103 protein-coding genes (2 of these 103 cut by a window edge) are annotated in these 113,528 nt (G+C 68.9%); 47 read left to right on the top strand and 56 right to left on the bottom strand.

Going from position 1 to position 113,528, the window contains the following annotated elements:
* On the bottom strand, positions 1–392 hold the 5' portion of the coding sequence (locus ACUWEX_RS02435; RefSeq protein WP_445997002.1) for a YbhB/YbcL family Raf kinase inhibitor-like protein. Its footprint begins 151 nt before the window's first position; only the first 392 of its 543 coding nucleotides appear in the window; it begins with the start codon at positions 390–392; its stop codon lies beyond the left edge, outside the window.
* Between the two features lie 183 nt (positions 393–575).
* On the opposite strand from ACUWEX_RS02435, the gene ACUWEX_RS02430 reads away from it, so the two are divergent.
* The 4 genes from ACUWEX_RS02430 (at position 576) to ACUWEX_RS02415 (ending at position 4,461) form a co-directional block, all read left to right on the top strand.
* Positions 576–1,748 carry an AI-2E family transporter gene (locus ACUWEX_RS02430; RefSeq protein WP_445997001.1) on the top strand — a complete coding sequence of 391 codons (1,173 nt, stop codon included), beginning with the start codon at positions 576–578 and terminating at the stop codon, positions 1,746–1,748.
* Between the two features lie 35 nt (positions 1,749–1,783).
* Positions 1,784–2,671: a peptidoglycan DD-metalloendopeptidase family protein gene (locus ACUWEX_RS02425; RefSeq protein WP_445997000.1), complete on the top strand. Its 888-nt coding sequence runs from the start codon at positions 1,784–1,786 to the stop codon at positions 2,669–2,671.
* Between the two features lie 29 nt (positions 2,672–2,700).
* Complete coding sequence (trhO, locus tag ACUWEX_RS02420; protein WP_445996999.1) at positions 2,701–3,636, top strand: oxygen-dependent tRNA uridine(34) hydroxylase TrhO; 936 nt, start codon at positions 2,701–2,703, stop codon at positions 3,634–3,636.
* A 177-nt stretch (positions 3,637–3,813) separates the two neighbouring features.
* Complete coding sequence (locus ACUWEX_RS02415; RefSeq protein WP_159449470.1) at positions 3,814–4,461, top strand: DUF998 domain-containing protein; 648 nt, start codon at positions 3,814–3,816, stop codon at positions 4,459–4,461.
* 109 nt (positions 4,462–4,570) lie between these two features.
* Here the strand turns inward: ACUWEX_RS02415 and ACUWEX_RS02410 are convergent, their stop codons facing one another.
* Positions 4,571–5,089, bottom strand: a complete 519-nt coding sequence (locus tag ACUWEX_RS02410; protein WP_445996998.1) for a GNAT family N-acetyltransferase — start codon at positions 5,087–5,089, stop codon at positions 4,571–4,573.
* Positions 5,090–5,245: 156 nt separating this feature from the next.
* Here ACUWEX_RS02410 and ACUWEX_RS02405 point away from each other — a divergent pair, with 156 nt between their 5' ends.
* Positions 5,246–5,596 carry a hypothetical protein gene (locus ACUWEX_RS02405; RefSeq protein ID WP_445996997.1) on the top strand — a complete coding sequence of 117 codons (351 nt, stop codon included), beginning with the start codon at positions 5,246–5,248 and terminating at the stop codon, positions 5,594–5,596.
* Positions 5,593–6,216 (top strand): hypothetical protein, encoded by a 624-nt coding sequence (locus ACUWEX_RS02400; protein WP_445996996.1) that lies wholly within the window; start codon positions 5,593–5,595, stop codon positions 6,214–6,216. The genes ACUWEX_RS02405 and ACUWEX_RS02400 overlap by 4 nt, the downstream gene beginning before the upstream one ends.
* Positions 6,217–6,243: 27 nt before the next feature.
* Here ACUWEX_RS02400 and ACUWEX_RS02395 read toward each other — a convergent pair whose 3' ends face one another.
* Positions 6,244–7,485 (bottom strand): GTP-binding protein, encoded by a 1,242-nt coding sequence (locus tag ACUWEX_RS02395; RefSeq protein WP_079726677.1) that lies wholly within the window; start codon positions 7,483–7,485, stop codon positions 6,244–6,246.
* 47 nt (positions 7,486–7,532) lie between these two features.
* On the opposite strand from ACUWEX_RS02395, the gene ykgO reads away from it, so the two are divergent.
* Both ykgO and ACUWEX_RS02385 read left to right on the top strand, forming a co-directional pair.
* Positions 7,533–7,655 (top strand): type B 50S ribosomal protein L36, encoded by a 123-nt coding sequence (ykgO, locus tag ACUWEX_RS02390; protein WP_079726676.1) that lies wholly within the window; start codon positions 7,533–7,535, stop codon positions 7,653–7,655.
* Between the two features lie 74 nt (positions 7,656–7,729).
* Positions 7,730–8,686 carry an L-lactate dehydrogenase gene (locus tag ACUWEX_RS02385; protein WP_079726675.1) on the top strand — a complete coding sequence of 319 codons (957 nt, stop codon included), beginning with the start codon at positions 7,730–7,732 and terminating at the stop codon, positions 8,684–8,686.
* Between the two features lie 88 nt (positions 8,687–8,774).
* Here ACUWEX_RS02385 and ACUWEX_RS02380 read toward each other — a convergent pair whose 3' ends face one another.
* From ACUWEX_RS02380 to ACUWEX_RS02365, 4 genes are all read right to left on the bottom strand, one after another.
* Positions 8,775–9,704, bottom strand: a complete 930-nt coding sequence (locus ACUWEX_RS02380) for an SDR family oxidoreductase (protein WP_079726674.1) — start codon at positions 9,702–9,704, stop codon at positions 8,775–8,777.
* Positions 9,705–9,766: 62 nt separating this feature from the next.
* Positions 9,767–10,249 carry a hypothetical protein gene (locus ACUWEX_RS02375; protein WP_079726673.1) on the bottom strand — a complete coding sequence of 161 codons (483 nt, stop codon included), beginning with the start codon at positions 10,247–10,249 and terminating at the stop codon, positions 9,767–9,769.
* A complete protein-coding gene (locus ACUWEX_RS02370) occupies positions 10,249–10,911 on the bottom strand; it encodes an Asp23/Gls24 family envelope stress response protein (protein WP_143785296.1) in 663 nt (220 codons plus the stop codon). The genes ACUWEX_RS02375 and ACUWEX_RS02370 overlap by 1 nt, the downstream gene beginning before the upstream one ends.
* Positions 10,908–11,480: an RNA polymerase sigma factor gene (locus tag ACUWEX_RS02365; protein ID WP_079726671.1), complete on the bottom strand. Its 573-nt coding sequence runs from the start codon at positions 11,478–11,480 to the stop codon at positions 10,908–10,910. Before ACUWEX_RS02365 ends, ACUWEX_RS02370 begins: the two co-directional genes overlap by 4 nt.
* Before the next feature lie 244 nt (positions 11,481–11,724).
* On the opposite strand from ACUWEX_RS02365, the gene ACUWEX_RS02360 reads away from it, so the two are divergent.
* From ACUWEX_RS02360 to ACUWEX_RS02335, 6 genes are all read left to right on the top strand, one after another.
* Positions 11,725–12,177: an Asp23/Gls24 family envelope stress response protein gene (locus ACUWEX_RS02360; protein WP_079726670.1), complete on the top strand. Its 453-nt coding sequence runs from the start codon at positions 11,725–11,727 to the stop codon at positions 12,175–12,177.
* A complete protein-coding gene (locus ACUWEX_RS02355; RefSeq protein WP_077054284.1) occupies positions 12,174–12,365 on the top strand; it encodes a DUF2273 domain-containing protein in 192 nt (63 codons plus the stop codon). Before ACUWEX_RS02360 ends, ACUWEX_RS02355 begins: the two co-directional genes overlap by 4 nt.
* Positions 12,362–12,754, top strand: a complete 393-nt coding sequence (locus ACUWEX_RS02350) for a hypothetical protein (RefSeq protein ID WP_079726669.1) — start codon at positions 12,362–12,364, stop codon at positions 12,752–12,754. Before ACUWEX_RS02355 ends, ACUWEX_RS02350 begins: the two co-directional genes overlap by 4 nt.
* Positions 12,751–13,329, top strand: coding sequence for a hypothetical protein (locus tag ACUWEX_RS02345; protein WP_445996995.1), 579 nt, complete (start codon positions 12,751–12,753; stop codon positions 13,327–13,329). Before ACUWEX_RS02350 ends, ACUWEX_RS02345 begins: the two co-directional genes overlap by 4 nt.
* On the top strand, positions 13,329–13,940 hold the full coding sequence (locus ACUWEX_RS02340) for a hypothetical protein (protein WP_445996994.1): 612 nt from the start codon (positions 13,329–13,331) through the stop codon (positions 13,938–13,940). The genes ACUWEX_RS02345 and ACUWEX_RS02340 overlap by 1 nt, the downstream gene beginning before the upstream one ends.
* Before the next feature lie 150 nt (positions 13,941–14,090).
* Positions 14,091–15,107, top strand: a complete 1,017-nt coding sequence (locus ACUWEX_RS02335; protein WP_079726666.1) for an MDR family oxidoreductase — start codon at positions 14,091–14,093, stop codon at positions 15,105–15,107.
* A gap of 201 nt (positions 15,108–15,308) precedes the next feature.
* Here ACUWEX_RS02335 and ACUWEX_RS02330 read toward each other — a convergent pair whose 3' ends face one another.
* From ACUWEX_RS02330 to hemE, 12 genes are all read right to left on the bottom strand, one after another.
* Entirely contained in the window at positions 15,309–16,268 is a 960-nt protein-coding gene (locus ACUWEX_RS02330) for a hypothetical protein (RefSeq protein WP_200811471.1), read from the bottom strand.
* A gap of 108 nt (positions 16,269–16,376) precedes the next feature.
* Entirely contained in the window at positions 16,377–17,711 is a 1,335-nt protein-coding gene (gene hemL, locus ACUWEX_RS02325) for a glutamate-1-semialdehyde 2,1-aminomutase (RefSeq protein ID WP_079727883.1), read from the bottom strand.
* A 110-nt stretch (positions 17,712–17,821) separates the two neighbouring features.
* Positions 17,822–18,796, bottom strand: a complete 975-nt coding sequence (gene hemB / locus ACUWEX_RS02320; RefSeq protein ID WP_079726665.1) for a porphobilinogen synthase — start codon at positions 18,794–18,796, stop codon at positions 17,822–17,824.
* An 86-nt stretch (positions 18,797–18,882) separates the two neighbouring features.
* Entirely contained in the window at positions 18,883–19,680 is a 798-nt protein-coding gene (locus tag ACUWEX_RS02315) for a uroporphyrinogen-III synthase (RefSeq protein ID WP_079726664.1), read from the bottom strand.
* On the bottom strand, positions 19,677–20,651 hold the full coding sequence (gene hemC / locus ACUWEX_RS02310) for a hydroxymethylbilane synthase (protein WP_079726663.1): 975 nt from the start codon (positions 20,649–20,651) through the stop codon (positions 19,677–19,679). Before hemC ends, ACUWEX_RS02315 begins: the two co-directional genes overlap by 4 nt.
* The gene (locus ACUWEX_RS02305) at positions 20,648–21,865 is read right to left on the bottom strand and encodes a ferrochelatase (protein WP_445996993.1); all 1,218 of its coding nucleotides are present in this window, start codon (positions 21,863–21,865) and stop codon (positions 20,648–20,650) included. The genes hemC and ACUWEX_RS02305 overlap by 4 nt, the downstream gene beginning before the upstream one ends.
* Positions 21,862–22,623 (bottom strand): hydrogen peroxide-dependent heme synthase, encoded by a 762-nt coding sequence (gene hemQ, locus ACUWEX_RS02300; RefSeq protein ID WP_079726661.1) that lies wholly within the window; start codon positions 22,621–22,623, stop codon positions 21,862–21,864. The genes ACUWEX_RS02305 and hemQ overlap by 4 nt, the downstream gene beginning before the upstream one ends.
* Positions 22,624–22,795: 172 nt before the next feature.
* Positions 22,796–23,044, bottom strand: a complete 249-nt coding sequence (locus tag ACUWEX_RS02295) for a DUF3618 domain-containing protein (protein ID WP_077054295.1) — start codon at positions 23,042–23,044, stop codon at positions 22,796–22,798.
* Entirely contained in the window at positions 23,031–23,441 is a 411-nt protein-coding gene (locus tag ACUWEX_RS02290) for a phage holin family protein (protein ID WP_079726660.1), read from the bottom strand. The genes ACUWEX_RS02295 and ACUWEX_RS02290 overlap by 14 nt, the downstream gene beginning before the upstream one ends.
* A 12-nt stretch (positions 23,442–23,453) precedes the next feature.
* Positions 23,454–23,846 carry a hypothetical protein gene (locus ACUWEX_RS02285; RefSeq protein ID WP_079726659.1) on the bottom strand — a complete coding sequence of 131 codons (393 nt, stop codon included), beginning with the start codon at positions 23,844–23,846 and terminating at the stop codon, positions 23,454–23,456.
* An 84-nt stretch (positions 23,847–23,930) separates the two neighbouring features.
* Positions 23,931–25,451, bottom strand: coding sequence for a protoporphyrinogen oxidase (hemG, locus tag ACUWEX_RS02280; RefSeq protein WP_445996992.1), 1,521 nt, complete (start codon positions 25,449–25,451; stop codon positions 23,931–23,933).
* Positions 25,448–26,599 (bottom strand): uroporphyrinogen decarboxylase, encoded by a 1,152-nt coding sequence (gene hemE / locus ACUWEX_RS02275; RefSeq protein WP_445996991.1) that lies wholly within the window; start codon positions 26,597–26,599, stop codon positions 25,448–25,450. The genes hemG and hemE overlap by 4 nt, the downstream gene beginning before the upstream one ends.
* A 121-nt stretch (positions 26,600–26,720) precedes the next feature.
* Between hemE and ACUWEX_RS02270 the strand changes: the two genes are divergently transcribed.
* On the top strand, positions 26,721–28,235 hold the full coding sequence (locus ACUWEX_RS02270; RefSeq protein ID WP_445996990.1) for a glutamyl-tRNA reductase: 1,515 nt from the start codon (positions 26,721–26,723) through the stop codon (positions 28,233–28,235).
* 108 nt (positions 28,236–28,343) lie between these two features.
* Here ACUWEX_RS02270 and ACUWEX_RS02265 read toward each other — a convergent pair whose 3' ends face one another.
* From ACUWEX_RS02265 to ACUWEX_RS02255, 3 genes are all read right to left on the bottom strand, one after another.
* Complete coding sequence (locus ACUWEX_RS02265; RefSeq protein WP_445996989.1) at positions 28,344–28,871, bottom strand: DUF4190 domain-containing protein; 528 nt, start codon at positions 28,869–28,871, stop codon at positions 28,344–28,346.
* Positions 28,872–29,042: 171 nt separating this feature from the next.
* On the bottom strand, positions 29,043–30,425 hold the full coding sequence (locus ACUWEX_RS02260) for a glycine--tRNA ligase (RefSeq protein WP_445996988.1): 1,383 nt from the start codon (positions 30,423–30,425) through the stop codon (positions 29,043–29,045).
* A gap of 112 nt (positions 30,426–30,537) precedes the next feature.
* On the bottom strand, positions 30,538–31,674 hold the full coding sequence (locus ACUWEX_RS02255; protein ID WP_445996987.1) for a hypothetical protein: 1,137 nt from the start codon (positions 31,672–31,674) through the stop codon (positions 30,538–30,540).
* Between the two features lie 295 nt (positions 31,675–31,969).
* Between ACUWEX_RS02255 and ACUWEX_RS02250 the strand changes: the two genes are divergently transcribed.
* From ACUWEX_RS02250 to ACUWEX_RS02240, 3 genes are all read left to right on the top strand, one after another.
* On the top strand, positions 31,970–32,383 hold the full coding sequence (locus ACUWEX_RS02250; RefSeq protein WP_445996986.1) for an NUDIX hydrolase: 414 nt from the start codon (positions 31,970–31,972) through the stop codon (positions 32,381–32,383).
* Between the two features lie 89 nt (positions 32,384–32,472).
* Positions 32,473–33,186: an alpha/beta fold hydrolase gene (locus ACUWEX_RS02245; protein WP_445996985.1), complete on the top strand. Its 714-nt coding sequence runs from the start codon at positions 32,473–32,475 to the stop codon at positions 33,184–33,186.
* Entirely contained in the window at positions 33,183–33,887 is a 705-nt protein-coding gene (locus tag ACUWEX_RS02240; protein WP_445996984.1) for an esterase/lipase family protein, read from the top strand. The genes ACUWEX_RS02245 and ACUWEX_RS02240 overlap by 4 nt, the downstream gene beginning before the upstream one ends.
* 70 nt (positions 33,888–33,957) lie before the next feature.
* Here the strand turns inward: ACUWEX_RS02240 and ACUWEX_RS02235 are convergent, their stop codons facing one another.
* Entirely contained in the window at positions 33,958–34,869 is a 912-nt protein-coding gene (locus ACUWEX_RS02235) for a serine hydrolase (RefSeq protein ID WP_445996983.1), read from the bottom strand.
* 13 nt (positions 34,870–34,882) lie between these two features.
* Complete coding sequence (locus ACUWEX_RS02230; protein ID WP_445996982.1) at positions 34,883–36,889, bottom strand: M13 family metallopeptidase; 2,007 nt, start codon at positions 36,887–36,889, stop codon at positions 34,883–34,885.
* An 88-nt stretch (positions 36,890–36,977) separates the two neighbouring features.
* Here ACUWEX_RS02230 and ACUWEX_RS02225 point away from each other — a divergent pair, with 88 nt between their 5' ends.
* The 3 genes from ACUWEX_RS02225 to ACUWEX_RS02215 all read left to right on the top strand — a co-directional run bounded on the left by ACUWEX_RS02225 (position 36,978) and on the right by ACUWEX_RS02215 (position 40,663).
* Positions 36,978–38,306 (top strand): MATE family efflux transporter, encoded by a 1,329-nt coding sequence (locus ACUWEX_RS02225; protein WP_445996981.1) that lies wholly within the window; start codon positions 36,978–36,980, stop codon positions 38,304–38,306.
* Positions 38,307–38,459: 153 nt separating this feature from the next.
* On the top strand, positions 38,460–39,545 hold the full coding sequence (locus ACUWEX_RS02220) for an endo alpha-1,4 polygalactosaminidase (RefSeq protein WP_445996980.1): 1,086 nt from the start codon (positions 38,460–38,462) through the stop codon (positions 39,543–39,545).
* A 173-nt stretch (positions 39,546–39,718) separates the two neighbouring features.
* Positions 39,719–40,663, top strand: coding sequence for an AraC family transcriptional regulator (locus tag ACUWEX_RS02215; protein ID WP_079726647.1), 945 nt, complete (start codon positions 39,719–39,721; stop codon positions 40,661–40,663).
* Positions 40,664–40,731: 68 nt separating this feature from the next.
* Here the strand turns inward: ACUWEX_RS02215 and ACUWEX_RS02210 are convergent, their stop codons facing one another.
* Both ACUWEX_RS02210 and ACUWEX_RS02205 read right to left on the bottom strand, forming a co-directional pair.
* Complete coding sequence (locus ACUWEX_RS02210; RefSeq protein ID WP_079726646.1) at positions 40,732–42,111, bottom strand: maltokinase N-terminal cap-like domain-containing protein; 1,380 nt, start codon at positions 42,109–42,111, stop codon at positions 40,732–40,734.
* A gap of 217 nt (positions 42,112–42,328) precedes the next feature.
* On the bottom strand, positions 42,329–42,985 hold the full coding sequence (locus tag ACUWEX_RS02205; protein ID WP_079726645.1) for a hypothetical protein: 657 nt from the start codon (positions 42,983–42,985) through the stop codon (positions 42,329–42,331).
* 232 nt (positions 42,986–43,217) lie between these two features.
* Between ACUWEX_RS02205 and ACUWEX_RS02200 the strand changes: the two genes are divergently transcribed.
* The 5 genes from ACUWEX_RS02200 to ACUWEX_RS02180 are packed head-to-tail and all read left to right on the top strand — an operon-like array spanning position 43,218 to position 47,729.
* Positions 43,218–44,159 (top strand): ABC transporter ATP-binding protein, encoded by a 942-nt coding sequence (locus tag ACUWEX_RS02200; protein WP_445996979.1) that lies wholly within the window; start codon positions 43,218–43,220, stop codon positions 44,157–44,159.
* Positions 44,156–45,100 (top strand): ABC transporter permease, encoded by a 945-nt coding sequence (locus ACUWEX_RS02195; protein ID WP_445996978.1) that lies wholly within the window; start codon positions 44,156–44,158, stop codon positions 45,098–45,100. Before ACUWEX_RS02200 ends, ACUWEX_RS02195 begins: the two co-directional genes overlap by 4 nt.
* 36 nt (positions 45,101–45,136) lie before the next feature.
* Complete coding sequence (locus ACUWEX_RS02190; RefSeq protein WP_445996977.1) at positions 45,137–46,564, top strand: sensor histidine kinase; 1,428 nt, start codon at positions 45,137–45,139, stop codon at positions 46,562–46,564.
* On the top strand, positions 46,561–47,220 hold the full coding sequence (locus tag ACUWEX_RS02185; protein ID WP_079726641.1) for a response regulator: 660 nt from the start codon (positions 46,561–46,563) through the stop codon (positions 47,218–47,220). Before ACUWEX_RS02190 ends, ACUWEX_RS02185 begins: the two co-directional genes overlap by 4 nt.
* On the top strand, positions 47,217–47,729 hold the full coding sequence (locus ACUWEX_RS02180) for a methylated-DNA--[protein]-cysteine S-methyltransferase (RefSeq protein ID WP_445996976.1): 513 nt from the start codon (positions 47,217–47,219) through the stop codon (positions 47,727–47,729). Before ACUWEX_RS02185 ends, ACUWEX_RS02180 begins: the two co-directional genes overlap by 4 nt.
* A gap of 36 nt (positions 47,730–47,765) precedes the next feature.
* Here the strand turns inward: ACUWEX_RS02180 and ACUWEX_RS02175 are convergent, their stop codons facing one another.
* Positions 47,766–48,311, bottom strand: coding sequence for a hypothetical protein (locus ACUWEX_RS02175; RefSeq protein ID WP_445996975.1), 546 nt, complete (start codon positions 48,309–48,311; stop codon positions 47,766–47,768).
* A 206-nt stretch (positions 48,312–48,517) separates the two neighbouring features.
* Here ACUWEX_RS02175 and ACUWEX_RS02170 point away from each other — a divergent pair, with 206 nt between their 5' ends.
* Together ACUWEX_RS02170 and ACUWEX_RS02165 are read left to right on the top strand one after the other, a co-directional pair.
* The gene (locus ACUWEX_RS02170; RefSeq protein WP_079726638.1) at positions 48,518–49,495 is read left to right on the top strand and encodes an aldo/keto reductase; all 978 of its coding nucleotides are present in this window, start codon (positions 48,518–48,520) and stop codon (positions 49,493–49,495) included.
* Between the two features lie 154 nt (positions 49,496–49,649).
* Entirely contained in the window at positions 49,650–51,143 is a 1,494-nt protein-coding gene (locus ACUWEX_RS02165) for an MFS transporter (protein WP_234990940.1), read from the top strand.
* A 191-nt stretch (positions 51,144–51,334) separates the two neighbouring features.
* Here the strand turns inward: ACUWEX_RS02165 and ACUWEX_RS02160 are convergent, their stop codons facing one another.
* Entirely contained in the window at positions 51,335–52,114 is a 780-nt protein-coding gene (locus ACUWEX_RS02160; RefSeq protein WP_079726636.1) for an HNH endonuclease family protein, read from the bottom strand.
* Between the two features lie 198 nt (positions 52,115–52,312).
* On the opposite strand from ACUWEX_RS02160, the gene ACUWEX_RS02155 reads away from it, so the two are divergent.
* Genes ACUWEX_RS02155 through ACUWEX_RS02145 form a run of 3 tightly spaced genes read left to right on the top strand, consistent with a single transcriptional unit; the run spans position 52,313 to position 55,185 of the window.
* Complete coding sequence (locus tag ACUWEX_RS02155) at positions 52,313–52,612, top strand: hypothetical protein (protein ID WP_445996974.1); 300 nt, start codon at positions 52,313–52,315, stop codon at positions 52,610–52,612.
* A gap of 7 nt (positions 52,613–52,619) precedes the next feature.
* A complete protein-coding gene (locus ACUWEX_RS02150; protein ID WP_445996973.1) occupies positions 52,620–54,605 on the top strand; it encodes an alpha/beta hydrolase in 1,986 nt (661 codons plus the stop codon).
* On the top strand, positions 54,592–55,185 hold the full coding sequence (locus ACUWEX_RS02145) for a hypothetical protein (RefSeq protein ID WP_143785292.1): 594 nt from the start codon (positions 54,592–54,594) through the stop codon (positions 55,183–55,185). Before ACUWEX_RS02150 ends, ACUWEX_RS02145 begins: the two co-directional genes overlap by 14 nt.
* 32 nt (positions 55,186–55,217) lie before the next feature.
* Here the strand turns inward: ACUWEX_RS02145 and ACUWEX_RS02140 are convergent, their stop codons facing one another.
* The gene (locus ACUWEX_RS02140) at positions 55,218–56,489 is read right to left on the bottom strand and encodes an amidohydrolase (protein ID WP_079726632.1); all 1,272 of its coding nucleotides are present in this window, start codon (positions 56,487–56,489) and stop codon (positions 55,218–55,220) included.
* A 56-nt stretch (positions 56,490–56,545) separates the two neighbouring features.
* Positions 56,546–57,625 carry a LacI family DNA-binding transcriptional regulator gene (locus tag ACUWEX_RS02135; RefSeq protein ID WP_079726631.1) on the bottom strand — a complete coding sequence of 360 codons (1,080 nt, stop codon included), beginning with the start codon at positions 57,623–57,625 and terminating at the stop codon, positions 56,546–56,548.
* Positions 57,626–57,695: 70 nt separating this feature from the next.
* On the opposite strand from ACUWEX_RS02135, the gene ACUWEX_RS02130 reads away from it, so the two are divergent.
* The 6 genes from ACUWEX_RS02130 to ACUWEX_RS02105 all read left to right on the top strand — a co-directional run bounded on the left by ACUWEX_RS02130 (position 57,696) and on the right by ACUWEX_RS02105 (position 63,990).
* Positions 57,696–58,943 (top strand): MFS transporter, encoded by a 1,248-nt coding sequence (locus ACUWEX_RS02130; protein WP_079726630.1) that lies wholly within the window; start codon positions 57,696–57,698, stop codon positions 58,941–58,943.
* A gap of 151 nt (positions 58,944–59,094) precedes the next feature.
* The gene (locus ACUWEX_RS02125) at positions 59,095–61,038 is read left to right on the top strand and encodes an LPXTG cell wall anchor domain-containing protein (protein WP_445996972.1); all 1,944 of its coding nucleotides are present in this window, start codon (positions 59,095–59,097) and stop codon (positions 61,036–61,038) included.
* 180 nt (positions 61,039–61,218) lie between these two features.
* The gene (gene nucS, locus ACUWEX_RS02120) at positions 61,219–61,914 is read left to right on the top strand and encodes an endonuclease NucS (RefSeq protein WP_445996971.1); all 696 of its coding nucleotides are present in this window, start codon (positions 61,219–61,221) and stop codon (positions 61,912–61,914) included.
* A 98-nt stretch (positions 61,915–62,012) separates the two neighbouring features.
* Positions 62,013–62,702 carry an HAD hydrolase-like protein gene (locus tag ACUWEX_RS02115; RefSeq protein ID WP_445996970.1) on the top strand — a complete coding sequence of 230 codons (690 nt, stop codon included), beginning with the start codon at positions 62,013–62,015 and terminating at the stop codon, positions 62,700–62,702.
* A 48-nt stretch (positions 62,703–62,750) separates the two neighbouring features.
* Entirely contained in the window at positions 62,751–63,302 is a 552-nt protein-coding gene (locus ACUWEX_RS02110; protein WP_445996969.1) for a cysteine hydrolase family protein, read from the top strand.
* A 16-nt stretch (positions 63,303–63,318) separates the two neighbouring features.
* Positions 63,319–63,990 (top strand): SIMPL domain-containing protein, encoded by a 672-nt coding sequence (locus ACUWEX_RS02105; RefSeq protein ID WP_079726626.1) that lies wholly within the window; start codon positions 63,319–63,321, stop codon positions 63,988–63,990.
* A gap of 68 nt (positions 63,991–64,058) precedes the next feature.
* Here the strand turns inward: ACUWEX_RS02105 and ACUWEX_RS02100 are convergent, their stop codons facing one another.
* The 4 genes from ACUWEX_RS02100 to ACUWEX_RS02085 all read right to left on the bottom strand — a co-directional run bounded on the left by ACUWEX_RS02100 (position 64,059) and on the right by ACUWEX_RS02085 (position 69,233).
* Complete coding sequence (locus ACUWEX_RS02100; protein WP_445996968.1) at positions 64,059–64,619, bottom strand: DUF1990 family protein; 561 nt, start codon at positions 64,617–64,619, stop codon at positions 64,059–64,061.
* A 38-nt stretch (positions 64,620–64,657) separates the two neighbouring features.
* Positions 64,658–65,509 carry a siderophore-interacting protein gene (locus ACUWEX_RS02095; RefSeq protein ID WP_445996967.1) on the bottom strand — a complete coding sequence of 284 codons (852 nt, stop codon included), beginning with the start codon at positions 65,507–65,509 and terminating at the stop codon, positions 64,658–64,660.
* Between the two features lie 239 nt (positions 65,510–65,748).
* On the bottom strand, positions 65,749–68,511 hold the full coding sequence (locus tag ACUWEX_RS02090) for an amidase (protein ID WP_445996966.1): 2,763 nt from the start codon (positions 68,509–68,511) through the stop codon (positions 65,749–65,751).
* 113 nt (positions 68,512–68,624) lie between these two features.
* Positions 68,625–69,233 carry a TetR/AcrR family transcriptional regulator gene (locus ACUWEX_RS02085; protein ID WP_079726622.1) on the bottom strand — a complete coding sequence of 203 codons (609 nt, stop codon included), beginning with the start codon at positions 69,231–69,233 and terminating at the stop codon, positions 68,625–68,627.
* 76 nt (positions 69,234–69,309) lie between these two features.
* On the opposite strand from ACUWEX_RS02085, the gene ACUWEX_RS02080 reads away from it, so the two are divergent.
* Positions 69,310–71,814, top strand: coding sequence for an MMPL family transporter (locus tag ACUWEX_RS02080; RefSeq protein WP_445996965.1), 2,505 nt, complete (start codon positions 69,310–69,312; stop codon positions 71,812–71,814).
* A gap of 65 nt (positions 71,815–71,879) precedes the next feature.
* On the opposite strand, the gene ACUWEX_RS02075 is transcribed toward ACUWEX_RS02080, so the two are convergent.
* Positions 71,880–72,884, bottom strand: a complete 1,005-nt coding sequence (locus ACUWEX_RS02075) for a zinc-dependent alcohol dehydrogenase (RefSeq protein WP_445996964.1) — start codon at positions 72,882–72,884, stop codon at positions 71,880–71,882.
* 61 nt (positions 72,885–72,945) lie between these two features.
* The gene (locus ACUWEX_RS02070; RefSeq protein ID WP_445996963.1) at positions 72,946–74,292 is read right to left on the bottom strand and encodes an MFS transporter; all 1,347 of its coding nucleotides are present in this window, start codon (positions 74,290–74,292) and stop codon (positions 72,946–72,948) included.
* A 255-nt stretch (positions 74,293–74,547) separates the two neighbouring features.
* Here ACUWEX_RS02070 and ACUWEX_RS02065 point away from each other — a divergent pair, with 255 nt between their 5' ends.
* Positions 74,548–75,294 (top strand): GntR family transcriptional regulator, encoded by a 747-nt coding sequence (locus ACUWEX_RS02065; protein WP_445996962.1) that lies wholly within the window; start codon positions 74,548–74,550, stop codon positions 75,292–75,294.
* A gap of 13 nt (positions 75,295–75,307) precedes the next feature.
* Here ACUWEX_RS02065 and ACUWEX_RS02060 read toward each other — a convergent pair whose 3' ends face one another.
* From ACUWEX_RS02060 to ACUWEX_RS02040, 5 genes are all read right to left on the bottom strand, one after another.
* Positions 75,308–76,624, bottom strand: a complete 1,317-nt coding sequence (locus ACUWEX_RS02060; RefSeq protein WP_445996961.1) for an FGGY-family carbohydrate kinase — start codon at positions 76,622–76,624, stop codon at positions 75,308–75,310.
* A gap of 106 nt (positions 76,625–76,730) precedes the next feature.
* Positions 76,731–78,170: an FGGY family carbohydrate kinase gene (locus ACUWEX_RS02055; RefSeq protein WP_445996960.1), complete on the bottom strand. Its 1,440-nt coding sequence runs from the start codon at positions 78,168–78,170 to the stop codon at positions 76,731–76,733.
* Entirely contained in the window at positions 78,167–79,615 is a 1,449-nt protein-coding gene (locus ACUWEX_RS02050; RefSeq protein ID WP_445996959.1) for an FGGY-family carbohydrate kinase, read from the bottom strand. Before ACUWEX_RS02050 ends, ACUWEX_RS02055 begins: the two co-directional genes overlap by 4 nt.
* Positions 79,616–79,631: 16 nt before the next feature.
* A complete protein-coding gene (locus ACUWEX_RS02045) occupies positions 79,632–80,471 on the bottom strand; it encodes a class II fructose-bisphosphate aldolase (protein ID WP_077054342.1) in 840 nt (279 codons plus the stop codon).
* Positions 80,472–80,845: 374 nt separating this feature from the next.
* Entirely contained in the window at positions 80,846–81,802 is a 957-nt protein-coding gene (locus ACUWEX_RS02040; protein WP_445996958.1) for a ketopantoate reductase family protein, read from the bottom strand.
* An 82-nt stretch (positions 81,803–81,884) separates the two neighbouring features.
* On the opposite strand from ACUWEX_RS02040, the gene ACUWEX_RS02035 reads away from it, so the two are divergent.
* Entirely contained in the window at positions 81,885–82,433 is a 549-nt protein-coding gene (locus tag ACUWEX_RS02035) for a TetR/AcrR family transcriptional regulator (RefSeq protein ID WP_445996957.1), read from the top strand.
* A 104-nt stretch (positions 82,434–82,537) separates the two neighbouring features.
* Here ACUWEX_RS02035 and ACUWEX_RS02030 read toward each other — a convergent pair whose 3' ends face one another.
* The 4 genes from ACUWEX_RS02030 to ACUWEX_RS02015 form a co-directional block, all read right to left on the bottom strand.
* Positions 82,538–82,981, bottom strand: coding sequence for a VOC family protein (locus ACUWEX_RS02030; RefSeq protein WP_445996956.1), 444 nt, complete (start codon positions 82,979–82,981; stop codon positions 82,538–82,540).
* A gap of 41 nt (positions 82,982–83,022) precedes the next feature.
* Positions 83,023–83,766, bottom strand: coding sequence for a D-alanyl-D-alanine carboxypeptidase family protein (locus ACUWEX_RS02025; protein WP_445996955.1), 744 nt, complete (start codon positions 83,764–83,766; stop codon positions 83,023–83,025).
* A gap of 86 nt (positions 83,767–83,852) precedes the next feature.
* Positions 83,853–84,611, bottom strand: coding sequence for a response regulator (locus tag ACUWEX_RS02020; protein ID WP_445996954.1), 759 nt, complete (start codon positions 84,609–84,611; stop codon positions 83,853–83,855).
* Entirely contained in the window at positions 84,604–85,857 is a 1,254-nt protein-coding gene (locus ACUWEX_RS02015) for a sensor histidine kinase (RefSeq protein WP_445996953.1), read from the bottom strand. The genes ACUWEX_RS02020 and ACUWEX_RS02015 overlap by 8 nt, the downstream gene beginning before the upstream one ends.
* A 208-nt stretch (positions 85,858–86,065) precedes the next feature.
* Between ACUWEX_RS02015 and ACUWEX_RS02010 the strand changes: the two genes are divergently transcribed.
* From ACUWEX_RS02010 to ACUWEX_RS01995, 4 genes are read left to right on the top strand one after another with little or no spacing between them, the layout of a single operon-like run.
* Positions 86,066–89,497 (top strand): FtsX-like permease family protein, encoded by a 3,432-nt coding sequence (locus ACUWEX_RS02010; protein ID WP_079726608.1) that lies wholly within the window; start codon positions 86,066–86,068, stop codon positions 89,495–89,497.
* A complete protein-coding gene (locus ACUWEX_RS02005) occupies positions 89,494–92,259 on the top strand; it encodes an FtsX-like permease family protein (protein ID WP_445996952.1) in 2,766 nt (921 codons plus the stop codon). The genes ACUWEX_RS02010 and ACUWEX_RS02005 overlap by 4 nt, the downstream gene beginning before the upstream one ends.
* The gene (locus ACUWEX_RS02000; RefSeq protein ID WP_445996951.1) at positions 92,256–93,326 is read left to right on the top strand and encodes an ABC transporter ATP-binding protein; all 1,071 of its coding nucleotides are present in this window, start codon (positions 92,256–92,258) and stop codon (positions 93,324–93,326) included. The genes ACUWEX_RS02005 and ACUWEX_RS02000 overlap by 4 nt, the downstream gene beginning before the upstream one ends.
* Entirely contained in the window at positions 93,323–94,045 is a 723-nt protein-coding gene (locus tag ACUWEX_RS01995) for an ABC transporter ATP-binding protein (RefSeq protein WP_445996950.1), read from the top strand. The genes ACUWEX_RS02000 and ACUWEX_RS01995 overlap by 4 nt, the downstream gene beginning before the upstream one ends.
* Here ACUWEX_RS01995 and ACUWEX_RS01990 read toward each other — a convergent pair.
* The gene (locus tag ACUWEX_RS01990; protein ID WP_445996949.1) at positions 94,039–94,908 is read right to left on the bottom strand and encodes an alpha/beta hydrolase; all 870 of its coding nucleotides are present in this window, start codon (positions 94,906–94,908) and stop codon (positions 94,039–94,041) included. The two genes, ACUWEX_RS01995 and ACUWEX_RS01990, sit on opposite strands and share 7 nt — an antisense overlap.
* A 50-nt stretch (positions 94,909–94,958) precedes the next feature.
* On the opposite strand from ACUWEX_RS01990, the gene ACUWEX_RS01985 reads away from it, so the two are divergent.
* Positions 94,959–95,849 carry an alpha/beta hydrolase family protein gene (locus ACUWEX_RS01985; protein ID WP_445996948.1) on the top strand — a complete coding sequence of 297 codons (891 nt, stop codon included), beginning with the start codon at positions 94,959–94,961 and terminating at the stop codon, positions 95,847–95,849.
* On the opposite strand, the gene ACUWEX_RS01980 is transcribed toward ACUWEX_RS01985, so the two are convergent.
* The 7 genes from ACUWEX_RS01980 to ACUWEX_RS01950 form a co-directional block, all read right to left on the bottom strand.
* Positions 95,772–96,863, bottom strand: coding sequence for an ROK family protein (locus ACUWEX_RS01980; RefSeq protein WP_445996947.1), 1,092 nt, complete (start codon positions 96,861–96,863; stop codon positions 95,772–95,774). The genes ACUWEX_RS01985 and ACUWEX_RS01980 overlap by 78 nt on opposite strands.
* A gap of 3 nt (positions 96,864–96,866) precedes the next feature.
* A complete protein-coding gene (locus tag ACUWEX_RS01975) occupies positions 96,867–99,692 on the bottom strand; it encodes a CIA30 family protein (protein WP_445996946.1) in 2,826 nt (941 codons plus the stop codon).
* Positions 99,693–99,729: 37 nt separating this feature from the next.
* The gene (locus tag ACUWEX_RS01970; protein ID WP_445996945.1) at positions 99,730–102,237 is read right to left on the bottom strand and encodes a glycosyl hydrolase 2 galactose-binding domain-containing protein; all 2,508 of its coding nucleotides are present in this window, start codon (positions 102,235–102,237) and stop codon (positions 99,730–99,732) included.
* Positions 102,234–103,058, bottom strand: a complete 825-nt coding sequence (locus ACUWEX_RS01965; protein ID WP_445996944.1) for a carbohydrate ABC transporter permease — start codon at positions 103,056–103,058, stop codon at positions 102,234–102,236. The genes ACUWEX_RS01970 and ACUWEX_RS01965 overlap by 4 nt, the downstream gene beginning before the upstream one ends.
* Positions 103,055–103,993 (bottom strand): carbohydrate ABC transporter permease, encoded by a 939-nt coding sequence (locus ACUWEX_RS01960; RefSeq protein ID WP_445996943.1) that lies wholly within the window; start codon positions 103,991–103,993, stop codon positions 103,055–103,057. Before ACUWEX_RS01960 ends, ACUWEX_RS01965 begins: the two co-directional genes overlap by 4 nt.
* 80 nt (positions 103,994–104,073) lie before the next feature.
* Positions 104,074–105,375: an ABC transporter substrate-binding protein gene (locus tag ACUWEX_RS01955; protein ID WP_445996942.1), complete on the bottom strand. Its 1,302-nt coding sequence runs from the start codon at positions 105,373–105,375 to the stop codon at positions 104,074–104,076.
* Between the two features lie 175 nt (positions 105,376–105,550).
* Positions 105,551–106,462 carry a LacI family DNA-binding transcriptional regulator gene (locus ACUWEX_RS01950; protein ID WP_445996941.1) on the bottom strand — a complete coding sequence of 304 codons (912 nt, stop codon included), beginning with the start codon at positions 106,460–106,462 and terminating at the stop codon, positions 105,551–105,553.
* 96 nt (positions 106,463–106,558) lie between these two features.
* Between ACUWEX_RS01950 and ACUWEX_RS01945 the strand changes: the two genes are divergently transcribed.
* Positions 106,559–107,788, top strand: a complete 1,230-nt coding sequence (locus tag ACUWEX_RS01945) for an ROK family transcriptional regulator (RefSeq protein ID WP_445996940.1) — start codon at positions 106,559–106,561, stop codon at positions 107,786–107,788.
* A 102-nt stretch (positions 107,789–107,890) separates the two neighbouring features.
* On the top strand, positions 107,891–108,907 hold the full coding sequence (locus ACUWEX_RS01940) for a glycosyl hydrolase (protein ID WP_079726597.1): 1,017 nt from the start codon (positions 107,891–107,893) through the stop codon (positions 108,905–108,907).
* Positions 108,908–108,929: 22 nt separating this feature from the next.
* Here the strand turns inward: ACUWEX_RS01940 and ACUWEX_RS01935 are convergent, their stop codons facing one another.
* The 3 genes from ACUWEX_RS01935 to arfA form a co-directional block, all read right to left on the bottom strand.
* The gene (locus ACUWEX_RS01935) at positions 108,930–110,516 is read right to left on the bottom strand and encodes a carboxylesterase family protein (protein WP_159449462.1); all 1,587 of its coding nucleotides are present in this window, start codon (positions 110,514–110,516) and stop codon (positions 108,930–108,932) included.
* A gap of 153 nt (positions 110,517–110,669) precedes the next feature.
* Positions 110,670–112,796 carry an RICIN domain-containing protein gene (locus tag ACUWEX_RS01930; protein WP_079726595.1) on the bottom strand — a complete coding sequence of 709 codons (2,127 nt, stop codon included), beginning with the start codon at positions 112,794–112,796 and terminating at the stop codon, positions 110,670–110,672.
* Positions 112,797–112,867: 71 nt separating this feature from the next.
* A protein-coding gene (gene arfA, locus ACUWEX_RS01925) for an arabinosylfuranosidase ArfA (protein ID WP_445996939.1) crosses the window boundary here: on the bottom strand, positions 112,868–113,528 show its 3' end. 866 nt of this gene lie beyond the right edge of the window; 661 of the gene's 1,527 nt are visible here — the last part of the coding sequence; its start codon lies off the right edge, out of view; its stop codon occupies positions 112,868–112,870.

Here is a 113,528-nt window from a genome sequence, read left to right as displayed (position 1 = left end):
TAGCGGTGCTCACCCGTTCCCTCGGGCGGTGCCGCGCCCGCGAAGCTCGTCAGGCGCAGCTCGTTGGGCAGCGTGATGGCGGTGTGGGGCAGGGCGTCGCTGTCCGGCGCGCCGGCTCCGCTCGACAGGTCGGTGACGTCGGCCGGGATATTGAACACGGCCCAGTGCCAGAAGCCGGAACCCGTCGGCGCATCCGGGTCGTAGACCGTCACGGCGAAGCTCTTGGTCTCGGCCGGGAAGCCCGACCAGCTGAGCTGCGGCGAGACCTCGTCGCCACCAGAATCGGCGGCGTACTGGGCCAGCGCGAGCGGCTCGCCGTCGGTGACATCGGTCGACGTGAGCGTGAACGAGGGCACTTCGTCGAGCCGGGCGTAGGGATCGTAATCGTACATTGACTACTCCGTTCCAGGGATCGTGCGTCGGTAGAGACACCCTACGCCGCCGCCATCCGAGCACTCCGAGAGTTTGTCGGCGAGCGCAACCCCCGCCCGTTTTCGCGCCCGCGCGACACGCGCGGCATAGGCTGGCCGTGACCGGATCAGGATGGCCGACGCCGCACGCCGACGCCACGACGCATGAACGAGGACCCGATGTTCCGCAAGAAGACCGTGAAGAGCGCGCAGCCGAGCGCTCCCGTCGCCCCCATTCCGAGCGACCCGAAGCCGGGGCTGCGCACCATGTGGACCGACAACCTCGGTCGGACCGCGACCCGCAGCATCCAGATCATTGCCGTTCTGCTGCTCGCCGTCGCCCTGATCTTCGCCCTCATCAACCTGAAGGTCGTCGTCATCCCGGTGATCATCGCGCTGATCCTGGCCTCGGCGCTGCATCCGCTCATCGCCTTCATGCGCAAGCGTGGCGTGCCCTCGATCGTGGCCACCTGGGTGGCGCTCGTGCTGGCCATTGTCGTCATCGGCGGCGTCATCACGCTCATCGTCTTCGCCGTGCAGAACCAGTGGTCGTCGCTCGTGAAGAGTGCCGAGGACGGTGTCGACCAGGTGCAGAAGTGGCTGCAGACCACGAACCTGCCGATCGACGAGGCGCACCTGCAGGACCTGCAGAAGACCGCCACCGACTTCCTCACGTCGAGCCAGTTCGGTTCGGGTGCGCTCGCCGGCGTCACGGTCGTGGGCGAGATCGCCACGGCCGTCGCGCTGGGCGTCGTCGTCCTCTTCTTCTTCCTCAAGGATGGCCCCGAGATGTGGGCCTTCCTCATCAAGCCGCTCTCGCCGCACAACCACCAGCGCTTCGAGCGCATCGGCAACCGCTCGGTCTCGGTCTTCGGCGGCTATGTGCGCGGCACCGCGATCGTGGCCCTCGTCGACGCGGTCGGCATCGGCATCGTGCTGTCGATCCTGCAGATCCCGCTCGCCATCCCGCTGGCCGTCATCGTCTTCATCGGCGCGTTCATCCCCATCGTGGGTGCGACCGTCGCCGGCATCCTCGCGGCGCTCGTGGCGCTCGTCACCAACGGGCTCTGGGCCGCCGTCTGGGTGGTCGTGGCCGTGGTCGGCGTGAACCAGCTCGAGGGCAACTTCCTGCAGCCCATCGTGATGGGCAAGTCGCTCAAGCTGCACCCGCTCGTCATCCTGATCGCTCTGGCCGCCGGCACCATCCTGGGTGGCATCATCGGCGCCATCCTGTCGGTGCCCATCGCGGCCGTGGCGTGGGCGATCATCAAGACGTGGAACGAGGACGACGTGCCCGGTTCGCACCTGCCCGCGATTTCGCGACGCAAGGGCGCCTGAGCCGGCCGAAACCCCTCTCCCCTAGGCTTGTCGGGATGTCTTCTCCCGCCTCGCCCAGCATCCCGCCCGCAGCCTCGACCGAGCCCCGCCCGCGCCCGCACGCCTGGCTGCGCGGAGCCGCGCCCACCGCGGGTCTCATCGTCATCGGCTGCGCGCTCCTGCTGCAGGTCGCCATCGTCGTGTCCGGCGTCGACGCCCGGCTCGTGCCGGCGGTGCTCGGCATGGTGGGAGCGCTGCTCATCGCTCTCGGCGCCTACTTCGGCAGCGCGTCGCCGATCGTGCGCGAGGGTTCGATCGTCGTCGACTCGCCCGTGCGCGGGCGCTGGCAGGCCGTCAACTCGCCAGCCTCCGCCACGCCGAGCCACGGCCTGCACACGCTCGGCCAGACCTGGGCCGTCGACCTGATCGGCATTCCCGACGACCGCCATCGCCCGGTCTACGGCCGCACGGTCACGGGCTACCTCCCGCCCACCGATTTCCCGGGCTTCGGCCTGCCTGTGCACGCCGTCGCCGATGCCACGGTCGTCGCCCGGCACGACGCCGAGGTCGACCACAAGACGCGCTACTCCTGGGATGCCATCCTCTACATGACCGTCATCGAGGGTTTCCTGCGCAGCATCGGCGGCCCCCGCAAGATGATCGGAAACCACGTCGTGCTGCGCCTCGACGACGGCACGTTCTTCACCTACGGGCACCTGCAACGCGGCTCGGTTCGCGTGAACGTGGGCGATCGGATGCGCGCGGGAGACGTGCTCGCGGCGTGCGGCAACAGCGGCAACTCGTCCGAGCCTCATCTGCACGTCCAACGCCAGGACCGCTCGGGCGCCACGCTCGCGACCGGCCTCCCCTGGGCCATCCGCGGTGCCGGCCGGGGCGGACGCGACGGTTTCCCGCTGAACGGCGAGAACTGGGTGTCGGAGTGACCCCGACCGACCGCGCGTAAAATCGTCGGGTGGCCCTCTCCAAGATCCTGCTCTACTACGCGTTCACGCCGCTCGCCGACCCCGAAGCGGTGCGCCTGTGGCAGCGCGAACTGGCCGATCGCTGGGGCGTGCGTGGCCGCATCCTGCTCTCGAAGCACGGCATCAACGGCACGGTGGGCGGCGAGATCGACGCCGTGAAGCGCTACCTGCGGGGCACACAAGAGTTCGCGCCGTTCAAGAACCTCGACGTGAAGTGGTCAGACGGCTCGGGTCTCGACGCCGAGGGCCGCAGCCTCGACTTCCCCAAGCTGACCGTGAAGGTGCGCGACGAGATCGTGTCGTTCGGCGCGCCCGACGAGCTGGTCGTCGACGAGGCCGGAGTGGTGGGTGGCGGCATCCATCTGCAGCCCGAGGAGCTGCACGAGCTCGTGCAGAGCCGAGACGACGTCGTGTTCTTCGACGGCCGCAACAAGTTCGAGGCCGAGATCGGCCGGTTCAAGGATGCCGTCGTGCCCGACGTCTCCAACACGCGCGAGTTCGTCGCCGCCCTCGATTCGGGCGAATACGACCACCTCAAGGGCAAACCCGTCGTCACCTATTGCACGGGCGGCATCCGCTGCGAGGTGCTGTCGAGCCTCATGACCTCGCGCGGGTTCGGCGAGGTCTATCAACTCGACGGCGGCATCGTGCGCTATGGCGAGCAGTTCGGCGACGACGGCCTCTGGGAGGGGTCGCTCTACGTGTTCGACAAGCGCATGTCGCTGGAGTTCAGCGATCATGCGGCCGTTATCGGGGCCTGTGCGGTCTGCGGCGCGTCGACCAAGCGCATGCAGAACTGCGCGGATGCCTCCTGCCGTGAGCAGCTGGTCGTGTGCGAGTTGCACGACCCCGCGTCGGTGTTCTGCGGGGCGCACGCGGCTGCGGCCTCGACGGCGGCCACGACAGCGGCAGACGCTGCGCACTGACCGCGCTCGGGAGGTTTCGCCCGCCGGGGGTTTTCCCGGCCCGGGTCGAATGAGTACGATCGACGGACGGTCGACCGCTCGGTGGGCGCGAGACGCCGGCCCTGCCGTGCGAGAACGGGGATGTCGGTGGCGAACGATCTGCAACGCGGCGCGCCTCGGCATCCGCATCGTCTGCGCGTGACCGGGGCGATCCTCATCATCGCGGCCATCGTCACCGTCTGGACGTTGCGCGTCGTGGCCGGGCGCCCCGTCTATGTCAGCGAGTTGGGCGCCACCGGTGTCGCCACGGCCCCCTGGTTCAACGCGTCGCTGCTCGGCATCGCCGTCGGCGGCACGCTCATCGCGCTGGGCACCCGGTCGGTGCGCTCGACGACCCGCTGGTTGAGCGCCTGGCCCGTCGCCGCGACCCTCGTCTTCGCGTGCGTCATGTTCGCGCTCGCGTCGCAGGTCACGTGCACGCCCGGCTGTCCCGTGCCCTTCACGTCGGGCAGCACCGTGCAAGACCTCGTGCACACGTCGAGTGCCGTGCTCGGTTTCGCGGCCGGCGGCTACGCCTGCATCCAGGTCGCTTTCCTGCGCCACCGCCGCCGCCTGGCGCGCATCTCGGCCACGGCCGGCATCAGCATGCTCGTCGTGGCGAGCGTCGGCGGCCTGCTCTCGGTGGCCCAGCTCGGCACCGAGATCGGAGGGGTGCTCGAGTTCACCGCCATGACTATCGCCCTGGCCTGGCTCGCCATCTATGGGCTGACGGCCACGGATGCGGATGCGGCACCCGCCGTCGAGCCGTCGCTCGAGGTCTCCGGGCTCGCCTCAGAGCCGGCCTAGTCGCGAGACGATCTCGTCCGCGAGTCGGTCCCGTCCGCGGGTCGGCCCGCGAGTCGGTCCCGTCCGGAGGTCGATCTCGTGCCCGCGTCGGTGTCGTTCGCCAGTCGGGCTAGACCGCGTCGAGGAACTTCTCGTAGCAGAGCGACCACGGCATCGTCTCGCGGTAGGGCTCATAGACGGGGATCGCCCGATATCCGATGCGCTCATAGAGCGCGACAGCCTCGGGCTGCTTGGTGCCGGTCTGCAAGATGATGTGCGTCTCGTCCTCGGCACGCGCGACGTCCTCGACGGCCGCCATGAGGGCCCGACCGAGACCCTGCCCGCGCTGACCGCCCGTGACGATGAGGCGCTTGACCTCGAGCACGCCGTTCAGCCAGCGAACGCCGACGTGGCCGATGGGTGTGCCCCCGGCATCCACGGCGAGGATGGTTCGCACCACGCCCGCGGGATCGACGGCGAGCGCGCGCATCCGGGCCTCGGTGACCTCGACGGGCTCGTCACCGTGCGAGGAGCCGTAACGCTCGTCCATCTCGGCCTCCATCTCGGCGCGCAGGGCGACCGCGCGGGGGTCGTTCCAGTCGACGTTCTCGAGGGCGAAGGAGGCGGGGGCGGGGATGGACGTGCTCACCTCCTCACACTAATACAGCCGGCAAGCGGCCCAGGGCCGGCCCGAGGAGCGCTCCACGAACAACCCGCCGACGGCCCGGGGCGGACAGCGCGAGCGCCCCACCGGCTCGCGCGAAGCCCCTCCCGCCGCCCCCGTGTTGCGCCGACAGCCCGTTCCGTGCGACCGTCAGGTGTGTTCGGCCTCGGTCTCCTCTGCCTCTTCGTCGGTTCAGCGCTCGGCGGCTACTCGGTGCGCCGCACGATCGCGCGACGATTGGGCACCGGGCCCCTCGTGCGGCAGGGCATCGTCGCTGCTCGTGAGCCGGGCTCAGACATCCCCCACCCTCGCCTGCCCGAGGCCATCGCCCGCACCCTCAACATCCTGCTCGTCGTCGCGGGTGTCGTGTTGCTGTGGCCCACGATCGGCGCGGGCACGATCGCGCTGGCGGCCCTCATCTTCGGGGTGGATGCCGCGCTCTGGCTGACCTCGGTGTGGCAGGTTCGCCGGGCTGCGCAGGAGCAACCGTGAGTGCGAGCGACGAATACCGTTTCGAGGGGCGCATCGCGGGTTTCGGCACGACCTCGGGTGTTCGCCTCGTGGTGGGCATGTGGCAGCGGTCACCGCTCGGGGCCTTCACGGACATCTTCCTCGAGGAGGCGAACGGCCACCGCATCCTCTTCGCCCCCTCTCAGGCCGTCGCGGACTTCGTCTCGGGCACGTACACGTTCGACGAGACCCGCATCATGCCGGTGCAGACGACGCGTGTGGCGGGGGGCCTTCGCGTGGTCGCGGGCGATGAACTCGAGCTCACCATCACCATCGGCCCCCTCACGCCGCTCGGCCGGTTGCTGCGTGCCGTGCCCGGTTTCCTAGCCACGCGCCCGGCCTGGCTGCGGCTCATCGACCCGGTCGCGGCGCTCCTCGTCCCGGGCGTGCACACGGCGGGCAGCGCGGGCAACGGCCGCACCGAGTTCTATGGCGTCACCGCCCTGCGCGCCATCACCGCGGTTTCGGGATGCCGCGACTCCACCGACTTGGGCACCCTCGCGCGCCTCGACCCACCGGTCTCCTTCGGTTTCGGATCGGCCCCGCCCGAGCCCCAACTCGCCGACGTCGTGACCACCATCCGCGAGCGCCCGCAGCGCTGAGCGGCCCCGGCGCCAAGCGGCGTCACACTACAAACGGCGCTCGGCGCCATCCTCCCAGCGGGGAAGCGGGTCGGGCAGCCGTCGCCACAGCCCCGGCCCCGCCAGGAACTCCGCGTCGGTGAGAGCGCACGCGTCCAACGCCCCTGCGAGCCCGGGCTCGTCGAGGTAGATGCCCTGGAACACGAGGTCCTGTCCCACCGCGAGCAATTCACTCCCCGCCAACGCCGCCATGGGCTGAAACGAGATCATGCGCCCGATATGGTCCCAACGCGCCGGGATGCCGGGGCGCGTCGCAAACGAACAGAAACCGGCCGAGCGCACGACCGCGCCGAATGCGCCCGCCTCGATCTCGCCGTCCAGCAGCCTGACGATCCGGTTCGGATGGAAGGGCCGCAGTTGCTGATACCGAAAGGTGCTCACGGCGCGGTCTGTCACATGCGGGCGGTGTTCCCCGTTCAACGCGCGCACCCATCCGGGTTGCTGCGTCGCCGCGTCGATCCTTCGAGCGGCGCCGGCCAGGTACCCCCCGAATCTCGTGCCCGTCGCGTTGGTGACCCCCGCCGCTTTAGTGACCCCCGGCGCGTCGGTGATTCGCGCCCCGTGGGTGGTGTCGGCCGCGCTGTCCTCGGCATTCCCACCGCGCCCACTTGACGCGCGACGAGCGAGACGCATCCGAGCGCCCGGGGCGAGATGTCCGATGAGTGCCATCAGAATCGACAGCTCGGCCTGGTCGAGGTGTGCCCAGTCCACGAGGATGACGGTGCTCGCGAATTCGATCTGGGTCACCGTGAGCAGCGCCCGGGCGGTGTAGGTCTCGGCATCTGATTCGTGCGGGCCGTCATCCCCCACGGGTTCGACGAGATAGCCGTCGTCGCCGAGGTCGGATCGAAACCGGCCGGCGTCTACGACGGTGACGACGCCGACGACCACGGTGTCTTCCGGGGCATCGGGCCCCGTGAGAGCGCCGATCGCCTCCTCGGGACGCGTGTCGTCGGGCAGATCGAGGACGAGGCGCCGCGGGCGGGTGTCGCGGGCCGCCGTTGCGAGAGCATCAGCGAGTCGCACCGCCAGTGGGCCCCCGCTCGCGCGCGGAGCGACCCGGATGCGGGCGTCCCCGCGGCTCTGGGCGATGGCCGCGGCCTGCTCGTGTCGATGCGTGGTGCACCGGCCGAAGACGAGCACGACTTCGGTGTGGGCGGGTCCCGCGTTTCTCGGGCGGTCGCGTGCCGCGCCATCCGGGCCGGTGGGGGCGTTCGAGTCATCCTGCATGCGTCTACGCTATCTTATTGATAACTGTTATCAATAAAGGAGTTGCAATGAAGGTTCGCTCGTCGATCAAGTCCTTGAAGAATCAGCCGGGCTCGCAGGTGGTGCGCCGCCGCGGCCGCGTATTCGTGATCAACAAGCTCAACCCGCGATGGAAGGGCCGTCAGGGCTGAAGCTTGCACAAACTCTCAGCCGCGGGCGGGGTCGGGGCTGCCCGCATCCGCCCGCGGCACGGCAGGATGGAGGTATGAGCGTCGTCGAGAACACGAAACTGGCCATCATCGGAGCGGGAAGCGTGGGCAGCTCTCTTGCCTACGCGTCGCTGATCCGCAATAGTGCCCGCGAGGTCGCGTTGTATGACGTGAACACGGCCAAGGCCGAGGCCGAGGTTCTCGATCTGGCGCACGGCACGCCGTTCACGGGGGCGTCGCGCATCACGGGCGGCGGCGATATGGATGTCATCGCGGGCGCCAATGTCGTGGTCATCACGGCGGGTGCCAAGCAGGAGCCCGGTCAGACGCGCATCGACCTGGCGGGCACGAACGCGCGCATTCTCGAGAAGATCATGCCGCAGCTGGTGGAGCGCGCCCCGAAGGCCGTCTACATCCTGGTGACGAACCCGTGCGATGTGCTCACGGTCATCGCCCAGCAGATTTCGGGCCTGCCTGCGGGCAAGGTGTTCTCGTCGGGCACGGTGCTCGACTCGGGTCGCCTGCGGTGGCTGCTCGCGGAGCGCGCCGGGGTGGCGGCCCAGAGCGTGCACGCGTCGATCGTGGGCGAGCACGGCGACAGCGAGTTTCCGTTGTGGTCGCAGGCATCCATCGGTTTGACGCCGCTGCGCGAGTGGACGGATGACTCGGGCACGCAGGTTTTCACGCGCGACGTTCTCGACGCCCTGCGCGATGACGTGGTGACGGCGGCGTATCGGGTGATCGCGGGCAAGGGTGCCACCAACTATGCGATCGGTTTGTCGGGCGCGCGCATCGTCGAGTCGGTCTTGCGCGACGAGCGCGCCGTTCTGCCGGTCAGTTCGGTGTTGTCGAACTATCGCGGCATCGACGGTGTGGCGTTGAGCGTGCCGTCGATCGTGGGTTCACGCGGTGTCGAGCGTGTTCTCGATGTGCCGATGGATGACGGCGAGCAGGAGTTGTTGCAGCGCTCGGCCGACGCCCTCTCCTCCACGATCAAGACTCTCGGCTACTGACCTGCGGCCGCCCTCTCGCTGGACCGTTCGCAGCGGTGCAGCTCGCGCCCTCAGCTTGCGGGCGTAGGTTGCGGCAGCGCCGTGCCCGTCAGCTCGCGGGTGTCGGCTGCGGCAGCGCCGTTCCCGTCAGCTTCTCGGCGACGGCCCACAGCCGCGCCGCGGCGTCGCTGTCGGCCATGCGCTTGGTCACGCGCGCCGGCGAGACGATGCCCGTGAGCTCGAGTTTTCCGTTCGGGCCGTAGTAGCCGCCATTCTCTGCGGCCGGATCGGCGACGGCGAACAGCATCGGCTCTGCGCCGCGGTCGGCTTCCTGGATGGGCAGGAAAGGCACGTTGCCCATATAGCTCTTGTTCGGCATGGACTTGCCGAGGTAGCGCCCGGTGCGGGTGATGTTGGTGTTGGACAGCCCGGGGTGCGCGGCGTTGCTGATCAGGCGCCAGCCGAGCCGCCGCGACGTCTCGGCCAGGTGGCTGGCGAGGTAGTAGTCGGCCAGCTTCGTTTGCCCGTAGGCAACCATGGGGATGTAGTGACCCACCGAATCGAGGTCGTCGAAGCGCATGACGCCCATCCAGGCGGCAACGCTCGACATCGTCGACACACGGGGAGCCTCGGACCGCAGCAGCGCAGGGAGCAGCAGGTTGGTGAGCGCGAACGGGCCGAGGAAGTTCGTTCCCATCTGCATCTCGAACCCGTCGACCGTGACCATCCACTTCGGCGGCGCCATCACACCGGCGTTGTTGACCAGCGCGTCGATGTGGTCGTAGTTGTCGTCGACCTCCGCGGCGAAGCGACGCACCGACGCGAGGTCGGCGGTATCGATGAGACGCATCTCGACCCGGGCATCGTGGTGCTCGGCGCGGATGTCAGTCAGCGCCTGCTCACCCTTCTCGGGGTTGCGCACGGCCAAGATGACGTGCGCGCCGGCACCGGCCAACCGCGTGGCGACTTCTTTGCCGATGCCGCCGCTGGCGCCCGTGACGACGATCGTTCGGCCGGTCTGGTCGGGTACTCGGTACATTCGAACTCCTCGTTGATGTGGGTCGCGTTCCGCGGGAAGAGCGACGAGTGTCACGCCTCGGTCTATGCGCCGGAGTCGATGGCCGCCGGGATGTGGCTGATCCGCGACCGGTCGGTGCCGGCACCGGTCGAACCCGCGACCGATTCAGCGACGTCGACCGATGCGGCGAGCTTCGGGGACTCCGTGGGAGCAGGGAGAGGCCACTCGATCCGACTCACCTGAACCTCGATCGTGGCCTCGGCCGGCGCGAGAGCCGCGACCGCGGTGTACACGGCGCGCGCGACCTCCGGAGTCGCCACCGTGGCATCTGTGCCGATGTGTACGGCGATCTTTTGGTCGGTGCCCTCGCCGCTCACGGTGACTCGAGGAGGTTCGACCGACGCTGTGCCGCTCTTGCCCTGCAACCCGGCGGCCACGTTCTCGACCGTTCCGAGGATGCCTCGGCTGATGCGAGCCACGACAGACGGATACACCTCTACGACCCCGGGAACGCCTTCGACGGCCTGAGCAATCGCTCCGGCGAGCAGGTTGTTGTCGTGTGCCATCAGAGGTCCTCTCCCGATCGGCCGGCTCCGTAGAGGTCATCGACGCGAACGTCGACGGCCGTGATCGTGAGCTCGGTGTGCCGGGCGAGATCGGCGAGAACCGCGCTGCGCAGGTCGGAGGCGATCTGCACGAGATTGACGCCGTGCCGGGCACTCGCCGTCACCAGAACGGAAACCGGCTCACCCGGAATGGTGACGTCACCGACGAACGTGCTGCGACCGACGACGATGCCCGGAACCCGGTCGCCCGCATCGCGGATGAGGGCCCGCACCGCACCCTCGGTGATGCTCAAACGCGCTCGACCATCCTCGTGCTGCAGCGGTATCTGCCGCCCGGCACGCACTTCGAGCGCGAGCTGACCGACGAGGCCCTTCAGCCAGCCCTCGACGACCTCTTCGGGCGCGTGGGCCGCATCGGTGTGGATGAGCTCTGCCGTGACCCGTCGCATGCGCTTGAGAGAGTCGAGGGCTTGCTGGCATTCAGGGCAGTGATCGATATGCGCGTCGCGCGGCTCTCCCGCATCGAGGTAATCCTCCAACTCGTCCACCGAACGACCGCAATCCAGAACGCCGTCATCGCGCGTTCTGGGGGTGGAGCCGTTGTCGGCGAGCGGGCGGATGTCGTCGAACGCGCGGTCGGATCGGGGATCGGTGCTGCTCATCGCCATCCCTCCAACTCTCGCGTCAGCGTCTCTCTGGCCCGAGCGATGCGGCCTCGTACTGTGGGCACGGGAACCGACAGCTGCTCGGCGATCTCGTCGTAGCTGAGCCCACCGACCTCCCGGAGCACCCAGCACTCGCGCTGCTGCTCGGGCAGATTCGCGAGCGCCTTCTTGAGCGCCTCCATCTGCGAACTCACCTGAGCGGAGCTCTCTGGGCCAGATGTCTCGGGCGCCGCAACCTCAACCGTGTCAATGTCATCGTATCGACGCCGCGACCGCAAGCGGTCGACGCCTTTTCGGCTCACGATGCGCATGAGCCAACTCTTCACCGCCGAACCGTCGGTGAGGGTGTGCAACTGCTGCCACGCCGTGATGAAGGACTCTTGAACGACATCGTCGGCCTCGGCGGTCGAACTCATCAGTCGAATGGCGTAGGCCCGCATGAGGGGCCCATGCCTGCGCACGATCACCTCGAATGCGCGGCCGTCCCCGTCGGTCGCGCGATCGACGAGCACACGGTCACCCAGCTCGGCGAGGGGGACTCTGGCGTCGTCGTGAGCGGACATCATCCACCTTTCCGTGTCGATCGATCTGATGCGCGTTCACGCAGCCTATCCCCGCATCCCGACCCGATTCGGGCCTTGCGCCAATCTGTGGACAAACGTAGGAGTGGAGAAAAAGCAACACCCAAAACGGCCAGAACACAATCTGTCAAAGTTTTTTTACGTCATCCGTGACGATTCCGCCGCACGTCCCGTCTTATCTCCGTAGACAACGAAACGGGCCCACCCGGGCCCCCACGAAAGGCAGAACATGGCTGAGAAAGTTACCCCCGCGACCATCAGCACCACGGGCACCGGTGCCGACTCCCTCGACAGCGTGAGCGACTCGGGTAAGACCGTCATCGCCCCCGAGGTCATCGGCAAGATCGTCGGGCTCGCCGCCCGCGACATCCCCGGCGTCTACGCGCTCGGCGGCGGCGCAGCTCGTGCGTTCGGTGCCATCCGCGGTGCCGTTGGCGCCACCGACCACGCACAGGGCGTGAACGTCGAGGTCGGCGAGAAGCAGGTCGCCGTCGATCTCACCCTGGTCGTCGAGTACCCGGTTGCGCTGCAGGATGTCGCCGACCAGGTCCGCGACGCGGTCTACCGCGCCATCCACAACCTCGTCGGCATGGAGGTGTCCGAGGTCAACATCTCGATCAACGACGTCCACATCCCGTCCGACGACGACAACGCTGAGGCCGAGGAGTCGCGAGTTCAGTGAGCAACACGACAGTAGGTATTTTCGTCGGCGCGATCCTGGCGGTCGTCGCCCTGTGGTTCGGCTTCTGGGGTTTCCTCCTCGCGGTCGTTCTAATGGCCATCGGCGCCCTCGTCGGTCGCATCCTCGAGGGCAAGCTCGATCTCGGTGCGGTTGCCGACGCGCTGAGGGGCAAGCGGTCCTCGTCATGACAACGGTCACCGCCCCGTCCGGCGTCGATACCCTTCGGGCGGGCACGAATCTCGTGCCCGCCGAGCGCCAGGTCGGCAGCACGCGCATCGCATCGAAGGCCCTGAGCGGCCTCGTTCGCGCGGTTGCCGGCGAAGCGCTGGGTGTCCGCGCGTCTGCGGTCTCGGTGAATCTGTCCGACCTCGACGGCAAGCTGGCCATCGAGGTGGCAGGGCCCGTCGCCGTAGATCTCGAAAACTCCCTCGCCTCCGGCCCGTCCGTCATCGACGCCGCGACCACGGCCCAGCGCCGCATCGCCGAGCAGACGACAGCGCTCAGCGGTTCACTCGTCGGCCGTGTGCGTGTGCGCGTGACCGGGTGCGAGTTCATCAACAACCGGAGAGTCCTATGAGCACCACCGACAAGATCGGCCGGCGAGCCGTTCGGCAAGAGCTCCGCTCCACGCGGTCGGGCACCACGCTCATCGTGGCGATTATCGCCCTGCTCGTGTTGGCCTACCTCATCACCGAGGTCATCCTCAACATGCTGGGCCAGCCGCCGCTCCTCGCCACTCCGGGTTCACTCGCGCTCGGGGCAACCCAGATCGGCTCTCTGGGCCAGCCACTCCTCTACGCCATCGGTGGCGTGCTGGTGTTGATCGGCCTCGTGCTCATGGTACGGGCGATCCTGCCCGGCATCCGCGGGTTGCACCACACCCCGGATGCCGCCAACCCGACCATCATCGACGACACAGTCGTGGCGGCGGCCCTGGCCAAGGTCATCCGAGACTCCGCAAATCTGCGCGAAGAGCAGGTCTCTGTCAGCGTCGGTCGCCGTCGCGCCACCGCGCACGTGCATCCCACCACGGGTGTGCCGGTCGACCGTGAAGCTGTGCAGTCCGAAGCGCAGAAGGTTGCAGATTCATACGCGCTCACGCCCCCGTTGCGGGTCAGCGTGGACATCGACAAGAAAGGAATGGTGGGCTGATGACCGGCAAACACGCGGCGCTCAACCGATTCTTCCTCTTCCTGATCGGGCTCGTCCTAGCCCTCATCGGGGCCGCAATCGGCTTCCTCGGTTTTGCCCCGGCCGCTGAGAAGGCTTGGCGATCCGGCGCCGGCTCCGGCGTCGACACCCTCGCCGATGCGGCACAGGCCAGCGCGATCCCCGGCACGCAGACCCACTGGGTCGCCGCCGCCGCGGTTCTCCTCGGCGTCATAGCCGCGGCCCTGCTCATCTCGTGGATGATCGCGCAGCGTCAACGCGTTCGCCGCACCGCCGCGCGGGCCGAGGGCGACAACGGTCTTGGCGAGATCGTCATCGACAACCGCGCCTTCGAGCAGATTGTCGAAGCGCGCCTTGCTGACGAACCCGGCATCATCGCGTCCAATGTGCGCAGCGTGCCCGCCGGCCGCACCAACACGGGTGTGCGGGTTCGTATCACGACGCGTCGCGGGGCATCCCCGGCTCGCATCGCCGCCGAGGCGAACACCGCCGTCGACGAAGCTCAAACCATCCTCGGCAAGAAAATTCCCGTGCTGATCACGGTCCGAGCCGGCGCACGCGCCGCCCTCGGCCACGTCCAGCGCGTGTCCTAAACCTCCTGCCCCGGCCGCGCGTCCCCCAAAAGCGCCGTCGGGGCAGGAGCCTCTCCACATTCGCGCCCATCACCTGCGGGCACACGCATCCGCGAACCTCGCATTCGAAGAACATCGGCACGTCTCGTGACCACTGCGTAGAGTGAAGAGATGGATTCACCGACGGAACCCACCGCGACCCCCTTCCGAGCATGGTGGGCCGAGAACGGCAATCCCTCGCAGCCATCCCGGCTCGGCACCGCGCTCGAGAGCGATCTCGGCGACGGGGACACGACCATCCGGGTGCTGTACTCCGGCGTCAACTACAAAGACGCCATGGCGCTCACTGGACAACCGGGCATCGTCAAGACCTCACCGCTCATCCCCGGCATCGACCTGGTCGGAGAAATCACATCCACCAGCTCCCCCGACCATCGCGCCGGGGACCTCGTGCTCCTCAACGGCACAGGCATCGGCGAGAAACGGCACGGCGGCTTGGCCGAACGGGCCCGGATCGACGCGCGGCACCTCGTCCGCGTTCCCGGCAGCCTCGGCCCACGCCGCGCCGCCGCCATCGGCACCGCCGGGTACACCGCCATGCTGTCCGTCCTCGCCGTCGAACGACACGGCACCACCCCCGCCGACGGCGAGATCCTCGTCACCGGCGCCGCCGGCGGTGTCGGCAGCATCGCAATCGCTCTCCTCGCACGCCTCGGCTACACCGTCACCGCCAGCACCGGACGGGCCGACGAACACGCCGACTACCTCACCCGGCTCGGCGCCAGCAGCATCATCGACCGTGCCGAATTGAACGAAGCGGGCAAACCGCTGCGCAGCCAGCGCTGGGCCGCCGTCGTCGACGCCGTCGGAAGTCACACGCTCGCCAACGCCATCGCCGGCCTCAAATACGCCGGCATCGCCACCGCCTGCGGACTCGCCCAAGGCGGCGAACTCCCGCTCACCGTCATGCCATTCATCCTGCGCGGCGTCACACTCGCCGGAATCAACTCCGTCGAAACCCCCCAGCCGCTGCGGCAAGAAGCCTGGGATCGGCTCGCCGTCGACCTCGACCCACGACACGTCGACGCCATCAGCCACACCATCCCACTCGCCGAAGCAGGAAACACCGCCCGCGACGTGCTCGCCGGAAAAGTGCGCGGACGAACCGTCGTCGACGTCACCGCCTGACGCGATCGGGCTCACAGCCCGACGCCCCGCCGCCCCATTGCTCCCGGCGTCCGTCGCGCGTTTCTCGTCGCGCGTCTCCCGTCGCACGTCGCGTGTTTCCTGTCGCCCGTCGCCCGTCACCCGTCGCGCGTTTCCTGTCGCCCGCCACACGCCACACGCCACACGCCGACACTGAGAGCCGTTGGCGCGGCGAGGAAAGCGTCAGCCGCGCTCGTTGTCCCCGGCGTCTCGGCCGCCGTCGTCGACCGGCGGCTGGGGAGACCCTGCCGAGGTCGGCTCGTCGGTCGGAGCATCCGACTCGACCGGCGACTCCGAGGAAACGGCACGTTTCTTCGGCGCACGCGCAGGTGCCGCGTCGGTCGACGGGGTGCTCGCCGCGGGCTTTCGCGACGCGGCACGCGGTTTGGGGGCCGGCGCAGAACCGGGGGCGCTCGCCTGCGGGATGACCGGCTTCTCGGGAACCGGTTTGGTGCTCGCCGAACGCTCATTCGCAGTGGCGGAGGCAGAGGCAGCGGCCTTGGATGCCGCGGCCTTCACCGTGGGCGATTTCGTGGTCGACGGCTTCGTGGTCGACGGCTTCGGGGCAGCAGGTTTGGACGCGGCGGGTTTGGCCCCAGCCTTCACGGCGGGGGTCTTCGACGCCGATGCTTTGGGGCCCGCGGACTTCGGTGCGGCAGCACGCGACGACGACGGTTTCGCCGCGGCGCGCGACGCCGACTTCGCGGCGGCCTTGACCGCCGACGGCCTCTTCGCCGCGGCAGCCTTCTTCGCTGCGGCCTTCTGCGCGGGCGGCGCGATCTCGTCGGGCACCGCTGCATCCACCCGCAACGCAGCCACCAGTTCGCTCGCATGCTTCGTCGTGACGACGACGCGGGCGAAGTCGTGACCATCGAGCTCGAGCACGACCGCCGGGCGGCCGCCCTTCAAGACCAAGAAGTCCTTGCCGCCGTGGAACTTCCACTGGCCGACCGCCAGAGTCAGAGGGATGGCGGCGCCGGGCGCGCGGATTCCACGCACCCAGATCCACGGATCATCCGTGATAATGGCCGACCGGATCTGCGAACGCTTCACCGTGAGGTTCTCGCGCCGCAACGACAACGCCTTCTCGGCAGCCGACAGAGTGATCTCGAGACGGTCCGGGTGAAGGTGAAGGGTCGACATGCTTCCAGTCTGCCGGTTATATGCCGCGAATGGGATGGTGACAGTTCACAAAGACATAACGGCCGCGTTGACGGAGAAGCTCAACGCAGACGCTCCGGCGTGCGTCGGCTAGGCGGGCTGCGCGGCGGCCGCGGCCTTGGCTGCTGCGGGAAGGGCGTCGATGATGCGCTCGAGAGCGACGTCGTCGTGAGCAGCCGTCACAAACCAGGCCTCGAAGACGCTGGGCGGCAGAGACACCCCGGCCTCGAGCATGGCGTGGAAGAACGGCGGATAGCGGAAGGCATCCTGCGCCTGCACCTGGGCATAGTTCGTGGCCGGGGTGTCGGAGAACAGCACGCTGAAGAGGTTGCCGGCGCGCTGGATCGTGTGCGCCACCCCCTCGGCGGCGAGGGCCTGGGAGACCGCGGACTGCAGGCGCGCCGACACCGCGTCGAGCGTGGCGTAGACGTCGAGATCGGCCAGGCGCAGCGTGGCCAGACCCGCCGCGACGGCTACGGGGTTTCCCGAGAGGGTGCCCGCCTGATAGACCGGCCCGAGCGGGGCGAGGTAGTCCATGACCTCGGCCCGGCCACCGAGTGCGGCCAGCGGCATACCGCCGCCGACGACCTTGCCGAAGGTGAACAGGTCGGGCATGTAGGCCGGGCCGTCGGCAAGAGACGCGCCCCAGTATCCGGCCGAGCCCACGCGGAAACCGGTGAGCACCTCGTCGACGATGAGGAGTGCGCCCGCTTCGTGCACAATCTCGGTGAGCGCAGCGTTATAACCCGGCTCGGGCGGGACGACGCCCATGTTGCAGGCCGCCGACTCGACGATCACCGCGGCGATGCGATCGCCGTGCGTGGCGAAGGCCGTGCGCACGGCGTCGAGGTCGTTGTAGGGCAACACCAGGGTCTGCGCAGCGATCGGGGCCGGAACCCCCGCCGAACCCGGCATGGCGAGCGTCGCGAGGCCGGAGCCCGCCTCGGCCAGGAGCCCGTCGGAGTGGCCGTGGTAGTGGCCCGAGAACTTGATCAGCAGGTCGCGTCCGGTGAATCCTCGCGCGAGACGGATTGCCGTCATGGTGGCCTCGGTGCCCGTCGACACGAGCCGCACCTTCTCGACCGGCGCCAACACGCCGTCCGCCGATTCTGCCGTCATGCGCTCGCGGATCAGCTCGGCGAGCTCGGTCTCGGAGGGTGTCGTCGCGCCGAAGGAGAGGCCGCGGGCGGCGGCTTCCTGCACCGCGCGGACGACCTCGGGGCGCGCGTGGCCGAGGATGGCCGGGCCCCACGAGGCGACCAGGTCGACGTATTCGTTGCCGTCGACATCCGTCACATAGGCACCGCGCGCTTCTACGAGGAAGCGGGGCGTTCCACCGACCGAACCATACGCGCGCACGGGCGAGTTCACGCCGCCGGGGATGGAGTGCTTAGCGCGTTCGAACAATTCGGCATTGTGCTGCACGGGGGCTCCTGTCGAGGATGATTCGGGGGTGCGGCCGGTCGCGGCGCGGTCGGCTGCGGTGCTATCGGCTGCGGCGCCGTCGATTCGGCCGCCTTCGGCTGAAAAGCCGCTCATCGCAGCCATCCGGCCAGCTCGGTGGCCCAGTAGGTGAGCACGACGTCGGCTCCGGCGCGTTTGATGCCGAGAACGGATTCTTCGATGGCGCGGCGACGGTCGATCCACCCGTTCGCGGCGGCGGCCTCGATCATGGCGTATTCGCCCGACACCTGGTAAGCCCAGACGGGGATGGTGCTCTCGGCGGCCACATCGGCGAGCACATCGAGGTAGCTCATGGCCGGCTTCACCATGACGATATCGGCGCCCTCGGCCTCGTCGAGAATGGCCTCGCGCATGCCCTCGCGGCGGTTGGCGGGGTCGAGCTGGTAGGTGCGGCGGTCGCCCTGCAACTGGGAGTCGACGGCCTCGCGGAACGGTCCGTAGAAGGCCGACGCGTACTTCGCCGAATAGGCCAGGATGGCGGTGTCGGTGAACCCCTCGGCGTCGAGGGCCTGCCGCACGACAGCGACCTGGCCGTCCATCATGCCGCTGAGACCCAGGATGGCCGAACCCGCGCGCGCCTGCGACAACGCCATCTCGACATAGCGTTCGAGAGTCGCATCGTTGTCGACGGCCCCCTTCTCATCGAGCACTCCACAGTGACCGTGGTCGGTGAACTCGTCGAGACACAGGTCGGTTTGCACCACGATGTCCGAGCCGAACTCGTCGACCAGCACACGCGTGGCGCGGTTGAGGATGCCGTCGGGGTCACTCGCCTGCGAACCCACCGCGTCGCGCACCTCGGGCACACCGAACAGCATCACGCCGCCGACGCCCGCGGCCACCGCATCCGCCGTAGCGCGACGCAACGAGTCCATCGAATGCTGCATCACACCCGGCATCGATCCGAGCGGCACCGCCTCGTCGAGGCCCTCGCGAATGAACAGCGGCAACACCAACTCATTCGGGTGCAGGCGCAGCTCGGTGGTGAGCCGGCGCATGGCCGGTGTGGTGCGAAGACGACGGGGACGAATGCTCGGAAAACTCACGCCTCAAGCCTACGCGCGAAGGCTGAGAGCGGATGCTCGGGCACCGCCTTTCCGCTCAGCGCTGAACCGCCTGCAGCGAGAACCGCTCAGTCGATGACGCCGTCGGAGGCCACGAGCTGACCGTCCGTCACGGCACGCACGACGGCGTCGAGCAACGCGGTCACGGTCTGCTCACGCGACACGACGTGCACGGTCAACCCGGCCGCCTCGGCATCCTTCGCCGTGCGCGGGCCGATGGCCGCCACGAGGGTGGTCGCGGGGATCGACCCGAACTGGTGCACGACCTGGTCGGCCACGCTGCCCGAGGTCACCAGGATCGCGTTGATGCGCCCCGAGGTGACGTCTTCGACGACCTTGGGCAGGGCAGGCTCGCCCACCGTGCGGTAGGCCACGACCGACTGCACGTTGTGGCCGGCCTCGATGAGGCCCTGTGTGAGGAGCGGTTTCGCGATCTCGGAGCGCAATGTGAGGAATCGTCGCGGTTCGGTTTCGAGCGCCGTGAGCTCGTCGACCATTCCGCGCGCCGAGTTGTCCTTCTCGGGCACCAGATCCACCTGATAGCCGACCGCCTGCAGCGCCGCCGCCGTGGTTTCGCCCACGGCCGCGATCTTGGTGGATGCGGGCACCCGCACGTTCTGCGAATACAGCACGTCGACCGTGGTCGCGCTCGTGACCGTGAGCCAGTGGAATTCGCCGCGTTCGAGCGCGCCCAGCGCAGCGGTCAACGCCTCGGGGTCTTGTGTCGGCGCGAAGTTGATGAGCGGCGCCACGACCGGCGTCGCCCCACGTGCGCGCAGATCGGCGGCAACGCCGTCGCCCCACGGTCCGCCGCGCGGAACGAGGATGCGCCAGCCCTTGAGTGGCTTCGGGTCGCCGGTGGTCACGAGAAAGCTCCTACGGGTGCGAATGAGGCGACGCCCGCCTCGAGAAGACGTTCGGCCACGCGGGCACCGAGCATCTCGGGTGAGAGTTGCTCGTCGATCTCCGCGTCGGCGCGTTCCGTCACCGAACGGAGACCGTCGGTGCTGTACACGGTAGCCGACAGGAAGAGGGTTCCGTCTTGCACGACGGCCGCGGCACCGACCGGCGCCGCACAACCGGCCTCGAGCGTGGCGAGAACACCGCGCTCGGCCGTGGCGGTGAGGGCGGCATCGCGGTCGTTGAGGGCGCCGACCGCTGCGGCGATCTGCTCGCCGATTCCCGCGGCCTCTTCGCGGAGCGCGGCCTCGAACCCTCCACCGATGTCGCTGGCCCGCACCTCGAGGGCGAGTGCACCTTGGCCGGGGGCTGTCGGCCACCGGTCGAGGTCGAACAGGTCGGTGATGGCGTCGCTGCGCCCGATACGGTCGAGACCCGCGGCCGCGAGAACGACGGCGTCGAGATCGTCGGAGTTGACGCGGGCCAGCCGGGAGTCGATGTTGCCGCGGATGTCGATGACCTGCAGATCGGGGCGTGCGGCGAGCAGCTGCGCGACGCGACGCGGCGAACCCGTGCCCACCTTCGCGCCGCGCGGCAGTTCACCGAGCGACAGGTTGTCGCGCGCGCACAGGGCGTCGCGCGCATCCGCCCGCTGCGGGATGCCGGCGACGATCAGCCCGTCATAGGGCTGCGTCGGCAGGTCTTTCAGGGAGTGCACGAGCAGATCGCATTCGTCGGCGACGAGCGCCTCGCGCAGCGCCGACGCGAAGACGCCCGTTCCGCCGAGAGACGACAGTGAAGCCCGTGAGACGTCGCCGTGCGAGATCACGGTGACCAGGTCGACAGGGGTGCCGACGGCCGCCGTGATGTCGCGCGCGACGTCTCCGGTTTGCGCCAGCGCGAGAGCGCTACCGCGGGTTCCGATGCGAAGGGTCACGGCACCAACCCGGCGGCCGCCGGTTTGAAGCCGAGGCGGGCGTTCTCACAGCATCCGGGGCGGCACACGTCGTACCACGGGCCGAGGGCCGTCACCGAGGGGCGGCTGTCGGCGGGCACGCCGTCGCGGCGCTCCAGGACGAGGTCGATGAGACCGGACACGTAGTCGCGGTGCACTCCGGGGGTGGGCACACGGATGGCGAGGAGCGACAGCTCGTCGGCCGTCTCCATGGCCTCGTTGTCGAGGTCCCACATGACCTCCATGTGGTCGCTCACGAAACCGAGCGGCACGATGACGACGGCCTTGCGGCCGGCGGCGGGCAGCTCGTCCATCGCGTCGTTAATGTCGGGCTCGAGCCACGGCACGCTGGGCGGGCCGGAGCGCGACTGGAAGACGAGCTTCCACGGCACGTCGACGTCGATGCCGGCCTCGCGCTTGGCGGATTCCATGACGACCTCGGCGACCGCGAGGTGCTGCGCCTGGTAGGCGCCGCCCTCACCGAAACCGCGCTCGGCGGGACCCGACTTGCGGGCGTCGGCCGAGGGGATCGAGTGCGTGGTGAAGAGCACCTCGACCTCGGAGGCCAGGTCGATGTCGGGGCGGTCGGTCGCGAGCTGGCGGTAGGCGTCGCGCACACCGTCGACGAACGGCGTGACGAAACCGGGGTGGTCGAAGAACTGACGCACCTTGTCGATCTGGATCTCGCCGTGCAGGTTGGTCTCTTCGAGCGCGATCCAGAAGTCCTCGCGGTACTGTCGGCAGCTCGAGAACGAGGAGTAGGCACTCGTGGCGATGGCGATCAGCTTCGTGAAGCCGCGCTCCTTGGCCTCGAGCACGGCGTCGCGCAGGTACGGGTCCCAGTTGCGGTTGCCCCACAGCACCGGCAGGTCGATGCCGCGGCGCTCGAGTTCGGCCTCGAGGGCCGCCTTGAGTTCGCGGTTCTGGTCGTTGATGGGGCTCACACCGCCGAAGTGGCGATAGTGGTGGGCCACCTCCTCGAGGCGCTCCTCGGGGATGCCGCGGCCGCGCGTCACATTGCGCAGGAACGGGATGACGTCATCTTGCCCCTCGGGCCCACCGAACGAGGCCAGCAGGATGGCGTCGTAGGCGACGGGTTCTTCGATGTGCGGCTTGCCGGTCGCCGCGGCGGGCGTGGCGTCGCGGACGAGGGGCTCGGTGGCGTCGGCCGCGCTCGTGCTGATGGTGTCGGTCATCGCAGTACCTCCGGTACTTCTCGGGACTCGATTCGGCGGCCCGTGAAGAACGGGACCTCTTCGCGAACGTGGCGGCGCGCCTCGGTCTGGCGCAGGTCGCGCATCAGGTCGACGAGGTCGACCAGGTTGTCGGCTTCGAGCGGCAGCAGCCACTCGTAGTCACCGAGCGCGAAGGACGCGACGGTGTTGGCGAGCACATCGCGGAACGCGGCGCCCTTGCGGCCGTGTTCGGCGAGCATGGCGCGTCGTTCTTCTTCGGGCAGGAGGTACCACTCGTAGCTGCGCACGAAGGGGTAGAGGCACAGCCATCCGCGTGCCTCTTTGCCGCGCAGGAACCCGGGCACGTGATTGCGATTGAACTCGGCGTCGCGGTGCACCCCCATGGCGTTCCACGTGGGCACGAGCGGCGAGATCAGCGAGGTGCGGCGCAACTCGCGCAGGGCGGCCTGCAGCTCTTCGGCGCTGTTGCCGTGCAGCCAGACCATGAGGTCGGCATCGGCGCGCAGGCCGGACACGTCATAGAAGCCGCGCACGACGACGTTCTTCTCGGCCTGCTGGGCGATGAACTTGTCGAGCTGGGCAACCTGGGCGTCTTCGCTCGACGTGATACCGAACTCGTCAGAGCCTGCGTGGGCGGTTGCGGATGCGTGGGCGTCGGTGTTTCGACGGAACACGGCCCAGAGGGTGAAACCATCTTGGGGGCTGTGTTCGGAGGGAGTATCTGTGGGGGTCGTCAAGGCCTCGGCCTGGTGGGTCATGTCTCTATCCTCGCTCAGGTCGGCGCATACAGCAAAGCGAGCGGATGCGCGACACACCGGGTTCTCAGCGTGTCGGTTGGGGCGGCCCCGGGCGGGGCCGGGACGCGACGACGGCCCGCCCTCGAGAGAGGTGCGGGCCGTCGTCGGCGGTGGTGTCAGGCGGTCGTCGCGGTCAGTGCTTCACGATCGAACGCACGATGGAAAAGACGCCCAGGCCGACGAGAGCAGCGGTGCCCGCCACGCCCACGCCGAGGGCGACGGGCTTGGTGCGGCTGACCTCGACGACACGGCGCTTGGCGCGCTCGGCGGCTCGGTCGATCTGCTTCGGAACGTTGAGCTTCTCTTCGATCGCGTTGAGGGCGGCGGCGAGATCGGCGCGCGCCTGCTCAGGCTTCGGAACGCCGGATTCAGTGTTCGCCATATTCGCCCAACCCCTTCACTGCGTCGACGTCTTTCTTCAGGCTCTCGCCCGTGCTGGGCTCTTGCCCCATCTTCTTGAAGAATCTGAGGCCGAGGAACGCCAACACCGCCGCGATGATCACGAAGACGGCGAAAACGATCAGGGCCGCGAGCCACGGCGGCAGCACGACGGCGAGGCCGAGGATGGCCGCGGCGATGAGCACGCCCACCGCGAAGAACAGGAGGACGGCCGCCGCGACGAAGAGCCCGATGCCGATGCCGGCGAACTTGACCTTGTGCGTGAGCTGCTGCTTGAGCTGCTCGATCTCGGCCTTGATCAGGTTGGTGACGAGCTCGGGCAGCTCACCGATGAGGGTGAAGAGCGACTTGCGCGCCTCTTCTTTGGAGTCGGGTTTCACGGCGAATCGTCCTTACTCGGTCTTGTCGGAGGAGTCTGCCGAGGTGTCGGCGGACGCAGCGGCGGTGGCCGACGCGGAGCGCTTCGTTCCCGCCTTCACCGACTTGCCGATTTCGCTCGCGGTGTCGACGGCGGCCTTCTTGGCGCTCTCAACCTTCTGCTCTTTCGACTGGTCGCTGGTGACGACGTTGACGACCTTCTTGGCGCCGTTCAGCAGCACGCCGGGAACCTCGCTCGCGCGGGCCTTGGCGAAGTCTTCGACCTTGCCGACCTGCTTCTGCACGGGCTTGGCGTTCCACACCTTCGCCCAGCTCGTCTGGATCTGGCGGTAACGCTCTCGGCCGGCTCGCGTGCCGAGCACGTAACCAGTGGCCAGTCCGGCGACGAAAAGTACTTTGCCTTTCATGGGACTCCGTTCAGGTTGCGGTCAATTACCCCAGCGTAGCCCTGTTGCGGGTGTCGCCGCCCAGGGGTTGCGCGCGTATTCGTCTCAGGGCATAGAGGTTTCGGCGACGACAGCGTGTCGCACTCGGGATGCGGCGGCCGAGGCATCCGGAACCACCGATGCCAGCCCCGTTCCGCTCAGCCAGGCGCCCGCCACTTCGAGCCCCTCGAACTGTTCGACGGCTTCGCGCACGCGCTCGGCGGCCTGGCGGTGACCGATCGTCGCGACGGGCACGGTGCCGCGCCAGGGTGTGCGTGCCGCGTCGACGACCTGCTCGGCCGTGAGCGGCGTGCCGAAGAGAAGGGATGCGTCGGCGAGCGCCTGTGCGACCAACTCGGCGTCACCGAGGGCCGCCGTCGAATCGGCGTCTCCCTGCCGCCCGTACGAGAGGCGGATGACGTGGCGGTGCGGGCCATCCGCCGCGGCGCGTTCGGCGAGCCACGACCATTTGGCGTCGGAGTGCGTCATGGCCTTGGCGCGCACCGACGAACCCGGGGCGACCAGGATTCCGGTGCCGCGCGGGTAGCTGTCGAGGGCGGCGGCGTCGAGCACGAGCGTGACCAGTTCAATGGGGGCGGGGCCATCCGGAACCTGGTCGAGGGCGTCGCGGAGCGTTTCGGAACCCGGCAGCTCGGCGAGAAGCGTGCGCGTGACGCTCTCGGGCGCCGCGAGGACGAGGAAGTCGCTGTCGAGGGTTTCGCCGTCGGCCAGGACCGTGCGCCAGCGGGGAGCCGCGAGAGACGCGGTGTCGGCCTCGGGGAGCGACTCGATCGTGGCCACGGGCGCACCCGTGCGCAACTCGCCGCCGAGCGTCGCGACGCTGTCGATGAGCGCCTCGACCAGGCGATACATGCCGCCGCGCAGACCCGAGACGGCCGAGCCCGGTTTCGCGTCGCCGCGCAGGAGCGCGATGGCGCCCGACAGAGAACCAGCCCGTGTGAGCGCCTTGTTCAACCCCGGCGCCGCGAGGTCGACCTCGAGGTCGTAGGGGCTGGCCGAATACACGCCACCTGCCACCGGCCAGACGAGGCGCTCGAGCACCTTGCGGCCCATGCGTCGCTCGACGAGCCGGCCGAGGTTGTGCACGCGGCCGATCGCCAGCACGGGCATGACGCGGTCGAGGTAGGCACGCCAGGCGCCGCCCCAGCCGAGGGCCAGGCGCACATCGTCGGCGAAGGGGTTGGAGGGGATGCCGAGCACGCCGCCCTTGGGCATGGGGATGGTCAGCTCGCCGCCGGCCGCATCGGGCAGACGCAACCACGCACCCTGCGGGTTGGGTTTCACGATCTGGTCGTCGAGTCCGAGGTCGTGCACGAGGGCCGCGACGTGTCCGCCGCGCGTGGCATAGCTCTCGGCACCGCTGTCGACGGTGAGGCCGGCGACCTGCACCTGCGCGAGTGCGCCGCCCGCGGCATCCGTGGCCTCGAGGATGGTGACGCGCACGCCGATCTTGGCGATCTCACGTGCCGCTACGAGCCCGGCGACACCGCCGCCCACGACGACCGCGTGCAGCTCGGAGACGTGACGCTCGGAGACGTGACGCTCGGGGCCGTGACCTTCGCTCATGAGCGGTAGTCGTGCACGAACTCGACGAGACGCGTGAGCACGGTCGGGTCGGTCTCGGGAGGCACGCCGTGGCCGAGGTTCAGCACGTGGGCCGGGGCGACCTTGCCGCGCTCGAGCACGTCGACCACATGCGCCTCGAGCACGGGCCACGGCGCCGACAGGATGGCGGGGTCGACGTTGCCCTGCAGCGTGACGACTCCCCCGAGCCGGCGCGACGCCTCGTCGAGCGGCACGCGGTAGTCGACGCCCACCACGTCGGCGCCGATGTCGTGCATGGCTTTCAGCAGCTCGCCCGTGCCCACCCCGAAGTGCACGATGGGAACGTTGCGGGCGTGCGTGGTTTCATGAGCCGCGCCCTCGGCATCCACCTCGGATGTCGTCACGTCGTAGTTGAGGTCGCGCACATGTTCGAGCGCCTTCGACGAGGCCGGTGCCACGTGCCGCACGTAGTCGTCGAGCGACAGCGCGCCCGCCCACGAGTCGAACAGCTGCGCGGCGGATGCCCCGGCGAGCACCTGTGCACGCAGAAAACGCCCCGTGACCTCGGCCGACCAGGCCATGAGCTTGGCCCACGACTCGGGGTCGGCGTGCATGAGCGTGCGCGCGCGGATGTGGTCTTTCGACGGGCCGCCCTCGACGAGGTAGGCCGCCAGGGTGAAAGGAGCGCCCGCGAAACCGATCAACGGCGTGTCGCCGTGCTTCTCGCCCAGCTCGGCCACCGTCATGGCGACGGCCTCGCGCACGGGCACCAGGGTGTCGTCGAGGATGGCGGGGTCGAGGGAGATGAGCTCGTCGACATCCGCCGCCGTGCGCACCGCCTTGCCGAGCACGGGACCCTTGCCCGGAACGATGTCGACGTCGACACCCACCTGCTTGAGTGGCACGACGATATCGCTGAAGAAGATGCCGGCATCGACCCCGTGGCGTCGGATGGGCTGCAACGTGATCTCGGAGGCCATCTCGGGTTTGAGACACGCGTCGAGCATGGCCGTGCCGATGCGCAGATCGCGGTACTCCGGCAACGACCGGCCCGCCTGGCGCATGAACCACACCGGCGTGACCTCCTGCCGGACGCCCTGGTAGGTGCGCACGAGACGCGAATCGGTAGTGCGGCCAGAGGCGAGCGGATGCTGCGGGGAGAGTTTCACTCCCCCATTCTCTCAAACCCGGCGCGGTCGGCGAGCCTCGGAACCCCGCCGTGACCCGCACGTTCGTGCAGGGCGAAACCCGACGGCCGCGGGCGAAGCAGCGAGCGCGTAGAATGACTCAGTGCTCATGTGTTTGACGGCGAGTCACAAAAACGCCAGCTTCGACCTCCTCGAGGCCTTGAGCGTACGCACCGACTCGGTCGCACGCCGCATCACCGAACACACCGAATGTGTCTCGGGCGCCGTGGTCGTGGCCACCTGCAACCGCTTCGAGGCCTACATCGACTTCGACGAGCCGCTCACGAGCGCTCAGGCCGTCGCCCTCGAGGCCACCGCAGACGCCGTCGCGGCCGCCAGTGGCATCGATGCCGCCATCCTGCGCCAGAGCCTCGAGGTGCACTCGGGTCAAGACGCCGCCGAGCACCTCTTCGCCGTCGCCGCCGGGCTCGAATCCGTCGTCGTGGGCGAGGGTGAGATCGCCGGCCAGGTGCGCCGCTCCCTCGAACGCGCCCGCGAAGAGGGCACCACGTCGAGCGACCTCGAGCGCCTGTTCCAGCGCGCCTCGCAGACCTCCCGCGGCATCAAGAACCGCACACCGCTCGGCCGCGCCGGGCGTTCCATCGTGCGCCTCGCACTCGACCTGGCCGAGAGCCGCATCAGCGACTGGTCGGCCACCACGGTCCTCCTCGTCGGCACGGGCGCCTACGCGGGCGCCAGCCTCGCCGCCCTGCGCGACCGCGGCGTCACCGATGTGAGCGTCTACTCCCCCTCGGGCCGCGGCGCGCGCTTCGCCACGAAGCACGACATGGACAACGTGTCGTCGACCGACTTCGCGCGGCTCGCAGCATCCGTCGATGTCATCGTCACCTGCACCACCGCCAACGGGCACGTCATCGACGCCGAGCTGCTGCAGCGCGGCCGCCTCGAAGCGCACGCGGCGAGCACGGATGCCGCAGCCACCGTCACCCCCATCGGTGTCGTCGCCGCAGCCTCAGGCTCGGCCGCCGCCCACGCAGCAGCCACATCGGGCCCGAACGCCGGAACGGACGTCATCGCCGGAACGGGACTCAGCACCGGAACAGGGCTCGACGGCGCGATGCTCGACGCCGCCGACGGGTGCCCCGTCGACCACGATGCCCGCGCTCAGCTGGTCATCGACATGGGCTTGCCCCGCAATGTCGACCCCGACGTGCAGACCGTGCGCGGCGTGGAGCTGCTCGACCTCGAGACCATCCGCATCCACGCGCCCCTCGAAGAGCTGCAGGCCACCGACGAGGCGCGCAAGATCGTGTCCCGCGCGGCCCGCAAGTTCTCCGACGTCACCGACGAACAGAGCGTGTCCGACGCGGTCGTCGCCCTGCGCAGCCACGTCTTCGATCTGCTCGAGGACGAGATCCAGCGCGCGGCGGGTCGCGGCGACGACGGCGAGACCGCCCGCGCCCTGCGCCACCTGACCGGCGTGTTGCTTCACACGCCCACCACGCGCGCCAAGGACTTCGCGCGCGCCGGCGAAGCGCAGAAGTATCGCGACGCCATCGAGACGCTGTTCGGCATCTCGGTCGACGGCCTGGCCTCGGCCGCCGAAGACCGCGCGGTCGCCGACGACGCGGCCGCTCGCGGCGAAGCCACCGCCTAGCCCAACTGGCGCGGCGCTTCCCAGCCCGACGACACCGGCAGTCGACGCCCGCAGCGTCAACGCGAAACGCCCCGCCGTTCGAGTCGGCGGGGCGTTTCGTGACGAGCTTTAGTTCGTGTAATAGTCGCCCGACGACGCGGCGCCGATGCTGATGATGATCACGATGATGGTGATCAGGATGATGAACGCCAAGTAGACGAAGCCGATCACGATGCCGGCGATGGCCAGGCCCTTGCCCTGCTCGCCCGTCTTCTTGATCTGCGAGAGGGCGATGAAGCCGAGGATGACGGCAATAAAGTTGAAACCGATGATCGCGCCCACGAGCGAGACGATCGAGAGCACGTTGTACTTCTGGGGCTGCTGGCCGTAGGCGCCGTACTGCTGCGCGTCGTACTGCTGCTGACCATAGGCCGGCTGCTGACCGTAAGGCTGGTCAGAACTCTGCTGGCCGTAAACCGGCTGGCCGTATGCCTGCTGCTGGTCGTATGACGGCTGCTGACCGTACTGCTGCTGGTCGTAAGAGGGCTGCTGACCGTAGCCCTGGCCCTGGTCGGAGCCACCCGGCTGCTGGCCGGAGTTGTGCGCGTTCTGGTCGCCGTAGGGCGAGGGGTCGTTGTTCGAGGTGTTGTCCGACATGGGGCTCCTTCTAGACGTGGGCGTTCTCATGCTGGCAGCGCGGCCCGAACCGTGTCAATCACATGACCACTGGTCGGACCGCGCTGCCGTGCAGGCACGTAACGATGACCGCTACGCGACACGTGTTGCGGGGTGCGGGGTTCGCGGGACGTCGCGCGCACCGGGTGTTGCCTAGGCGCCGCGCAGTCGCTCGGCGAGGAAGAGGTAGAGCTCGTCGATGGAGACGCGCTCCTGCTGCATGGTGTCGCGGTCGCGCACGGTCACGGCGTTGTCCTCGAGCGAATCGAAGTCGACCGTGATGCAGAACGGGGTGCCGATTTCATCCTGGCGACGGTAGCGGCGGCCGATGGCACCCGCGTCGTCGAAGTCGACGTTCCACTGCTCGCGCAGGGTCTTAGCCACCTGGCGCGCGAGAGGCGACAGGGCCTCGTTGCGCGACAGCGGCAGCACGGCGGCCTTGATGGGCGACAGACGCGGGTCGAGCTTCAGCACGGTGCGCTTATCGGTGCCGCCCTTCGCGTTGGGCACCTCTTCTTCGTGATAGGCGTCGACGAGGAACGCCATCAACGAACGGGTCAGACCGGCGGCGGGCTCGATGACATACGGCGTCCAACGCTCGTTCTTTGCCTGGTCGAAGTAGGACAAGTCCTTGCCGGATGCCTTCGAGTGCGTCGTCAGGTCGTAGTCGGTGCGGTTGGCCACACCCTCGAGCTCACCGAACTCGCCGCCCGTGAAACCGAAACGGTATTCGATGTCGACGGTGCGCTTCGAGTAGTGCGACAGCTTCTCCTGCGCGTGCTCGTAGAGGCGCAGGTTGTCGGGGTTGATGCCGAGGTCGGTGTACCAGCGCAGGCGCTCGTCGATCCAGTACTGGTGCCAGGTTTCGTCGGTGCCGGGCTCGACGAAGAATTCCATTTCCATCTGCTCGAACTCGCGCGTGCGGAAGATGAAGTTCCCGGGCGTGATCTCGTTGCGGAAGGACTTGCCGATCTGGCCGATGCCGAACGGGGGCTTGATGCGCGCCGCCTGCAGCACGTTGGCGAAGTTCACGAAGATGCCCTGCGCGGTCTCGGGGCGAAGATAGTGCAGGCCGCTCTCGTCGTCGACGGGGCCCAGGTTGGTCTTCAGCAGGCCCGAGAAGGCGCGCGGCTCGGTCCAGTTGCCGCGGTTTCCGGTGTCGGGGTCGGGCACTTCATCCCAGCTCGACGGCTCGCGGCCGTGCTTCGCCTCGAAGGCCTCCCACAGGTGGTCGGCGCGGTAACGCTTGTGCGTGATCGTGGACTCGACGAGCGGGTCGGTGAACACCTCGACGTGACCGGATGCCTCCCACACCTGCTTCGGCAGGATGACGCTCGAGTCGAGCCCGACCACGTCGTCGCGCGACTGCACCATGGTCTTCCACCACTGGCGCTTGATGTTCTCTTTGAGCTCGACGCCCAAGGGACCGTAGTCCCAGGCGGAGCGAGAACCCCCGTAGATTTCACCCGCCTGGAAGACGAACCCGCGGTGGCGGGCCAGGGCGATGACGGAATCAAGACGGGTCGGTGCGGCCACGATACTCCCAATAAAAACAGAACCCAGGCTGGCTGCCTGGTTGCGAACCATCCTAACGGAGAGCGGCGCCGCGCCCCGGGGAGGGGAGCGACGCCGCTCATCAGGGATGCCGTTAGGCCGTCTTGCGGCGTCCCCGCGCGCTCGCCACGATCATGCCCACAAGGCCTACTGCCATGAGGCTCATCGCGGTCACCGAGAGCACCTGATCATTCGCACCGGTCTCGGGCAGGGTGCCAGCGGCGCTGGATACGACGAAGATGTCGCGGAACTCGAGCCCGTTCGAGATGCCGCGATACGGATAATACGGCGAGCCTTCGGGCTCGGGCAGACTCTGAGCGGCGGAGAACGAGTACCCCTTCGCCGGCAAATCGAAGTCGACCGCCCACGTTCCGTCAGCAGCCACCGTGGTCGATTTCACGATCGTCGACTCTTGGTCGCCATCTAGATCGGCGCGCCGAATACCCGCGAACGGATAGGCGTAGACCGTTACCTGCGCACCGGGGAGGCCGGTCCCGGTGAACGGCACATTCACCAGGGTGCCGGTTCCCCGGAACGTGCTTCCCGGTGCCGGCGTCGTGATCGAGGCGTCGGCGATTTCCGGCGGGTAGAGCTTGAACGACTGCTCGAATCGGCCGTCGGCCCAGCCCCGCGCGCTCGCCGTGATCACGATCGTCTGATTTGTGTAGGCGTCCTCTGGGTAGGAGACGCTGGTCCGCCAGTCACCGAGCGCCGATGCCGACGCCTGGACGGTCGCAAGAACAACACCGTTCGCGTCGCTGATGGTGACGATTGCATTGGAAACCGCGTTCCCACTGATCTCGAACCGCCGCGGAGCCACGATCGGGCCGTTCCATCCTGCGAGGTTCGGGGAGCTCACCGTGATCGGGATCTCTTCGAGTACGGGATCAGCCTGAGGCGCCACCGGGGCGGGATCCTCCGTCGGAGCCGGAGCTGGAGCCGGCTCCACCGTCGGCGTCGGCGAAGGCGCTGCGAACGGCTCGACAACAGGTTCGGGTGTCGGAGTCGCCGTGGGCTCCGTGGACGGCTCGACGATGCCCTCCGCGGTCGCAGTCGACTCGGCGGTCGAGGCCGGGCCTGCAGACGGAACGACTTCGGGGACGTCTACGACGCTGATTACGGCATCGCCCGCATCTGCTGCGAGTGCCGCTCCCGGAAGAAGGGCACTCGACCCGGCGATGAGAAGAAGCCCCGAACACGCGGCCAGTGATTTTCGTGCAAACGGCGTCATCGCCAGATCCCCAATTCTCGCGCCGAAGCGCGTCCCCATGCTTATTGCGGCACCAAAGTGGTCCGCGGTCACTTTCTACCAGGCGCACGGCGTTTGCTGCATGAAAATGGCACTCGGATGTCTTTCGTTATAGATCCGTTGCGTATCGCTCCCCGCGCCGTTGTTGTGCGGTTCTCAAGTGCCATCCGAAGGCACGCAGCTCGTCGATCATCATCCATTTCATTTGAGAGATTCTCATGGCGCCGCTGCTGCTCTGAGGCGCGCCGGGCCGCGGCGCCGCGGATAGTCTGGAGGGGTGACCCAGACGCCCCCGCCACCACTCGATGTGGCCGCGATCGCGCTCGTGCGTGACCGGCGTGTGCTCATGGTGACGGCGCGGGGGCGGGACGTGCACTACATGCCGGGCGGCAAGGTCGATGCGGGTGAGACACCGGCCGAGGCGGCGGCGCGCGAGGCGTTCGAAGAGGTGCGACTGGCGCTCGAGCCATCCGATCTGACCGAGTTGTTCGTCGTCGAGACGTTGGCCCACGGGCAGGCCGAGGGGCGGATGGTGCGCATGACCGTTTTCGGCACCGACACGACCGAGCAGCCCCATCCCTCGAGCGAGGTCAGTGCCCTGCACTGGTGCGACACGCGCGACGCCGACCGCTGCCCACCCGCCGGACGCGAGGTGCTGCGCTTGCTCGCTGCGGCAGGAGCGATCGATTGAGCGTGCTCGACCGGTTGATGCGACGGCGACGGCCGGTCGCCGAACCGCGGCGGCAGAGCTCGACACGTGAGTTTCATTCGGAGCAGCGCGTGACGCTCGTGACCGAATCGGGCCTGCACACGGGGCCGAGTTTCGTGCTCGTGCACGGCATCGGCATGGGGCATCGCTACTGGTCGGGGCTGTCGCGGATTCTGGAGAAGGTGGGGCGCGTGTATGCCCTCGATCTGCCCGGTTTCGGCGATGCGCCGGAGCCCGCCCGGCCGCTCGACATGGTGGCGTCGGGCGAGCTGCTCGCCGAGCTGGTGGAACGGTGGCGCATCGAGCGGCCCGTGCTCGTCGGGCATTCGATGGGCACACAGATCGTGGCCGAGGCGGCGGCGCACCATCCCGAGCTGTTCAAGACGGTCGTCTTGATCGCGCCGACCGTGAACCCTGCCGAGCGCACCGTGGCGAAGCAGGCGCTGCGGTTGGTGCAAGACCTGTCGACGACGCATCCGCGGGTGTTGTGGATGGGGGCGCGGTACTACCTGAAGGCGGGGCCGCGGTGGTACATCGAGAAGCTCGGCAGCATGATGAATCATCGGGTCGAGGCGACGCTGCCGCGGGTGCAGGCGCGCACGCTCGTGATCCGCGGCGAGAAAGACCCGGTGTGCCCGCACGATTGGGCCGTGCGCGTGGCGACGATCCTGCCGCACGCGCATCTGGCCGAGGTGCCGGGGCGGGGGCACGAAACCATGATCACGGGCTATCGACGCGTGGGCGAACTCATCCTGAAACACGTTCGGGCGGGGAGCCACCGATGAGCGACTTCCCGGTCGCCAGGCCGTCGCTGGTTCAGGAGGCCGTGTGGACCACGGCAGACTTCATCGAGTCGGCCCGGCTGCATGCCGAGGCGGCGCTGCATCCGAACCCGCCGGAGCGGTATCGGCACGGCGACCCGTCGAAGCCGACCGTGCTGCTGCTGCCGGGCGTCTATGAAACCTGGAACTTCTTGCGGGTCATCGCCGACGCCCTGAACGAGGATGGCTATCGCATCGCGGCGGTCGGCGGGCTCGGTTATAACCTGCTGCCGATTGCCGAGACCGCGACGCGCTTGACACGAGCCCTGCGTGCGCTGGCCGTGCCGTCGGGTGGGCGGGTGATTCTGGCGCACAGCAAAGGCGGCCTGATCGGTAAGTACCTGCTGCGGGCGCACGGCACCGAGTTGGGGATCGAGAAGTTGACGGCCATCGCCACGCCGTTCGCCGGCTCGCGGCGCGCCAGGTACATGCTCGATCCACGCCTGCGCATCTTCGATCCGGCCGACGAGACGATCGTTCAATTGGGGGCGGATGCCTCGGTGAACCCGCGTATCACTTCGATCTTCGGCACGTTCGACGCCCAGGTGCCCGACGGCAGCGTGCTGTCGGAGGCGCGCAACGTGCAGGTTCCTGTGCACGGGCACTTCAAGGTGCTGAGCGCGCCCGAGACCCTGGCGGCCGTGAGGCAATCGCTTACCGCCTGAACGCGTGGCGTGCGTGCGCGTGCGTGCGGAGCGCACGGCCGACGGTCGCGAACCGGCGTGAGCCGAGCCGCTAGTCCTGCACGTATTCGACGAGGTCGTAGCCGATGGTGCGGAGCGCGTCGATGACGGCGAGTCTCGCCTGCAAGCTGTCGTCGGTGAACGTGACGCCGACGGCGTAGGAGACGCCGGCCCGGGTGCCCGTGAGCACACCCGCCTCGGCGCGCAGGCCCGCGGCGACACCGGTGCGGTTGAAGAGCCGGAGCCCGTGATCGCCCGTGCGGTGAGAACCGGGGTCGAGGCCGAACGCGGAGGCGACGAGCGACAGGTCGTGGCCGAGGCTGAGCCAGGAGACGACGCGCTGGCTGGTGGCCTGGTCGACGATCGTGCCGCGCGCGAGTGACGCGAAGAGCCAGTTGACCTCTTTCATCGAGCCGACCGAGAGGTGCGGCGCGTCGTCGGGGCCGCGTTTGTCGCGGGCTACGTCGAGCAGCGCCATGCGCCGCAGGCCCAGGTCTTCCGTGCGCACCCGCACGGCGTCGAGCCCGACCTTGCGCAGCAGCACGTTGGTGGCGAGGTTGTCGCCGGTGGCACCGATGAGCGCGGCCACATCGGCGACGGGCAGCGAGGGCGCCTGCAGGTGTTGCCAGATGCCGCTCTGTGACACGAAGTCGGTCGACTCGCGATCGAGGATGGTGAGCGCCGCGAATTCGGTGTCGTTCAACTTAGCGGCCACATCGACCAGCAGCAGCGTGGTGCCGATGCCTGCCGTGGGCATGATGACGTAGTCGTCGACCGATAACAGCTCTTCGCCCGTCGTGAGGTCGCTGACGCGCGCCGACACCTGCACGCCGTTCCGCGCGAGGAAATCGAGCGCCTTGAGGCTGCGCGAGAAACTCTCGGCGTGCTCGACCGCCCGGTGGCGAGCACGGGGTCGCTGTCGTCGGCGGGCACGACCGTGGGAAGGCGGAGGCGTAGACGTCACGAAACTCTTTCGGCTACCAGATGGAGACGCGCTGCTCGGGCGGCAGCCAGAGGGCGTCTTTTTCGGTGACGCCAAAAGTAGCGTAGAACTCGTCGATGTTTCTGACAATCTGGTTGCAGCGGAACTCGTTGGGCGAGTGCGGGTCGATCGACAAGAGGCGGATGACCTCGGCGTCGCGCCCCTTCTGCTGCCACGCCTGCGCCCACGACAGGAAGAAGCGCTCGGCCCCGGTGAGCCCATCGATGACGGGCGGCTCGGCGCCGTCGAGCGAGATGACGTAGCCCTTCCACGCGATGGCCAGTCCACCGAGGTCGCCGATGTTCTCGCCGATGGTGAGAGACCCGTTGACGTGCTGGTCGGGAACCTGGGCGGGCGCAAGTGCGTCGAATTGGGCGATGAGCGACGCCGTGCGCTGCTCGAAAGCCTGGCGGTCGGCATCCGTCCACCAATTGGTGAGGCGGCCGTCACCGTCGTACTGCGAACCCTGGTCGTCAAAGCCGTGACCGATCTCGTGGCCGATGACGGCACCGATGGCACCGTAGTTGGCGGCCGCGTCGCGCGTCTCGTCGAAGAACGGGTACTGCAGGATGGCGGCCGGGAAGACGATCTCGTTGAAGCCGGGGTTGTAGTAGGCGTTGATGGTCTGCGGCGTCATGAACCACTCGTCGCGGTCGAGCGGCTGGCCGATCTTGCCGAGCTCGCGGTTGAGATCGAAGAGGTTCGACCGGCGCACATTGCCGAACAGGTCGTCTGGCTCGATGACGAGCTCGGAGTAGTCGCGCCATTTCTCGGGGAAACCGATCTTGGGCGTGAACTTCGACAACTTGTCGAGTGCCTTCAGGCGGGTCTCCTCGCTCATCCAGTCGAGGGCCTCGATGGACTGGCGGTAGGCCTCGACCAGATTGGCGACCAAGACATCCATACTGTCTTTGGCCTGCGGCGGGAAGTGGCGGGCGACGTAAACCTGGCCGACGGCCTCGCCGAGACCACCCTCGACGAGGGAGACGGCGCGCTTCCACCGGTCGCGCATATCGGGTGTGCCGGTGAGCGTGCGGGCGTAGAAGTCGAAGTTGGCCTCGACGAACGCGGCCGGCAGGTAGGGGGCGGCGGAGTGCACGATCTTCCAGGCCAGCCAGTCACGCCAGGCGGTCAGGCGGTCGTCGGTGAAGAGGCCGCCGACCTGCTCGAAGAAGCTGGGCTCGCGCACGACGACCTCGGCGAAGGCGTGCTCGTGCTCGCCGAGGAGGGCCGAACGCCACACCTCGAAATCGAGCGTCGAGGCGGCATCGGAACCGCCGACGGCGGCCGCGAACTCATCCCAGCTGCGCAGGTTGTAGGTGGCCTGGCTGTCACGCGTCTTCACGTTGTCCCAGTGCAGGGCCGCGATGTCGGTCTCGAGCTGGAACACGCGGTGGGCCCGCGCCGCCGCATCGTCGTCGGCGGCCGGCGCACCGGCCTCGGCGGCGAGCTCGAGCATGGTCTGCAGATGCGCGAGGTAGGCCGCGCGCACGGCCTCGAACTTCTCGTCGCGGAAGTAGCTCTCGTCGGGCAGCGTGATGCCGCCCTGCTCGAGGAACACGAGGTAGCGCTCGGGGTTGCCCGGGTCGTTGTCGACGAAGGGCTGGAAAACGCCGCCGATGCCCTGCCGCTGCAACTCGCCGATGGTGCGCAGCAATGCTGGCACCGAATCGACGGCGGATGCCTGGGCCAGATGCTCGAGCACGGGCTCGATGCCCAGCCGCTCGATGGCCTCGTCGTTCATGAAGCTCGTATAGAGGTCGCCGATCTTGCGCTCGACCGTGCCCTCGGCGGCATCCTGCGCGTCGAAGATGATCTGCTGGACGTTCTTCTCGGCTGCCTCGGCCAGCTGGTGGAACGAACCCCACCGCGCCTTGTCGCCCGGAATCTCGGTGCGGTCGATCCATTTTCCGTTGACGTGGCGGAAGAGGTCGTCGTGCGGGCGGACCGCGGGATCGAGTTCGTCGAGGGCGATGCCGGAGGAGAGCGGGGCGTCAGTCATCCCTCCACCCTAGACGCCTGAACCGACGCTCGGCAGGGTCGAATCAGCGCCGTCGGTGGCCGTCGGTGGCCCCCGCTAGGGTCGGAACATGAGCACGCCTGCGCCCCCCACGGTCGATCGCCAGATCGTGCGCCTGGCCGTGCCCGCGCTGGGGGCGCTCATTGCCGAGCCGCTCTTCCTTCTGGCCGATTCAGCCATGGTCGGGCACCTCGGCGTCGAACCGCTCGCGGGCCTCGGCATCGCCAGCGCCGTGCTGCAGACGATCATCGGGCTCATGGTGTTCCTGGCCTATGCCACAACCCCGGCCGCCGCGAGGCGATGGGGTGCCGGAGACGAGCGCGGCGCCGTATCGGTGGGCATCGACGGCATGTGGCTGGCACTGCTGCTCGGAGTAGCACTCACGATCGCCGGGGTCATATTCACACCATCCGTCGTGTCGTTGTTCGGCGCGTCGCCCGAGGTGGCCGAGCAGGCCCACACCTACCTCGCCATCTCGATGCTCGGCATTCCGGCCATGCTCGCCATTTTCGCCGGCACGGGGCTCCTGCGGGGGTTGCAAGACACCACGACGCCCCTCGTGGTCGCGGGCGCCGGTTTCGGGGCCAATATCGCGCTCAACTTCCTGCTGATCTATGGAGCGGGGTGGGGCATCGCGGGTTCGGCCGTCGGCACCGTGATCGCGCAGTGGGGCATGTTCATCGCCTACGCAGTGGTCGTCGGTCGACACGCTCGACGCACGCGGGCGCGTGTCCGCCCCCACCTCGGTGGCATCGGCGGCTCGGCGAAGTCGGGCGGCTGGCTGCTCGTGCGCACCGCAAGCCTGCGCGCCGCCATGCTGCTGGCCGTGGCCATCGCCACATCTCTCGGCACCAACGAGCTAGCGGGTTTCCAGGTGGTCATGACCGTCTTCGCCACCCTCGCGTTCGCGCTCGACGCTCTAGCCATCGCCGCGCAGGCGTTGATTGGAAAGGGGCTTGGCGCGGCCGATGTCGCGGGCGTGAAGCAGGTGCTGAAACGCTGCCTGCAGTGGGGCCTGCTCTCCGGTGTCGCACTCGGACTCCTCGTGGCGCTTCTGAGCGGGGCCATCGGCCTGCTGTTCACGGGTGATCCACGTCTCGCCCAGCTCATCCAGCTCAGCCTGATCATCACGGGGGTGGCCGCACCGCTCGGCGGTGTCGTCTTCGTGCTCGACGGCGTGCTCATCGGCGCGGGTGATGCGCGCTACCTCGCCCTCACCGGGCTCATCAACCTGGCCGTGTTCGTGCCGCTCGCCCTCGCGGCCGGAGCCTGGGGTGGCACGGGCGCGGGCGGGCTCGCCACACTGACGGCCGCCTTCATGTTCGGTTACCTCGGCGCCCGCGGAGTCACCCTGTGGGCGCGAGCGCGCGGCGACGGATGGATGCGCACGGGCGTCTGACGAACGGTCGCTGGCGTCCGGGCCCACTGCATCGGAACGGTCAGCGGCGCGAAACTGAACGGACGGTGACAAGGCGATCACGAATCCATAACCCTCGCCCTTTCTGACAGCAGAGTCCCCGCCGGGTCCAGTTTCGGCTGTTACTTTCCTGACGTGTCCCGCATCCGCCGCCCCCTCTCCCCCCGCCTCGGCACCGCCCTGGTCATCGGAGCGGTCGCCGCCATCGCCCTCGCGGGATTCGCCACGACCCATGTCGCTCCATCGGCCAGCCAGCTCGCGACGTCGAGCGGCACCCCGAGCGTGAGCGCTACCGCGCAGGCCGCCCCGGGGCCCGGTGCGCTCGACGACGGTCCCGCCGCCGTCGATACCTCCGGCCGGCCAGCCGCGTCCGGAGCCGGAAACGAGCCCCTCGCGGCGGGTGGCACGGGTTCGACCCCGAGCCCGACAGCCGCCCGACCGGCCTCCGAATCCGACGAAGCCCTGGCCGCCGGCATCACACCGTTCCCCGAGTCGCCCGTCGCCGACTACCAGGTCGGCGTCACCTATGACCCCGCCCCGGGCGTGAACCTCGTCGTGCGCACCGCCACCGCGTTCCCCGAGCACGGGCTCTACAACGTGTGCGCCGTCAACGCGTTCCAGACCCAGCGCGCCGACGTCGACTTCTGGTTGAGCAACAACCGCGACCTCCTGCTGTGGGATGCCTCGGGTGCACCACTCGCTGATCCCGATGCGCCGGGTGAATACATCCTCGACATCTCGACCTCCGCCAAGCGGGGACGCATCGCAGAAATCCAGACCCGTGAGCTGCGCGCCTGCGTGGCCCGAGGGTTCCAGGCCGTCGAACTCGACAACCTCGACTCCTACACGCGGTCGGGCGGGGCGTTCGACCTCGGCGCAGCGTCGGCGTTCGCGGCGCTCCTGACCGCCAAAGCGCATGCGCTCGGCATGCCCATCGGTCAGAAGAACACGCCCGAGCTGGGCTGGGCCGGATCGGACGAGATCGGATTCGACTTCGCGGTCGCCGAAGACTGCATCGCCGACCAGAACTGCTCGGCCTTCACCGACGTCTACGGCACGCGGGTGATCGGGCTTGAATACACCGACCGCACCTCCGACTTCGCCCTCGTCTGCAACGACCCTCGACGGCCCAGCAGCACCCTCCTGCGCGATCGGGCGTTGCGCGGTCCCGGCACGCCCGGGTACACCGCCGAGCGCTGCACCACCTGGCCGGCCCTCTAGACGGCCCGGCCCCACCGGCAGGATTCGTTCGGCCGTTCCGACGACGCACGACTGCGCGACGCTCGTTCGGCATCCGAACGCCCGGGAATCGGGCCCGACAGGCCACGCTTGCGGCCCTGCGCTTTGGGGATAACTTGCTTTCCCAGGCGAGAACGACCGGATAATTTGGCCGAATGGACCGAAGGGTGGTCAATTTCCGGTTCAAAACCGCAAGTCCCGATGAGGCGTCCGCTCACCTCACCAAACGGTACTCCCGGTTCCGCATTCAAGCGGCCGACCCCCGCGCCTTCGGATTCGAACACACCGCTCTGGGCGACGACAATTTCACCATCGAACGCCTCACATTCCAGGCGCGCGCGACCGCGACGATGGATGTCACGCCGCGCTTCGTCGTCGGGCACCTGCTGGGCGGGCGCTGGAGTCTGACCGCCGGGCAACAGAACCTCGACGTGCGCACCCCCGTGCTCTACCCGCACCGGGAGGTCGAGCACACCTGGCACGATCTGCATCTGGGTCTCGTCACGATCGCCCCCGAAGAAGTCATCGAGATCGCCCGCCTGCTGGGTGCCGGACCCCGCTTCGCCTTCACCGGCAACAATCCGATCGACACGGAGAGCGCCAACGTCTGGCAGGCCGCCGTGCAGCACGCCAATCGCGATGTGCTCAGCAATCCCGAATTCATGGCCAACCCGCTCGTGCGGGAGGAAGCCCGCCGCACGCTCATCTTGGCGCTGCTGCGCACCTTCCCGAACAACACGATGGACGGACCTCGCCAACCGGATGTCGGAGCGGCACCCGCATCGGTGCGACGTGCCGTGCAGTACATCGAAGACAATGCGCACGCCGTGGTCGACATCCGGGGAATCGCCGAAGCCTCGGGGCTGAGCGTTCGCGGTATTCAGGCGGCATTCCGCCGCACCTTCGACATGTCGCCGCTGACCTACCTCAGGATGGTGCGGCTGGAGGCCGTGCGCAAGGAATTGCGCGCGCTCGAACGCGACGACGAAGGCACGGTGTCCTCGGTCGCACACACCTGGGGGTTCGTGCACCTCGGGCGATTCGCCGCCCAATACCGCGAGCGTTTCGGCGAGCCGCCGAGCACGACACGGCACCGCTGAGCACGACACGACACGGCACCGCTGAGCACGACACCGCACGGCCGAGCGCGGCTCGGATCCGCCGCGACCTAGGCGGTGACGGGCGGAGCGGAACGTGCGACGAGGCGTTCGACGGCCGACGTCGGAATGCTCACCCAATCGGGGCGGTTGCGCGCCTCGTATACCGCCTCGTAGACGGCCTTGTCGATCTCGAACGCGTCGAGAAGAGCGCGTTGTGCGCGGACATCCGTGCCCGAGGCGGCGATGTAGCCGTCGACGAACGATCGGCGGGCCGTGGACGCCCAGGCGGATGCATCCACGGGCGGTTCACTGTGCGCGAGCGAACCCGCCACATAGTCGAACGAGCGCAGCATGCCCGCGACATCACGCAGCGTGACGTCGGGCCGCGACCGCTCGGGCATGGGCCGCAGCGGCTCGCCCTCGAAATCGAGCAGCACCCACCCGCGCTCGGGCGAGTACAGAGCCTGACCGAGGTGCAGATCGCCGTGGATGCGCTGCAGCCGCGGCCACTCGACATGCGCCGTGCGGTCGTAGAGCGCCAGGATGCGCTCGCCGAACGGGGCGACCGCGGGAGCTTCGGCCGACGCGATACGCACCCGCCGCCGCATGCTCTCGAGGGCGCCGGCGATCTCGTCGGGACCCGCCTCGACCGTGTCGAGTGTTTCGGCCAGGACCTGGTGCACCTCGGCGACCGTGCGGCCGAGCTCGAACGCCTGCTCGGAGAAGTCCTCACCGGCCTCGGCGGCACGCAGGGCGACGCGCCAGGCATCCTCGAGGCCCGGCAGGAACTCCTGCACGAACGCGAGGTGTCCGGTGGCCGTGCCGCTCTCGCGACCCGGGTCGGGCCAGGTGGCCGTCAGCGAGCCGAAGGAGGTGGGCACGCGACGCGACCCGCCACTCGTGAGAGCCGCCTGCGTGGTGACATCCGGGTTCTCGCCGTGGTGCAGCACGCGGAAGACCTTGGCGATGACGTGGGGCACCGGGCCGCCTTCGACGTCGTAGATGATCGACGTGTTGGACTGCTCGCCGCGCAGGACGCGGGAATCGACGCGCACCCCGGGGTCGAGAAGCGCGTGGCCAGATGCCGTGGCACCCTCGCCCGAGCTCTCGAGCGCGTGCGTGATCTGGTGCAGCAGGGAGGCCGCGTAGGCCGGGTCATGGGGGCCGTCATAGAGGTGCCGACCGTCGACCTCGCCGATCAGGAAGGTCTCGCCACCCTCGAGCGGAGCATCGCGGTGGACGACGGGCACCTGGTAGAGAACCGGCTTCTCGTGCGCCTCGTCGATGAGGAGGTAGCTGACGACGGTGGCGCCCTCGGCGTGCGGGTGGCCAGCGGGAACGGCGCCCTCGAGGGCTCCGATCACACGGATGCGGGGCTGCCGGCCCTTGGTCGCATACCAACGTTGGTCAGCAATCCATTCGGCCAGGCGCGAGACGAGAACACTCATGTCGGCACACTACCCGGTGCACCCGAACGGAGGAGAGGGCTTGCATTTGCCGTGGCGACCGTTCGATGTGACCACGCCGGCGGGTGCGGCGCGGTCGAGAGATCCGCGGGACACGCGGTGAGGCAGCGTCGGGCGCGCAGAAAGGGGCGGCCTCGAGGAGACCGCCCCTTCCTGAGGGTGCGCGCTGCCCAGACAGGGCGCGCACACTCATGTCGCTTTAGCGACCGAGTCCCAACCCACCGAGGGTGTCGTTGAGGAGGGCGTCGACCGAGTTCGACACGGAGGTGCCGAGGTCGGTGTTCGTGTTGGCGTCGCCGGTCTCGACACCGGTTTCGGTGCCATTGCCCACGGGGGCGTCGACGGGAGCGTCCACGCTCGTGTCGTTGCCCGAGCCGACGGGTGCGTCGACGGGAGCCTCGATCGGAACATCGACGGGGGCGTCGACATCGTTGCCCGAGCCGACCGGAACGTCGTTGCCGGAGCCGATGGGCGCCTGAACGTCGTTACCCGAGCCGGTCTCGTTGCCCGAGCCCACCTCGTTGCCGTTGCCGGTCTCGTTACCCGAGCCGATGTCGCCGGCTTCGTTACCCGAGCCGATGTCTCCGGTCTCGACGATGGGGCCGTTGATGAGGCCACCGTCGATCAGACCGGTGTCGTTGCCGACGATCCCCGAAGCGGTGTTGCCGCCGAGGATGCCGTTGAGAAGGTCGTTCAGCGTGGTGCTGGTGCTGTCGAACGAGTAGCTGTCCTGGCTGTTGCTCGGCTCGTCGTTCTGAGCCGCGTTCGCGGGGGCGACGATTCCGCCGACCACCAGAGCGGATGCTGCGACGCCGATGGCGCTTGCGGTACCGATCTTCTTCGTGAAGCTATTCATCAGGTGAACTCCTATTCGTTGTTCCGCCGGCTGGAATTTCCCGGCCGACACGAGAGCTTCGGGGGCCTCCTCGACATCGGATTGGAAACAATGCCCCCCATACAGGGGGTTCTCAGGTTCCGCGGTGCCGACCAACCGTCGATCCACCGATCCCCATCCACCGATCGGTTGATGAGCTTTCTCCACCGTTCGGGCTCTGTTGCGCGACGCCCGGAACGCGGAGCATTGCACCATGAGCACATCTGAGACCGTCGTCGAGGTCATCGACCTCCAGAAGCACTACGGATCGTTCCACGCGTTGAGCGGGGTGTCGTTCGACATTCGCCGCGGCGAGACCTTCGCACTGCTGGGCCCGAACGGCGCCGGCAAGTCGACCACCATCGAGATTCTCGAGGGCTTCCGCAAGCGCTCGGGCGGGCAGGCGCGCGTCCTGGGCATCGACCCCGACGACGCCGGCCTCGACTGGAAGGCTCAGCTGGGTATCGTTCTGCAGTCGAGCGCCGAGGCGGCCAACGTGACGGTTCGTGAGCAGGTGTCGCAGTTTGCCGGGTATTACTCGCGGCCGCGCGACGTCGACGAGGTGATCGAGGCGGTGGGCCTCACCGCCAAGGCGAAGACCCGCATCGGCCAATTGTCGGGCGGGCAACGCCGGCGCGTGGATGTCGCACTCGGCGTCATCGGCCGCCCCCAGCTGCTCTTCCTCGACGAACCGACCACGGGTTTCGACCCGGAGGCACGGCGCCAGTTCTGGAGCCTCATCGAGGGGCTCAAGGCGGATGGCACGAGCATCCTGCTGACCACCCACTACCTCGACGAGGCCGCCCACCTGAGCGACCGCGTGGCCGTGATCGCCGGCGGAACCCTGATCGACATCGGCACCGTCGACGAGATCGGCGGCGCCGAGGCGCGCATTCCCACCGTGCGCTGGCGGGATGCCGCGGGGGTCGCCCACGAAGAACGCACGACGCGCCCGGCCGAACGGGTCGCCGCGCTGTATGGCCAGCTGGGCGAGCCGACCGAGGTCGAGATCGTGCGTCCCAGCCTCGAAGACATCTACCTCGACCTGGTCGAGACCGACGCCCGAGCGCGAGTGGCCGCCAACACTCAGAACGAGACGCCCACGATCCACGCCTCGAACGACACCGCCGCACAGCCGACTGGAGAACGCGCATGAGCCTCGAAACCGGCGCCACGACGGGCGCTGCCACCGCATCGACCACCGACCTCGACCCCGCCCGCACGGCCGCCCTGGCCGCCGTCGCCTCGGTGCCGCCCGACACGGGTGTGCCGAAACTGGCCCGCGGCCGCGGCCTGCGCCTCGGCGCACGCCGCGTCGGCTACGAGGTCAAGCAGTACTTCCGCGCCGGTGACCAGGTCTTCTTCACCTTCCTCTTCCCCGTGGTCATGCTCGCGATCTTCTCGGTCGCCTTCAGCGGCACGGGCAACATCGGCACCAACCCCGACGGTTCGGGCGGCATCTCGCAGGCCGCGTTCTACCTGCCGGGCATGATGGCCGCCGGCATCCTGCTCTCGGGCGTGCAGAACCTCGCCGTCGATATCGCCACCGAGAAGAGCGACGGCACCCTCAAACGGTTGAGCGGTTCGCCGTTGCCCGTCATCAGCTATTTCCTCGGCAAGGCGGGCCAGGTGCTCGTGACGTCGATCATGCAGGTCATCCTGTTGCTGCTGTGTGCGCGGTTCCTGTTCAACGTGGCGCTGCCCACCGAACCATCGCGTTGGCTCACCTTCGCCTGGGTGTATCTGCTCGGCATCGTGACGGCCGCGGTTCTCGGCATCGCGCTGTCGGCCGTGCCCCGCACCGGCAAGAGCGCCACGGCCGTCGTCATCCCGATCGTGCTCGTGCTGCAGTTCATCTCGGGTGTCTACCTTTCCTTCACGATGCTGCCCGACTGGCTGCAGAACGTGGCGAGCATCTTCCCGCTGAAGTGGATGGCCCAGGGAATGCGTTCGGTGTTCCTGCCCGAGTCGTTCGAGGCCGCCGAACAGGGTGGCGTGTGGAATCTGCCCGGCGTCGCCATCGCCCTGCTCGTCTGGGCCGTCATCGGAATGGTGCTGGCGCGCGTCACCTTCCGTTGGATCCGCAAAGATAGCTGACAGGGCGTGGGACGCTCGCGGCGAACGGAGACGGCGATGAAGTGGTGGCATGTGGGCACGGGTGCCCTCGTCGTGCTGCTGCTCGGGCTCGTCGGGTGGATGCCGCGCCTCACGCCCGAGATGCGCATCCTGGCCGCGGGGGCGCTGGTTGCCTTCGCCGTGCTCTATGCCGCGTGGGGGCAACGCCTGTTGCGGCAAGACTGCCCGCGGGCGACGGGTTACCTGGCCGCCAGCATCCTCGTCGTCGCGGTCGGGGTGTATGCCGAACCGAACCTGCTGATCATGCAGTGCCTGCTGTTTCCGCTGATCTGGGTGCTGTCGAGCAGCATCCGGCACGCCATCGTGCTCAACGTCGTAGCCGCGCCCCTGTTCGTGGTGGCCTATGCCACGGGCCTGGGCGGCAGCGGACACCTGTGGATCGAGGCGTTCTTCATCGAGGGGCTGTCGCTCGGCTTCAGCATCGTGCTCGGGTTGTGGATCAACAACATCGCCGAGCTGGGCCGGCAGAAGACGCTGCTCTATGACGAGTTGGCGGCCGCGCAAGACCAGCTCGCGAGCCTGAGTCGGGATGCCGGGGCGGCGGCCGAGCGGGAACGGATCGCGCGCGACATCCACGACACCATCGCGCAGAGCGTGACCGGCATCGTCATGCTGGCGCAGCGCGGGCGACGCGAGGTGACCGAGGTGACCGAGGTCTCGCGGGACGACGCCCGTGATGGCGTCAACGATGAGCGGAGCAGCGACCGCAGCAGTGACCTGAGCAATGGGGGCCTGAGCGGCGGCGGCGCTGCCGACAGAACCGGGCCGGGGGCGTCCGCCGAAACGTTCGAGCTGATCGAATCGATGGGTCGCGAGGCGCTCGACGAGGCCCGCGCTCTCGTCGCCACGTTGGCCAAGCTGCCCGATGCCGACGCCACGCTCGAGCAGGCCGTGCGGCGGGTGGCCGAACGCTTCGGGCGACAAACGTCACTGCGCGTGGATGTCGAGGCCGATGCCCTGCCGCCGCTCCCCCGCGAACTCGAGGTCATGTTCCTGCGGTGCGCCCAGGAAGGGCTCGCCAATGTGCGCAAGCACGCCCGGGCCACGGCGGCCGTCGTGTCGCTGCGCGTCGAGGACGGCTTCGTCGAGTTGCGCGTGGACGACGATGGGCGCGGGTATCCGGCCGAGGCCGAGACGCGGGGCCCGGCGAAATCGGAGAACGAGACCGAGAACGAGACCGCTGACGATGCCGAAACCGGGGCGGCTGGCATCGACGCCCTGTCGGCGCGCGGCTTCGGCCTGGCCGGGATGCGCGAGCGCCTCGCTTTGGCGAACGGCACGTTGAGCATCCGCACGCTGCGGACGCCCGCCGGCGAACCCGTCGGCGCGAGCCTGACCGCGCGGGCACCCGCATCTGCACCCACTTCTGGCAGCGCCGCTTCGCCGGCCACGCCGCCCGCGGCTTATGTCGAGAGGACCTCATGACCGACCCCATCCGCGTCGTGGTCGCCGACGACCACCCCATCGTGCGCGCCGGCATCGTCGCCTTGCTCAGCGCGACGGACGGCATCGAGGTCGTCGGGCAGGCCGCCACCGGCCGCGCCGCCGTCGAGCTCGCGCGCTCGGAGCGACCCGACCTCGTGCTCATGGACCTGCGCATGCCCGACGCCGCGGCGGCACCCGGCGAACAGCTCGACGGCAGCCAGGCGACGGCGCGCATCGTCGAGGAGCAGCCCGCCACGCGCGTCCTCATCCTCACCACCTACGAGACCGACGACCACATCCTCGGCGCCATCGAGGCCGGAGCGAGCGGCTACCTCCTGAAAGCGGCGCCGCCCGAGGAGATCGTGGCGGGGGTGCGCTCGGTCGTCGCCGGGCAGACCGCTCTTGCACCCGCCATCGCGGCGACGTTGGTGCGGCGCATGCGCGAGCCCCAAGCATCCGCGGCCCCGTCTTTGAGCGCCCGCGAGACCCAGGTGTTGCGCCTCGTGGCCGACGGTCTCGGCAACGCCCAGATCGCCACGGCCCTGTTCATCAGCGAGGCCACCGTGAAAACACACCTCATCCATGTGTTCGAAAAACTCGAGGTGTCGAGCCGCACCCGGGCCGTGACCCGCGCCCAAGAGTGGGGGATGCTGTGACCGCCCGGCACACCGTCATCGACACGCGCATCGGCGCCCTCACGCTCGTCGCCGACGATGCTTCCCTGACGGGCATTTATTTCCCGGGCCACTGGACAAAACCGGACGACACGGCGTGGGGCGATCGCGTGGGCGTCGCCGATGATCCCGTCTTCGAGCGCACGCAGGCGCAACTCGAGGAATACTTCGACGGCGAGCGCACGACGTTCGACCTGCCGCTCGCACCCGTCGGCAGCGAGTTCCAGCAGCGCGTGTGGGCGGTGCTCGAGCGCATCCCGTTCGGGCAGACCGTGACCTACGGGCAGATCGCGGCCGAGATCGGCGGGCGCACGGTGGCCCAGATGGTCGGGCAGGCGGTCGGGCGCAACCCGGTGTCGATCGCCATCCCGTGCCACCGGGTCGTGGGAGCCGACGGCTCGCTCACCGGATATGCGGGTGGCCTCGAGCGCAAGCTGTTTCTGCTGGAGCTCGAAGAGCCGCCCGAGATCGCGGCGAGCAAACTGTTCTGAGGCGGGCTGGTTTGTCGCGGTCGGTGCCGGGGTCGGTTAGGAGCCGACGCCCTCGCGGAGCGCGTAGGCCCAGTCGGCTCCGTCGCTCTTCGTCGACGTCTCGATCTTCAGGCCTTCGCTCGAGGTCGTGACCTGGATCGGCACGATGGTCTCGTCGCAGGTCACGTCTTGCCGCGCGACCTCGGCGTCGTTGCTCGAGACGACGAACGTCACGGGGCCGCCGTCGCGGCAGACCGCGTTCACGGTGTATGAGCCCGGGGCCTGGCTGGTGTAGGTGTCGGAGTTGGAGCTTGCTTCCTCGAATCGGCCCTGCGAACCGGCGACCATCCCCTCGCCGTCGTCGTAATCGAGCACATCCTCTGCCCATTCGAGGATCGCACCGTTGGCCTCGCTGTCACCCTCCTCGTCGTCGGGGGTGTTCGTCGAGGCGTTGCCGTTGGTCGAGGGCGCGGTGGCCGCGGCCGACGGGGTGTCGTTGCCGGCGAAGTCGGTATTGCCCGTGGCGCAGCCGGTGAGCGCAAGCGTCAGGATCGCGGCCGAGGCGAGCGTGGGGGCACAGAGTCGGTTCTTGAGCTTGTCCATGCCTCCACGCTAGCGAGGGTGCCGGGCTGCGGAACCCCCTTCTGCGCGGCCCGTGGGAGTGTTATACGACACCCCTCGTGCGGGGGACGTGCGGCGCGGCATCCCGAGCTCTTCGGCCGTTTCGTTCGACGGCGGTGCCCCGTTTCATGATGGAATGGCCCCGTCGCCTCACCCCTTCGCCCCACCTCGCTCGACTAGGAGAAGACATGGACTACGTTCGCCTCGGCAGCAGCGGACTGCGGGTTTCGGCCATCACGCTCGGATGCATGAGCTACGGCGCGTCGGCGCAGGGCGCGCACGCGTGGACGCTGAGCGAAGACGAGAGTCGCCCCTTCATCCGCCGCGCCCTCGAGCTCGGCATCACCACGTTCGACACGGCCGACGTCTACTCGGCGGGCACGAGCGAGGAGTACGTGGGGCGTGCCCTGGCCGACTACGCCACGCGCGAAGAGATCGTGCTCGCCACCAAGGTGCACGGGCGCATGCGGCACGATCCCAACGGCGCCGGCCTGTCGCGCGGGCACATCATGTCGTCCATCGACGACAGCCTGCGACGCCTCGGCACCGATTACGTCGACCTCTACCAGATCCACCGCTGGGACCCGGAGACGCCCATTGAAGAGACCATGGAGGCGCTGCACGACGTCGTCAAGGCCGGCAAGGCGCGCTACATCGGGGCGTCGTCGATGTTCGCGTGGCAGTTCGCGAAGGCGCAGTACACGGCCGATCTGGGCGGCTGGACGCGCTTCGTCTCGATGCAGGACCAGTACAACCTCATCAACCGCGAAGAGGAGCGGGAAATGCATCCGTTCTGCCTCGATCAGGGGGTGGGCGTGCTGCCCTGGTCGCCGCTCGCGCGCGGCAAGCTCACGCGGGATTGGGACGACACGACCGATCGCAGCGAGACCGACACGTTCGGCCAGACCCTCTACACGCAGCGCGAAGAGGGCGACCGGGCCATCTCGGATGCCGTGGCCGCCGTCGCCGCCGAGCGCGGGATTCCTCGGGCCCAGGTGGCGCTCGCCTGGGTGCGTCAGCAGCCCGCCGTGACCTCGCCCATCGTGGGCGCAACCAAGATGAGCCACCTCGAGGATGCCGTCGCCTCCGTCTCGGTCACACTGACGGATGCCGAGCTCGCGCGCCTCGAGGAGCCCTACGTGGTGCGAGCCTCCGAGGGTTTCTGAGTTCTCTGCGAGGGGCTTACGCGAGCCCGCGCGGCTGATAAGATAGAAGATCTGCCCGACCGATCGGTCGGGGTGGTTGATGCCCGTGTTGTGACCGGAGTATCGATCTGGGGCTGAAAACCCCCAGCACCTGATCCGATCGAAGGGTATTTCTTTGTCTACACACACGTCTCCGTCCGCCTCGGCCACCGGCTCTGCCGCGGGTTCGCGCACGAGTTCTGGCTCCCGCCGCTGGTGGGTGCTGGTCGTCCTCGCGTTGACGCAGCTCATCGTCGTGCTCGACGGCACCATCGTCAACATCGCCCTGCCCGCCGCGCAGCAGGAGCTCGGGTTGACCGACACGCAGCGCCAATGGGTCATCACGGCCTATGCGCTGGCGTTCGGCGCCCTGCTGCTGCTCGGTGGGCGCATCGCCGATTACTGGGGGCGCAAGCGCACCTACCTCGTCGGCATGGTCGGTTTCGGCGCGGCATCCGCTTTCGGTGGTCTGGCTCAGTCGGGCACCGAGCTGATCATCGCGCGCGGCCTGCAGGGTGTCTTCGCGGCCCTCATGGCCCCCGCGGCCCTCGCCCTGCTGACCGTCACGTTCACGCACGGCCGTGACCGCAACACCGCGTTCGCCGTGTTCGGAACCGTCGCCGGTGCGGGTGCCGCGGTCGGCCTCGTGCTGGGTGGCGTGCTCACCGAGTTCGCCGACTGGCGCTGGTGCCTGCTCGTCAACGTGCCGTTCGTGCTCGTGGGCCTCGTCGCCGGCATGATCCTCGTCACCGAGAGCAAGGCCGAGGGCGACAACAAGTACGACCTGTGGGGCGCCCTCACGGTTGCACTCGGCCTGGGTTCGCTCGTCTACGGCTTCACGCGCGCCGAGGAGGGCTGGGGATCGGCCGAGACCATCGGCTTCCTGGCGCTCGGCGCGGGCCTGCTCGCGCTGTTCGTGTTCATCGAGTCGCGCGTGGCCCAGCCGCTGCTGCCCCTGCGCGTCGTCACCGACCGTGTGCGTGGCGGTGCGTTCCTGATCCAGATGATCGTCGGCAGCGTCATGATCGGCGCCATGCTCTACCTCACCTTCCACCTGCAGATCGTGCTCGGCTTCCCGCCCCTCGAGGCGGGTCTGGCCACGCTGCCCATGACGCTCGCCATCATGGTGACGGCGCCCATCGCCACCAAGCTGCTGCCCAAGATCGGCCCCCGCGTGCTGCTCATCGTCGGACCGCTCATCGCGGCCGTCGGCCTCGTCTACCTCAGCCGCATCACGCCCGACGGCTCCTACCTCGTGCAGGTCCTGCCCGCGCTGCTCATCCTGGGTGTCGGCATGGCCATGCTGTTCGTCCCCATCCAGAACCTGGCGCTGTCGGGGGTCGCCCCGCACGACGCGGGTGCCGCCTCGGCCACGGCCAACGCGGCCATGCAGATCGGCGGCTCGATCGGGCTGTCGGTCTTCACCACGGTGTACGCCGGCGCGGTCGCGGGGGTCGAGGTCGTCGACAAGGCGTCGCAGTTCACGGCGTTCACGACGGGCTATTCGGCCGCGTTTATCGCGACGGCCGTGGCGCTCGTGGTGGCGTCCATCCTGGCCGTTGTGTTCATCCGCGGCTCGAAAGAGAGCTTGCTGCCCACGGGTGACGAGAAGGCCGTGCACCTGGGCTAGACGCTCGTCGCTCTGTGCGGCGACGAGGGCGAGGCATTCCGAGAGGATGTCTCGCCCTCGTCGTTTCTCGGCGCCGTGGTCTCGCGGCGCGTGGTGTCGTGGCGCGTGGTGTCGTGGCGCGTGGTGTCGTGGCATCGTGGGGCCCCGACATCGTCCTCTCGCGACGGTCCGGTTTCGCGGCGCCGTGGTTCCTACGGGCAGGTGTCGAGGGCCGATTCGATGGCGGAGCGGTCGGCGCGGTCGACGCCGAGGTCGTATTCCGCCAGGACGACGGTGAAGCGCGCCACATATTCACAGGCGAATTCGCGGCGGGGCGGCATCCATTCGGCGGGACCCGAATCGGATTTCGACGTGTTCGTCGGGCCGTCGACCGCCAAGAGGTTGTCGAAGTCGTTGGCGAACCGCTCGCGCTGGTCGGCCGGCCAGGCGAAGGCACCGTGCCGCCAGGCCCATGACAGCGGCACGACGTGGTCGATCTGCACGTCGGCGCTCGTCTGCTCGCCCTTCACGAATCGGATGCTGTCGCCGCCGTAGAGGTCGTTCAACACGCCCGACGCGACCACGCAGTTCTGGGTGCCCGGCTGCACGACGAAAGTGGTCAGATCGCGCCGCAGCACGTCGTTGCGTTGGTCGCAGCCGTTGCGATCGAGGTCGGCCCAGCGCTGCCCGAACAGGTCGCGGTCGTAGCGGGCGTCACCCGACGACCCATCGCTCGAGGGGATGCCGTCGAGCAGCGTCTGGGCGGCCTGCGCGTCGATGCGCTCGACGCCCTCGACCGTGACGACCAGCCCCGCGTCGCGCAAGCCCGTGTTCGAGGCCCCCGGCGAGAGGGGGTCGGAGGTATGGGAGAAGAGTTTCGGCCAGAGTGCGACCGCGGCGGCGAGCGCCAGCACGAGGATGAGGGCCGCGAGCGGAAAGCGTGTGCGGCGTCGGCGGGAGGGGGTTCGGGTGCGGGTGTAGCGGCTTGGCATGGGTGCTTTCACGCTACCTCACGGGCGGGACACGCCGAGGCGGGCGAACATTTTGAGACGCGATTTGCGCAGGGGGCGAACGCCTGCCGGACGCAGTTCCGGGTGCTTCCGGCGATGGGCGTCGATGCGACTGAGGTTCGCTCACATCCGCTGAAATACCGCCCCGCGGGCCGGCGCCCGTCCTGGCACAGTTTCCGCATGGACGGGATCACGATATCGGCGGGCGGGCTCGGGGCAGCGGCCACGACCGCGACCGGCGCTGCCTCTGACCTCGCGCTGACGCTGGCCGGTGACGGCGTCCTGGCCGTTGCGGCGTTCGGCGCATCTGGGGCCTTTGCGGCTCCTGCCGTAGCAGGCCGATACGCGTCGGCGCAGTCTCTGACCCGGGCCGCTGCCGACCTCTGCGCCACCGCAGCGACGGGCATTTGCGATGCCATCATCGCGGTCGAGTCCGGGTTCGCCGCGACCGATCGCGAGCTCGCCGAGGCTGCGCGGTGATGCGCTCATGACGACGGTTCCCGGTTTCGGTGCCAGCCCGAGCGATCCCTTCGGCGACCTCGACGACCCCGCGGCGGGCGACCCCGCGACCATCCGCGAGATCGCTGGGCTGCACCGTGCTTCCGCCGCGCGGTGGAATGCCAACGCCCACGCCTTCGCGGCAGCGGAGGTCTGGTTCGACGGCGACCAAGCCGAAGCCGTCGACGCGGTAGAAGCGCAGGCGACGCATCTCGCGCCGCCGCTTCAGACCCTGTCCGACTCGCACTCGTCCGCCGCGGCGGCGCTCGAGGTGTTCGCTGCGGCTATCGACGACATCGCGGGGCGGAGTGGTCGCCTGCGAGCCGATGTCGACTCCTCGCTGGCCGATATTGCGCGCACACGTGAGGCGCTCGGCGATCTGGGCGGCGGGCGCCTGCCCTACCTGACCGAACTCCACCCGTCTTCCAGTCTGTACGACTGGCCCGCCGGACCCCCACTTCTTCCGGCTTACCTGATCGATCAGGCCGTCAGAGATGGCACGCTGACCGCCGCCGATGTGACCGCCCTGCACGCGGGAGTCCGACGCTGGAGGGCCCTTCTCGGCACCATCGACACCTGCCGCGCTTCGTATGCGGCGCTGTCCGACACGCGCGCCTCGGCCAACGACGCATGCGCGGCCGCCCTCGAGAACACGCCCCTCAATGCTGCCGTGACGGCGGCCCGCGCAGGAGCCCCGCCCGTGAGCGAGGAGGCCGCCGTGGCATCCTGGCTGGCTCTGTCACCGACGCTGTTCACAGCCACCTACGCCACCGACCCGGATGCCGCCATTCGCGCGCTCGAGACTGCCACACCCGATGTCGTGGCGAGTATCTGGGCGACCCTTCCGGCAGCCTTCATCGCAGCGCTCATCTCGCGCAATCCGGCCGCCGTCGGCAACCTCGAGGGCGCCCGCTACCGCGACCGGAACACGGCCAATGTCGCTCGCCTGACCGGCGAACACGACGCCACCGTCCGGCAGATCGCTGAGCGTAGCGAGGTCGGCGGCGCCGCCCTGCTGAAGGAGCGTCTTAGGGTGCTCGACTACCTCATCGAGACGTACGGGGACGGCCGGGCGGCGCAGCGTCTACCCCCGGAGTTCCTCGTACGCCTCGATACGACACCACCGGGGGAACCCTACGTCGTCGTGACAATCGGCGACCCCGGGACGGCGTCCAACACGGGTACGGTCGTGTCGGGTATGGGCTCGGGGTCTGCCGACATCAAAACCTACCGGTCGAACTTCTCGAAAATCGTGAAGGATGCCGACGACTCCGCCGTGCTGCTGTCTTTCAATTACCGGACGCCCAGCGCCGACCTTTCCGTGCTGACGCCAAACTTCGCGATAGCGGGTGCTCCGCGGCTGGGGCGAGAATTGGACGGTTTGAGGGCCGTGCAGCGGGCCATCACGGGGTCTCGCTCTGTGCTCATCGGTCATTCCTATGGAGCAACGACGAGCGCGGCAGTCCTCGCCCAAGATTCGCACGGCGTCGATGCTTTCGCCGCCGTGGGTCCGGCGGGATTCCTTGCCGGAACGACCCTAAGCGAGCTGCATATTTCGCCCGACAACGTGTTCGTCGCCATCGCCAAGAAGGATCCCTGGGCCTCGCCGGGACAGACATGGTCGGGCCGCATCAACCCGACATTGGACGACTGGGGCGCCGTTCGGTTCGGAACCGAGGGCACCAGACTCGCCGATGGAACCACCCTCTTGTCCACAACCGGCCACGATTTCGTCGAGGGAAGCGCGCAGGAGGGCAGCCGCTCCTACACAGCACCTGGCACAGAGAGCGCACGGAATATCGCTCACATTCTTGCGGGCGATCCGGACCGCCTCACACCGGGATCGGCGACGTATCCGCACCCCCTCTGGGGAACCACACCAGACGTCATCGAACCTCCGATCAAGGACAAGGATCCGCAGCAGAGATTCTTGGCACCCGCCCAGGACCGGAGATTGCTGAATGATCCGAGCTAATACTTCGCGCGGTCTGAGTCTGAGCGCCGCACTGCTGGCAACCGTGGTGATCGGGGTCTGCGCCGTGATTGCCACCGCATGCTCACAGACGCCCTTCGTCGATGAGCCCGACGCGCACCGCGGTGTCAGTGAGACGTCACTCTCACCGTTGGAAAGCAAAATCTTGGTACAGAACGAACTTCGAGATACGACAAACCTCATTGGTGGCGAGTGGGAACTCCAACTTGCAGGCATCTCATACCCCTGCACGACGGCGCGGGGCAACGAAGGGGCTTACTATTCGGCGCTGATGCGTTTCGTCGGCACTCCTTCGACAACTCATCTCACCGATATCGCAGACTCTGTCGCAGCGCGGTGGAAGAGCCTCGGCTACAGCATCGAGCGCGCAGCCTACTCAGACGATATGCGCATTGTGATGGGGCGGAACACAGGAGGGGGCAGGCTGTCTTTCGACATGGACCCCTGGGAAATCCTTCTCATGAACGACGGCCCCTGCGTCCCCACGGATTACGACAAACTGGCCAGTGAGGATGAACGGGAACTGGAACGCACGAGCACTCCTGATCCGCTCGACCCATGAGTTCGGTGGTCACGCTAGGCCAGGTTCGGCCGTCACACCCCCGGCAGCGCCCGCTCGTCGAGCCACTCGAGTGCGGCGGTGGCAAGGGCCGCGACACCCACCGTGAGGGTGGGCTCGATGACGGGGGCGAAGAGGGGCGAATGGTTGGAGGGCAGGGCGTCGAGGCGGCCCGTCGCATAGGCGGCCTGGAACGCTTCGAGTTCGGCTCCGCCGAGCAACCAGTAGACGAGCGGCACACCCGCCTCGGTGGCGAGCATTCCGACATCCTCGCTGCCCGTGACGACACCCGGGTCGATGACCTGCTCGTCGCCGAACACGCGGGCGAAGGCGGTGCGCGTGCGGGCCGAGGCATCCGGGTCGTTGACCAGCACGGGGAACGACTCGGTGGCCACGATCTCGGGCTCGCGCGGCGAACCGGACGCCTGCGCCTCGGCGTGCACGATGCGCGTCATCGACTCGATCACCCGATCGCGCGTGACCGTGTCATAGCTCCGCACGTTGACCCCGAGGATGGCGTGGTCGGCGATGATGTTGTTCTTCGTGCCGGCGTGCAGGGTGCCGACCGTGAGGACGGCCGTCTCGGTACCCGCGATCTCTCTCGACACCACCGTCTGCAGGCGCATGACCGTGGCGGCGGCAAGCACGACCGGGTCGACCGTCAGTTCGGGGCGCGAACCGTGGCCTCCCCGGCCGTGCAACGTGATCTCGAAGGCATCCGTCGCGGCGAAGGCCGGGCCGGGGTGCAGGCCGATCAGGCCGGCGCCGAGCGGGGCGACGTGCTGGCCGAGCACCACATCGGGGCGCGGAACCTTCTCGAACAGCGCGTCGTCGATCATGGCCTGCGCTCCCCCGCCGCCCTCCTCGGCCGGCTGGAAAAGCGCGATCAGGGTGCCGGACCAGTCGTCGCGGCATCCGACGAGCAGCTCTGCGGCACCCAGCAATGCGGTCACGTGCACGTCGTGGCCGCACGCGTGCATGACGGGCACATCGGCGCCCGAGGCATCCGTGGCCCGGTCGGTGGACGCGTAGTCGAGGCCCGTGCGCTCCTCGACCGGCAGGGCATCCATATCGGCACGCAGCAGCACCGTGGGCCCATCGCCGTTGGACAGCACACCCACGACGCCCGTCTGGCCGATGCCCTCGGTGACCTCGAAGCCCAGATCCATGAGCGTGCGGGCGGCGAGCCCGGCCGTGCGGAACTCCTGGAAGGCGAGCTCGGGATGCTTGTGCAGATCGCGGTAGGTGGGCGCCAGCTCGGCGGCGATGCGTGCCGCCTCCGGCAGGACCGTTTCAGGGTTCGACATCGAATTCCTCTCGCGTGTGGGCTGCTCTCGCTACGGCGTCTCGCTAGGGCGTCTCGCTATGACTTCTCGCTGCGGTGCTCACCGTGCGGCGCGGCGACCGTTCCGCCCGGGTGCAGGCGCACCGGGAAGTTGGCTTCGTCGGCGGCTTCTCCGGCGAGCATACTGCGCAGGATGCGGCCCGCCGCAACCCCTTTGGGCCGGGAGGGCTGCACGACGGTGCTGAGGTCGTGGCCCAGACCCTCGACCCGGATGCCGTCGAAACCGATCACGCTGAGATCGCCCGGCACGCTGAGCCCGAGCTCCTCGGCCGCGCCGATCACGCCGGCCGCGAGCAGGTCGCTCTGCGCCAGGATGGCCGTGGGTCGTTCGTCGGCGGGGACGTCGAGCAGCGCCATCCCCCCGCGGTGCCCTTCTTCGATGCGCGAGCCGCGGGTGGCCCACGTGCGGATGCCGGGGTAGATCTCGTCGGCGCCGATCCAGCGTTCGCGCGTGCTCTGCACCGTGACGAGCGAGCGCCACTCGTTGGCGCCAACGAACCCGCGTTCGCCGCCGCGGGTGGTCTGCAGGGCGACCTGCGCCACGCGCGTGTGGCCGAGCGAGCGCACGTATTCGGCGGCCATGCGCTCGCCGTCGCGGTTGTCGACGTTGACGGCCACGAAACCGGGTGCCTCGACCCCCTCGATCGAGACGACGGGGATGCCCCGGCGGCCGAGCGCCTCGATCATGCTGGGCGACGAGTCGCTGCAGCCCATGAGCACGACCGCGTCGACAGGGGCCTGGGCGACCGACTCCTCGCCGTCACCCGTGTCGGGGATGAGGAGCAGGCTCGCGCCGATGGTGGTGAGTTCGTCGGCGAGCCCGTCGAGCGTCTGGATCAGCACGGGGTCGAGGAATGAGATGCGGATGCTGTCGGGGATGACGGCCGCGATGATGCCGCTGCGCCCGCGGCGCAGTGATCGGGCGCGCGGGTCGGGGCCGGCGTAGCCCAAGTCTCGGGCCGCCTGCAGCACTTTGTCGCGCGTGGTGTCAGAGACGGGGCCCGTGCCGCTGAACGCGAGCGACGCGGTCGACGGCGAAACTCCCGCTCGCTGAGCGACGGCGGCGAGGGTGGGTCGCGCCCGTGATTCCGGCTCCATGGTCTGCTAGCTTAGTGCACTGTCGAATCGATTCGATTGCGACGGATCCGCCACTCAGATACGAGAAAAGATGTCAGAGCAGACACCCCTGAAAGCCCGACCGCGCCGCGAACTCTCGGCGTGGAGGAACGCGATCTTCGTGGTCTTCGCGCTCAGCGGCCTGAGCGTGTCGACGTGGGTTGCCCGCCTGCCCGCCATCCGCGACGGCCTCGGCCTCTCGACCGGTGAGATCGGCCTGCTCATCCTCGGCATGTCGGCCGGTTCCATCGTCGGTCTGATCGCCGCGCAGCTGATCATGGGCCGCTTCGGGCCCCGCCGCGGCATGGTGTTCTCGCTCGTCACGGTCTCGGTCGGTCTGGCGCTCATCGGGTCGGGGGCCGTGCTGTTCGAAGCGCCCGCGGTCGTGCTCGTCGGCCTCATCTTCTTCGGTTTCGGCAACGGCGCGGTCGACGTGATGATGAACGTCGAGGGCGCGGCCGCCGAGAAGGAGATCGGCAAAACCGTTCTGCCCCTCATGCACGCCAGCTTCAGCCTGGGCACGGTGATCGGCGCCGGTATCGGTGCGGCGATGGCGGCGCTCGGCGTCTCGGTGCTGTGGCACACGCTCGGCATGGCGGCGCTCATCGCCGTGGTGATCGTGTTCACGGTGCGCTACGTGCCGGTGAGCGACGAGCTGGGCGACGGGGGCGGGGCGGATGCGGGGGCTGCGACATCCATGAATCGCCCCTCTCTCGGCGAGCGCCTGCGTGCTGGCCTGGCGGTGTGGAAGGACGGGCGCCTCATCATGATCGGCATCATCATGCTGGGCATGGCTTTTGCCGAGGGAAGCGCGAACGACTGGCTGACCCTGGCCGTGGTCGACGGCTATGACACGACCAACGCGACGGGGGCACTGGTGTTCAGCGTTTTCGTGGTGGCCATGACGGTGGGTCGCGTGGTGGGCGGTCCGCTCATCGACCGGTTCGGGCGCGTTCCCGTGCTGCGGGTGTCGGCGCTCAGCGCGGTTGTCGGGCTGGCGCTCTTCATCCTCAGCCCCGTGCTGTGGGTGGCGGTCGTCGGCACGGTGTTGTGGGGCTTGGGCTCGGCGCTCGGGTTCCCGGTGGGCATGTCGGCGGCGGCGGATGACTCGCGCAACGCCGCGGCCCGCGTGAGTGCCGTCGCCATGATCGGCTATTTCGCGTTCCTCGTGGGGCCGCCCGTGATCGGACTCCTGGGCGAGCACATCGGGCTGCTGAACGCGCTCTTCCTGGTGCTCGGTCTCGTCGTCATGGCGGGTCTCGCATCGCCCGCCGCGCGCGAGCAGCAGCCTCGCCGGTAGGTGAGCGGGGGCGTTCTCCACAGGCGGGTTTCGCGCGGTCTTTCCACCGTTCGCGCGATCGCCCGCCGCCGCTTGCCCGTTCGTCGTTGGATGGCCTGACAGACGACATCACCCGGATGTCGCACCAGTCCGTCTCGAAAGCGAGCAGCACATGCCCACCAATCACCCGGTCACCACTCTCAGCCGACAACCCGCGTCGCAGCCCCTTCTTCGGCCTCCCGCATCCGAGACCTTCCGCGGCGAGCCCTACCCTCCGCGGCGTTTCAAACGCGGCAGGCGCGTGGTCGGATGCCTGGGGCTCGCCGCCCTGGCCACAACAGCGGGTGCCACTCCGGCCACCGCCGCGCAGAGCTTCTCCGCATCGGCCTGGGCGGGCGCCACGAAGATGGCGACGCCCACGACCCTGACCGAAACGCTCCCCGGGGTGCTCGTTCAGGGCGGGATGACGAATCGCCTGAAGACGACTCTTTTCGCCTACACCAAACCTGGCGATACGGTGCGCGCCGCCTTCCGCCGCAGCTCACTCCCTCAGGATTCGTGGGCACCGTCGACGATCAAGCTCATCTCGCCCTCCGGAGTCGTCACCGATGAGTTGACCGTCGATGAACGCACGACGCTGACCACCATCGTCGGTTCGGAACGGGTGTCGACCGAGGACGGCGTGTGGTCGATCGTCGTCGAAGATCGCCCACCCGCGGGAGAAGTGCGCGGAGCGAATCTCGTGTGGGAGGTCAGCGTTACCCGGAGCGGCGCCCCGTTGCCCGGGAGAGTATTCACAGAATCGCTGGGGGTGCACACGGGCCCGCCCGCCGACATCGACCTGTACGCGCTGACCCGCACGGGCGGACTGTACCGGCAACTGCTCCGCGCCTATGACGGCATCGACTCGACACTTCAGGTCTCGAACAAGGGCAACACTAGGCTCGGTGACCCAGAATGCTCGCCGACGTATCGCTCCGTCCCCATGCCGACATCCCCCGAGGCGGGCGGCATCGGCCGCACGTTCCGACAACCTTCTGATGCCTCAGACTGCTCCGGCCTCGAGCGCTACCGGCTCTTCTTCGAGGCACCCGCGCCAGATCTCCCTGCAATCACCCCGAGGTGGGCGGATGGTCGCACCTCCGACACCTGGCTCGGTGCGCGCTATTCGCCGCCGCAGGTTACCGGCCTGACATTCTCACGTCGAGCGTCCGGAGCGAACGCCGGCGTCCTCACCGGAACGCTGCCCACGCAACCCGGCACGGTCGACCTCCAGATCGATACTGACGGCGATGGCCAATTCGACGGATCGGCCGACGTTAGGCTCAGCCGGACGGTCCCGCGGACGGGGACATTCTCGGTCGACTGGGACGGGAAGGACGGCGCGGGCGCGCCGACTCCAACGACCAAACCGGTGTCCATGCGCGCCACGCTGTCGCGTACCAATGAAGCTCACTTCTTGCGGATCGACGCCGAGCGCTCGATCGGAGGGATCGAGATCGAACGATTGACCGGGGGAACGACGGCACCACGAGCCGTACATTTCGACGATTCGCTGTTCGCCGACAGCTCAGCAGCTCGACACTCACGATCCACGCCGGCGGTCTCACCCCCGAGCGGCTTGGATTCGCTCGGCGGACTGCACCGGTGGGCTCCCGACGACACCGCTGCCGGCCGCAACCCCAATATGAACGACGGGTCGACCGGGTCGTGGGGCGACCTGCGCTCGATCGACGACTGGGCATTCGGAGCTGACCGCGCGAGCGCCAACCTCGTGCTCGCCGCCGACATCCCGACACCCGCACCTACTCCGGCGCCCACCACGACGGCCACACCCACTCCGACGTCGCCGCCGCCGACCACGACTCCCTCTCCAACGCCGACACCCGCATCGGCCTTGACGCCCGCCCCCACGCCCACCTCAGGCCACCCGGGAACACCCCGAACACCGCTTCGCAGCGACAGCTCATCACTCGCCAGCACCGGATCTGAGTCCGTAGCGATCGGAATCGGAGCGGCCGGAGCCGTGGCCCTCGGTGCAGCGGCCTATCTTCTGAGGCGACGCAATCGCCGGGCCTCGTCCGACGACGCGACTCCGCCGGCGCCGACCTCATAGCGGCCAACGTAACGCGCCCACGTCGGCGCCAGACGAGTGCACCTCGGCTAGGTCACGCGGGATGCGAAACCGTCGCGGGGTCGGTGGGGAGACCCCCTCGACCCCGCGACGGGCTCAGCCGGCAGGCCGAGACGGTGTCGACGCGGCCAGTGCGCGGTCGGCATCGGCTACTCTCGATGGGTGCGACTGGTTATTGCGAAATGCTCCGTGGACTACGCCGGCCGGCTCTCGGCCCACCTGCCTCTGGCAACCCGGTTGCTCATGTTGAAGAGCGACGGAAGCGTCCTCATCCACTCCGACGGCGGCAGCTACAAACCGCTCAACTGGATGAGCCCGCCGTGCACCCTCAGCGTCGCCGAACCGGAGCCCGAACAGGCCGAGGCCGGCATCACGCAGGTGTGGAAGGTGACGCACGCCAAGACAGCAGACCTGCTCGTCGTGTCCATCTACGACGTGCTGCACGACTCCGCGCACGACCTGGGCGTCGACCCCGGGTTGCAGAAAGACGGCGTCGAAGCGCACCTGCAGAAGCTGCTCGCCGAACAGATCGAGTTGCTGGGCGAGGGGCACACGCTCGTGCGCCGCGAATACATGACCGCCATCGGGCCCGTCGACATCCTGGCCCGAGACGCCGCCGGCAAGTCGGTGGCCGTCGAACTGAAGCGACGCGGCGACATCGACGGCGTCGAGCAACTCACCCGCTACCTCGAACTCATGAACCGCGACCCGCACCTCGCCCCCGTCACGGGCGTCTTCGCGGCGCAGGAGATCAAACCGCAGGCGCGCACCCTGGCCGAAGACCGAGGCATCCGCTGCCTCGTGCTCGACTACGACGCCATGCGCGGCATCGACGACGGCCACAGCCGCCTGTTCTAGCGGAACATCGGCCGAGGGCACGTCGAGCGTGCGAGCCCGGTGATCACGCTCTCACCGTTCTCCGGCGCGGCGGCGACCGTTCACCGAAGCGGGCTAGCATGGAGGACGTGACAATCGAATCCCCGGTCCTGACCCGAAACTGGACATGCATCCTGTTCGACCTCGACGGCACCATCGTCGACTCCGCACCCGGCATCACCGGACGGCTCGCCAGCACGCTCACTGAGCTCGGCTTGCCCGTGCCCAGCCAGGACGAGCTGCTGCGCTACGTGGGCCCGCCCATCCTCGACTCCTTCCGCGACTTCGCCGGTCTCGACGCCGAGCAATCGCAAGAGGCCCTCACCATCTACCGGCGCCAGGTCGCCGAAGTCGGTGCCGCCCACGACAGCGCCATCTTCCCCGGCATCAGCGGGTTGCTCACCAGCCTGAAGAACGCCGGCATCCCCCTGGCCCTCGCCACCAGCAAACCCGAATCGCAAGCCCTCGTGATCCTCGAACACTACGGACTCACCGACAAATTCGACGTCATCACCGGCGCCAGCGAAGACGAAGTGCGCAGCGCCAAAGCCGACGTCGTCGCCGAAGCCGTGCGCCGCCTCACCGACAAAGGCATCGACCTCAGCCAAACCATCATGGTCGGCGACCGACACCACGACGTCACCGGGGCCGCCGCCCACGGCATCCCCACCGTGCTCGTCGAATGGGGCTACGGCTCACCCGCCGAAGCCGACGGCGCCATCGCCGTCGTCCACTCCGTCGACGCCCTGCGCCAACTGCTGCTCGGCTGACACGCCGAAGCACTACCCCCGGCACCGGCACAAAGGGAGAATGAGCGCATGACCGCAACCGCGCCCTCGACCACCGCCCTGCTCGTCATCGACCTGCAAAACGACGTGCTGCCCGGATGCTTCGACACCAAACGCGTCCTGCGCAACACGCGCACCCTCATCGACCGGGCGCGCGCCGAAGGAACCCCGGTCGTGTTCGTGCAACACGAAGACGAAGGCATGCCCCGCGGCAGCCACGAATGGCAATTTGACCCCGCCATCGAACCGCTCGACGGCGAACCCCGCGTCTACAAGACCTACCGGGACTCCTTCGCCGACACCGAACTCACCACCATCCTCGACCAACTCGGCACCGAACGGCTCGTCATCACCGGCGCGCAAACCGACTACTGCGTCATCACCACCACGCTCAGCGCCACCGGCCGCGGCTACGACACCGTGCTCGTCAGCGACGCCCATACCACGAGCGACAGCGACTACAACGGCGTCGTCACCACCGGCGAACAGATCGTCGCCCACACCAACCAGACCATCGGGAGCCTGCGCCAACCCGGCGTCACCGTCGGCATCGCCACCCACGACGCCGTCGCCCTGCGCTAACGGCTAACATCGCCGCATGACCGAAACGATCATCACCGTCGAGGGTGTTTTCGAACACCACCACCCCGCCGAACGCGGAACCGTGAAAATGCGCGTCGGCTTTCAAGGCCCCGACCAAGCCGCCGTCGTCGCCCGCACCACCGAACTGCACGCGCGGCTGAGCGGTGACATCCGCGGCCTCCACGACGGCGCGAACGGCCCCGTCACCTGGTGGTCGACCGACCGCCTGCGCGTCTGGAACGAACGGCCCTGGAACAACGAAGGCAAACAACTGCCCCTCGTACACCACGCCACCATCGGCTTCGACGTGAAATTCAGCGACCTCGGGCGTCTCGCCAGCTGGGTCGAAGCCGTGTCACCCCTCGACGGCGTCACCGTGACGAGCATCGAATGGGCGCTCACCGTGATCACCAAGAAGCGGCTCACCGACGAAGCCCGCGAGCGGGCCGTGCGCAACGCGGTCGAAAAGGCGAACGCCTACGCATCCAGCCTCGGGTTCACCACCGTCAGGCCCACGGCCCTCGCCGAACCGGGGATGCTGGGCGACCAGACGCAGCCATCATCCGGCGTCACCGCCGCGCCCCTCATGCGCGCCGCCGCCGCCACCTCGAACGCGCCCAGCCTCGAACTGAAACCCGAAGACATCGTCGTCGCGGCGCGCGTGCACGCCCGGTTCGCTGCGTCCTGAGCTCGAGACACCGACGCGGCCGACAGCGCGGCCAAAAACGTTCGTGACAGCCAGCCAGCCATCGGACGTCAGTCCGACGCGGGCAGCAGGCCGTCGAGGGCGCGCAGGTTCTTGCGCAGCAGGATGTGCAGGCCGAGCGCGCCGAACGGGCCCGCCGCACGCATCCACCAGGCGGCCGGTTTCCACACCACGCGGATGTCGAGAAAAACCCGGCCGTCATCGTCGAGACGGACGAGGTAGCTCTCCCAGCCGCTCTGCGGGTGACCCTCGAGCGCTCCGTGGCCGAAACCGCCGATGCCGGGCTCATCGATGACGCCGAAGACGCGGCAGGCCACACGCGGTCGGAACGGGCCGAACGGGATGCCCCACACCGACTCGGCATCGTCGGTCACCGCATCCGGCACCTCGATCGCGACGAAACCCGAGCCGTAATGCACCTGCCAGTGCAGCACGAGACCGACGGCGGCCTCGAAGACGGCAGGGCCTCGCCCGATCTCGCGGCTGCGCACGGTCTCGCGGTAGCCGGTCGGCACCACACCCGCGAAGGTGGGAAACCCCGGGAAGTTGTAGGCGCGGGAAACGGCGCGGTCGTCACCGCTCACGGCATCGCCGGACTGACTGCGCGACATCGATCGCCTCCCTGCGACCATTCCACCACGCGCCACCGTCACCGGGGCGTCGGCGCGGCATCCTCGTCGAAGATCACACCGACGGGTTCGCGTTTCTCGGCCTGGAACCGGTCCTCGGTGCGGCCGTAAGCCCAGTAGCCCGAGAGCGACAGATCCGCCCGCGGCACCTCGTGGGCCGCGAACACGCGCCGCAGGCCCTTCATGGCCTCACGCTCACCGTGCGCGAAGACGCTGACACGACCGGCCGGCCAGTCGAGCGCGGCGACGGCGTCGACGAGGGCGGTCGACTCACCGGCCGGCACTCCCCCGCGCAGCAGCCAGTGCAGCTCGATGCCGTGGGGCGCCGTGAGGGGCAGGATGTCGCGATCGGTGTCGACCTCGATGAACGCGTGGCCCACAGCATCCGCGGGCATGGCCTCGAGCACGGCGCTGATGGCGGGAATGGCGGAGTCGTCGCCCGCGAGCAGGTGCCACTCGGCCGTGGCGTCGGGGTTGAACAGGCCGCCCGGTCCCGCGAAGACGAGCGTGTCACCGGGCTGGGCCGCCGCGGCCCAGGGGCCCGCGAGACCGGCGTCGCCGTGCACCACGAAGTCGATGGCCAGCTCGCGAGCCGCCTGGTCGACCCAGCGCACGGTGTAGGTGCGGGTGACCGGGCGGTCGTCGGGCGCGAGCGAGGTGCGCAGCTCGGCGAGATCGTAGGGCGGCTCGAGGCCCAGCTCGGGTTTGACGAAGACGATCTTCACGTACTTGTCGGCGAACCCGTTGTCGACGAAATCGTCGAAGTTCTCGCCACCCAGGATGACGCGCACGAGGTGCGGCGACACCCACTCGCTGCGCTGCACCTGCAGCACGCATTGCGGTTTGGGCGGGCGCGGGGAAGCAATTGTCATAGGTTCATTGTCTCGCAGAAGTTAGGGCGGCCTTACATGCGAGAAGGGGACGGGCTGGTGAGCCCGTCCCCTTCTCGGAGCCCTAGCGCAGTGCGGCCGTCAGGCCGACGCGGATGATCGAACAACACACGCATCGAACATCGCGAATGGTCGCTTGGCCGGCGGAATCCTCCAGCGTGCGCGGCCGTCCCATGGAAGCGGTCGCGGCAGCAGGTGCCGGCGCGACCGCCCCATTGCGGCTACTCCGACGCGGTGCGGCGTCGGCGACGGATGAACGTCGCCGCGGCCCCCGCGAACATGAGCGCGAACGCGGCGACGAACCACGGCCCGATCTCGCTACCCGTCGTGGACAGCGAACCCGAGGCGCCGGGCTTCGGCGTCGAGCCGGCATCGGCCGGAATGTTCGGGATGGGCACGGCCGTCGCGCTCGGCTGCGGCTCGACGGGCGGCACGGTCGGGTCCACGGGAGGCGTGGTCGGGTCGACCGGCGGCACCGGCGGCTCAGTCGGCTCGACCGGAACGGAGGGATCGAGAGCCAGGGCCGGCGCCAGGGTCGTGAGAACCTGAGCTTTCGTCTGCTGCTCGAGCGCGTAACCCATGCCGAGCACCGACGCGTCGCTCCACGAGGGACCGACGAGCTGCATCGACATCGAGTAACCGTGCGGGTTGAGGCCAACGGGCACGACCACGGTCGGCAGGCCGACGGTGGAAGTGAGGACGCCCGTGGCGCGGTCCGACGACAGCTGCGAGCTCGAGGCGTCGTTGTTGAACACGTCGCTGATGAAGCCCGGGTAGACCACCGCATCGACGCCCTGCTCAGCCATCCACGCATCGATGATGCGCTTGTAGTTGGTGCGGTAATCGATGTAGGCCTGCACGTTCTCGGGCGTCATGCGCGGCGCGGTCGAGAGCGAACGCTGGTTGTAGGGCAGAACCTTCGGCGACGCGAGCAGCGCGTTGCCGTCGGCGTAGGGGAAGCCCGTCTGCTCCTCGATGTAGAGCGCCCATCCCTCCTGCGACACGTTGCGGGCGGGGTTCGAGCCACCCGACGGCGGCGCGGGCATCTCGACGACCGTGGCACCCGCGGCGCGCAGGTCGGCGAGGTGCGCGAGGGCCGCCTCACCGGTTCCGTCGTCGGCGTAGGACGACACGAACGACGTGGGCAGGTAGCCGATGCGCTTGCCCTGCAGGGCCTGCGTGCTGAGCGCGGTCTTCCAGTCCGCGGGTTTGCGCGCGTCGGCCTGGGCCGTGAGCATGTCGAACGGGTCGGTTCCCGTCGTGGCGTTCAGCAGCACGGCGAGGTCGCTGACGGTGCGGGCGATGGGGCCTGCGTAGTCCTGACCCCACGTGAGCGGCATGACGCCGCGGGTCGAGGCCATGCCGTCGGTTCCGCGGAACGTCGTGAGGCTCGAACCCGTGGTGGGCGCGTAGAGCGAGACACCGGTCTGGGTGCCCATGGCGCCCGCGGCCATGCTGGTGGCGACGGCGACGGCCGAACCACCCGACGACCCGAAGGATGTCTTCGAGCCGTAGAGACCGTTCCACACCTGGCCCCAGCCGGACTCGCTGAAGCTGCCCGAGTTGGCGAACTCCGAGAGGTTGGTCTTGCCGATGAGCACGGCGCCGGCGGCGCGCAGCTTCTCCACCTGGAACGCGTCGCTGTCGGGCTGCCAGCCCTCGAGGGCGCGGGTTCCGCCCGTGGTGGGCTGGTCTTTGGTGTCGTAGAGGTCTTTCAGGGCGATGGGGATGCCGAGCAGGTCACCGGTCGTGCCGGCGACTCGTGCGGCATCCGCTGCCTTCGCCTGGTCGAGCGCGTCGGCGGCCACGTGCAGGAACGCGTTGAAGCCGAACTGCCCGTCGTCGTAGACGTTGATGCGGTCGAGGTAGGCCTGCACGATGGCGACGGATGTGGTGCGACCCGCCGTCATATCGGCCTGCATCTCGGTGATCGTCTTGTTGACGACGTCATAGCGCGACGTGGTGGTGGGCGTCGCGGCGGCGGGCGAGGCGGGCACGTCGAGCTTCGTCGAGGGTGCGCACGCGGCGGCGTCGAAGCCCTGGATGGTGGTGAGGTCCCAGTTGCTGACCGTGCAGATCTCGGCGGGCGTGAGGCCCGCGAAGTTCGGCGTGGTGGCGAGCGTCTGCAGCGTGGTGGTGGCCGCGGCCTGGGATGTCGCGGCATCCGGCCCGGCCGCGCCGACGTGCACGAAGCGCGCCAACGAACGGGTCTCGCCGGGCTTCACGGTGAGCGTGTTGATGAAGCCGTAGAAGTTGGCCTCGTTGCCCGAGGTGGCCATCGGGTTGGTGAACGGGCTGCGCTGCTGGTTGCCGGTGCGGTTCAGGGCACCAGCGAACGGGGCGGGGCTGCCGAGCACGACGCCGACGGGGCGCTGGGTGGCCTGCGTGTTGGCGACGAGCGCCCACGAGTCGGTCGGGGCGACCGTGGTGTCGCCGTCGGCCGTCGCCCGCACGAGACCCTGGTTGGTCGTGGTGCCGTAGCCGAGCGAACCGCCGAACGAGACATCCACCGTGACCGGCGCGGTCGTCGTGTTGGTAAAGGTGTCGAAGTAGCGCGCCGTGCTGTCGGCATTGCCCATGGTGATGTCACGCGTGATGTCGATGCCGCCGAGGTCGACCGACTGCGTGGTGTCGTAGGCGGCGCCGTCGGCCGTGGCGGTGAGCCCGAAGCCGCGCATCATCTCGCCGTTGAAGCGAGGGTTCGAGGCACCCGTCACCTTCACGAAGATGTTGCCGAAGCCGTCGACGCGCGACTGACTGACGGTGCGGATGCTTCCCGTGTCGAGTCCGGGAGGGGCGGCGTCGTGGATCTGCCACACCGCACCGTTGGCGGCCGTGGTGCTCGAGACGGCCGTGGCGCCCGTCGCGGGGATGATGACACCGGCGGCGAGGATGCCGACGGCGAGGGTGGCGCCGGAGCGGCGGAGTGTTCGTCTCGAAGAGCGGGCAGGGGATAAGGGGGTGGAACGATCGTCGTGTGACATGCGTCCTTTTTCTGCAAGGGAATGTGCCCAGAGGTGGGCATTCCCCGCAATCTACGGGCGCCGTGTATCGATCGTGTTTCAGAGAAGTCTCTGTGTTATTTCATAGGAATGCGTCATTCGGATAGGTCGCCGTGACGAATTCCGTCATCGGCGAGGCGCGGCCCGAGCGCCACATCGACCAGGCGCGCGGCCACGTCGGCGTCGGCGGGGGCGCGCGTGAGGGTGCGGAAGATCACCGCTCCGAGCAGCGCCTCCCCCATCTGCTGAAGGGGCGCATCTGGCGGCAATTGCCCGACCGCGACCGCCTTGTCGAACCGCTCGACGAGGAAGGAGCTGGTGCCGAACGTGTCGCCGAGTCGCCCGCCGACGTCGTCGCTCTCGGCGCCGGCCGCGATGAGCGACCGCATGAGCGCCGGCCCACCCTTGCTCTCGAGCAGCACGAAGATCTTGTGCAGCCACGTGACCAGATCGGTGCGGATGTCGCCCGTATCGTCTGGCGCTATCCCCTCGGGCAGCAGCAAGCCTTCGAGCAGGCAGTCGGCCACGAGCGCACCCTTCGACGTCCACCAGCGGTAGATCGTCTGCTTGCCCACACCGGCCTCGTGCGCGATGCCCTCCATGGTGAGTTGCTCGTAGCCGCGGTCGGCGAAGAGTCGCGCGGTGGCCTGCAGGATGGCCACGCGCGCCGCCTCGCTGCGGGCCCGTCCGCGCTGATGTTCCATGCCGCCATGCTAGCGTTGTCACCAATACGAGACGGTGCGTATTGCAAATTTATCGGTTCCGAAAGGCACACTCCGCATGGCTGAACTCCTCTATCGCCTGGGCAAACTCTCGGCACGGCGTGCCTGGCTCGTCATCGCCGCCTGGGCCGTGATCTTCGCGCTCGCGGTGGGTGGTTACCTGATCGGCTCGAAGGGCCTGACGTCGAGCTTCGACATCCCGGGCACCGCATCGGGCGCCGTGACCGACGAGTTGCAGGAGAAGCTGCCCGACTTCGGCGGAGCATCAGGAACCGTCGTCTTCTCGACCGAGGACGGCAGCGCGCTCACCGACGAGCAGCGCGCGGGCATCAGCGCCCTCATCGCCGACTCGGGCGACCTCGAGGATGTCTCGGATGTGATCGACCCCTTCGACACCGAGCAGCAGCGCGCCAACCAGGCCCAGCAGCTCGTCGACGGACGCCAGCAGATCACCGACGGCGCCGCGCAACTCGACGCCGGCCAGACCCAGTTGGATGCCGGGGCCGCCCAGCTCGAGGCCGCCCAGACGCAGCTCGACCAGGCCCGCGCGCAGGCCGAGGCCGCCGGTTTCCCCACCGCCCAGATCGACGCACAGCAGCAGCAGCTCGACGCCTCGAAGGCGCAGCTCGACGCACAGCAGCAGACGCTCACGGATGGCCGCTCCGAACTCGCCACCCAGACGTCGAAGCTCGAACTCGGCGCACGCCTGCTCGACCTGGCCGACGGCATCCGATTCGTCTCGGAGGACGGCTCGACCGCCCTCGTCAACGTGGCATTCACCGAACCGCGCCTCGAGCTCTCGGAGGAGGCCAAGCAGGGCGTGATCACGCACTTCGAATCCGAGCCCATCGACGGCGTCGACGTGAGCTTCTCGACCGATATCGCGCAGGGCGTTCCTCAGATTTTCGGCGTGGGCGAGGTGATCGGCCTCGTCATCGCGGCCATCGTGCTGCTCGTGCTGCTCGGCTCGGTCATCGCCGCGGGCCTGCCGCTCGTGACCGCCATCGTGGGCGTCGGCATCGGCGTTCTGGCCACGCTGTCGTTCTCGGGCGTCGTGCAGATGGCCTCGGTCACCCCCGTTCTCGGCGTCATGCTGGGGCTCGCGGTGGGCATCGACTATTCGCTGTTCATCATCAACCGCCACCGCAAGCAGCTGCTGCAGGGCGCCGAGGTGCGCGAGTCGATCGGTCTCGCCAACGGCACGGCCGGCAACGCTGTGATCTTCGCCGGGGCGACCGTCATCGTCGCGCTCCTGGCGCTCAACGTGACGGGTGTTCCGTTCCTCGGCCTCATGGGCACCGCGGGCGCCGTGTGCGTGGCCGTGGCCGTGCTCATCGCCGTGACGCTCACGCCCGCGCTGCTGGGTCTCGTCGGCGAGCGCGTGCTGGCCAAGAAGCCCCGTGCCCGCGCCGCCCAGGCGCGCACCGGTTCGGGTGCCGCCCACCACGCGCGGGTCGAGAAACCCGTCAAGCCCATGTCGACCGTGCGTGCCGTGGTCACAGTCCTCGTGAGCATCGTGGCGCTGCTCGTCGTGGCCATCCCCTCGCTGTCGATGCGCGTGGGCCTGCCCGACGGCTCCTCCGAACCCGAAGATTCCGCGTCCTACCGCGCCTACACGCTCACGCAGGACGAGTTCGGCGCCGGCACCAACAGCACGCTGCTCGTCACCGCGCAGCTGCCGTCGGGCCTCGACGACGACCAGGTGCTCGAGAAGCAGGTGCTCGTCGCCGAGGAGATCGCCGACCAGGAGGATGTCGTCTCGGTCGCACCCATCGCCGTGTCGGACGACAACGAACTCGCGGCCTTCCAGGTCATCCCGGCCGAGGGCCCCAACAGCGTGTCGACCGAACAGCTCGTGCGCGACCTGCGCCTGCTGCCCGCCATCGACGGCGACATCCAGCTGGGCGTCGCGGGCCAGGCCGCTATCAACATCGATATCTCGGAGAGTCTGGCGGCCGTGCTGCCGCTCTACCTCGCGGTGGTCGTTGGCCTGTCGCTGCTCATCATGATCCTCGTGTTCCGCTCGCTGCTGGTGCCGCTGATCGCGACCGGCGGGTTCATCCTGTCGCTCTTCGCCACCTACGGCGCGGTCGTCGCGGTGTTCCAGTGGGGATGGTTCGCCGACGTCATCGGCCTGCACAGCACGGGCCCGATCCTGAGCTTCCTTCCGGTCATCCTGGTCGGAATCCTCTTCGGACTCGCCATGGACTACCAGTTGTTCCTGGCATCCGGCATGCGCGAGGCGTATGTGCACGGGGCGCCCGCACGGCTCGCCGTCATGCAGGGCTTCCGGGCGGGTCGCGCCGTCGTCACGGCCGCGGCGCTCATCATGGTGTCGGTGTTCGGCGGGTTCATCTTCTCCGAGGCCACCATCATCCGCTCGATCGGTTTCGGCCTGGCCTTCGGCGTGCTGCTCGACGCGTTCGTGGTGCGCATGCTGCTCATGCCGGCGCTCATGCACCTGCTGGGGCGATCGGCGTGGTGGATCCCACGCTGGCTCGACCGCATCCTGCCCAACGTGGATGTCGAGGGCGCGGCGCTCGAGCGTCGCCACCACGTCTAGCGGGGGCGACGCCCGGGCACGGGCTCGGGCACGTCACGCGGCCTGCGCCCTGCGCGCCCGACCGATCAGTTGACGATCTGCACCTTGATCTGGTCGGGTCGCGTGGCGGCGGCCATGGCCTCCGCGTAGTCCTCGATACCGAAGGTCGACGTGACGAGGCCCTCGAGCTCGCCCTGCAGGTCGACCATGCGCTCGGCCGATTCGCCGTACTTCTCGGCCAGCGAATTCGAGCCGATGATGCTGAGTTCTTTGGCGAAGACCTCATACGGCAGCAGGGGCACACTGGCCGTAGGCGCCGCGACCCCCATCTGCACGAGGCGTCCCCGCGGGCCGAGCACCGAGATCGCGTTCTCGATCGCCACGGGATGCCCGCTGGCGTCGAGCGCGAGGTCGAACACGTCCCGGTCGAGCTCGTCGACCGACGCGACGGCCTGCAGCGCACCGAGCTGGGCGGCAGCCTCGCGACGCGCCGGGTTGGGCTCCACCACTCGAATGCCTGTGGCCCCCTCGGCAATGCCGAGGATGACGGCCATGAGTCCGATCGAGCCGGCTCCGAAGATCACGAGCTCCTGGTCTTTCCAGTCGGGCACCCGCTCGAGGGCGTGCAGCACGCACGCGAAAGGTTCGATGAGTGGCGCCGCGCGGTGCGTGACGCGCTCGTCGAGGGGGAACGTGATGCGCGCGGGCACGGCCACGAACTCGGCCACCGAACCATCCACGGCCACGCCGACCGGCAGGATGTTGACGCACAGGTTCGTGGCGCCGCGCCGGCACCACGTGCAGATGCCGCAGGAGATGTTGGGGTTGACGCCCACGTAGTCGCCCTCGGCGAATGTCGAGACATCCGATCCCACGGCGGTGATGTAGCCGGCGAACTCGTGTCCGGGCACGACGGGGAAGCGCCCGTGCGGGTACTCCCCCGAGGCCAGGTGCAGGTCGGTTCCGCACACACCTGTTCCCACGGGAGCGATAACGACCTCGTCGGCCGCCGGGCGGGGTACGGGTAGTTCGCGGATGTCGATTCCACCCGTTCCGTCGAGGACGGCGGCACGCATTGTTCGATCGGTCATGTTTTCACTCCACAAAGGTGTTCGATAGGTGAGGGGCGTTGCGGGCCCGCGGCGGGAACCGTCAGCCCTGGGTCTTGGCCGAACCCGTCGCCGCGGCCGGGTCGCCCACGAAGGCCTGCAGGGTTCCGCCCTCTTCGACCACGCGCTGGGCCTCGTCGGGAACCTGGAGCCAGCGCACCGAGATGCCCGCGAGCACATACAGCACGGCGAAGATGATCGTGACGCCACCGGCGCCGAGAGGCGCGAGGAAGAGTGCAACGATACCGGGGCCGACGAACGTGGCCGCACCGGCGCCGAGGTTCAACACGGCGATCGAGTTGCCCTTCTGCGCGGGGGCCATGAGCGACATGAGCACCGAAATGGGCGTGAAACCGGCGAGCGTGATGCCGAAGAACGCGGCGCAGAGGGCCGAGACCCAGTACTGGTCGCCGACGTACTGCGGCAGGAAGTAGAAGGCGAGCACGGCCACGGCCGAACCGATGCAGCCGAACCACCGCAGGGTTCGGTGCCAGCCGAGGCGGTCGCTCAACACACCGAAGAACAGGTTGGCGAAGATATTCGAGGCGCCGAGGATGAAGACGAGCTGCAGCCATCCGGAGGTGCCGAAGCCCAGGTCGACCGCGAAGATCGTCGGAAAGAAGACGAAGAGGCCGAATTGCGGCGCCGTGTTGATGACGCGCACGAGGCAGCCGAGCCCCACGCGGGGGTTGGTGAAGGCGATGGCCACGCTGTCGATGAGGCTGCGACCCGTCGTGATGTGCGGAGCCGCCTGACGGCCGCCACCCTGCGCGTTGCGCAACCCGACGAGGGCGAAAATGCCACCGAGGACGACGAGCGAGAGGGCCACCCAGAAGGTCCAATAGGGGCCGATGAACGGCACGGTGCCGCTGGCGACGAGCGAGCCGAGCGTGGGGAGACCGCCCGTGAAGGCGAAGTAGAACCATCCGACCGCGCTGCCGAGGCGGTTGGCCGGGCTGGCACCCAGCACCCACACGAGGAAACCGTAGGCGAAGAGGGGGTAGGCGACGCCGCGCAGGCCGTAGATCACGAGCATGAGCGTGAAGTTCTCGGTGGGCAGGGCCACGGCGAGGAAGAGCACCTGCAGCACGGCCCACAGCGTGAGGCCGATGATCATGACCCGGCGCGGGCCCCACACATCGGAGAGGGCGCCGGACAACCAGGAACCGAGCGTGACCATGAGGCCGTAGACCGTGATGATGACGGCGGCGTTGGTCTCGCCGCCCGCGCCGTTGTCCGCGAGGAACGGGGCGATGTAGCCCGATTCGACCCCGTCGCCGATCATGAACAGCAGCAGGCCGACGAAACCCCAGACGAGGGGTTTCGGAATTCCGATCTTTTCGATGAACCCCTGGGCCTTCGAGCCGTCGGAGTGGATACTCGTCGTCACTGACATTGATTTTCCCTCGTGTCACGCAGCGCAGCGCTGCGAATACTTGTCGCGAGCCGGGCGGGGCGCCCGTTCTCTCTCACGGTCGTGGCGGCCCGAGTGGTGCCCGGTGGGTCAGCGACCTTGCTGATCGTTCGATCTTGTACGTACAGACAGTACCACCCGGACAGGCGGCCTGACCAGTGGGTCTCGACAATACGAATCGACCGGTGTGCCGGTATCGGGTTATACGATGGCGCTCGAAGGAGTGTGGAAATGTCGCAGACCATCGAACGCACCTCACCCGTGCCCTACTACGAACAGCTCGCCGAGATCCTGCGCGCGCAGATTCTCGACGGAGCCATCCCGCCCGATGAGCGACTGCCCAGCGAATCCGAGCTCTGCCGCGAATACGGCCTGTCGCGCGCGACCGTGCGACAGACGCTGCAGAAGCTCGAGACCGACGGGTTCGCGCGCCGAGTGCCCCGCCGCGGTGTGTTCGCGAGCACGCCCGTCGAGACATCCGGGTGGACCGTGCAAGAAGGGTTCCTCGAATCCCAGATCCGGCACGGCCGCGTGGGCATCGAAACGCGCGTCATCGATGCACGCTTCACCCGCCCGCCCCGACACGTGGCCGACGCGCTGCAGGTCGGCGCCGGCGACGACGTCTTCGCCCTCGAACGCGTGCGCTCGCTCGAGGGGCGCATCGCCATGTTCAGCACGAACTGGTTCCCGGGGGCCTCGGGCCAATCGATGTCGACCGCTTCCGATGTGCTCGACGGATCGGCCTCGGTGAATGAGCGCCTGCGCGCGGCCGGTTTCGTCACGAGCGGCGCGAAACGCGTCATCCACGCCCTGCGCGCCCCCGAGCCCGTCGCCGCGCACCTGCAGGTCGGCACCGACGAGCCCGTGCTGCGCGTGCGCTCGCTGTCGTGGGATGACCGCGGCACGAAGTTCGACTACTACGAGACGTGGGTGCTCACCGACGTGATTCCGCTCGAGGTGAGCGTTTCCGCGAGCTGAGGCACACGTCACCTCAGCCGAGCATCTCGGTGCTGAAACCGCCCAGGGCGAGCGTCGCATCGGGCGCCCATCCGCGCGCGGCGGCCGCGAGCAATGCGGCACCCACGGCCGTGACCTCGGGTTCGAGGATGGGGGCCGCCCGTGTTCCGTGCACCGCCGACTTGATCTCGATCCACCCGGGCGAGCGCACCCAGCCGCCCGCCAGCCGCACCCCACCACCCGGCGCACCGACGGCATCGACCGCGTCACGGCCCGCCCGCGCGAGCGCGCCGAGCACGGCCGACGCGAGCGCCAGCGGGTCTCGTGGCGCATCGGGGGCGAACGCGGGCGTGCCGCCACCCCGTTCGCCCGGCAGGAAGATGCCCGAATCCCAGAGCGGCAGTGATTCGATGCGGCCCACGAGGACGGCGCGGATCTGATCCGCGACGGCGGCATCCTGCGACGCCCACTGCACGTTGCGCGCCAGTTCCTCGACGCGCAGCAGAGTGAAACCGCTCGAACGGATGCCCGGCCCGACGTCGACGTGGGCCCCGCGCGGCGCGGGCACGGATGCCTCAGCCACGACCACCTCGGCCGTGCCCATCGAGTCGAGCACCGCGTTCGGAATCATCTGCCGCACACCCCACCCGGCGATCGGGTGATCGTGCCCACCCGCCACGGTGATCGCATCCGGGGCGACGACGTCGGCCGCGCGCAGCGTGGCCGAATCGAGCGGCCCGGCGATCTCGCCGGTCGTCAGCACCTCGGGCAGCAGATCGGCCGAGCCGAGCGTGACCTCGACGCGCTCCGACGCCCAGCGCCGATCCGTCGAGCGCCACGCCGAGGTGCGCGCGGCGAGGGTGTCGCTGAAGAACGGGCGCCGCGTCCACCGAACGGCCGCCAGATCGGTCAGGGCGAGCCAGTGTCGGGCCGACCGAGCCGCGCGCTGTTCGCGCGCCCACGACCATCCGACGAGCGTGCGCACGGCGTCGGTCTCAGCGTCATACGAGTCGTCGTCGTGCAAGCGGTCGCGCAGCCCGTGGAAGATGTCGCGCCGACGCGGGTCGAACCAGGTGAGCGGCGGCGTCAGCACCCGCAGGTCGTCGTCGACGAGGACGCCGTCCTCCCCCACCCCGGCCACGCAGACGGCGTGGATGGAGTAGACATCGCCGCAGACCTCGATGAGCATCTCTTCGACGACCGCGAAGAGGGCCTCGGCCTTGACCGAGAGCTCGGCGTCGCGCGGGGTCGGACGGCTCGCGCGGGCGACAACGGCCCCCGAGCGGTCGAGAGCCACGACCTTGGTGTTGGTGCTGCCGAGGTCGACGCCACAGGCGACGGGAATGCGCAACGTGCGGGTCAGCTCGATACCTCCTGCGTGTGGTTGCGCTCCCGACCATCCGTGCGAGCGGGCGCTCGGCTCAGCGCCTGCAGACGACGATAGCGCCCGCACCGCATCAGGCCCGGGCGCGAGCGGGATCGATGTAGCCGAGCGCCGCCTGCGCCGCATGGTGCTGCTCAGCGATCTGCGGTTGCAGGGGCGTCTGCGGCAGCTCGGTCATCGTGACGTTCCACGACGGAAAGCCTCCGTCGAGCGCGGCCACGGCTTGCATGGCCGTGCCCTTGGTCACGTATTCATCGAACTCGGGAACCAGGAGCGGCGGAGCGACCATCTGGGCGAGCACCTTCTGCACGGCCGGGTTCTTGGAGGCACCGCCGATGAGCAGCAGGCGGTTGGTCTCGACACCGCACGCGTGCAACGCATCGAGCATGGCGACCTGACTGGCCAGCGTGCCCTCGACCACGGCGCGGGCGAAGTTGGCGCGTGTGAAGTTCGTCAGCGTCGCGCCGTGCAGCGAACCACGGGCATGCGGCAGATCGGGTGTGCGTTCACCTTCGAAATACGGCAACAGGGTCAGACCCTCCGAACCGGCGGGGGCATCGAGCGCGAGGTCTGAGAGCTCGGCATACGTGCAACCGAGCACGCCCGCGCCGAGGTGCAGATTGCGGGCGGCGTTCAGTGTCGCCACGAGCGGCAGGTGGTCTCCCGTCGCGTCGGCATAGCTGCACACGTAGCCGGCGTAGTCCTGCACCGGGTCGGCGGTGCGCGCATAGACCACGCCCGATGTGCCGAGGCTCAGCACGGCGTCACCCTCCTCGAGGCCGAGCGCGAGGGCCGCGGCCGCGTTGTCGCCACTGCCCACGCCGAGGGGGATGCCGGCGGGGATGCCCGGGATACCCTCGCCGGTGACACCCGCGCGTCCGAGTGGATCGAGCACCTCGGGCAGCACGGCGCTCCTGCCCAGCGCATGCTCGAACAGGTCGAGGGTGTACTCGCCCGTGACGCCGGACCAATACCCGGTGCCCGATGCCTCCGACCGGTCCGTCGTCAGTCGATCGATTCCGCCCGTGCCGGGGCCGAAGCCCATCAACCGCCACGTGAGCCAGTCGTGCACGATGGCGACGGCGTCGGTGCGTCGTGCGGCCTCCGGGTCGGTGTCGCGCAGCCACCGGAGCTTGGGCGCCGTGTCGGAGAGCGTGAGCGGCAAACCCGTGCGGCGGATCCACTCGTCGCGGCCGAGCTCCTCGTTGAGGGCGAGCATATGCGGGTGTGACCCGGTGTCGTTCCACAGCGGCGACGGGGCGACCGGTGTGCCCCCGGCATCCAAGAAGATGGGCGTGTGTTGCTGACCGCTGACCGAGATCGCGGCGACATCGTCGAGCCCACCCGCATGGCGCACGGCCTCGAGCAGGGCGCGCCACCACACCTCGGGGTCGACGATGCTGTCGGGCGGATGGCTCGCCTTGCCCTCGCGCACGCGCACACCCGTGGCGACGTCTCGCACCGTGACCTTGCAGGCCTGCGTCGATGAATCGATTCCTGCGACAAGCGTCATCGCTCGAGGCCCTTCAGGTCATCCCACTGGGGGCGGATGTCGGCGTCCCATTCCGCGAGTCGATCGCGACGACGGTCGTCAACCTCGATGTCGCGCGGGTCGCAGTCGAGCCACGAACTCGGGGCACCCGACGCGAGCGTCTGAGCACCGCGCGAGACGACCTCAGAGACCTGCGACACGCTCAGCGGAACTCCTAAGAGGTCGGCCTTCAACTGCAGCCACAGGGGGTTCGCGGCGGCGGGGCCGATGACCTTGACGACCTCGGCCCGCTGCCCGAAGAGGTCGAGCACGTCTCTGAACTGCAGGGCGAGCCCGAGGAAACATCCGAAGATCAGGTCAGCCGCCGTCGTATCGGTGCGGATGCCGGACACCACGCCGCGGGCCGACGCACGTTTGGTGGGCGGCGGACTGCCCCGGAACTGCGGCAGCACGAGCGGCATGGCGTCGAGGTCGATATCGCCGGCGGCATACCGTTCGGACAGCTCGGCCACGTGGCCCGACAGCTGCTGCGGGGTCAGCGACAGCAGCGATTGCAGGGTGGCGAAGGCCGAGCCGCCCGTGGGGATCGACGCGAAGAGCGTGAAATCGTCGCCCGTGCACGCGATGCCGTTGGCGAGCTTGGTGCGGGCGGTCTGCGCGTCGAGGCGGGGTGCCTCGCGCAGAAAAAGGAGTCCCTCGGTGGTGCCCGTCGAATTGAGCAGCTCGCCGGCGCGCAGGTCGGCACCGACGCCACCGACCATGTGGTCGTGACCGGCCACATGCACGCGCACGTCATCAGCGAGACCGAGGCGCGCGGCGACCGACGGGCTGAGCGGCTCGCCGACCCGGGCCGGGCGCAGCTCAGGGAAGAGCGCGACGTCGAGCCCGAGCAGGGCGGATGCCTCGGCCGACCAGGTGCCGGTCGTCAAATCGAGCGCCATGGTGCGGCTGGCGAGCGAGTACTCCGACCAGCGCACGCCCGTCAGGCGCGCGGCCACGTATTCGGCCACGTTGAGCCACTGCGCATCCGAGGCGTCGTCGGCGTGCCCGAGGGCCCAGGCGGCCTTCGACAGGCCATAGTTCGCGTTCACCGGCAGGCCCGTGATCGCGTAGATGCGCAGGCGTTCGGCGTCATCGAGAGGCGCGAGCAGATCGGCCCCACGATGGTCGTGCCACAGAATCATGGGCGAGGCCAGGCTGCCGTCCGCGCGCACGAGTCCACCCGATTCGCCCACGCCCGTGACGGCGATGCGCTGCATGCCCGCGCGGTCGGCATCTTCGAGCCCCCGGATGAATCGATCGATGTAGCCGGTCAGAGCATCCAGGTCGTAGATCTCGCCCCAGGCGTCGCGCACGGTAGGCGTCGCGTGAGTCTCCGAGGCGAGGGGGATGCTCGAGGCGTCGAACGCGCGCAGCTTGACGCTCGTCGTGCCGATGTCGATCGTGATGGTGGGCAGCATGTGCATGAGCGGGGCCGAGTCGTCAGGCGACCGACGGGTTGAGCGTGCGGATGCGGCGTTCGACCACGTCGGCGATTGCGGTCACGGCTTCGGTCGAGACGCGGATGAGCGACACCTCGTTGGGATTGGCGTTGAACGATTCGCCGAACGTGCGGATCATGGCGTTGCGCAGGTCGCTGGCCACGTTCACCTTGACCACGTTGAACTCGGCCAGGCGGCTCAGCTGCTCGGCGGGCAGACCCGAGCCTCCGTGCACGACCAGGGGGACGGCGCTCGCGTCGCGCACCTGGGCCAGGAGATCGAAATCGATGGCCGCGGTCGGCGAATACCCGTGCACATTGCCCACCGACACGGCGAGCATGTCGGGGTTCACGGCGCGCACGAAGTCCTCGACCTGGGCCGGGTTCGTGGTCGACTCGATCTCGGGACCATGGTCGTCTTCCTTGCCCCCGATGCTGCCGAGCTCGGCCTCGAGCGCGAGCGTGGCGGGAGTCAGCCCGCGGGCGATCGCCGAGATGCGCACGTTCTCGTCGTAGGGCTCCTCGGAGGCATCGATCATGATCGAGGTGAAGTCAGCGGCCAGGGCGTCTTCGACGGCCTGCAGGTTCTTGCCGTGGTCGAGGTGCAGCGCCACGGGCACATCGGTGTCTTCGAGGCGGCGGGCGACCATGTCGTAGATGTAGGCGTAGCCCGACAGCGCCACATTGGTGGGCGCGACCTGAATGAAGGTCGGCACCTTCACGCGGTCGATGGCCGCCACGATACCCATCGTCGTCTCGAGGTTCGTGGTGTTGAAGGCACCGGCGACGAGGCCGCGCTCCCCGCACTCGGTGATGACGTCGAGACCGCTGACCAAAGGCATGACATTCCTTTCGAGTTCGGACACGCGCGCCCTCGACCTGCGGCCCGGGGCGGCTGGCTCACTGGGCCGAGCCGTCGAAACGCGCTTCGTCGCGCCGAACATCCTTCGCTTCGTTGTGCGGCGCGGGGCGCGCCGACCCTCGTACTCTAGCCCGCTCAGTACGTATAGTCCAGTCTGTACGTACAAGCTGGCGCCGAGGAAACCGACCCATGACGATCCGCTCGCAGGCCGAGGCGCTACCCGCGGCATTGCCCACTACACCGACCGCTACGTCGCCCGCCGCATCGGCCGCCCCACTGACCGCTGGGGGCTGACACCGACACACGCTCGCAGCCCTCGCGACGGCGACCCCGCGCGGCCGGGCCACGCCGCGCTCACACGCCGCGCAGCGCGCCTTCGAGGCGCGGGACCGCGATGCCGAGCTCGCGGGCGGTGCGCAGGGTGTCATCGAGGACCGCTCGGGGTTCGGCCGCATTCGGGTCGGTGTGCGCCGCCAGGCTGGCCCGCGCGATCGGGAGGGCCGCACTGGCCGCGGCCGTCAGCGCGCCGATCAGCAGAGGGAAACGCGTGGGGATCGCCGCCGCGCGGTGCCGCCGGAGATCGACGCCCCGCGCGGCCAGCACGGGGAGCAATTCTCGGCTCGTGAGAAAGGCACCACGGAGCGCCCTAGGGTCACCCACCATCTTCGCCAACCCGCCGACGCGCAGAGCCTGCGAGAACATGCCGGCGTCGAGGGCGACGTGCAGCATCAACCATCCCCGCATGTCCTCTTCCTCCCTCACGCCGATGCCGGCTTGCGCGAAGACGGCTCGCGCCACCCGATGAGGTTTCGTGGCCGACGTGTTCGACGTGTTCGACGCGTTCGACGCACCCAGGATGACCGAGCCGAGCAGCGCACCCCGCAGGACGCCGTTTTCGTCGAAACCGCCGCCCGCCTGCGGGAAACCGAAGACGACCTGGTCGGCCGGGAGCGGCGCGATGGCGTCGAGGGGCTCTTGCCAGATGTTGCCGAAGACCAGCACGGGCGCAGCGCCGATTCGCGGGGCGAGAAAGGCGGCCGCCTCGCTCAGGCGATGATGCCCGACACTGAGGACGACGAGGTCGAACCCATCCCGCGGGTCGATCGACTCGCGCAGTCGCGGCGCGAAAGTGGCGCGGGTCTGACGCCCGAGGGGCGCACGGCGACCGTCGATGAGCTCCATGTGCACATCGGTTCCATAGTCGGCGACCCGCCCGGGGCGCACGTAGAACTCGACCTCATGGCCGGCCGCCTCAAACGCCCGACCGTAGATCGTCGCGATGACTCCGCGACCGAACATGAGAATTTTCATGGCTCACCCATCCGATAATGTGGAGATTGTCTCCACTCCGGACTATATGGAGACTATCTCCACTTGTCAACGCGAGGGGCCCATGATCGACGCAAAACCGCTGAGAGCCGACGCTCGCCGCAACCGGGACGCGATCATCGCGGCCGCTCGGTCGGTCTTCGAACACGACGAGCAGCTGCGATTCGACGACTTCGCGGCGCGCGCCGGCGTCGGAGTAGGAACCCTCTACCGACACTTCCCCACGCGCGAGGCATTGGCGGCCGCGGTCTACCGCGGCGAAGTGGTCGCACTGTGTGAGCAGGCCCGCGACTCCTCCGGGCCGGCCGCCGAAAGCCTCGACGCGTTCCTGCGCGCTTTCGTCGACTACGTGGTCGAGCACGCCGCCCTTGCACGCACACTCGCCACGGTTGTCGACCCCGCCACCCAAGCCGAGGGCGGGAACGAACTCGAACGCACACTCGCCGAGCTCATGGGTCGGGCCGCTGCCGACGGGGCGATTCGCGACGACGTCACCCCGGCATCCGTCATGATCGCGTTACACGGCATCGGCGGCGCCACCGACCGGCCCGAGTGGGTGGCCGAAGCGCGTGCAGTCGCCGCTCTCATCATCCGCGGGCTGAAAGTCGACTAGCGGTCAGGGTTGGTCGGCGGCCAGGGTCAATCTGCAGCTCTGTCGATCAGCGGCTCGGGTCGATCAGCCGCTCGGGTCGATCGGATGACGGGGCCGCGGTCCGATCAGCCGGCCGGGATGAAGACGCAGAACGGGTGACCCGCCGGGTCGGCGAAGACGATGAGACGTTCGTCGGAGTCATCCGCGCGATCGTCGAGAACCGTGGCGCCCAGTTCGAGGGCGCGCTGCTGCACGGCCTGAAGCTCCGCATCAGAGGCCACCTCGAAATCGAGGTGCATCATCTGCGGACGCGGACCCTCGGGCCAGGTGGGCGGAGGCATGCTGGGCACCTTCTGGAAAGCGAGGCGCCGCACACCATCCCCGTCGGTCAAGACGAGAAAATTCGCGTTGGAACCTTCGGGTGCGCCGTCGGTGCGCGGTTCGTCTCCCTCGATATAAGGAAGCCCCGTGAGGTGATGGTAGAACTCGGCGAGCGCCCGCGAGTCTTCGGCGTCGAGCACGAACTGTCGCAGCCGTGGGGTCGGCGAAGGGGTGCGAGTCTCGGTCATGCCCCCATGCTGCTCCGCGCATCCACCGATGTCCAGACCCGTCAGGAGCCGGAGGAGTCCGTGAGGAGGGGCGGGCAGACGCCCTTGCGGGCCGTGAGTTCGTAGTGCCAGTTCTCGTTGGAGTAGACCTGGCAGAGGCCGAAACGGGCGCCGGATGACTTCAGCCACTCCATGGCGTCGACCGTCGCGACGTCGGCGGCTTGGCCCGCGAGGTGCTTCGACGTCGTGCCCGGCATGACCCAGCGCGACGCCTCCTGCACGCTGCCGTATTTATGGACCGCCTGCTGGAACAGGTAGCGCTGGTAACGCTCGCTGCGCCATCCCGCCGTGAGCGTGATCCCGATGCCGCCGTCGGCGCGGGCGGCAGAGGCGGCGCGGCGCAGGGCGTCGAGGAGGGCGGGGTCGAGGTTGGTGACGGCGGGCACATCGTCACTCAGCCCGAAACGCTCGCCGTAGACCGGGTAGCCGTCGTCGGCCGTGAGCTCGGACGAGTCGATGTCACCCTCCGTCGATCCGTTATCGGCCGACCCGCCGGACGAGTCGTCACCCCAGGTGCCGTCGCCCGAACCATCCCCCTCGCCCGGCGCCGCGGCAGAGTCGCCGCCCCGAAGACCGTCGACGAGCGTGTGCCCGGGGTTATCGAGCGTGTTGCGGGCCGCCCCGCAGCCCGTGGCCGACACGAGCACGAGCGCGGCGAGGAGCAGGGCGCCGGCGGCACGACGGGGCGAATGCGACGGCGAAGGCAGCGGTGAAAGCGACGGCGAAGACAGGGTGTTCTTGTTCATACCCTCAGCTTTTCGCGGCAGCCGGAGGCGGGGAACGGCGGGCGGTACCGCGTCGGATCATCCCATCGACGCGTTCCGGCGGTACGTCAGACCCGGTCTTCGGTCAGCCGGTGGTCGTGCGCGAAGACGACGAGCTGCACGCGGTCGCGCAGCTGAAGCTTGCTCAGGATGCTGGAGACGTGACCCTTGACCGTCGACTCGCTGATGAACTGCCGCTCGGCCACCTCGGCGTTGGTGGCACCCTGCGCGACGGCGAAGAAGACGGCCCGCTCGCGCACGCTCAGCTGGCGGAAGATCTCGGGCGCCGGCGTGGGGGCGGCGCGCTGCACATCGGCCGAGAACAGCTGCGATAGCTCGTCGGGCGCCAGCACGGTGTTGCCCGCGTGCACGGTGCGGATGGCCTCGGCCAGGAAGCTCGGCGTCGCATCCTTGAGCAGGAATCCGCTCGCGCCCAGCCGGATCGCGGTCGCGGCGGCGCGGTCGAGTGCGAAGGTCGTGAGCATGATGACGCGGGGTTTGCGCGAGATGGCTCCGCTCGCAGATGAGCCCACCTCACCATCCGGGCGTGCGCCAGGGGCGCTTGCGCTGGCATCCGCAGTCGCTCCATTGGCCCCGGCCCCGAAGATCGCGCGCACCGTCTCGACACCGTCGAGCACAGGCATCCGGATGTCGAGCAGCACCACATCGGGCCCGAGCTCGTCGATCAGGCGTAACGCCTCACGCCCGTTCGCCGCCTCGCCCACGACCACGAAATCGGGCTGCGCCTCGAGCGCCACGCGCACGCCGCCGCGGAACAGCTCCTGATCGTCGACCAGCAGGATGCGGATCGGCCCGGCGTCACTCATGAGGGACCGCCCCCGCCGACGACGCCGGAGAAGCGGGCGACCTAGTCACAGTCGCCGCCGCGGGTGCCGACTCCAAAGCTGACCCGGGTGCCAGCTCAGCCGCAGACGCAGACGCCGGTGCCGGGATGCGCGCCCGAGCGGTGTAGACGCCGTCAACGGCCTCGGCCTCCAACATGCCGCCCATCCCTTCGACGCGTGCGCGCATTCCACGGACTCCCGACCCCGAGCCGGGGTTGCGGGTGAGTCCCACTCGATTCTCTACCTCGATGACGACGTCCTGCGCGCGCCAGGTCTCGCGAAAAGCCACGGGCTCACGCGCATCCCCGTGTCGGATGGCGTTCGTCAACATCTCCTGCGCCACGCGGCGAATGGCAAGCCGCAGCCCCGCGTCGTGCAGGCGCGGTTCGCCCCGGACGACGCGCTCGATGGCGACGCCCGATTCGCGAACCTGCTCGATCAGGGCATCCAGGTCGATGGTCTCGTCGTCGATGCCCGCCGCCGGGTCGCCGTTCAGCACCTGCCGCACCTCGAGCAGCGAACGCCTGGCCGTGGCCGCGATGGTCGCCGATACTTGCCGCAGCCGAGCCTCGTCGTGGATGAATTCGGTCGAGTCGGCCTGCGCGATGATCACGGCCAGCGAATGGCCCACCACATCGTGCACGTCGCGCGCCATCGTGGCCCGCAACCGCTCGAATTCGGCGCTGTCGAGCGCCTTCACCATCTCGGTCTCGGCCTCGACGCGTCGGCCGGCCTCGATGCGCTGCGAGCGCAGGGCCCGCACGGCGAAACCCAACAGCCAGGCGGATGCGAGCACGACGACGGGTGCGACCGACGCGGCGATCTGCCCCTCGGTCGAGCCGTAGGCCATCTGGGCGTAGCGCGTTCCCGTCTGCGTCAGATATGAGGAGGCCATGACGCCGCCCGCGATGGCCGAGACGGCTGCGGCGCCCAACTCCCAGCGGGTTCCGCGGCGGGCACACGCGTAGAGCACGAGGAGGAGGGCCAGGTCGGCGAAACCGGGGCGCTCGCTCAGGACGAGCTGGGCGATGGCGAGCAGCCACACGAGCGCGAGGCTGGCGAGGGGCGAGACGTTGCGGCATCCGATCGCCACGAAAGCGAGCAGGGCGGTGAGGATGCCGGCGGCGTTGACCTCGAGCGGCGGGAACACGGCCAGCAACGCGACGACGAGGCCGGTGGCGACATCGGCGAGGATGAGCCGGCGGCGGTCGCGCAGGAGGTCGATCATGCGGCGCACCGCGGCGGGTGGCCGGGTCGGGTCGCCTCGAACGTGTTCACACGGTTGACCCTATGCACTCGACGCGGCGTCGGCAAAGCCGGGGATGGAAGCGCGAACACGGAAGACGACTGGCGCGGTCCGGCACGGCGCTGCCTGCCCGGACGGTCGCCGTCGCGGCGGTGCCGATGCGCGCTCGATTGCGCATTATGCTTCGCCTATGCCCGCCGATGCGCACCCCTCACGCGATGGCGTGTACCTGCTGCGGGTGTTCGCGCGTCGGGCCGCGTTCCGGTGGCGTTTTCTCGGCACCGTCACGGCCGTGCTCGTGCTTGTCGCGACCCTCTTGAGCGCGCTGGCCGTGCTGGCCGCCTCGTCGGATGCCGGGGCTCTGCGCGGTGGGCTCACCGACACCGACCCCGCCGCCACGTCGCTTACGGTGGATCTGCTGCGACCGAGCGGTTCGCTCACCGAGCTCGACGCGACGCTCGCGGACACGGCCGCGGATGTGTTGGGCCCCGACATCCCGACCGAGCGGTTCACGCTCACCGAATCGGCGCTGCGACCGGTCACGCGCACGGGCTCCCCGCTCGTCGCCGAGACCGCGGTGTATGCCTCGGTCGGCGAGCTCACCGACGCCGAGAGCCGAACGAGCCTCGTCGACGGCGCGTGGGCGAGCGACGATCGATCGGTCGTGGCACCCGAGGCCGCGCGCACGGTCGTCGGACTCGCAATCGGCGACGAGCTCGTCGTGCAGACCACGCGGGGCGATGTGGCACTGCGCATCAGCGGCTTCTACCGCCTCGCCGAGGCCAGCGCCCAGGCCCCCGCCGAGCAGTGGGCCATCGATCCGTTGCAGGGCGGCGGCGCACACATCGGCTTCGCGAAACCCGGCCAGCGCAGCTACGAACCCGTGGTCGCGATCGGGCCGCTGCTCGCCGCCCCGGGCACGCTCGAGGCGCGCGACGTCTCGGCCGCGTTTGCCGAAACGATCTTCCGCCCCGACTTCACGGCCGTCGACGAGTCGGCGCTGTCGCCGCTGCGCGAGCGACTGGTCGACGCCGACGTCTCCTTCTCGTCGGCCGTCGGCCGGCAGGCCACGACCGTCGCGCTCACGACCGAACTCCCCCAGACCCTCGACGCGGTCGGCGGCGGCATCCTGGTCACCCGCACGGTCGTCGCCGTCTCGGGCGTGCTCCTCGCCCTCCTCGCGGTCACGGCTCTCGTGCAGGTGGCGCGGCTCATGACCGAGAGCGGCATCGTCGACCGGCGCCTCATGCGTTCGCGCGGCGCGTCCCCCGCCCAGGTGGGTGCGCTCGTGGGCCTCGAGGCGGTCAGCGTCGCGATCGTCACGGCCCTCGTGGCACCGGGACTCGGCGCGCTCGTCTATCAGGCCATGGCTGCCGTTCCCGCCATGAGGGCCGCCCGGATGCCGGCTACCGCCTCGATCCCGCTCGCGGCCTGGCTCGTGGCGGCCGGCGTCGCGGTCGTCTTCGTCGCGATCGTGTCGGCTCCCCTCCTCGTGCGTCGCGGGGCCGAGGCCGAGTTCGACGCCGAGCAGGACTCGGCCGCGCGGGCCGGGCGCCTCGCGCCGCTCATGCGTTCGGGGCTCGACCTCGCCGTGATCGCCGTGGCGGTCGTCGCGGCCCTGCAACTGTTCCGCCTGCAGGGCACCGTGCGCGAGGGGACCCTGGGCGTCGACCCCATCGCGGCGGTGGCCCCCGCGATCGTGCTACTCGGGGCCGTGCTCCTGTGCCTGCGACTCATGCCCCTCGTCTCCGCGGCGGCCGAGCGACGTTCGCGGCGCGCCCGGGGTGCCGCCTCCGCGCTGGCGTCGTGGGAACTCGCGCGACGAGCACGTTCGTCGATCGCGGCCGTGCTCCTCGTGGCCGTGACCCTGGCGGTCGGAATCTTCAGCGTCTCATTCCTCGACACGTGGCGGCAGTCGCAGGCCGATCAGGCGGCGTTCGCGGTGGGCCCACCCGTGCGCCTGGTGGCCGACGGCCGGGCCCCGAGTGAGCAGGCCGAGGCGCTCGCGGTCGGCGCGACATCCGGCACCTCACCCTCGGCTGCCCTGCGACGAGATGCGGTCGCCTCGTGGAACGACGCCGCACCCTCCGGTTCGCGCGTGCACGTGTTGGGGCTCGACGAGTCCGCGCGGCAGCTGATCGACGCGGGCCGCCTCGGAGAGGAGGGTGGCACCGAGATCGCCAGCGCGCTCGCCCCGCGCGACGACGCGGACGATTCCGGCGAAGCCCTCGACGGGATCGCTATCGACGACGATGTGACCTGGATGGGCGTGACCGTGACGGCTCTTCCGACCACGGCCGACCCCGCCGATACTCCGACCGGCGTGCGGGCGACGGTGTCGGCCATCACGGTCGATGCGGCCGGCATTGTGACCGTGGATGCACTCGGCACGGCCGATCTCGACGGGCAACCGCACGCGCTGCTCGGCCCCCTCTCGCAGCCCTCGGCGGAGCGCACGCTCGTCGGGCTGCAACTGCGCTTCGAGGGCGAGCCCGCCACACGTTCCCTGCGCGGGTCGCGGCTGCCGGTGAGCATGATTCTCTCGGATGCCGGCGCGCGCTCGTCTCGAGAGGCGGCACCCGTGGCTCTCGACATCGCGCCCCTGATCGGGTGGGCGGGAGTGACGTCGGATTACCAGGCGGAAGTGCCGACGGTCGTCTCGGCGCCTGCGCCGTCGCCGTCGCCCGCGCCGGCCCTCGCCGTGAGCGTCGACCTGCCGCAGGACCTCGCGGGCACCGGTGCCGTCGCGTCGCTGGTGGCGTGGGAGCCCGTGACCGCGTTGCCCGTGGTCGTGCCGACGGATCAGGCCACGCGGCTGGGTCTCGGGCTCGCGGCCCCCTTCGTGCTCACCCTGGGCGACGCGGCCATCCCCTCGGCCGTCGCCGGCATGGCCCCGGCCGTGCCGGGGGCGGTCGAGGCCCGCACCCTCGTCGGCGGGACGGCGGGGTTGGCGGCCACCAGTTCGGACGGATCGGCCGCGGGCGGTGTGTACCTCGTGGCCGATAGCGAATCGCTCGCGCGAGCGCTCGCTCAGTATGGGGCGGCGGGGACGCTGCTCGACGAGTGGTGGGTCGACGTGCCCGCGGGGTCGGGCGAGGCCTACGTCGTGCGCCAGGAGCAGGCCGCCAACTCCGCCGTCAGCATCAGCATCGACGGCGTCACCCGTTCGCTGCAGGAGGGCCCGCTGCGCATCGGCACGCAGGCCGCCCTGTGGCTCACCATCATCACGAGCGCCGTGCTGCTCGCGATCGGGTTCGGCATGCACAGCGCGGGTTCGCTGCGCCGGCGACGACTCGAGTTCGCGCAACTGCGCGCCGTGGGATTCGGGCGCCGCGGCATCCTCTCGACGGTGTCGATCGAGGCGGGTGTGCTCAGCGCGATCGGCATCCTCTTCGGCGTCGTGAGCGGTGTGGTGCTGGCCCAGCTACTCGGGCCGCTCGTCTCGGTGTCCCCCACGGGCGCGCCGCCCGTGCCCGCGGTGCGCGTGGTGCTGCCCGCGGCGCCGATCGCCCTGCTGATCGTCGAGCTCCTCGTCGTGGTCGGCGCGGTCGTCGTGGCGGTCTGGGCCACGCAGCGTCTGGTCGAACCGGCCCGGCTGCTGCGGGAAGGGGCGCCCGAATGAGCGTCGTCCTGATTCTGCGGCGCGCCCGGCGCGACCTCGGATTGCTCGGTTTGACCGCCCTCATCGCGGCGGTCACGGTGTTCCTGGCCTGCGCGGCCCCGCGGCTCGTGCACGACACCGTCGACCGCGGTGCCCGAGAAGCCGTTGCCACGGCGGGGCGCAGCACCGACCTCGTGCTGGGCAGCAACCTCATCGCCGATCTGCCGGGCACGGGTTCCACCCCGGTCACCGCGCAGCAGGTCATCGATCTCGCCCCGCTGATCCCCGAGCGGCTGCCCCCGGCCCTGCGCGGCGTGGCACAGTCGGCCCTTCCCTTCGCGGTGACGCAAGCGGTGGATGTGGTCGGAGCCCCCGTCGAGGTGGGCATGCGCTTCGCCGCCCTCACGCCGGATGGCCGCGGACATCTCGTCGTCGAGCGCGGCGAGCTGCCCGGTGCCACCGCCGGCGCATCGGACGATGCGCCCATCAGGGTCGCCCTGTCCGCCGTCGCCGCGCGCCGTATCGGCGCCGACGTGGGCTCGGTGCTGCGTCTCGAGACGGCGACGGATGCGTTCGACATCCGGGTCTCGGCCCTCGTGGCACCGGACGCGGGCCAGACCCCTGCCGACCAGCGGGCGTCGTGGATCGACATCCCGAACCTGTGGCCCGACGAGACCGACGGCGAACCCGTGGTCGGAACGGGCCGCCCGAGAACCGAGCAGGTGTCGGTTCTCATCGACCCGGAGGCCATGACGCGCGTCACGGCGGCCCTGGTCGACCCCGTGCCGGCCGGCATTCGCGTGACGCTCGACCCCGACGGGTTCACGGCGGACCTCGTGACACGCGTTGCGCAGGACATCGATGCGCTGAAGGGCACGGCAGCCGATCTCACCCCCGGCGAGCCGATCACCCTGCTCGCGCAGTCGAGCTTCGAGGCGGCGCTGGCCGACTATCCGCCGGCCGCCTCGGCGGCAACGGCCCAGATGACGATCGCCATCGCGGGCATGCTCGTCGCCGCCATCACCGTGCTGTTGCTCGCCAGCGCGCTGCTCACGGCGCGCCGCGCGGCCGGCCTCACACTCGAACGCGCACGCGGCACGTCGCTCGTGGGCATCGGATGTCGCGCGGGCGTCGAGGCGGTCGTGACGACGGCCCTCGCCACCGTCGTCGGCGTCGGTGGTGCCGGCCTCGTCTTCCCCGGCCCGGGCACGCTGTGGTGGGTGGTCGCCCTCGTGGGCCTCGTCGCCATTGCCGTGCCCGTCGTGCAGGCCGTCCGGGTGGCGCGCGCCGCCTGGCCCACGAGCCGGCGGGTGGCGAATCCCAGCGAACGACGACGGGCCGCTCGGATGCAGGGGCGCCGACGTCTCGTGCTCGAAGCCCTGCTCGGTGCCGTGACGCTCGCGGCCGTGGTGGCCGTCGTGCAGCGCGGCGCGCTTCCTGCAGGCCCGACGGGCGGCGGACCGGGTTCGGCATTCGCGCCCGGCGCCCTCGGCGTCGACCCGCTCGTCGCCATCGCCCCCGCCCTCATCGCGGCGAGCGTGGCCGTTGCGGCGGCCCGACTGCTGCCCCTCGCGCTCCGCCCGGCACTTCGACCCGCTCGCCGTTCCCGGGGAATCGCCGGCCTGCTGATCGCGGCCCAGCTCGACCGCACGCCCACCATCCTGCCCGTCTTCGCCGCCACGTTGGCCGTCGGCATCCTGTTCGCGGGCGGCAGTTTCGCTGCGACGGTCGACAGCGGTCAGGAGAACGCCTCCTGGTTGGCCGTCGGGGGCGATGCGCGCGCCGACGGTTCGTTCACGCCCGACGACGTCACGCGGGTGCAGGGGTCGCCGGATGTCACGGCCGCGGGCGCCCGCCTGGTGTTGCGCGGCGTCGACGCGACGGGTGACCGCGGCAGCACGCTCGTGAGCGTGACGGGCGTGACCGCCGGTTCGGAACGCCTGATCGGTGGGCGGCCCGACGATCCCGACTATCGGGCGACGGCGACGGACATCCGCTCACTGAGGGGTGAGGATTCGTATAGCGAGGTCGAGGCGCCCGTGCGCGCGCTGGCCGACGCCGCCCTGATCGAGCGCTACGGCGAGACCGGTTTGAGCGTGGACATCAACGACCGCATGGTCGAGCTCGATCTGGTCGGCCCACTCGACGTGCCCCTCGCCGGGCAGACGGATGAGGTGGGCTCACGTCTGCTCGTCGACCTCGACGCCCTCTCGAATGCCGTCGGCACCCCCCTGCCGGCCACCACGATCGTCGTCGACGGCGCGGGGGCGGCCAGCGCCGTGGCGAGCCTCGGCCCGGACGCCGAGGTCGAGACGCGGGCCGGCTGGCTGGCCGAGCGGCGCGGTTCGGCGTTGATCGCGGGAACCACGCACACCATGCAGCTGGCCGCGGGGGCCGCCTTCGTGCTGGCGATGCTCGCCGTTGCGGCGGCCGTGCTGGGGCAAGCGCGCGGCCGCGTGCGCGACGTCGCCCTGATGCGCACGCTCGGGGCCGAGCGCGGCGCGGGCTGGTGGCTCGCGCTCGCGCAGACCCTGCCCGTGGCCCTCGCGGCGTTCCTCGGCGGGGTCGGCGCGGGTGCGCTCATCCTGTATCTGGTCGGGCCGTCGCTCGGGTTGGACATTCTGACGGGCCGCGAGGAGACCGCGATGGTGCTCGATCAGGCGACGCTCGCCGTGGCCGCTGCCGGAATCATCCTCACCCTCGCCGCGGCCATCCTGGGCGAGCGCGTGGCCGCCAACCGCCGCGCCTTGCCGACCGTTCTTCGAGTAGGAGAGAGCTCATGACCGAACCTGTGATCACGCCGGCCGCGAGGGCTCCGGGAGCCGCGGCCTACGGTGCCGACGCCGTCATCGTGTGCGACAACATCGTGCGCATCTTCCAGACCGGGTCGATCGAGGTGCAGGCGTTGCAGGGGCTCGACCTCGTCGTGCAGCCCGGCGAGATGGTCGCCATCGTGGGCGCGTCGGGGTCGGGCAAGTCGACGCTGCTTGGCATTCTGTCGGGGCTCGACCTGCCGACGGCCGGGCGCGCGACCGTTGCGGGACACGACCTGCTCACGCTCAGCGCGCGACAGCGGGTGCACTATCGCCGCGAGGTGGTGGGATTCATCTGGCAGCAGACATCCAAGAATCTGCTGCCCTACCTGACGGCCGCCGAAAACATCGGCTTGGCGCTCAGCTTCGCCGGGGCCTCTCGCGCGCGTCGCCGCGAACGCACGGCGCAGGTGCTCGACGCCCTGGGCATCGCCGAGCTGGCGGCGCGACGCCCGCACGAGATGTCGGGTGGGCAGCAGCAGCGCGTCGCGATCGGGGTGGCGCTGGCCAACGAGCCCGCCGTGCTGCTCGCCGACGAGCCGACGGGTGAGCTCGATTCGGCCACGAGCGACGATGTCTTCGATGCGCTGCGCACGGCCAACCGGGTGCTGGGCACGACGGTCGTCATCGTCACGCACGACGCCTCGGTGTCCGGGCGGGTGCAGCGCACGATCGCGATTCGGGATGGCCGCACCTCGACCGAGGTGGTGCGCCGCACGGTCGTCGACGACGCGGGTGCCGAGACGGTGCACGCCGAGGAGTTCGCGCTGCTCGACCGGGCCGGGCGCATGCAGGTTCCCGCGGCGTATCGGGAGCGGCTCGGGCTGCGGGATCGGGTGCGGCTCGAGCTCGAAAGCGACCACGTGGGGGTGTTCGCCGACCGCGCTGCCGAGCCAGTCGAGACCCCGGCGACCGACGCCGACGACCCCTCCCTCTCCCCGTTCCGGCGTCCCCGGCGCGCCCGCACCGACCCCACCGACCCCACCGACTCCACCGACTCCACCGACTCCACCGACTCCGAGGAGACCGGACGATGACCGACGCCATGATCCAGGTCGAGAACCTGACGCGCACGTATCCGTCGGGCACAGGCACGGTCGATGCGCTCTCGGACGTGACGTTCAGCATCCAACCGGGTCGCATCGCCGCGCTGGTCGGCCGCTCGGGTGCCGGCAAGACCACGCTGCTCAACTGCATCGGCGGTCTCGACACGACCACATCGGGCCGCGTGATCGTCGACGGCACGGATGTCGCCACCCTCGACGATCGCGCCCGCACGGCCCTGCGCCGCGACAAGATCGCGTTCGTGTTCCAGACGTTCGGCCTGCTGCCCCTGCTCACCGCGGCCGAGAACGTGAGCCTGCCTCTTCGACTGCGACGGCTCGATCCGGCCGAGCGCGAGGAGCGGGTGGCGCACTACCTCGACCTCGTGGGGCTCGGCGCGCAGGCCCAGCAGCGGCCCGGCGAACTCTCGGGCGGGCAGCAACAGCGCGTGGCCATCGCGCGGGCGCTCGCGGGGCGGCCGCGCCTGCTCATCGCGGATGAGCCGACGGGGCAGCTCGACGCCGACACGGGTGCCGGCGTGCTCACGTTGTTGCGCGATGTCGTGCGCGCCGAGGGGACGACCGCGATCATCTCGACGCACGACCCGAAGATCGAGGCCGTCGCCGATCAGGTCATCCGGCTCGCCGACGGGCGCGTGCAGCCTGACGAGGTGCGCCGCGGGCGCCACGCGAACCCGAGCGACCCTCACTGAGGGTGCATCACGCTCCGCGCCCGCACCCAGTCGGCGATGTGATCGATAGCCGGGCGGAACGCCGGGTCGAGGGGCCGGTTCAGAAAGGCGTGGGCCGTCCCCGGCATCACACGGTAGTCGGTCTCGACACCGGCGGCCACGAGCTCGCGCCCGAACTGCCCGCCCGATGCCCGCATGGTGTCGCGGTCGGCATCCACCACGAGTGATGGCGGAAAACCACTCAGGTCGTGCCCGCCCGCGAACGCCGTCGGCTCGACGAGCAGCGCAGGGTCGCCGACATAGGTGCGGTTCAGGACGTCGAGCAGCGCGGCCGCGTGCGTGAAGCGCCGGTGACGCCGCGATCGCGGTCGATCCGCGCCCGGCACCCGGGGCAGCCGTGCGTGAAAGAACCCGTAGGTGAAGAACGTGCCGAGGAGCGGCGCGTCACCGTCGGCGGCGAGCCGCATGACGGCACCGGCTGAGAGGCAGGCGCCCGCGCTCGCGCCGCCCAGGATGACGCCCTCGGGATGCTGCTCGTGGAGGTGGCGCACCACCGCGACGACGTCGTCGAGCGGCACGGGGAATCGGTTGCGCGCCCGCGCCCGACGGTCGTGGGCGTCGGCGTCATGGGCGGTGCGGCTGAGCGAGGGGCGAACGAGGCGATAGCCCACAGCCGTCGTCGCGATGCCCTCGGCGGCGAGCGCCCGCGCAACCTGGTCCGATTCGGGCAGATCCAGGCTGCCCCGGATGAATCCGCCACCGTGCACCCAGACCACGTGCGCGGTCGGCCTCGGATGTGCCGGGTCGATGTACTGCCGAATCGGAACGCCGCCGTGCGGCCCCGGCACGACACTGTCGGTGACCTCGATGCTCTGTTCCCCCATCCGCTCAGCCTATGTCGGCCGGGCCCACGACCCCGGCTACCCTTAACAGAATGCAGAAGAACGCGGGATGCCGGTGGGTCGAGGTTCACGACGACGAGACCGGGTCCCCCTTCCCCGTGTTGGTGATGTATCCGACCGACTCGCCCGAGCTGCCGACGACGCTCGGCCCCTACACCGAGAGCGTCGCGCTCGACGCCGCGATCGCCCCTCCCGCCGACGGGTCGCGCTATCCGCTCGTCGTGCTGTCACACGGCAACGGCGGCTCGCCCCTGCTCTACCGTGACCTCGCGGCGGCGCTGGCTCGCGCCGGTTTCGTCGTCGCCGCACCCACGCATCCGGGCAACAGCATCGGCGACAACGCCTCCTACGGGCGGGTGGCGAACCTGGTCGACCGGCCGCGGCATGTGGTTGAGGTCATCCAATTCATGCTGGATGACCCTCGTTTCGCGTCGGTGGTGAGGCCCACGGATGTCGGCCTCATCGGGCATTCGATGGGTGGTTACTCGGTGCTCGCGGCCGCGGGCGCGGTGCCGACGGCTTTCGCGCGCGAGACCGAGTCGGGCGAACCCGAGAGGCTGCACCCGCGCACGAGTCGCCGCGTCGGTGCGCTGGTGTTGCTCGCGCCGGCGACGCCGTGGTTCCAGGAGGAAACGGCGCTGCGCAACGTGGAGGTGCCGATTCTGCTGATGTCGGCCGAGCACGACAAGCACACCCCCGCGTGGCAGGGCGATATCGTGCTCGACGGTGTGCCCGACCGGGCGCGCGTGCGGCACGAGGTCGTCGAGAACGGCGGGCACTTCTCGCCCCTCACGCCGTTCCCCGAGGTGATGCAGAACGCGAGTTTCCCGCCCTCTCAGGACCCGTCAGGCTTCGACCGCGAGGCTTTCCACGCCCGCATGAACGCCGACGTCGTCGCGTTCTTGACCGACGCCATCGGCTAGTTCGCACTGCGCGGGCTCCGGCTCGACCGTGCCCCGGAGCGCCAGGTCCGACGCCCGGTGCACCAGTGCCGCGGCACCAATCAACGGCCCGTCTCCCGCGAGACCCGTCGGGCGGATCGTGACGGCGGAGGCGTAGGGGAACAGCGCGCTCTCTTCCGCCGCCGCCCGCACCAAGTCGACATAGTCGGGCGCCACATTCGCAAACCCGCCACCGATGGCGACCGCCTCGAGATCGAGCAAGGTCGTCACGTTGCTGATCGCCAACCCGACAGCTTCGGCCGACCGCCGCACGGCGGCTCTCGCGACGGGGTCGCCGTCGGCGTACGACGCGGCCAGCTGCTCGCCCGTCTGCCCGAGCCATCCTCGGCTCTGAGCCCAGGCCACCGTGCGAGGCCCGGCCGCGATGCCCTCGAGGGTTCCCGAGTCGCTCGGGCCGCCGGCATCCGCGGGTCGCAGGCGCAGCTGGCCGATGTGGCCCGCATTGCCCGACGCACCCGAAACCATGGCGCCATCGAGGATGATGCCGCCGCCGACGCCAGTGGACACGACGATCGCCATCGAATGGCGGGCACCGCGGTTGGCGCCCCGCCACCGTTCCGCCAGCGCGATACAGGTGCCGTCGAGACGCAGGATCACCGGCATGTCTAGGGCTTCGGTGTGCCGCTCCGCCCGAACCGCTGCGGTGATCACATCGACGACCGGGAACCGGTCCAAGGCCGGCAGGTTCTTGGGTGAAACGGTACCCCGCGCCAGGTCGACAGGGCCGGCGGATCCGATGCCGACACCGACGATTCGGGCGCCGCGCGGCGCGGTCCGCAGCACGTCGGCCACCACCCCGACGATGTTGCGTGTCAGCCCGGCGGCATTACCGACTCCACCCGTGGCGGCCCGCGCGGTGCTGCCCGGCACGAGGAAGCCGTGGTCGTCGACCAATGCCGCAGCCACCTTCGTGCCACCGATGTCGACGGCGAGCGCGAGAGGACTGCCGTGGTGCGAGGGATGAGTCCCGACCATGTGTCAGCCCGTCCGGCCCCGGCGTCGTCGAGAGGCGGCGATAACGAGGCCCGCTCCGAGAAGGGCTAGTGCGAGGACCCCCAACACTCCCCCGTCCGCACCGGAGTTCGCGAGCCGCGCGTCAAGACCCTTGCCAGCGTTGGGCGCTGCGCCTTCGGCCCCGGCAGCGTCGGGATCGATGAGGACAGGCGACTCCGTCGACGGAGGAAGCGTCGGCGAGGGAGACGGAGTGGGCTCGGTCACGGGTGGCACCACGGCCGCCGGTGCGACCAGTCGCACATCGTCCACCGAGAGGGTCCCCGCGCCCGACCCGCCGAGGTAGAACGAGAACTCGGTCACCTGGGTCGGATCGAGCACACCCTCACCGGCCCAACTCGGCGGCGCGAAGTCGTCGAAGGGGATCTCGATCTCGGTCCAGTCGGCGCCTGGCATGGCAACCGTCGCCTCCCAGAACGCGCCACCGGCCACGAATTGCACGCTCAGGTCTTGGTCGGGACTGCCTCCGCGCGCCGTGAAGGCTATCGAGTCGTATCCCCACCAATCGTCGGGCGCCGCGAGTTTGTGCGTGACGCCGGCATAGCCGGGGCCCGCGAGGTCGTAGGCGAAGTCCGCGGTCTGCCCGTCCGGGCTGGAGCCGTCACCCTCGGGAGCTTCTGCCAGCGCACCGGCGATGGCACCGCCACCCGTGTTGCGCACGTAGGCCGCGTTCACCGACGCGGCGTCGGCATAGGACTCGAAGTCCTCGATGACGCGATCGGTTTCGGGCAGTGGCGCCGCCTCGAACGTCGCTGATCGAGGGTCGGAGACCGTCTCGCCCGTGCCGTTCACGGCCACGACCGTCCACACATACGTGGTTCCGGGCGCGAGTTCCACGGCGGGATCGAGCGTCGTGCCCCGCAAACCGGTCAGGGCGACGAGCGGTTCCTCGGCACCCTCGGCGCGCAAGGTGAAGCGGTAGTACGCCGCATCGGGGGCCTCCGTCCAGACGAAGCGCGGGGTCGCACGCACACCCTCGGCGCCGTCGGCGGGCGCACTCAACGCGAAGGCTCCCGGCGCCGACGTCGGCACCGCGGCGGCCGAGGACAGCGTGACGGATGCGAGAGCCACTCCGGGCATCAGCGCGACGCGAACGGCGGATGCATCCTCGAACACTCCGGTGTCCACAACGTCTCCCACGCTCGCACCCTCGACGCGTTGCCAACCCGCGTCACCGCGGCGAACCTCGATCGAGATGCTGCCGGCAGGGGCGGCTCCGGCCGCGGAACGTACCTGCACGCGGTTGATCCGCTCTCCGGCCCAGGTGATACTGCCGCCCGATCCACCGGCGCGGGCGATCGCGCCCCGCGGCGTTCCCTCGAGCACCACGCCGGGGTGTGCGGACGCGAGCGAGAAACTCTGCAGCGGATCGACGAGCAGGTCGGCGTCAGCCCCCGGCTGAGCGGTCTCGGAAGCCGGCCCGACAGAGCCGTCGAGCTTCACTGGAACGACCCGGTAGCGCGAACCCGGGGTCGACGCGAGGTCGGTCGCGGGTGAGGCCTCGGCCGGGACGGCTCCCGCTCCGAGAGACGTCCACGTGATCCCATCCGTCGACACCTCGACACGGTAGGTGGCGGCCCCTGCCGTTCCGCGCCACGCGATCTCATTCACCCCGTTGACGTTGTCGACCGATGTGATGAGGGGCTGCCCAAGGGCCAGCGTGCCCGTCTCGGACCTGAGCGCGCGGCTGAAGCCCGTGATGGCGACGACCTGCTCACGCATTTTCGCCGTTGTGCCCGGATAATGCAGCGTGAAGCCGTCGTCGTGGGGCACGAACCCGCCGCGGTCGTTGTGGCCGAAGAGGGACCACAGCATCATTCCCGAGACGTCGTCGTTCGCGACGAGCGGGTCGAGCAGCGCGGGCGACGCCGAATTCGAGCCGTATTCGCCCGCGACATAGACTTTTCCCGCCGCGACGACGGCTGCCGCATCCGCTGTCACCTTCTGGGCGGTCGGCGGGTAGTAGTGCACATCGACGATGTCGAGGTCGGCCGAGGCCAACGTGTCGGGGTCGATGTCGAAGCGGCGGCCGGCCGACACCAGTTGTTCGGGCGCGCGTTCGCGAATGAAGGCGACCTGTTCGTCGATCCAGGGCAGCGTCATCCCCTCGAGTTCGTTGCCGAGCTCCCACGCGAGGATGGTCGGGTCAGCCGCATACGGCACGCCGGTCAGGGTGTTAGTGCGGCCGACAATTCGGTCGACGTACTCCTGGTAAGCGCCGATAGCGGCACGATCGGTGTAGAAGTCGGCCGATTGCAGCCCCAGGGGCGTCGTGAAATCCCGGTGCCCGCCGTGGTAGTACTCCCATTCATCGGTCAGAGGCAGAATGAGCCGGATGCCGCGCTCCCCCGCATAGGCGATCGCGAAGTCGATGGTCGCGAACGCTTCCTCGTTGTATTCGCCGAGGGACGGCATGATGGCGAGCGGGTTGGCGTCGTTCTGACCCGTGGACGTCATCATGTGCGACCGCAGAACCGTCAGCCCCATCTCGTCGGCCGTGTCGATGGCGTCCTTGATGCGGAAGAAGGTCGGATAGTCGACCCCGCCCACGTTCTCGTCGAGTCCCAGCCAATAAGCGTTCGCCCCGTTGAACCGGAAAGGTTCGCCGCCGAGCCGCAAGGTGGCACCGTCGCGGGTGACGAATTCCGTGTTCTGGGACGTCCAGTCCGCGGGCGCCGCGCTCGCGGGGGCGGTGGCAGCCCCCGCAAGGGTCAGCGCCGTGAGCGATGTCAGGGCGATCGCGCCGGTCGCGACCGCGGCGATCGCTCGGGTCGTCAGGGTGGGTGGTGTCATCGTGGGCTCCTTCGTCCAGCGGTGAAAACGTCGGGGCTCAGCGCCAGTCGGCGACGAGCTGGTTGGCCGTGCGCACGACGCGTGGCGAGGCGAGCGCCGAAGCATCCACCTCGGCGTCGAGCCGCACATAGAACGTGTGCGTCTCGCCGGGCAGTAGCGTGACGAGCATGTCGTCGACCACGGCGTCGGGCGATACCTTGTCGACGAGCAGGGCCAAGTCGCGCACCAACACGTCGGCGGTCACCGTCACGGCGTAGCCGTCCGATACGCGCTCGACCTCGACACGCGGGTTGGCTGCCTCGATCGACGAGTCCCGGCATTCGGTGTAGAACCAGAACGCGCGGTCGCTGCCGACCGTCGCCACGAGCACCTCGCCCGCCGGGTCGGTGGCCTGCGCGACATCCGTCGTCGCCTCGATCAATATCGACGAGCGCGGTTCGAGGGCCAAGGCCGCGGTCGAGGAGGCCAGCACGGTGCCGTCGAAGGCGAAGCGGGTGATCTCCACCGTGTCGGCCCAGGCATCCGGCCCGTCGTTGACCACCGAGACGGCGAGCGAGCCACCCTCACGCGGCTGGATGGTGACAAGCCGGTCGGCGTAGACGTGCTTCAGGGCATAGAGCAACGGTTTGGCCCGGCCGTAGCCGTCGACCGCGGCCCATGACGTCACGGGCCAGCAGTCGTTCAGCTGCCAGACGACCGTGCCCATGCAGCGCGGGCTGAGCGACCGGAAGTGTTCGATCGCGTAGGTGACCGCGTTGGCCTGGTTGAGCGACATCGCCCAGTGCCAATCTTCGGTGTCATCGGGCAACGGCAGGTGCGCGACGAGACCGTCGGTGAGCTTGTCGTTGCCGTCGGTCGCCTTCTGGTGCGCGATCATGCCGGGCGATTCGGGCGTGAGGGGGCTGTCCGAGATGGCGCGTTCGATCGTCGACCATGTGGCCGGGCCCTGCCACCCGAACTCGGCGACGAATCGCGGCGAGACATCGCGATACGCCGGGTAGTCGACGCGGTTCCAGTGCTCCCACAGGTGCACCGAACCGTGGTCGGGGTCGTTGGCGGGAATGTCGATACTGCCCGACCAGGGCGACCCCGCCGTGTAGGCACGGCCCGGGTCGAGCTCCGAGACCAGACGCGGAAGCAGGTCGAGATAGTAGCCGAGCCCCCACGTGCGACCCTGCAGGCGTTTGCCCCAGCCCCATTCCTCGAAGCCCCAGATGTTTTCATTGTTGCCGTTCCAGAGCACGAGGCTCGGATGCGGCATCAAGCGGGTGATGTTGTCGCGCGCCTCGGCCTCGACCTCGCTCCAGAGCGGCTCTTCCTCGGCGTAGCTCGCGCAGGCGAACAGGAAGTCTTGCCACACCATGATGCCGCGCTCGTCGCACAGCTCGTAGAAGTCGTCGCTCTCGTAGTAGCCGCCGCCCCAGATCCGCAGCAGATTCATATTGGCGATCTCGGCCTGATCGAGGCGGGCGCTCAGGCGGGCACGGTCGACGCGTGTCACGAACGCGTCGTCGGGAATCCAGTTCGCGCCGCGCACCCAGACCGGTTGACCGTTGACGACAAAGCGGAACGAGGTTCCTTCAGCATCCGGTTCGAGTTCGACGACGACGGTGCGAAAACCGATGCGCAGGGCACGGATGTCGAGCTCGGCGTCGTCGGTCGGCGCGCCATCCACAACGCGCACGGTCAGGTCGTAGAGCGGCTGCTCGCCGAAACCCCTCGGCCACCACAGGTCGACGTCGTCCACCTCGAGCTCAACCGCGACCGACGACACGCCACCCGCGGGGACCGCTCCGGTGACCGGCACCTCGGCGCGGACTCCCGCAACCTCGGCGACGACCGTCACGGCACGATCATCCGACCGTTCGACGTCGACATGCACCGAGACGCGGCCGCGCGCGGGCGCATCGACCGTCACGATCGGGCGCACGGCTCCCAAACGCGCACCCTGCCACGACTGCAATGTCACGGCCTTCCACATTCCGGCCGACGCGGCGTCCAGCCCCCAGTCCCACCCGAAATTGCAGGCGGCCTTGCGGATGGCGTTGAACGGGTGGAAGTACGTGTGCGGGCGGTAGCCGATGTCGAGGCTGGCCTGATCGGCGAAGGCGACGGGCGACCCGAAGCGCACGACCAACTCGTTGTCGCCCTCGACCAGCAGCTCGGCGACCGGCAGCCGGTAGGTGCGGTGCTGGTTGCGCGTCGACGCGACCGTCTGGCCGTTGAGGAGCACCGTCGCAACGGTGTCGAGGCCCTCGAACACCAGATCGTGGCGGTCACGGCCATCCGCATGCCACTCGAACGTGGTGCGGTACTCCCAATCGCATTCGCCGATCCACGTGACCTTCTGCTCGTTGCGGTCGAGATACGGGTCGGGGATGAGGCCGGCCTCGAGCAGATCGGTGTGCACGAGGCCCGGCACACGGGCCGGGACCGAGACCTCCCTCAGATCGGCGGGCACCGGGCCGCGCAGAGCCCGCAGCGACCAACCGTCGTGCAGGGTGCGCGTGATCACGGTGGACAGGTCGGCGGTGGTGAGGGTCATTTCGTTGCTCCTGAGGTGAGGCCGTTGTAGATGTATCGCTGAAGAAAGAGGAAGGCCAAGAGGGTGGGGATGATGACGAGGATCGTTCCGGCGGCGATGACTTGCCATTGCGAGCCGAACGGGCCCATGAAGCGGAAGAGCGAGGTCGAGATCACCCCGAGCTCCTGCGACGGCATGTAGAGGAACGGGATGTAGAACTCGTTGTAGATGGCGATGCCCTTGATGATGATCACGGTGGCGATCGCGGGTTTCAAGAGCGGCAGGATGACGCGCCAATAGATGGTGAATCGGTTCGCGCCGTCGAGCATGGCCGCCTCGTCGAGTGAGACCGGGATGGACGACATGAACTGCAGGAAGATGTAGATCGCCACGATGTCGGTGCCGGCGAACAACAGGATGGCGGCGCCACGCGTGTTGAAGAGGTCGAGCGCCGAGATCACCTGGAACGTGGCCACCTGTGTGGTCACGGACGGCACGAGGGTGGCCAGGAGGAAGAGGCCGAGCACGAGCTTGCGCCCGCGGAAGCGGAAACGATCGACCGCGTAAGCCGCCATAGTGCCGATCAAGATCGTGCCCGCCACCGAGACGACCAGGATGATGCCCGTATTGATGAACCCCATCACCATGCCGCCCTGCGAGAACGCGGTCACGAAGTTCTCGAAGTTCAGCCAGTTCGACGGCGGCGTGAGCGGACCGGTCGTGCGCTGCTCCTGGTCGGTCTTGAAGGCCAGCATGAAGATCGTGACGAGGGGCACGATCGCGAACAGGCTGGCGACGATGAGCGATAGGTACTTGAGGGTTGTGGCGACCGTGCTCTTCACGATTCATCCCCTCTCTCGTCGGGGAACACCCGACGCTGGACCGCCGTGATGACGAGGACGATGATGAGCAGAACCACGGCCATGGCCGATGCGAGGCCGACCTTCGAGAATTTGAACGCCGTGTTCACCGTTTGGATGACGAACGTCTCGGAGCCGTTGGCGCCGCCCGTCATGATGTAGGGCATCTCGAAGGCCGAGAGGGCACCGGCGATGGCGAGGATGAACGACAACCCGAGGATGCGTCGGATGCTCGGCAGGATGATGAACCGGAACTTGTGCCACGAGTTGGCTCCGTCGAGATCGGCCGCCTCGTACTGCTCGGCGGGAACCGACTGGATGGCCCCCAGGAAGAGCACGAAGTTGAGGCCCATGTAGCGCCACACCGACGTGCCGGCCAGCGAGATGTTCACGAGCGACGGGTCGCCCAGCCACTGGCCGGGGTCGTGGATGCCGACAGCCGCAAGCAGCGCGTCGAGGGTGCCGCCCGGCCGGAAGAAGTACAGGAAGACCAGGCCGATCGCCACCCCGTTGATGAGGTAGGGGAAGAAGATCACGCCCTTGAACAGGTTGCGGAAGCGCGTCTTGAAGCTCAGCAGGGTGGCGAAGTACAGCGCCAGCACGAGCTGCGCGATGGCGCCCGCCAGGTAGTACAGGCTGACGAAGAAGACCTGGAAGATCTCGGGCTGCGTGAAAATCCGGACGAAGTTGCCGAGACCGACGAACTCCATGTCGGGGTCGAGGCCGTCCCACGACGTGAGGCTGTACCAGAACATGTTGCCGACGGGAATGTAGGTCAGCACGATCAGGAACGCCAGCGGGATGATGAGGAACAGCCAGGGTGTCGTGCCCGAGCCGGTCAGCCGGTTGCGGCGGCGTGACGATATCGGCGCGAGCGCTCGGGCGGTCAGGGCCGGATCGCCCTTGAGTGTGGACATGCTTCTACCTTCGATTCGTTCGATGGTGGACGCCGTGGCCCCGCCACGCTGCGGGACCACGGCGCTTCGTGTGGAGGGCGCTACTTCGCGTCGACGGTGGCGCGAGCAGCGGCCCACCGGTCGTTGAGGTCCGCGAAGACGCTCTCCTTGTCACCATCCGCGGCGCCACGCGCCACGTCGATCAGCTTCTGCCGGTAGGTGTTGCCGAACAGGTCGATCTCGGCCTCATTGGCGATGTCGTTGATCACGGCTTCCTTGCCCACCGGGTCAGCGGCGAGCTCGATGTAGTTCACGCCGAGCTCCTGGAAGTCTTTGAGCGTGTCGGGAGCGGGGTCGCTCACGACGGGGCTGATCGCGCCCTGGCTGGCGGCGTATCCGGATTCGTTTGTGAACCAGTCGACCCATGCCTTCGCCGTGGCCTTGTTCTTCGAATACTTGCTGATCGCCAGGAACTTGTCCGAGGCGGTCACCGATGTGAACCCGGTGTCGGTCTTCCAGGGCATCGGCCAGAATCCGATGACGTCGCGGGATTCACCGGCTGCCTCAGCGGCATCTTGCATCTGGCTCACGGCCCATGAACCGAGGACCATCGAGCTGACCTCGCCCGACGCGAGAAGGTTCTTCGACTCTTCCCAGTTGGTGGTGGTCGGATCGGGTTCACTCAGACCGGCCGAGACCGTGTCGAAGAGCAGCCCGTCGATGTTGTACTGGTCGTTGCCCTCGGTCCACGGAGCGTCGTCATCGATCATCTGCGTGCGCACGGTGTCGCCCTGCACGGTGCCGAGGTTGCCCTCGATCGTGGCGAGCGGCCATCCGTCTTTGTAGTTCGTGTAATAGGGGATCGAACCGGTGGCTTTGACCTTCTCGAGCGCGTCGAGGTACTCCTCTTCGGTGGCGGGTGGCGTCATGATGCCGGCTTTCGTCCAGACATCTTTGTTGAAGACGTAGCCCATGGCTGAGCCGAATGTCGAGACGCCGTAGGCCGTGCCGTCGAACGAGCCCTCGTTGGTGAATCGGTACTTCTTCGACAACTCTTCGGTGCTGCCCATGGGCTCGAAGTAGTCGGCGTATTTGTCTTTGGTCACGTTGGACGACGGGATGAGGAGCACGTCGCCGTAGTCGCGGGAGTTGAGCCGGATCTTCGCGTCGCCCTCATAGTCGGTGAGCGCTTCGAATTTGACCTCGGTGCCCGGGTATTTCTTGGTGAACTCGGCGGCGTAGTCCTTGAACGTCGTGTCGACGAGGTCGGTCCTGTTCGTCAGAACCGTGATGGTGCCGGCCGGCTCGCCGTCGTCGTTAGCGGCGCCACCGGCGCAGCCGCTGAGGAGGAGTGCGGCGATGGCGGCGGTTGCTGCCACACCGAGGCTCGGTCTGATGGTCACGTGAACTCCTTCGTTCGGTGCGACGGGTGGGGTGGGTGCGCCGCCGCTGTGATCGAGTATGGAGGGGAATCGGTGCTCTTGCAATACATACATTACTAATTTATGTAACGGGCAAATAACGAAAAAGTGGCTCGTCGGAGGCTTTCGAGCCCGCCGACGAGCTGCAATGAGCCCGCTACGGCTGCGGCACTGGCCCTGTCGTGGCCCGCCGAACGAGCGTGGCGCGCGGCGCTTCCCGGTCGGCGGCCGCGTCGCCACTCAGGAGCGCGAGCAACGACTCCCCGGCCAGCTCGCCGATGCGTTGCACGTCGTGGCTGAGCGCCGAGAGGGCCGGCTCGGACAACTGACATTGCGCGGAATCATCCCAGGCCACGATTGAAACATCGCGCGGGGCGGCCAAACCGGCCTCCTGCGTGGCGCGCAGGCCGCCAAGCGCCATCTGGTCGCTGTCGAAGACGACGGCGGTCGGCGGTTCCGCACCTGCCAGCAGGGCCGACATCGCCCGCGCGCCCGACTCGAGCGAGTAGTCCCCCTCGATGCTCTGCAGCGTCAACTCGCGCTCGCCTCCCGCGCGTTCGAACGCCTCCTTGCGGGATGCCGTGTGCGCGAGCTCGGACGGGCCCGTGACATGCGCCAGACGCCGGTGACCGAGCGCGACGAGGTGCTGCACGGCCTGGTCCATGGTCTCGGCGTCGTTCGTCCAGATCGCGGGAAGACCCCGCGCGACCGTCGGCGAACCGAGCACGACCGCGGGCACCCCGGCGCGCGCGACCGCCGACAACCGCTCGTCCCGCGCGACCAGGTCGACCAGGATGATGGCGCTCACCGTCTGCTCGCGCACCCACCGCTCGATCGTCTCCAGCTCTTGCTCACGGGTCGGCAGAACGCGGATCAGCACCGAGAGCCCCTGCGGGCGCACAATGCGATCAATGCCGGCGATGACCTCGTGGTAGAACGGTTCGGCGCCGTAGACCTCGGAGGCGCGAACGAGGGTGAGCCCAACCGGGCGGTGGTTGGCGGTAGTGTGGTCGAAATCGAGGCCCATCGGCTGGCGGCCTTTCTTGTCGGGTCTGCGCGTGCGTTTCACGCTCTACGGGTACACGTTATGCCCTCGACAGGCGAAGGCCCTGCCGCCGCATGCGCCGGAGCGCGTCCCCCGATGACCACCCGACGAGGAGGAAAGATGGCCCGCCGCGAATCCATCCTCACCGGACCGGGCAGCCAGGCCCTGATCGTCGATCTCATCCGCTCGTCCGGGCCCATCAGTCGCACCGAGCTCACGGCCGCCACCGGACTCACACAGCCTTCGATCTCCAATATCGTCCGCCGCCTGATCGACGACGGAATCGTGCGCGAATCGGGTCGCACCCCCTCGCAGGGTGGCAAGCCGCGCACACTCCTGGAGATCAATGCGCGCGCCCGTTACGGCATCGGTGTGCAGCTCGGCTTCGAATCCATCACCATCGTCGCCACAGATGTGCGCGGAGGTGTCGTCGGTCGCCAACTGGTCGACGGCGCGGGTGCCGGCCAACCCGACGAGACCGCGGAGCGCATCGTCGACCTCTATCGAGCCTTCCTCTCGGGTCTGGGTCTCGACGCGGCATCAGTAGCCGGCGTCGCCGTCGTGACGCCCGGGCCGATCGCCCTCGCCGAGGGAGCCATCCTCGCGGCGCCGAGCCTGCCGCTCTGGGACGGATACCCACTCCGCGATGTGCTCGCCGACGCACTCGGCGTTCCCGTCATCATCGGCAACGATGCCGCGGCCGCCACCATCGGCGAATTCTGGAGCCGCCAGGTGAGCCGGAACGAAGCCTTCGCGTGCGTCTACCTCGGAACGGGCATCGGGGCCGGGGTCGTGCTCGACGGAGCGCTGCTGCGCGGCGCGAGCTCGAATGCGGGTGAGCTCGGGCACGTCACCATCCAGATCGATGGCGAGCCCTGCTACTGCGGCAATCGCGGATGTCTGGAGCGGTATGCCGCGCCCGGCCCCACGATCGCGGCGGCCCGGGCCGCGCGAGATGATCTCGACGACGTCAATCTCACGTTCGATCCAGCCTCCCTGTCCCGGGATTTCGACCAATTGGCTCGCGCGGCGGTGGGCGGACAGACAGTCGCGGCCGAACTCTTGCAGCGCTCGGCCGACCAGATCGCTGCGGCGACCGTCACGCTCGCGAACCTGTTCGATCTCGAGCGGATCGTACTCGCGGGGCCGGGCATGGCCGTGGCTGGGTCGGTGTATGCGCGGGCCATCCGCGAACGCTTGGAGCGGAGTTTCTTCGCGCGGAATGCGCATTCGATCGCGGTCGAGCTGTCGTCGAACCCGCGCGATGCGGCCGCGATCGGGGCTGCGGCCCTCGTATTGCAGGGTTCGATCGCGCCCGGTCATGGCCCGTCACTGATTCCAGCGGCTTAAATCATTTAATTAATTAAGTCTTGATTTGCGGCTCGACATCCGCGATTCTGGCGTCGAGGGGCACCGTCGCCTCTCGACGAAACAGATTCGGGGAACACAACAATGACGTTGAGAAAACGACTGTTCGCTGCCGCGGCCGCTACGGCCGTGCTCGCCGGGCTGAGTGCGGGAGCGGGGGCCACCGTGGCGCCCATCACCGATGCATCCGCTTTCGGCGCCACGAACAAGGCGCAAGTCTTGACCTACCTGCGCAGCATCGCCGGCACGAATATCGTGTCAGGCCAGCACAACAAGGAGCCAGCATCCGCGCCCGGCCAGTACACACAACAGGTGAAGGAGATCACGGGGCAATACCCCGGGCTGTGGGGAGGCGACCTCATGTTCCGCGCCGACGATGCGGCAAACCGCCAGCGGGTGATCGACCAGGCGAAGACCGAATGGAGGAACGGCTCGCTCGTGGCACTCACGTGGCACGCATGCTCGCCGACCGTCGGTGCCACGTGCGAGTTCGAGGGCGGGGTGAAGACGACGATCTCGAACGACCAGTTCACGCAGATCGTGACGGGCGGCACGGCCCTCAATCAAACCTGGCGCCAGCGGATGGCCGCCGTGGTGCCCTATTTGAAGCAGCTGAAGGATGCAGGCGTGCCGGTGTTGTTCCGCCCCTTCCATGAGATGAACGAAACCTGGAACTGGTGGGGCGGACGCCCGGGCGCGAACGGTGGATCGAAGATCTTCCAGCAGATGCGCGACTACTTTGACGCGCAGGGCCTCGACAACCTGATCTGGGTCTGGAACGTGCAGGACAATCCGGCGGGCGGTTGGGCGAATTACTACCCCGGCAGCACGTATGTCGATGTCGTATCGCTCGACGTTTGGTACAAGTCCTACCCATCGGCGGGCGACTACCAACAGCTGCAGACCATCGCTGGCACGAAACCCATCGCGATTGCCGAGATGGGCAAGGTTCCGGATGCCGCGTTCCTGAACTCCCAGACCCGGTGGAGTTACTTCATGATGTGGTCGGAGCAACTGCGGGCCAACAACAGGAACGCGCAGATTCAGAGCACGTACTTCAACGGTCGCGTCCTGAATCAGGGCGAGGTGGCCGTGGGTTGACGCGTCGCGCGCCGTTCGAGCCTCAGCGCACGAACAGCCGTCGCTCCTCGGTGAGCGGGTCGCGGACAACGCGCACCCGCTCGCCGAACAGCAGTGCGTCGCGGGAGGGGGCGTATTCGGGCCAGACGAGGTCGGCGGGGCCGGTGTCCGCGGGGCCGTCGGTGGCGGGCACTGGTATCGCCACGGGCTCACCGGTCCGAACAAAACTCGACCACGCGGATCCCATCGACGACGCGAGTTCGACGGGAGCACGCTCTCCGAGTTCCTCACGCGCCCAGGCCGTGTCGTTCACATGCCCGAAGACGAAAGGGAGTTCGAGCGAGTGGCTGGCGCCTCTCGCCCAGGTTTCGCCGTCGCTGCGCGCCCATTCGAAAAGATAGGAGCGAGTCGAACCCTGTCGCGAGGCGGTCGGCCCCGATGGGTCCGGCGTTCGGGCCGCTGCCACCACCCGTGCGTCGAGCATCCGCTGCGTGGGTTGCCGATAGAGCGCATCGCTGAGATAGGCCTCGAGTGCCCCGGCGGCGCCGGCTCCGGTGACGCCACGCGACGCCCACGCCTCGACGTATTCGTCAGGGGTGAACGTTTCGCGGCGCGCGGCAATCTCGGCACGCAGCGCGCGACGGGCCTCCTCGCCGGTCATCCCGCCGAGGTCGACGTAGGCCGACGCTTCGTTCAGGTTCGTGCCGAAGATGGCGTCTATGCCGGCCCCTCCCCCGGCCGCGATCACTCGAAGTGGTGTGTCGTGAACGACGCGGCCGTCGATGATCGGCCGAAAAGGCACACTGGGCCCCCGACTGAGCCCCGCCTGCTTCTCGATGACCCCGGTCTGAGCGTCGACGAGGGCCTGCGGCGGGATATCGATCAGCTGCTCGGGGTCGGTGCTGCCGCCAGGGAGGGCGCGCAGCAGCTCATCGGTCACGCCGGCGGCCTCATCCCGCGTGTGCACGCGTTCGGCCGTTGCACTCTGCACGATCACGCGCTGGAACGGCGCTCCGGCGGTACTTTCGGCGAGGAGCGTGGTGACGGCGACACCGCCCGCCGACTGCCCCATGAGTGTCACCGCGGTCGGGTCTCCCCCGAACGCAACGATGTCGTGCCGTATCCATTCGAGGCCGGCCAGGATGTCGATGAGCGCGAGGTTGTCGGCATCCGCGTAGTCCGCACCCAAAAGGTGCTCGAGGCGCAAATATCCGAATGCGCCTAGGCGGTAGTTGAGCGCGACGACGATGACGCCGTGTGCGGCGGCAAATTGGGCGCCATCACAGAGGGGGTGCGCGTTCGAGCCAAAGACGTGCGCGCCGCCGTGCACCCAGACGAGCACGGGTCGCGGAGACGAGGCGGGTTCGGCCGGGATCCAGATGTTGGCGTTGAGGCAGTCGCGTTCGTGTCGGGGCCTGCCTGCATCAGGGTCGTGCGGGTCGTTCCTCTGCCAGGCGCGGGGGCCGAGGGCGCTTGCTCGGATACCCTTCCAGGGCGTCGAGGGTTCGGCCGCGGCGAAGCGTCGCGTGACTTTCGCGACGGGCACGCCCAGCACGGCGACCGCCGGGCCGCCGGGCGTCTCGACCGGCAGCCCTTCGACGGCGCCAGCGGTGATGCGGTACGTGACCATGCTTCCCCCTACGGATGAAACGGACACACGGCTCGGCATCCGGCCGACTGCATCACTAATCTATTGCTCTGTGCCGCCGACAAGCGAGGGGCCGGACGGACCTGCAACCCGTTCGACCCCTCGCACTTTTTCCGCGGTTCTTCCTCGCGGAACCTACTGGATGCCCTCCTTCACGAGGCGCCACTGCTGTGTGGTACTCCCGTTGGCGGTGCGCTGTTGCGCGGCCGCGCCGTCGGCGGTGGAGGCGCCGGCGATCTCGAGCAGCTTGTTGCTGTTGGTGTTCTTGATGGTCCACCAGCCCGAGGCGGTTGCGAGCGTCCACACCTGGGTGGCGTTACCGGTCGGGCCCCACTGGGCGGCCTGCACGGCGTCGCCGGTTGCGGCGCCCGGGATTTCGAGCAGCTTGCCGCTGTTGTTGTTGATCAGCTGCGTTCCGCCGGTGACGGGTCGGGCGTTCCACACCTGGGTGGCGTTGCCCGTGTCACCCCATTGGCTGGCGAGCGCGCCGTCGGCCGTGGACGCACCGGCGATCTCGAGCAGTTTGGAGCTGTTGCGGTTGGTGATGCGGAACTGCGGGTCGGTCGCCGTGGCCGGCCGGTAGAGCTGGATCTGGTCGAGCTCGGCGAAACCGGTCCCCTTGGCGAAGGCGATGGTGTTGACGCCCGCGTTCAGGGTGACGGTCTTCTGGGCCCACAGGTAGCGACCCCAGTCGAAGGTCGCCGGGTAGGAGATGCTCGACGCCGTGCCGCCGTTGACGGACACGTTGTGGGTGCTCGTTGCCCCGGTTCCGTTGTCGTAGCGCACGTTGACCGTGTAGGTGCCGGCGGCCGGCGCCCGCACCGTGAAGGTCACCTTGCTCCCGGCGTTATTGATGTTGCCCACCTTCGACCCGTTGGCCGCATCGGCGTGGGTCACCAGGGTGGCGTCGACGAGCGCCGCCTTCTCGGCCTCGTACTGCTGCGCATCGAGCGGGATGGAGCCGACCCGCACGTCGTTGTAGGTAGTGGCGAGGTTTTCGACGTTGGTGGCGTGGTAGAGCGTGCGCCCGTCGACGCTGGTGTCGAAGCTCTGCGCGAAGCCCGTGAAGGTGCCGCCCTGAACATCGGCGGCGTCGTAGGTGACGCCGAACGGCAGGCGCTCCCACGGGCCTTCGCCCAGGTTGTAGTTCACGTAGAAGTTCTGCCCGCCGTCGATGGCGTTGGACGAGTTGAGGGCCCACTTCGAGGCGATCACGACCATGCCCTTGGGACCGCCGGTGGGCACCCAGCGCACGAACGGGGATGATCCGATGCCGCGGCCGTTGGCGAGTTTGACCTGGGTGCCGATGCTGGTCTCGGGCGACCAGGTGAGGCCGTCGGGAGAGTACTTGTAGTAGACGGGCGCGGTGTTCTGCGTCTGGCTCGGCCGGTTGACGACCTCGAACGTGGCCATGTATCGACCGTCGGGCAGCCGCGTGACCGTGATCATGCCGGGTCGGTCGCTCTGGTTGGTGGGTGCGGACACGTTCACGAGGGGACCCCAGGTGAGGCCACCATCGGTGGAGCGCCGGTAGGACACGGCCTGCAGCACGCCGTTGGCTTTCTGACGTTCGTCGGAGAAGTAGGCGACGAGGCCGCCGTTGGCGTCGACGGCGAGGGAGGGCTCCCAGACGGTCGTCGTCGTAGAGGTGGGGCTGGGGTCATAGACGGCGGGGCCACCCGAGTCGATGGTGCTCTGGTAACTCCAGGTCACACCGTGGTCGAGGCTCTTGTAGACGACGAGTCGGCTGCTCGAGCGGTCCTCGGGCATGATCATGCCGCTCAACAGCAGGGTGCCGGCGGGCAGGTTGCCGAGTTGGACGGGCACTTCATAGAGGAACGGCTGGGCGGTGCGCGTGAGGGTCGGGAACTGCACGCTGGGGTTGATGTCGGCCACTTTGGTCCAGCTGGCACCGTCGTTGGTGCTGCGATAGATCGGGTAGACCTGTTTGCCGTTGACCAACACGAGCTGGTCGAAGGTGGCGATCTGGGTGCCGTTGGCCGTGCCGCTGTTCTTCAGCACGAGGTTCTTGGCGTAGGTGGTGCCGGCCGCGCGCCCACCCTCGGGGTTGAAGGAGCTGCCGGCGGCGGGCGAGTAGACGAGGGCACCGTTGCCGGTGGTGACCGCCTGGGCGGGGGCTGCCCCGGCGAGCTGCCCCAGCAGGAGCAGCGCGATGGTGCCGAGACCGGCGACGGTGAATCGCCGTTTCGCTCGGCGCGGGGTGCGAACGACGTCGTCCACACCCGAAGAGACTGTGCTCATCTTTCCTCCGATAGTTGTCACTGATCCGGCGCGGATGTCCCGCCCCGGCGTTCCCCCACCCCCGGCAGTGCTCAGTCGGTCGGCGCGAGAAGAATTTCGGTCCACGAGACGGCGGGCAGCACGATCGTGATCGTGTCGCCGTCGCGCTGGACGCTGTCGTTTGCGTGCAGCTGCACGCGTTCGGGCTGCTGCAGCGTGTTGGCCGCGTGGATGTCGTCGTCGGCGAGCGTGCGGGCCGTCGCGTGCACGTCGGCCCCGTTCCGCCGATACGGCGCGAGGTCGATCGTCACGGTGACCTCGTCGTCGGTCGACCGGTTGACCAAGTAGACAGATGCCGCACCCGTCGTCTCGTCGTGCGTTGCGACCGCGTCGACCACGGGCACCGTTCCGTAATCGGCCGTGTCATAGGTCGGGCTCTCGACGGCCACGTCGAGGGCTGTGCCCACGGCGTGCTGAGACGTGGCGGCGAAGGGGAAGAACGTGGTCTGCTTCCACGCGGGCCCGCCCGGCTCGGTCATGATGGGCGCGATCACGTTGACGAGTTGCGCGAGCGAGGCGCTCGTCACGCGATCGGCGTGCTTCAGCAGGGCGATGAGCAGGCTGCCGAACACGACGGCGTCGGCCACCGAGTACTGGTCTTCGAGCAGGCGCGGTGCGGTGGGCCAGTTGTCGACGCCCTGGATCTTGTCGACGTTCTCGAAACGCGTGTTGTACCAGATGTTCCACTCGTCG

It is taken from the genome of Okibacterium fritillariae (assembly GCF_052783725.1).
Note: the sequence above shows the minus strand (reverse complement) of the source record. Positions and strands in the feature narration are given on the sequence as shown.

Bases quoted from the DNA above. Each gene is read 5' to 3' on its own strand.
- ACUWEX_RS02215 (WP_079726647.1), top strand. From the start codon at position 39,719: ATGGACCGAAGGGTGGTCAATTTCCGGTTCAAAACCGCAAGTCCCGAT.
- ACUWEX_RS01980 (WP_445996947.1), bottom strand. From the start codon at position 96,863: ATGGTCGGGACTCATCCCTCGCACCACGGCAGTCCTCTCGCGCTCGCC.
- ACUWEX_RS02210 (WP_079726646.1), bottom strand. From the start codon at position 42,111: ATGAGTGTTCTCGTCTCGCGCCTGGCCGAATGGATTGCTGACCAACGT.
- ACUWEX_RS02095 (WP_445996967.1), bottom strand. From the start codon at position 65,509: ATGACAATTGCTTCCCCGCGCCCGCCCAAACCGCAATGCGTGCTGCAG.
- ACUWEX_RS02005 (WP_445996952.1), top strand. From the start codon at position 89,494: ATGAGCGTCGTCCTGATTCTGCGGCGCGCCCGGCGCGACCTCGGATTG.
- ACUWEX_RS02085 (WP_079726622.1), bottom strand. From the start codon at position 69,233: ATGGAACATCAGCGCGGACGGGCCCGCAGCGAGGCGGCGCGCGTGGCC.
- ACUWEX_RS02385 (WP_079726675.1), top strand. From the start codon at position 7,730: ATGAGCGTCGTCGAGAACACGAAACTGGCCATCATCGGAGCGGGAAGC.
- ACUWEX_RS02115 (WP_445996970.1), top strand. From the start codon at position 62,013: ATGGAGGACGTGACAATCGAATCCCCGGTCCTGACCCGAAACTGGACA.
- ACUWEX_RS02240 (WP_445996984.1), top strand. From the start codon at position 33,183: ATGAGCGACTTCCCGGTCGCCAGGCCGTCGCTGGTTCAGGAGGCCGTG.
- ACUWEX_RS02360 (WP_079726670.1), top strand. From the start codon at position 11,725: ATGGCTGAGAAAGTTACCCCCGCGACCATCAGCACCACGGGCACCGGT.
- ACUWEX_RS02335 (WP_079726666.1), top strand. From the start codon at position 14,091: ATGGATTCACCGACGGAACCCACCGCGACCCCCTTCCGAGCATGGTGG.
- ACUWEX_RS02375 (WP_079726673.1), bottom strand. From the start codon at position 10,249: ATGGCACACGACAACAACCTGCTCGCCGGAGCGATTGCTCAGGCCGTC.
- ACUWEX_RS02160 (WP_079726636.1), bottom strand. From the start codon at position 52,114: ATGCCAAGCCGCTACACCCGCACCCGAACCCCCTCCCGCCGACGCCGC.
- ACUWEX_RS02395 (WP_079726677.1), bottom strand. From the start codon at position 7,485: ATGCAGGATGACTCGAACGCCCCCACCGGCCCGGATGGCGCGGCACGC.
- ACUWEX_RS02110 (WP_445996969.1), top strand. From the start codon at position 62,751: ATGACCGCAACCGCGCCCTCGACCACCGCCCTGCTCGTCATCGACCTG.
- ACUWEX_RS01930 (WP_079726595.1), bottom strand. From the start codon at position 112,796: ATGAGCACAGTCTCTTCGGGTGTGGACGACGTCGTTCGCACCCCGCGC.
- hemQ (WP_079726661.1), bottom strand. From the start codon at position 22,623: ATGACCCACCAGGCCGAGGCCTTGACGACCCCCACAGATACTCCCTCC.
- ACUWEX_RS02090 (WP_445996966.1), bottom strand. From the start codon at position 68,511: ATGTCACACGACGATCGTTCCACCCCCTTATCCCCTGCCCGCTCTTCG.
- ACUWEX_RS01970 (WP_445996945.1), bottom strand. From the start codon at position 102,237: ATGACCCTCACCACCGCCGACCTGTCCACCGTGATCACGCGCACCCTG.
- hemG (WP_445996992.1), bottom strand. From the start codon at position 25,451: ATGAGCGAAGGTCACGGCCCCGAGCGTCACGTCTCCGAGCGTCACGTC.
- ACUWEX_RS01935 (WP_159449462.1), bottom strand. From the start codon at position 110,516: ATGGTCACGTACCGCATCACCGCTGGCGCCGTCGAAGGGCTGCCGGTC.
- ACUWEX_RS02185 (WP_079726641.1), top strand. From the start codon at position 46,561: ATGACCGACCCCATCCGCGTCGTGGTCGCCGACGACCACCCCATCGTG.
- ACUWEX_RS02205 (WP_079726645.1), bottom strand. From the start codon at position 42,985: ATGAATAGCTTCACGAAGAAGATCGGTACCGCAAGCGCCATCGGCGTC.
- ACUWEX_RS02255 (WP_445996987.1), bottom strand. From the start codon at position 31,674: ATGACGCCGTTTGCACGAAAATCACTGGCCGCGTGTTCGGGGCTTCTT.
- ACUWEX_RS02295 (WP_077054295.1), bottom strand. From the start codon at position 23,044: ATGGCGAACACTGAATCCGGCGTTCCGAAGCCTGAGCAGGCGCGCGCC.
- ACUWEX_RS01990 (WP_445996949.1), bottom strand. From the start codon at position 94,908: ATGGGGGAACAGAGCATCGAGGTCACCGACAGTGTCGTGCCGGGGCCG.
- ACUWEX_RS02105 (WP_079726626.1), top strand. From the start codon at position 63,319: ATGACCGAAACGATCATCACCGTCGAGGGTGTTTTCGAACACCACCAC.
- ACUWEX_RS02080 (WP_445996965.1), top strand. From the start codon at position 69,310: ATGGCTGAACTCCTCTATCGCCTGGGCAAACTCTCGGCACGGCGTGCC.
- ACUWEX_RS02350 (WP_079726669.1), top strand. From the start codon at position 12,362: ATGACAACGGTCACCGCCCCGTCCGGCGTCGATACCCTTCGGGCGGGC.
- ACUWEX_RS02430 (WP_445997001.1), top strand. From the start codon at position 576: ATGAACGAGGACCCGATGTTCCGCAAGAAGACCGTGAAGAGCGCGCAG.
- ACUWEX_RS02025 (WP_445996955.1), bottom strand. From the start codon at position 83,766: ATGAACAAGAACACCCTGTCTTCGCCGTCGCTTTCACCGCTGCCTTCG.
- ACUWEX_RS02045 (WP_077054342.1), bottom strand. From the start codon at position 80,471: ATGCCTTTGGTCAGCGGTCTCGACGTCATCACCGAGTGCGGGGAGCGC.
- ACUWEX_RS02155 (WP_445996974.1), top strand. From the start codon at position 52,313: ATGGACGGGATCACGATATCGGCGGGCGGGCTCGGGGCAGCGGCCACG.
- ykgO (WP_079726676.1), top strand. From the start codon at position 7,533: ATGAAGGTTCGCTCGTCGATCAAGTCCTTGAAGAATCAGCCGGGCTCG.
- ACUWEX_RS02020 (WP_445996954.1), bottom strand. From the start codon at position 84,611: ATGAGTGACGCCGGGCCGATCCGCATCCTGCTGGTCGACGATCAGGAG.
- ACUWEX_RS02285 (WP_079726659.1), bottom strand. From the start codon at position 23,846: ATGAAAGGCAAAGTACTTTTCGTCGCCGGACTGGCCACTGGTTACGTG.
- ACUWEX_RS02345 (WP_445996995.1), top strand. From the start codon at position 12,751: ATGAGCACCACCGACAAGATCGGCCGGCGAGCCGTTCGGCAAGAGCTC.
- ACUWEX_RS02125 (WP_445996972.1), top strand. From the start codon at position 59,095: ATGCCCACCAATCACCCGGTCACCACTCTCAGCCGACAACCCGCGTCG.
- ACUWEX_RS02030 (WP_445996956.1), bottom strand. From the start codon at position 82,981: ATGACCGAGACTCGCACCCCTTCGCCGACCCCACGGCTGCGACAGTTC.
- ACUWEX_RS02075 (WP_445996964.1), bottom strand. From the start codon at position 72,884: ATGACCGATCGAACAATGCGTGCCGCCGTCCTCGACGGAACGGGTGGA.
- ACUWEX_RS02195 (WP_445996978.1), top strand. From the start codon at position 44,156: ATGAGCCTCGAAACCGGCGCCACGACGGGCGCTGCCACCGCATCGACC.
- ACUWEX_RS02130 (WP_079726630.1), top strand. From the start codon at position 57,696: ATGTCAGAGCAGACACCCCTGAAAGCCCGACCGCGCCGCGAACTCTCG.
- ACUWEX_RS02015 (WP_445996953.1), bottom strand. From the start codon at position 85,857: ATGATCGACCTCCTGCGCGACCGCCGCCGGCTCATCCTCGCCGATGTC.
- ACUWEX_RS02370 (WP_143785296.1), bottom strand. From the start codon at position 10,911: ATGAGCAGCACCGATCCCCGATCCGACCGCGCGTTCGACGACATCCGC.
- ACUWEX_RS02100 (WP_445996968.1), bottom strand. From the start codon at position 64,619: ATGTCGCGCAGTCAGTCCGGCGATGCCGTGAGCGGTGACGACCGCGCC.
- ACUWEX_RS02365 (WP_079726671.1), bottom strand. From the start codon at position 11,480: ATGATGTCCGCTCACGACGACGCCAGAGTCCCCCTCGCCGAGCTGGGT.
- ACUWEX_RS01985 (WP_445996948.1), top strand. From the start codon at position 94,959: ATGCAGAAGAACGCGGGATGCCGGTGGGTCGAGGTTCACGACGACGAG.
- ACUWEX_RS02305 (WP_445996993.1), bottom strand. From the start codon at position 21,865: ATGACCGACACCATCAGCACGAGCGCGGCCGACGCCACCGAGCCCCTC.
- ACUWEX_RS02035 (WP_445996957.1), top strand. From the start codon at position 81,885: ATGATCGACGCAAAACCGCTGAGAGCCGACGCTCGCCGCAACCGGGAC.
- ACUWEX_RS02055 (WP_445996960.1), bottom strand. From the start codon at position 78,170: ATGACGCTTGTCGCAGGAATCGATTCATCGACGCAGGCCTGCAAGGTC.
- ACUWEX_RS02425 (WP_445997000.1), top strand. From the start codon at position 1,784: ATGTCTTCTCCCGCCTCGCCCAGCATCCCGCCCGCAGCCTCGACCGAG.
- ACUWEX_RS02170 (WP_079726638.1), top strand. From the start codon at position 48,518: ATGGACTACGTTCGCCTCGGCAGCAGCGGACTGCGGGTTTCGGCCATC.
- ACUWEX_RS02265 (WP_445996989.1), bottom strand. From the start codon at position 28,871: ATGTCGGACAACACCTCGAACAACGACCCCTCGCCCTACGGCGACCAG.
- ACUWEX_RS02040 (WP_445996958.1), bottom strand. From the start codon at position 81,802: ATGAAAATTCTCATGTTCGGTCGCGGAGTCATCGCGACGATCTACGGT.
- ACUWEX_RS02010 (WP_079726608.1), top strand. From the start codon at position 86,066: ATGCCCGCCGATGCGCACCCCTCACGCGATGGCGTGTACCTGCTGCGG.
- ACUWEX_RS02150 (WP_445996973.1), top strand. From the start codon at position 52,620: ATGACGACGGTTCCCGGTTTCGGTGCCAGCCCGAGCGATCCCTTCGGC.
- ACUWEX_RS01995 (WP_445996950.1), top strand. From the start codon at position 93,323: ATGACCGACGCCATGATCCAGGTCGAGAACCTGACGCGCACGTATCCG.
- ACUWEX_RS02200 (WP_445996979.1), top strand. From the start codon at position 43,218: ATGAGCACATCTGAGACCGTCGTCGAGGTCATCGACCTCCAGAAGCAC.
- ACUWEX_RS02190 (WP_445996977.1), top strand. From the start codon at position 45,137: ATGAAGTGGTGGCATGTGGGCACGGGTGCCCTCGTCGTGCTGCTGCTC.
- ACUWEX_RS02135 (WP_079726631.1), bottom strand. From the start codon at position 57,625: ATGGAGCCGGAATCACGGGCGCGACCCACCCTCGCCGCCGTCGCTCAG.
- ACUWEX_RS02000 (WP_445996951.1), top strand. From the start codon at position 92,256: ATGACCGAACCTGTGATCACGCCGGCCGCGAGGGCTCCGGGAGCCGCG.
- ACUWEX_RS01960 (WP_445996943.1), bottom strand. From the start codon at position 103,993: ATGTCCACACTCAAGGGCGATCCGGCCCTGACCGCCCGAGCGCTCGCG.
- ACUWEX_RS02140 (WP_079726632.1), bottom strand. From the start codon at position 56,489: ATGTCGAACCCTGAAACGGTCCTGCCGGAGGCGGCACGCATCGCCGCC.
- ACUWEX_RS02330 (WP_200811471.1), bottom strand. From the start codon at position 16,268: ATGTCGACCCTTCACCTTCACCCGGACCGTCTCGAGATCACTCTGTCG.
- ACUWEX_RS02065 (WP_445996962.1), top strand. From the start codon at position 74,548: ATGTCGCAGACCATCGAACGCACCTCACCCGTGCCCTACTACGAACAG.
- ACUWEX_RS02230 (WP_445996982.1), bottom strand. From the start codon at position 36,889: ATGACTGACGCCCCGCTCTCCTCCGGCATCGCCCTCGACGAACTCGAT.
- ACUWEX_RS01940 (WP_079726597.1), top strand. From the start codon at position 107,891: ATGACGTTGAGAAAACGACTGTTCGCTGCCGCGGCCGCTACGGCCGTG.
- ACUWEX_RS02340 (WP_445996994.1), top strand. From the start codon at position 13,329: ATGACCGGCAAACACGCGGCGCTCAACCGATTCTTCCTCTTCCTGATC.
- ACUWEX_RS02050 (WP_445996959.1), bottom strand. From the start codon at position 79,615: ATGCACATGCTGCCCACCATCACGATCGACATCGGCACGACGAGCGTC.
- ACUWEX_RS02175 (WP_445996975.1), bottom strand. From the start codon at position 48,311: ATGGACAAGCTCAAGAACCGACTCTGTGCCCCCACGCTCGCCTCGGCC.
- ACUWEX_RS02380 (WP_079726674.1), bottom strand. From the start codon at position 9,704: ATGTACCGAGTACCCGACCAGACCGGCCGAACGATCGTCGTCACGGGC.
- ACUWEX_RS02225 (WP_445996981.1), top strand. From the start codon at position 36,978: ATGAGCACGCCTGCGCCCCCCACGGTCGATCGCCAGATCGTGCGCCTG.
- ACUWEX_RS02145 (WP_143785292.1), top strand. From the start codon at position 54,592: ATGATCCGAGCTAATACTTCGCGCGGTCTGAGTCTGAGCGCCGCACTG.
- ACUWEX_RS01975 (WP_445996946.1), bottom strand. From the start codon at position 99,692: ATGACACCACCCACCCTGACGACCCGAGCGATCGCCGCGGTCGCGACC.
- ACUWEX_RS01945 (WP_445996940.1), top strand. From the start codon at position 106,559: ATGGCCCGCCGCGAATCCATCCTCACCGGACCGGGCAGCCAGGCCCTG.